Raw genomic sequence first — 115,343 nt, forward strand, 5'->3', positions numbered from 1 at the left:
CGCGTTGAGCGGCACGACAACCACCGGAATAGGGCGGCCCCGTGCACTGCGTCCTCGCTGTGTTTTTACTACAAAAGGAATCTCCAACCCGGATCAAGGACCCGGGCCGGGGATGTCAACATATCTGGCGTTGACTTTTGGCACGCTGTTGAGTTCTCAAGGAACGGACGCTTCCTTCAAGCTGCTCTCGCAGGCTCTCCGGGCGCTTCGTTCTTTCGTGTTTCCAGCTTAGCAGACGTTTTCCGCTCCGTTTTCCGGAGTTTCGTTCATCCGATTTGCTTTCTTTCGGCCTTTCGGCAATCCAGACTCTACCAGGTTTCCCTGACCGTCTTTCCTGCCTTCCGGACCCTGTCGGAGCTGACCTGACGGCCCGTCCGACGCCTTGAACCTTAGCCGAAGGCCGCTCCGTAAAGCGAATCCGACCGCAACCCGATAAACACCCACAGCAATTCGCACCGAGGCGTGACAAAGCACGGCCCAGGTGGGACGAGAAGTGGTGGTTCAGAGGATTGGCCACCCCGGGACCGTCCGCGCCGAGCGTGTCCGGTTCTCCCTGTCAGGCAGCTCGGAGAACACTAGACCTCGGTGTTCGCCGAGTCAAGAGACGGACCCGGGTCCGGCGGAACGGGCAGGTCAGCCGGGAGGTGGAAGGCCAGGACGGCCACGTCGTCGTCGTGGTCGGAGGTGACGCCCATGGCCCGCAGCAGACGCGCGCAGACGACTTCGGGCTCGCCCACGGCGCCGCTGAGGGTGCGGGCCAGTTGGTCGAGACCCTGATCGATGTCCTCGTCCCGGCGTTCGACCAGGCCGTCGGTGTAGAGGACGCCGGTCGTGCCCGGGAGTAGGCGCAGGGTGTGCGAGAGGTGGGTGCCGCCGCCGGTGCCGAGCGGCGGGCCGTTCTGCTCCTCCCCGCGCAGCACCGTGCCGTCGGGGCAGCGGAGCAGGAGGGGGAGGTGGCCGGCCGAGGCGTAGAGGAGGGTGCCGGGGGCCGGATCCCAGATCGCGTAGGTGCAGGTGGCGATCTGGTTGGCGTCGATCTCCATCGCGATGCCGTCCAGCAGGTGCATCACCTCGTGGGGTGGCAGGTCGAGCCGGGCGTACGCGCGGACGGCGGTGCGCAGCTGCCCCATCACGGCGGCGGCCCGCAGGCCGCGGCCCATCACGTCGCCGATCACCAGGGCCGTCCGTCCGCCGCCGAGGCCGATGACGTCGTACCAGTCGCCGCCGACGGCGGCCTCGGCTCCGCCGGGCTGGTAGGTGGCGGCGACGCGCAGGTCCGCGGGTTGTTCGAGTTTCTGCGGGAGCAGGCTGCGTTGCAGGGTCACGGCCGCCTCGCGTTGGCGGCGTTCGGCCTCGCGCAGGCGGGTGGCGGCCTGGACCTGGTCGGTGATCTCGGTGGCGAAGATCAGGACGGCGGCCGGGTCCGTACCGCCGGCGCCGTGGGCGCGGCCGTTCGTACGGCCGGGCGGGCGGCCGGGCGCGCGTTCGGTGGAGTGGTCGGCCGAGTGGGCGGCCGAGTGGGCGGGGGGCGGGCCGACGGTGGAGAGCTCGGCCCCGAGCGGGACGCAGGAGACGTTGTAGTAGCGGCTGCCGCCGAGGCCGAGGATGCAGCGGGCCTTGACGCTGCGCGGGCGGCCGCTGCGGATGACCTGGTCGAGCAGGGGCAGCACGCCGAGCGCGGCGAGTTCCGGCAGGGCCTCGGACGCCGGGAGGCCGTTGGTGCGCTCGCCGAACAGTTCGCGGTAGGCGCGGTTGGCGTACCCGAGCTGGTGCAGCGGGCCGTAGGTGACGGCGATCGGTGCGGGCAGGCGGCGCAGGACGTCCCGGAGGTCGTACAGCTCGTGCAGGTCGCACAGGTCGAGCAGGGCCGGTGCGGTGGTGGGCTCACGCGGGCCCGGGACGGTGACGGGCTCTGCGGGTGCGGCGGGGAGAGCGGCTCGCCACGCGGCTCCGGTGAGCCTGGCGCTCCAGCGCATGAGGTTCAAAGGACGGCCGCTTCCTGGGTCAAATTACAGGTACTCAATCACACCTTGTATGCATCTTTGCACGCGCCGTGATGATCCGGTCCGCCTGATCCTGTCAGGACCGGGCACCGTTCCGGAAGTACCCGGTCCGCTACGGCCGTCTTCTCGGCTCCGGCCGGACCCCGCGGGTCACTGCTCGGGGTGGGTGTCCCACCCGGCCGCCTCGAACTCCGCACGCGGGTGTTCGACCGAACCGAGCGAGACCACCTCGCGGTTGAACAGGCCGCCGAGCAGCCAGTCGGTCAGCACCCGGACCCGGCGGTCGAAGCTGGGCAGCCGCCGCAGGTGGCGGGCCCGGTGCAGCCACCAGGCGCGGCGTCCGGTGAGCTGGCCGCCGCGCCTGGTGTGGGCGACGCCCCGGCCCAGGCCGAGCGAGGTCGAGCAGTCCAGACGTTCGGGGCGGTACGGGGCCGGCGGGCGGGAGTCCAGTTCGGCGGACAGGTTCTCGGCCAGCAGCCGGGCCTGGGCCAGCGCGTGCTGGGCGTTCGGGGCGCAGTACTCGGCGGCGGGGTCGGGTACGGCGGCGCAGTCGCCGGCCGCCCAGACGCCCGGCAGCGGCGCTCCGTCCGGGCCGAGCACCTGGAGGGTGGGCAGGCAGCGGACCCGGCCGGACCGGTCGAGCGGGAGGTCGGTGTCGCGCAGCAGCGGTGCGGGCCGGACGCCGGCGGTCCAGACCAGGGTGCGGGCGGCGAAGCGGCTGCCGTCCGAGAGGACCATCACCCGGTCGAGGGCGGACTCCAGGGTGGTGGCCAGCCGGACGTCGACGCTGCGGTCGCGCAGCTCGGCCAGGGTGTGGGCGGCGAGCTCGGGCGACTCCTCGGGCAGGATCCGGCCGGTGGCCTCGACGAGCACCCAGCGCAGGTCGTCGGCGGTCAGGTTGTGGTAGCCCTTGGCGGCGTACCGGGCCATGTCCTCCAGCTCGGCGAGCGCGCCGACGCCCGCGTACCCGGCGCCGACGAAGACGAAGGTCAGGGCGGACTGGCGGAGCGCCGGGTCCCGGGTGGAGGAGGCCAGGTCGAGCTGTTCCAGCACGTGGTTGCGCAGCGCGACGGCCTCGCCGACGCTGCCGAAGCCGAGGCCGTGCTCGGCGAGGCCGGGGACGGGGGCGGTGCGGGAGACCGAGCCGGGGGCCACCACCAGCAGGTCGTACCCGAGTTCGGTGGGCACGCCGTGCTCGCCGCGCGGGGCGGCGTCCACCCAGACCCGGCGGGTGGCGTGCTCGATCCGGGTGACCCGGGCGGTCAGCACCCGGCAGTCGGGCAGCACCCGGCGCAGGGGGACGACCACGTGCCGGGGGTCGATGGAGCCGGCCGCGACTTCGGCGAGCAGCGGGTGGTACGTCAGGTACGGCTGCGGCTCGACCACGGTGATCTCGGCCTGACCGGCCCGTAGTCGGGGTCGCAGGGTCTGCTGGAGGCGGAGTGCGGCGGACATCCCGGCGCAGCCACCGCCGACGATGAGGATCCTGATGGGAGCTCCCCCTGTCGATGTGACCCGGTTCACGCCTCCATGACGCCCTGCCGGGGGGCTTCTTGTCCACAGGGCGTACCGGATCCGGCCGGGCGGATCTGATCGAGAGCCGTCCGGATTTCCGGTTGTACTGGGGTTTCGGTCCACTTCTGCCGCGAACTTCCTTGAACTATGGTCGGATTGTGCGCCGGGGCCGAACGGACCGGCTGCGGCCTACTGCGGTTTCCGACTGCGCGGGGGCGAACCGGGGAAGGTTGGTCCACGAAGGCGCCCGGTCCCGGGCGGCCTTGGCACGCACCGGGGGGTGCGAGTGGCCAGGCAGGGATGCCCGTCCGGGCTCCTGCGGGGGAGGTTGGGGATGACGGATCAGGATCAGGCGTTCGAGCTCTCGCTGCCGATGGAGCGGGTCCAGAACTCTGGAGTGGTGCCCGAGCAACGCGGTCCGGCGGAGCACCGGTTGTACGGCGGGCAGGTCTTCGGCGAGCAGGTGTACGAGTCCCCCGAGGCGGCGTACGAGCTCGGCGGGCCGGCCCCGGGCGGGGCGGCGGACGCCCCGGCCGGCCCGGGGCCCGGCCGGCTGCGGGTGGATGCCAGGCGGAACCTGGAGAGCGTGCTGCGGGCCGCCCGGCAGGTGTTCGGCGAGCTCGGCTACGACGCTCCGATGGAGGAGGTGGCCCGCCGGGCCGGGGTCGGGGTCGGCACGGTGTACCGCCGCTTCCCCAGCAAGGAGGTGCTGGTCCAGCGGATCGCGGCCGAGGAGGTCGCCTGGCTGACCACCCGGGCCAGGGAGTCGCTGTACGGGAGCGCCGGGCCGTGGGACGCGCTGGCCGACTACCTGTCCCGGGCCGTGGCTTCGGGTGCCGGGAGGCTGCTGCCGCCGTCCGCCTTCCGGTACGCGGAGGAGCTCGGGACGGCCGCCGACCGGACCGTGCCGGAGCTGCGGCTCGCGGAGCAGCAGGAGCCCGGCGACGAGCGGTACGCCTGCGACGACGCCGATCCCCGGCTGCTGCTGCACCTGTTGGCCGCGCTGGTGGCACGGGCCGCCGCCGCCGGGGAGCTCCGGCCGGGGGTGACGGTGTCGGACGTGGTGCTGGTGCTGACCGCCGCGGTGCCGGTGCACGTGCAGCAGGCGCAGGCCGTCGACGGCGAGGGCGCGGGTGCCGGGGGCGGAGGCGGTGCCGGGGACGGTGCGGGTCAACCGCACGACGCGCCCTCGGAGCGGTTACTGCGGATTCTGCTGAACGGGCTGCGGGCCCGCTGAAATCAGGGTGGTTCCGGCTCGAACGCACCCACGGGGCACCGCACTCAGGGGTGGGCCGGTGCCGCTCCGGCTACCGGTCCCAGCTCCGCTATGCCATTCTTTGGCCGTGGTTGGAGCCATTGTCCCATTGCGCGCCGTTCGCCCGTCTGCCGCACCGGACGCGGGTGCCGTCCGCCGTGCGGACGGCGCGCGGGGCCGCACCGCGGACCGTGCCGAGTGCTGGGGGCCAGCTTGAGCGCCGAGGAGCAGAACGACTGCGGCTACGGCCGGGAGCTGCCCGGGCAGGTCCCGGACCAGCCCGGCGCCCCCCTGCGGGAGTCGCTCGCCGGGCGGGTGCCCGGCCAGGCCCCGGCCGGGCAGGGCGGGGTGACACCGGAGGCGTTCGTCGCCAGTGAGCCCGTCCGCGACCCCGCGCGGGAGACCACCCGGGGCGCGGACGGCGACCCCGCCCGGGGCGGGCCGGCGGCCGAGGACGCCCCGCAGCGCCCGATGGTCCCGGCGCCGGCCGATCCGGTGGACGGCGAACGTCCGCCGTCGGACGCCGAGTTGACCGCACTGGTGCGGGCCGGCGACGACACCGCGTACGAGGAGATCTACCGCCGGCACGCCGCATCGGTCCGCCGCTACGCCCGGACCTGCTGCCGCGACAACTTCACCGCCGAGGACCTGGCGGGCGAGGTCTTCGCCCGGACGCTCCAGGCACTGCGGGCGGGCAAGGGACCGGAGTTCGCCGTCCGCGCCTACCTGCTGACGGCGGTGCGCAACGTCGCCGCGGCCTGGGCCCGCAGCGAGCGGCGCGAGCAACTGGTCGACGACTTCGGCGCGTTCGCCCAGACCGCGGCCGCGGCCGGCGAACTGGACCTGGCCGACCCGGGCGCGGACGCCTGGGCGATGGCGTTCGCGGACCAGCGGATGGTGATGCAGGCGTTCGTCGAACTGCCCGAGGACGACCGGATGGTGCTCTGGCACACCGAGGTCGAGCGGGAGTCGCCGAAGACCGTCGCCGTACTGCTCGGCAAGACCGCGAACGCGACCGCCGTCCAGGCCCACCGGGCCCGGGACCGGCTGGCCGCCGGCTTCCTGCAGGCGCACGTCTCGGGCAGCCAGGACCAGGACTGCGCGGCATACGCCAACCGGCTCGGCGCGTACGCCCGCGGGTCGCTGCGCAAGCGCGCCTCGACCGAGGTGGGCCGGCATGTCCAGGAGTGCGACCGCTGCACGGCGGCCTACCTGGAGCTGACCGAGATCAACACCGGGCTGCGGGCCGTCCTGCCGGGCGGCGTGCTGGTCTGGATCGGGGCCGGGTACTTCGCGGCGGCGGCCGCCGCCGTCGGTGCCGGCGCGGTCGGCGCGACCGCCGTGGTCGGCGGCGCGGCGGCCGGTGGCTCGGCTGCAGGCGGTACGGCAGTAGGCGGTGCGGCAGCCGGTGGTGCGGCAGCCGGGTCCGCCGGTGGCGGCACCGGCGGAGGTGCGGCCGCGGCGGCCGGTGAGGGTCTGGGTACGGCGGCCAAGGCGAGCATCGCGGCCGGTGTCGCGGTGGCCGCGGCGGCCGCCGTCGCCTACGCGTTCACCAGCGCGCCCGCGCCGCGGCAACCGGTGTCGGCCCCGGCCGTCTCCTCACCCGCCCTGCCCCCGCCGGTGTCCCCCTCGCGCGCGGTGCCGCCCCCGGTCGAACCGTCCGAGGAGCCCACCCCGACCCCCTCCCCCGCCACGCACCCGCCGGCCCCCTCGCCGTCGCCCCGGCCGAGCCGGGTACCCGCCGCGCCCGCGCCGTCTCCCCGCGCGGCGACGCCGTCGGCGCCGGCGCCGACCCCGACACCCGACCCACCGCTACCCCCCGTGCCCAGCCCGCCGCCGGTCCCGACGCCGGTCCCGGTCCCGACCGTCACCCCGCCGCCCGTCCCCGACCCGCCGACTCCCCCGCCACCCCCACCGGTGGCCACGCCGACCGACTTCTGGGTGGACGACCTGCCGTTCGGCCAGGGGCACCACCGGGTACCGCCCGGCGAGCCGACCATCCGGCGGGACAGCGGCTGGCTGTGGCGGCGCAACGGGCTCTCACTGGACGGCGAGTACCACCGGCACGGGCTGAGCGTGCGCGCGCCGTCGACCGTGACCGTCGACCTCAACCGGCCCTGCACCTCGTTCCAGGCCGTCACCGGGCTGGACGACCTCGGCCTGCGGGTCGGCGACGTGGTCTTCAGCGTGCAGGGCGGGGACGGCCGGACGCTCTGGCAGTCCGGCCGGGTCGGCCCGGACGACGGGCCGCTGCCCGTCCGGGTGCCACTGGACGGGCAGCAGTCGATCCGCCTGGTGGTCAGCCCGGCGGCCGGCGGCTGGGGCCTGATCAACCTCGCCGACTGGGCCGACGCGCGCTTCACCTGCTGAGCGGCCCGGCCGCTCCCCGGGGGAGCGCCTCCGCTCAGATCGCGCAGGCGTCGTCCGCGCAGGCGTTCGCGGCGGGCACGGCCGTGCCGGTCTCCGCTGCGACCTGCTTGAGGACCTGGAGGAAGGCTTCGGCCTCCTGGCCGCCCTGGACGGCCCACTTGCCCTCGAAGACGAAGGTCGGCACCGCGCTGATGCCGATCTCGCGGGCCTCGGCGAGCTGCGCCCGGACCTCCGCTGTGCCCTCCTCGCCCGCGAGGTAGGCCGCGACCCGGGCCCGGTCCAGGCCCGCGGCGACGGCGACCTCGGTGAGCTGCTCGCGGTCGCCCACGTCCACGCCGTCGCTGAAGTGCGCCTTCAGCAGCCGCTCCTTCAGGTCGCCCTGCACCGCCGCGCCGTACTCCGTCTCGGCCAGGTGGAGCAGGCGGTGGCCCAGGAAGGTGTTGGCGTGCAGCGCCGCGTCGAAGTCGTAGTCGATGCCCTCGGCCTTGCCGAGCTCGGCGACCCGGGCGTCCATCGCGACGGACTGCGGCCCGTAGCGCTCCGCCAGCCAGGCGCGGTGCGGGCTCGCCGTCTCCGGGGCGTCCGGGACCAGCTGGTACGGGCGGTAGACGACCTCGACGCCGTCCTTGCCCTCGAACCGGTCGAGCGCCTGCTCGAAGCGGCGCTTGCCGATGTAGCACCACGGGCATGCGATGTCCGAGTAGATCTCGACCTTCATGACGGCTGACTCCTGTCGGGGGGTGAATGGTCCGAAAGGGTGAACCGTCAACGACCTGCGGGCATTCCCCTATGTCCGGTTTGTCGATTCCGCGTGCCCCCGCCCCCGCGAGGTCCGGCCGCTACGGACGACGGGCCGGCGGCGCCGGGACCACCAGCACCGGGCAGGCGGCGTGGTGCACCGCGGCCGAACTGACCGAGCCGAGCAGCAGCCGGGTGAAACCGCCGTTGCCCCGGGTACCCACCACCAGGGTGTGCTGGCCCGGCGTGCAGGCCAGCAGCACCTCGATCACGTTGCCGAGCACCACGTGCAGCACGAGGTCGCCCTCGTACCGCTGCGAGCGCGCCGCCTGCACGGTGGCGACGGCCCGGCGCAGGCCGTCCGCCATGCTCTCGACCAGCCGCTCGATGCTCTCCCGGACCAGCTCGACCATCCCCGGCGGGTAGCCCGTCGGGGACGGGTTGACCACCGCCAGGACGTACAGCGGCAGGCCGAACACCTCGGCCTCCGTCATCGCCCGGTCGAGCGCCCAGAGCGAGCCGTCCGACCCGTCACAGGCCGCCAGGACTCCGGACGGGGCGGCGGCCGGCGGCTCGCCGAGCACCGGGAGGGAATCGGTCATCAGGGCTCCTCTGAGCGGGTGCCTCCATCATGACGCGAGACAGCTTGCAGCTCGCCTGCAGTTGCACTCTCCCGGGACGCGGGACAGCTGTGCAGCTCGCCTGCAGTTGCACCGTCCCAAGGGGCGCGGGGAACTGCGCGAGGGCGGAGCGCGCCGGGCCGTTACTCCCGATTTCGCGCAGTTCCCCGCGCCCCCTGAGGTCAACCGTGAGCATCCGGTAACCCCGCGGAGCGCGCCGGGGCGTTACTCCCGATTTCGCGCAGTTCCCCGCGCCCCCTGGGGGTTGGCCCTACCTGTGCAGTTCCCCACCCCTCGGGGCCTACCCAGAACCTCCGCGGAGCGGCAGGGCGGGGCGTTCGGGGAGGGGGAGGCCGGTCCAGCAGGAGCCGTGGCGGCGGGCCCGCACGCGGCGGAGCCAGAGTTCGGTGGAGACCAGGTCGGCGAGGCCGGCGAGGGTGCCCGGGGGAAGGTCGGCTGCGGGGTCGGCGGCCCGGGTGAGTGCCCGGCGGACGGCGGGGAGGTCGATCAGCCCGGCCTCTGCCAGCAGCGGCTCGCGGAACAGTTCGGCGAGGCCGTCCGCGGCGAGCCGCAGGCCGGTGCGGGCGGCGGTGGCGCGGTCGGGGCGCGGGCCGCGGCCCCAGTCGGCGGGGAGGTCGCTGCGGCCCGCGCCGGTGAGCACCGCGCGCAGCAGGGCGTGCCGGGCGCCGGGCTGGAGGCGGATCTCGTCGGGCAGCAGTCCGGCGGCCCGGACCACCTGGTTGTCGAGGAAGGGCGCGTGCAGCCGCTGGCCGTACTGTTCGGTGGCCTGGACCAGGGTGCGGTACTCGGCGGCCCGCCGGTGCAGGGCGAGCCCGGCGAGGCGGGCGCCCGGGGGTTCGGTCGGCGCGGGTCCGCGGGCGGCCAGCCGGAGCCGGAGCGCGACGGCGGAGAGCGCGTCGTCGGAGAGCCAGCGGGCGGCCGGGCCCGGCACGCACCAGGCCAGGGCGGCGGCGGCCCCCTTCGCGGTGCCGGCCTGCCGGACGGTGAGTTTCACGGCGGCGTCGTCGAGCGCCTCCGCGTACCGGGCCCGGGCCAGCCGGTTGGCCGCGCGCAGCACCGCCACGGGGGTGCGCAGGCCGCTGCCGCCCGCCGCCCGGTCGGCGCCGGCCAGCGCGACCACGGGCGGGAGGAGTTCGCGGGGGCGGCCGTCCCTGATCAGGTCGGCGAGCCGGGCGGGGTGGCCGTCGAGCACCTGGCGGGCGCCGTAGCCGGTGAGGTGGTCGGCGCCGCCGGCGCTGAACCGGGTGCCGATCCGGGCGGTGGAGACCAGCACCGGCCCGGGTTCGTCGGTGAGCGGTCCCGGCGGCAGCTCGGGCAGCGCGTCGGCGAGTTCGGCGTACGGGAGGGTGGGCGGCAGGACGATGTGCCGCAGCCTGGGCACCTCGACGGCGAGCGCGCTGCCGCTCGCCTCGCCGACCGTCACGGCGGTGAGGGTGTCGGAGGAGCCGCACGGCGGCGGGGGCCGGGTGGCGGCCAGGGGTTCCACGGGCCGTTGGTGGCCCGGCCGGGCCCAGGAGCCCTTGACCGCGCCCGTCCTGGGCCGCTCGGCGGCGGGCGGCGCGTCCGGGCCCGGGGCGCGGGCCGGGGGGCTGATCGGGACGGCGGCGGCGAGCAGGGCGACGGTCGCCGAGGCGGTGCCGTACGAGAGGTCCACGCCGAGGCCGGGACGGTCGGCGGCCACGGCCGAGGTGCGGACCCGGCAGCGGACCGACTCCAGCAGCGCGCGGGTGAGTTCGCGCACCGCCGGCGCCTCCGCGCGCCGTCCTTGCGCGCCCCCCTGCTCGTACGGCGCGACGTAGGGGTGCCCGCCCCGGACGGCGAGCACGTGCCCCGGCGGCACCCGCCGGACGCCGACGAAGGGGGTGCCGGTGCCGAGCGCCTCCGGCGACTCGGGGCAGGCCAGCCGGGCGGCGAGGTGGCCGGTGTCGAGCGGGGCGCCGATCAGGTCCGCGAGCGGGAGGGCGGCCGTGGCGTAGGCCGTGCCGCCCGTCCAAGGGGTGTGGAAGACCGGTAGTACGCCCGCCAGGTCGGTGAGCAGCAGGGTGCTGCGGGTGCCGGAGCGCAGCACCACGGTGTAGCTGCCGGGCCAGCTGGTGAGGTGCCGGACGGCGCCGCCGCGCGCCGCCGCGAGGCCGGCGGCGAGTTCGGCGTCGGAGGCGCCGCAGCGGCCCAGCACGGCGAGGCGGGTGGTGGCGGGGGTGTCCTGCGCGGTGTCGTCGGCGACGGGGTCGGGCACGGTGCTGACGGCCGCCGGGGCGCCGGGCCGGAGGGTGACCAGGCGGATCTCGTCCGGGCGCCAGTCGCCCACCGCCCAGAGGGGGTTGGGCCCGCCCCAGAGGGCGGTGCCGGCGAGCGGCCGGACGGCGCTCGGCGCCCGCTGCGCGCCCGCGCCGGGCGCGCTCCCGCTCCAGCCCGTGAGCCACCGCATCGCGCCTCCACCTGACGAGGTTCCGGGCGCGCCGTACCGCTTGCCGTACCTCCGGCATGCGGTGGCGCACCGTCAGGAGACATCGTGCCACCGGATGTGCCCACGGTGACCTGAGTCGGCGGGAGTCGTGCGTGCCGCCCGGTGGTGCGGAGGTTCGGGGCGGGCCGGGCCTCCCCCTCCGTGGCCCGGGCCGCCCCCGGCGCTCCGCCGGGCCACCCTGTCATGGACATCGACGGATGGCCGAAAGGCGACGCACTGCCCGGGAGGGCATCCGCATGCCCTCCCGGACCCACCGCCGCCCGCGGGGATGGAGGCAACGGTGTCCCCCGGCCCGCCGGGTCCTCGACGGCGGGCCGACCCACAGCGTCCAGCGAATCGCCCACCTGCCGCTCGGACCAGGGGGCACGGCCGGGCGCACATCGACACGGGACCGGAGCACGACCGTCCGGCTCACGGCACCGGGGCCACCGCGCGCCGTGCCCCGCCCGGCTCGTTCGCACCCCGGCCGGGCGCGGGTTCCCGCCATCCGGAATGCGAGGCCTTAACCCTCGGAACGCGGCCGACTACTCTAGGTGCAGCAGCATGGAGGCTCCACATACCGCGCCCTCTGCTCATGCCGCCATCCGCGTAACTCCGCAGAAGCCACAGGACGCCGCAGGACGCCGCCAGGGGGTGCCGCCGCCACCATGACCGTCAGCTCACGAGGGCCGAACGACCGGCTCGGTACGCTCCTCACCCTCGCCCAGATCAGCAACGCCGGCCTCGCCCGCCGGGTCAACGACCTCGGTTCCCAGCGCGGCCTGACGCTCCGCTACGACAAGACCTCGGTGGCCCGCTGGGTCAGCAAGGGCATGATCCCGCAGGGCCCGGTGCCGCACCTGATCGCGACGGCGATCGGCAGCAAGCTGGGCCGGCCGGTGCCGCTGGACGAGATCGGCCTCGGCGACACCGACCCGACGCCCGAACTCGGCCTGGCCTTCCCGCGCGAGGTGCCGGAGGCGGTCCGTTCGGCCACCGACCTGTGGCGGGTCGACCTGGAGCTGCGGCGCGGGCCGGGCGGCGGGCGGTGGAGCGACAGCCTGGCGGGCACGTTCGCGGTGGCCGCGTACGCGACGCCGGTCTCGCGCTGGCTGATCACCCCGGCCGACGGCTCGGTCGCCCGGGAGGCGGACGCCCCCGACCTGACCGGCTACCGGGTGGGCCACTCGGACGCCGCCAAACTGCGCGAGGCGGCCCAGGAGGCCCGCCGCTGGGACTCCAAGTACGGCGGCGGGGACTGGCGTTCCTCGATGGTGCCGGAGTGCCTGCGGCTGGAGGCCGCGCCGCTGCTGCTGGCCTCGTACAGCGACGCGGTGGGCCGGGCGCTGTTCGGCGCCACCGCCGAACTCACCCGGCTCGCCGGGTGGATGGCCTTCGACACCGGCCAGCACGAGGCGGCCCAGCGGTACTACATCCAGGCGCTGCGGCTGGCCCGGGCCGCCGCCGACGTGCCGCTGGGCGGCTACGTGCTGGCCTCGATGAGCCTGCAGGCCAGCTACCGGGGCTTCGCGGAGGAGGCGGTGGACCTCGCGCAGGCCGCCCTGGAGCGCAACCGGGGCCTGGCGACGGCGCGGACGATGAGCTTCTTCCACCTGGTGGAGGCACGGGCCCAGGCCAAGAGCCGCAATGCTCCGGCGTGTGCGGCGGCGCTCAACGCCGCGGAGGGCGCATTGGAGCGCGCACGCGCCGGGGACCACGATCCGGCGTGGATCGACTTCTACGCCTACGACCGGCTGGCCGCCGACGCGGCCGAGTGCTTCCGCGACCTCGGCGTTCCGGCCAAGGTGCGCGCCTTCACCCGCGAGGCGCTGGCCCGGCCGACCGAGGGCTTCGTCCGCTCGCACGGGCTGCGGCTGGTGGTCTCCGCGATGGCCGAGGCCGAGGCGGGCGACCTGGAGGCCGCCGTGGCGGCCGGCGAGCGCGCGGTCGACGTGGCCGGACGGATCTCCTCCCAGCGCAGCCGCGACTACGTGGTGGAGATGCTGCGGCGGCTGGAGCCCTTCCAGGCCGAACGCCGGGTCCGGGAACTGACCGAACGGGCCCGGCTGGTCCTGGTGACACCGGCGTAGGCCCGGGCGAAAACCGGATGCGGGTCCGAACGGGGTCCGGATACGGTTCCTCTTGTCCAGGTGCGCAGGCAGAGGTTACTTCCACTGTTAATGGGCAGGTCGCGGGTTCGAGTCCCGTCACCGGCTTAAGGCCGGTGTAGCTCAGTCGGCAGAGCAGCTTCGTCACCTCAGCCGCTTCTGTTCTCTGGACACCCACATTCTGAATAGGTTTTGCCGCACCTCCCGGTGCGCAGGCAGCGGTTACTTCTTGGCAGGGTTCCCCCAGCGGGGAGCCGCGGTTCGAATCCGCGCACACCGCCGCCACCATGATCTCGGGAGGCACAGCTCCGGGGGGTGCCCGGTGCGCAGGCGGTGGCTACTTCCGTGGAGTGCCCGTCAGGGTGCGTTGAAGCAGAGTCCGACCATGCCACCGCCGCCTTTGTTCTCGGGCACCCTTCGCTCCGCCGTGCCCTCCTCCCTTCACCACCCAGCAGGGGGGCACCACCATGTCGCGTTTCAACATCCGCCGGACCAAGGCCGCACCGAGCTCGCCCGTGACCAGTACCGGGCAGCGCACCGTCAACCAGGCCGGCGGCACCGGACACCTCCGGGACGCGAAGTCCGAGCTCTTCCTGCTGGCGGTGGCCAACCTGGTCGGCCAGGACACCTTCTACGAGCAGGGCGGCTCGCGCGACGACCGTTTCACCGCGCTGGTCCGCAAGCTCGCCGTCAGCGACCCGGAGTGGACGCTCGGGCTGCTCCGCTGGCTGCGCCACGGCGCGGCCATGCGGACGGCCGCGCTGGTCGGGGCCGCCGAGTTCACCCGCGCGCGGCTGGACGCCGGCGCCCCGGGGTACTCCCGGCAGGTGGTCGACGCCGTCCTCCAGCGCCCGGACGAGCCGGGCGAGTTGCTCGCGTACTGGACCTCCCGGTACGGGCGCCGGCTGCCGCAGCCGCTCAAGCGCGGCATCGCCGACGCCGTCCGGCGGCTCTACAGCGGGCGGGCACTGCTGAAGTACGACACCGCCTCCAAGGGGTACCGCTTCGGCGACGTGCTGGAGCTCACCCACCCCTCCCCGGACCCGGCCAAGCCCTGGCAGGGCGCGCTCTTCAAGTACGCGCTGGACCGCAGGCACCACCCGGACGAGGCCGTCCCGCCGGCGGCCGACCCGCTGCTGACCGCCAACCGCGAGCTGCTCGCCCTGCCGGTCGGGCAGCGCCGGGCCGTGGTCACCGGCCCGGACGGCGCCGAACGGCTGGCCGCCGCCGGGATGACCTGGGAGGCGCTGGCGGGCTGGCTGCAGGGCCCGCTGGACGCCGCCGCCTGGGAGGCGGTCATCCCGTCGATGGGCTCGATGGCGCTGGTGCGGAACCTGCGCAACTTCGACCAGGCCGAGGTCTCGGACGAGGTCGCCGCCGAGGTGGCCCGCCGGATCGCCGACCCGGCGGAGGTCAGGCGCTCCCGTCAGTTCCCGTTCCGCTACCTGGCCGCGCACCGCCACGCACCGTCGCTGCGCTGGGGGCACGCGCTGGAGCTCGCGCTCCGGCACTCGCTCGCCAACGTGCCGGCGCTGCCCGGCCGTACGCTGATCCTGGTGGACCGGTCCGGCTCGATGTTCGACCGGCCGAGCGCACAGACCCAGCTCAACCGGGCCGACTCGGCGGCCGTCTTCGGCACCGCGCTGAAGGTCCGTGCCGCCGACGCCGACCTGGTCGAGTTCGGCAGCACCAGCAACGTGATCGCGGTCGGCAAGGGCGAGCCCGTCCTCAAGGTGCTGGAGCGGTTCGGCAACCTCGGGGGCACCGAGACCGGCCGGGCCGTCCAGGAGCACTTCCGGGGCCACGACCGGGTGGTGATCGTCACCGACGAGCAGGCGTACGGGACCTGGGGCGGCGACCCGCTCGCCGGGATCCCGGCCGACGTGCCCGTCTACACCTGGAACCTCGCCGGGTACCGGACCGGCCACGCCCCGTCCGGCTCGGCGCACCGGCACACCTTCGGCGGGCTCACCGACGCGGCCTTCCGGCTCGTCCCGCTGCTGGAGGCGGGCCGGGACGCCTCCTGGCCCTGGGAGTAGCGCCGCCCTCTCGACCGGCCCCCGCCCCCGTGCCACTATCTTCACGCCGGACATCACGGCGGCGGGGGTCCGGTCGACCGAGGGGCAGCAGTGGCTTACGACTTCGACGTGTCGGTGGTGGGCGGCGGGATCGTCGGCCTGTCCACGGCGTACGCACTGACGCTGGCCCGGCCCGGGCTGCGGGTCGTGGTGCTGGAGAAGGAACAGACCTTCGCCGCGCACCAGACCGGCCGCAACAGCGGCGTCATCCACAGCGGTGTGTACTACCGCCCGGGTTCGCTGAAGGCCCGTTACGCCACCACCGGCGCCGCCGAGATGGTCGAGTTCTGCCGCGAGCACGGCATCCCGTACGAGGTGACCGGCAAGCTGATCGTCGCCACGGAACGCGCCGAACTGCCGCGCCTGCACGCACTGGCGCAGCGCGGCCGGGAGAACGGCATCCCGGTGACCGAGCTGGGCGCGGCACGGATCGGCGAGTACGAGCCCGAGGTGACCGGCCTGGCCGGGCTGCACATCGGCTCCACCGGCATCTGCGACTTCCCCGCCGTCGCCCGCACCTACGCGCGGCTGGCCGAGCAGGCCGGGGCGGTGCTGCGGACCGGCACCGAACTGCGCGGGGTGACCCGGCGGGCGGACGGCCTCACGCTGCGGACCGGCACCGGCACCGGCGAGCTGCGCTGCGCGGTGCTGGTCAACTGCGCGGGCCTGCAGAGCGACCGGATCGCCCGGCTGGCCGGGGGCGACCCCGGTGTGCGGATCATCCCGTTCCGCGGGGAGTACTACGAACTGACCAAGGAGAAGCGGGAGCTGGTCCGCGGGCTGGTCTACCCCGTGCCGGACCCGGCGTTCCCGTTCCTCGGCGTCCACCTCACCCGGGGTGTGCACGGCGACGTCCACGTCGGCCCGAACGCCGTCCCCGCCCTCGCCCGGGAGGGATACGACTGGCGCACCGTACGGCCGCGCGACCTCGCCGAGACACTCGCCTTCCCCGGCACCTGGCAGATCGCCCGGCGGCACTGGCGGTACGAGGTGGGCGAGTTGCACCGCTCACTGTCCAAGCGGGCGTTCACCACGGCCGTGCAGCGGCTGCTGCCGGCCGTGACCGCCGCCGACCTGGTGCCGGCCACGGCGGGCGTCCGGGCCCAGGCCGTCGCCCGGGACGGCTCGCTGCTGGACGACTTCGCCTTCGCGGGCTTCGACCCCGACGACGCGTCCTCCACCCGGCGGGTGGTGCACGTGCTGAACGCGCCGTCCCCGGCGGCCACCGCCTCGCTGCCGATCGGACGCGAGGTCGCCCGCCGGGCGCTCGCGGCGCTCGAAGCGGGCGGGTGAGGCGTCCGTCACGCCCCGGCGGGCACCCGGACACGCCCCCGTAGAATGGGGCGATTGTGACTGCCACCGCCCCCAGCCCCCAGCCCTCCCCGTCCGCCCGGCTCTCCGCCGCCCCGGCCGGGTACCCCGCCCCGATGTACCCGCACCGGGCCACCGAGGCCCAGCACAGCGAGCACCGGATCCGCAGCTTCCAGCCCCGCCGGGGCCGGATGACCAACGCCCAGGCCGGTGCACTGGACCGGGGCTGGGAGCAGTACGGGCTGGCCATCGACGGCAGCCCGCTCGACCTGAAGACCCTCTTCGACGGCCGCCCGGTCACCCTGGAGATCGGCTTCGGCATGGGCGAGACCACGGCCACGATGGCCGCCGCCGACCCGGAGACGGGCATCCTGGCCGCCGACGTGCACACCCCCGGCCACGGCAACCTGCTCCAGCTGCTGGAGCGCGACGACTCGCGCAACGTCCGGCTCGCCGCCGGCGACGCGGTGATCCTGCTGCGCGACATGCTGCCGGACGCCTCGCTGTCCGGTCTGCGGGTGTACTTCGCCGACCCGTGGCCCAAGCCCAAGCACCACAAGCGGCGACTGATCCAGCCGTCCTTCCTGGACCTGGTGCTCCCCCGGCTCGCCGCCGGGTCGCTGGTGCACTGCGCGACCGACTGGGAGCCGTACGCCGAGCAGATGCTCGACGTCCTCTCCGGCTCGCCCGAACTGGAGAACCTGCACCCCGAAGGCGACGGCACCGGCTGGCTGGAGCCCGCCGACCACCCCGCCGGCAGCGTTCCGGGCTACGCGCCCAGGCCCGACTGGCGGCCGGTCACCAAGTTCGAACGGGCCGGGATAGCGAAGGGGCACGTGGTCCACGACCTGCTCTTCCGTCGTCGCTGAGGTTCCCTTTCAGGGGGATCCGATCACGGGCGCAGGCAGCCTTGCGCTCACTGCAACCCCAGCAGGGGCGCGGGGAACTGCGCGCGCAACCGTGCACGGACGTCGTGCCCTGGTCGCGCAGTTCCCCGCGCCCCTGGAGGAACCCTGTCCTGAGGGTGAGCTCATAACTGAGCGGGTGTCACCGGGTGTGACAGAAAAGGTGCGGGTCGTGTCAGGGGCTCCCGCTGGAGCGGGGGAGTCCCCTACGCTTTGCGGGTGAGCAGTCCGTCCAGTGGCAGCCCACCCACCGAGGCCGCCGTCGCCGCACAACCGCCCACGTGTGCCGCCGCGCCCCGGCCGATCCCGGGGCCCCGCGGGCGCCGGGCGGGCCGGGCGGTGCCCCGGCGCCCGTACCGGAGGCTCGGCCGGCTGGTGCGCCGGACGGCCGGGCTGCGCCACCCGGCGGTGTCCTCCGCACTGGCCGCGCTCGCCCTCGCGGGATGCGCCGTGCTGATCCTGCAACTGGTGCAGCGGCAGACCGGCACCACCGGGCTGCTGGTCGGGATGGGCCTGGCGATGCTGCCGCTGCCGTTCGTCCTCGGCGCGCTGGCCTGGCTGAACCAGGCGGCGCGGGTGCCGCTGCGGCACACGCTGTTCTGCCTGGCCTGGGGGGCCTTCGCGGCGACCACCGTGGCGATCATGGCGAACGGCTGGGCCAGTGACTTCCTGATCGCCCATCAGGGCAGCTCCCGGGGCGAGACGCTCGGGGCCGAGTTCGCGACGCCGCTGATCGAGGAGACCGCCAAGGGCGCCGCACTGCTCGTCCTGCTGCTGCCCGTCCGCCGCCGGCTCCGCTGCCGCGCCGAACGGACCTGCGCCGTCCTGGCCCGGCGCTCCCCCGCCGCGCTGCGCCGCTCCGCCCACCACCTGCGCCCGCGCCGGGGGCTGCGCTCACGGCTGCGCCCGCTCCCGTACTTCCACCGGCGCCCCCGCACCAGGACACGGGCCCGCTCGAACCCCCGCACGCTCGCGGCCGGGGCCGTCCTCGGCGGGGTCACGGCCTGCGGCTTCGCCTTCACCGAGAACGCCCTCTACCTGGGCCGTGCCTTCACCGACGACCAGCAGAGCCGGCTGGACAGCATCGGCCTGGGCGCCACCCCCAGCCTGCGGGACTTCGACGGCACCGTGCACACCTTCGTCCTGCGCGGCCTGCTCTCCCCGTTCGCCCACCCGCTCTTCACCGCGCTGACCGGCCTCGGCCTGGCGGTCGGCCTCACCACCGCCCGCCGTTGGCTCGCCCGGCTGGCCGCACCGACCGGGCTGCTGCTCTCGATGGCCCTGCACGGTACCTGGAACGCCGCGGCCGGGCTCGGCACCCACGGCTTCCTGCTGGTGTACGGGCTGCTGATGGTGCCGTGCTTCGCCGCCCTGGTCTGCTTCGCCGTGTGGGTCCGGGCCCGGACCGCCCGGCGCCCGGTCCGGGGTGAGCACCGGGTCGGCAGCGTGGTGCCGTGACTCCCGGGAGTCCTGGGAGTGCTGTGCGTCCTGGGAGTGCCGTGGTGACAGTGATTTCCCTTCTGGACAACTCTCCCGTAGTGTTGGGTTTACCGACGCGGGGTGGAGCAGCTCGGTAGCTCGCTGGGCTCATAACCCAGAGGTCGCAGGTTCAAATCCTGTCCCCGCTACTTTGTAGCAACAGTGAGGCCCGGCAGATTCGTCTGCCGGGCCTCACTGCTTTCCCGGATCACCCCGAAAATCCGTTGCACCTGCCTGAGGGCGGTGCCTATGGTGGCAGCACACTGAAAGGAGGTGATCCTGAGTTGAGTACTTTCAGGATGTGTGAGGTGGCTGCTCGCTAGAGCCGCCCCTGCCTGTGCAGAGATGAGGCCTTCCGGCCTCCGGCTCAGGCGACTTCAAAGCAGTCACCCGGCCCGTGGGCTCACCGGAACATCCCCGGTGCCTCGGCTGCCGGCCCCGTGCACAGGGCCGGTGGCGAGGAGCAGCCCACGGGCCGTCTGCATGTCCGCTTCCCTGACCGGGCACCCTCCGTTCGGTTACAGTCGCTGCCGTCCGTGCGAGCGGGCGGGACGGTCGGGGAGGCAGTCGGTGGTACTGGAACGTGACGGCGGGCTCGCTCCCGTGGTGCAGGTCGGGCTGGGTGCGGTGCTCGGCGCCGGGGTGTTGGGGCTGGTGCTGTACGCGACGGCCGGCCCGGATCCGGTCGGCGTGCTCGGCGGCGGGCTGCTGGTGGCCGGGACGTTCACCGTCCTCGGCGGCGCACTGGGCTTCCTGTTCGGTATCCCGCGCCTGCTCACCAGCGGAGCGGCCGCGCACCCCGCCGACCAGCAGGCGACCTCCACCGCGAGCTACGCCCCGAACACCAATCTGGAGCAGGTGTCGGACTGGCTGACGAAGATCCTGCTCGGCGCCGGGCTGACCCAGCTCGGCTCCCTGCCGCACCGGCTGCGCCAACTCGGCGACGCGCTGGCGCCGTTGACCGGCGGCGCGGGCGGCAGTGCAGGCGGCGCGGGCTCAGGTCCGAGTGGTGCAGCAAGCTTCGCCGCCGGCCTGGCGGTGTACTTCACCGTGGTCGGCTTCCTGTCCGGCTGGCTGATCACCCGGCTGCTGCTGGCCCGCGCGCTGTCCACCGCCGACCGGCAGACACTGGCCGACTCGGTCAGCCAGACCGCCGTCGCGGCGAACGCGCTGGGGTTCAGCGCCCAACAGGTCCGGGACCTGTTCGAGAGCGGCGTGGAGGGCCTGCGGGTCCAGGCGCTGGCCCTGCTGCAGGGCAGCCCGGACGCGGGGAGCATCGACCTGCTGGTCAAGGCGATCGACCGGCCGCTCTCGCCCTTCGAGCTGCTCCAGGCGCTGCTGGCCGCCCGGGAGGCGGTGCACATCCCCGGGCTGCCGGAGCCGGACCTGGCCCGGCTGCGGGAGGCCGTGGCGTACACGCTGCGCAATCCGCGGACCGCGCCGCCGCGGTCGCGCCGCAGGGCGGTCGCCGAGGAGATCCTCCGGCAGCTCCCCCAGCCCCGGCCTGCCGCACCCACGGCCGCAAGTAACGCAAGTGATACGACGGTCACGACCGCCACTACGCCGCCCGCTCCCGGGGGCTGATGCCCGGGCCGGGACGGCGGCGGTGGCCGGCCGCGCGCAGGACCAGGACCTGTCTGGTGCGGCCGTCGCCGGGCCGGGGCGTCCGCTGGATCTCGCTGGAGATCCGGCGCCTGCCGAGCGCCGCGCGGAGCTCGTCCAGGTGCGGGCAGCGGCGGCCGGTGCCGTCGTGCAGCGGGTAGATCCGGGCCTCGCCGGACGGAGCGGTGACCCGGACGAGTTCGGTGAGCGCGGCGAGCTGCCCGGCGGGCGGGAAGATCCCGGGGTAGGCGAAGAGCAGGTACGAGCTGAGCGTGAGCGCGAACGAGCCGTCGGCGAACGGGAGTCGGGGCAGCGCTGCGGCCACGTACCGCTCGGGGTGGGCGGCGCTGTCGGCGGCGAAGAGGCGGCGGGCGCGGTCCCAGCTGCGCAGGTACCGCTCGTAGGGGCGGTACCTCGGTGAGAGGTGGAGGTGCGGGGTGGCCGTCATCGAGGCGGCCATCGCGTCCCGGCCGTGCCGGGCCAGCGCGGTGAGGGCGGTGAGCGGTGCCGCGTACGCCGGGTCGGCGGCGACCACCCGGACGCCGAGCGCCCGGGCCTCGGCCGCCAGGCCGGCGGCGCCGCCCGGGCAGTCCAGCACGGGGCCGGGCACGGCACACAGGGCGCTGCGGGTGAGGCCGAAGAGGTGGCAGTACTCGTCGAGCGGCCGGGAGGTGATCAAGATGCCTGGCGTACTCACGGGGGCTCCCTGGGCCGTCGTAGCGGTACGGCCAGCGGATCACGGTGCCCGGCGGACCGCATCCGGGAGAACCGATTTCCTGTCAGCGGCAAAATCGCATATGGTGATGTCAACGACGCGGGGTGGAGCAGCTCGGTAGCTCGCTGGGCTCATAACCCAGAGGTCGCAGGTTCAAATCCTGTCCCCGCTACTCTGAACATCAGGTCCGGCAGATTCTTCTGCCGGGCCTGATGTGCTTTCCGGGCAGGTAAGGGATTTCAGGGGCCGGGAGGTCAGGGGCCGGGCGCGGTTCAGCGGGCACCGAGCAGGCCCCGGATCGCCAGCCGGTTGACGTTGGTCAGGCCCCGGACCAGCTGCGGGGTGAGGAAGACCAGCACCAGGCCGATGGCCGAGACCGCCGCGATCTGGAACGGCGAGGTGACGAAGTACCGGTGGTGCACACCGTGCTCGGAGTAGTCGAAGAGCTGCATGCCGGGCCAGGGCGTGTACCGGGCGAAGACCCAGTGGTAGAGGGGGTAGAGCGCGATCACCCAGCCCGTGACCAGGAACGTCACCGAGACCACGAACGACATCACCGCCCACGGGAACATCAGCACCTGGTAGAGCACGGCCCGCCAGCCGGCGCCGTCGGCGAGCCGGGCCGTCACCCCGCCCCAGAAGCCCGGGCGGCTCGGGCGCACCGGCGCCGGTGCGGTGACCTCGGTGGCGAGCAGGGTGCGGGCGCGGGAGCGCTCCAGCGCGCCGAAGCCCCGCCCCCCGGCGAGCAGCAGGGCGAGCACCGGCAGGCCGAGGGCGGTGACCAGCAGGCCGGCCCCCGCCGCGAAGCAGGTGACGGCGAAGGCGAAGCCCGCGACGGCGACCGGAAGACCGCTGAGCACGAACCCGACCTCGCGGAAGCCGGCCGCCGCGAACGGGGCCCGCCAGAAGGCCGGCGCGTCGGACTCGAAGGAGGCCGGGTGGCCCGGGTGGCCCGGGTGGCCGGGCTGGTCCAGCTGGTCCGGCTGGTGCCGGTGGGTGGTGGTGCCGGTCAGGCTGGTCATCGCGGGCTCCTCGGGCTCGTCCGTGCTCACCACTCAAAGGTGCCGGATCCGCGGTCCCGCCGTAATGGAGCCCACTGCCGGATTCATGGTGGGGTTGTCCCCACCCCCTTCACCGTGCGGGCCGTACCCACTCGTGCTCCAGCAGCGAGTACTGGAGCGAGTCGTGCCAGGTGTCGTGCAGGTAGAGGTCGTGCCGGATCCGGCCCTCCAGTTGGTAGCCGGTCTTGGTGAGCACCCGGGACGAGGCGGTGTTCTCCGGGTCGACCCGGGCCCACAGGCGGTGCAGTCCGAGGGTGCCGAAGGCGAAGTCGTTGAGCAGCCCGGTGATCTCGCTCGCGTACCCCCGGCCCCAGGTGTCGCGGCGCAGCGCGTACCCGATGAACCCGGCGCGCTGGTCCTCGATGCCGAGGGCCGCGTTGCCGATCGGCACGGCGTACTCGGGTTCGCCGTCCGCCAGCAGGGTGACGGCGAGGCGGAAGACGGTGCGCGGGCGGTGCTCGGCCTCTTCGAGGTAGAGGGCGATCTGGTCGGCGCAGGTCTCGCGGTCGCGGGCGGCGAACGGGAGGAACCTGGCGGTCTCCTGGTCCCCGAACACCGCGTGCAGCGCGTCGACGTCCTCGGGCGTGTGGTGGAACTCGCGGATCGCGAGGCGCGGGCCGGTGAGGCGTACGGCCCGAGTCTGTTCAGGCTTCATGGCGCCCGACCCTACCGCCGCCCGGCGGCACGGGTGGGCGGTACCCGATACCGTACCGAGGGTGAACGACGAAGACCTCCAGCTCATCCCGCACACCCGCGCCGCCGACCTGCTCTCCTGGGCCGCCGAGGAGGGGTACGAGCCGGCGCCCGAGGCGGCGGTGCGGGCGGTGCTGACGCTGCTCGAACTGGGCGACGGCCGGATGCACGACGGCTTCCCCGAGCTGAGCTCCCCGGTGGTCGAACAACTGCTGTACGAGCGGATGTACATGTACGTGCAGCCCGGGGAGGAGCCGGAGGCGTACGGCAGGGCGGTGCGGTTGCTGATCGATCATCAGCGGGCGGCGAAGCGGCTGAACGCCAAGCGGCACGAGCGGCTGCACGCCGAGGCGGAGTGGCAGGGCGAGCTGCTCTGCGGCCTGCTGCGCCAGCCGCACCTGGTCACCTGGCCCCGGCTGTACACGCTGCTGCTGCGCGCGGACGGGGTGGACACCGCCGACCCGGCGGCCGTCCGGTCCTGGCTGGACGCCTTCCGGGAGCTGACTCAGGAGCAGCGGCTGGCGGCGTTCGGCGCGCTGGAGGAGTCGGGGGTGCTGGACCGGGTCGAGGTGGACAGCGGCTGGGGACGCGACCGGTCGATGTCCGTCGGGATGGCCACCGACGGCGCCCGGCTGCTGCTGGAGAACCGGCTGATGCAGCGCAGCTACCGCAACCTGGCCGGGCTGAACGCGCTCGGGAAGCCGATGCCGGCCGAGCTGTCCGGGGACTTCGAGGGGTTCGAGACGGCGGTGGTCGCGGAGGCGCTGCGCCTGCTCGGCGAGTGGACGGTCCCCGGGCTGCCGGCCCTGCTGGTCCAGGAGTACGCCGACCTGGCGCCGGAACCGGACGCCGCCGAGATCGACGCGTACCTGGCGGAGCAGGAGCAGGAGCAGGAGCAGGAGCAGGACAGCGCGGAGTAGGGCGTGGCCGGGGGACTTTCAGTGACAGCCTTCGGCACCTGAACGAGCGGGGCGCCCACCTGTCGGTGGGCGCCCCGCTCGTGTCCGTGCCGTGCGTGCCTACGGCTGGACGCCGCGCTCCTGGAGCCAGGGCAGCGGGTCGACCGGGATGCCGCCGTCCGGGCGGACCTCCAGGTGGAGGTGGGGGCCGACGGGGGCGCCTCCCGGCCGGAGGCCGGGGGAGTTTCCGGTGGCGCCGACCCGGCCGAGGACGGTGCCCGGGGTGACGGGTCCGGCGGTGGTGCTGATGGCGGAGAGGTGGCAGTACCAGATCTCGGTGCCGTCGGGGAGGGCCTGGATCACCCGGTAGCCGTACGCGCCGGACCAGCCGGCCGAGGTGACGGTGCCCGCGCCGACGGCGGTCACCGGGGTGCCGGTGGGGGCCGCGAAGTCCAGGCCGGTGTGCAGGTGGGCCCAGTGCGCGCCGGACTGGCCGTAGTGCGCGGTCAGCGTGTAGTTGCCGGTCGGCAGGGCGAAGGTGCCCTGCCCGGCCTGCTCGGCCTCCCCCTCGGCCTGAGCCCCGGTCGGGGCCTGGACCTGGGTCTGGGCCTCCGCGTGGGCCTCTGCCTGCTGGGCGGCGCGCTTGGCCTCGGCCTCCTGGGCGGCGGCCAGCCGGGCGGTCTCCTCGGCGGAGGTGCGCCGGCCGTCGGCCTGCTGCTGGATGCGGGCGGCGAGTGCGAGTCCCGGGTCGGCCGCGAGGGCGGTCACGGACGATTCGTCAGGGGCCGCGACGGCCGGGGCCGGGGGCGGGGGTGTGGCGGCGGCGGCCGGGGCGGCGGTGGCGAAGCCCGTCGCGCCGAGCGAGGCGGCCATCGCGGTGACGCCGATCAGCGGGCCGCCGCGCGTCTGGCGGGGCATCCGGTGCCGGGAGCCGTGGTCGGGGGCCGCGTCCGGCGGCTGATCCGAGGGGTGGTCGAGCAACTGGGTTGCTGCCACCGGGGTGCTGGGGGAGTGCGACGACGCCAAGGGAGGCGCGCTCCTTTCCTTCCTTCGCGCCTACCGGGTTAGCTGACGGGTTCGGAGCAGGAAGGTCTCCTACGACCGGGCCAGGGCCCGGCTGATTCACCCCATGGAACGTGGTTCCCCGGCTCCCGGGACTGCCGGTGAAGGCGGGCCCTGTGGATTAGGCGACGGCGCACGGTGCCGTTTCGGGTACGGCGTTGCCGACCGCGCTGCGTTATCAAACGTTAATCCCAGGAGCCCCTGATTCCAAGCGGCCTGCTCGGGACGGTCCAAGTCTCCTGGGGCCGGGAGGGGTTCGCTCCTCCCGGCGGTCAGCCCTCGGTGGCGCGGGCCTTCGCGGCGGCCTTCTCGGCGGCCTTCTCGGCGAAGGTGACCCCGCCGGCCGACCAGTTCCGGGCCGGGACCTCCTCCACGGCCACCCAGATGTTGTCCGGGTTCACGCCCGTGATCCGCGCGTAGGTGGCGGTGAGCTCGCGGGTGATCTCCGCGATCTGCTCCTCGCTGCGGCCGGCCAGCTGCTTGACGTTGATGAAGGGCATGGCCGCACCGTACAACACGCCCGCCGGGGGCCGGCGGGCTGCGGCCGAGCTGCACCGTCCCTGCGCGCCGAGGGGCTGCGCGAGGTGCGCGGGGGCTGCGCGAGAGCAGGTGGCCAGGAGACCCACTTGACGGCTAAGGCTATTAGCCTTAGCTTTATGGCTACAGGAAGCACTTCAGGCAGTAGCTCCAGGAGGCCCCACATGACCGGCACCCAGTTCCTCACCCTCCCCGGCGGCCGGATCGCCTTCGACGACACGGTGACCGGCTCCGGCGCTCCGGTCGTGCTGATCCCGGGCATGCTCGACTCCCGGGCCACCTACCGGCACCTGCGTCCGCTGCTGGCCGCCGCCGGGCACCGGGTGATCACCATGGACCTGCGCGGCTTCGGCGAGTCCTCGATCGTCTGGGACGACTACTCCCCCGGCGCCATCGCCGACGACGTGCTCGCCCTGCTGGACCACCTGGACATCCGGCGCGCGGTGCTGGTCGGCAGCTCGTACACCGGCGCCACCGTGGTCAAGGCGGCCGGCCAGGCGCCCGAGCGGGTGGCCGGGATCGCGCTGCTCGACGGCTTCATCGAGAACCTCCCGCAGAACGCCCTCCAGCGCGGGATGGTCCGGGCGCTCGGGGCGGTCGTGGTGCGGTTCCCGGCCGTCTGGGGCTGGTACCTGAAGAAGATCGCCTACCCCAGCGCCAAGCCCGCCGACTTCGAGGAGTACGTGGCCGGCCTGGTCGCCGCCCTCCGCACCCCGGGCCGCCGGGTCGCCACCCGGGGCCACGTGACCGGCGACTCCTCGCCCGTCGGCTGGAGCGCCGCCGTGAACTGCCCGGCGCTGGTGGTCATGGGCAGCAAGGACCCCGACTTCCCCTCCCCCGTCGTGGTCGCGGACCGCCAGATCAGGGCGCTGAACGGCCGTAAGGTGATGATCGAGGGCGCCGGGCACTACCCGATGGGCGAGTTCCCGCAGGCCACCGCCGACGCGCTGCTCCCCTTCCTGGCCGAACTCGCCGAGAACGCCGCGACCACCGCGACCACCGAGCAGGCCCGGAACGCCGCGACCACCGAGGCGGCGCAGGCCGCCGAGACCCCGAGGAGCCTCTGATGCCCAGAGTCGGACTCACCCCGACCGGCGTGCTCGCCCACGCACTGGAGCTGATCGACGACAAGGGCCCGGAGGCCCTCACCCTGGCCGCCGTGGCCGGCCGGGCCGGCGTCGCGACCCCCTCGCTCTACAAGCACGTGACCGGCGGCCTGCCCGAACTCCGCCGCCTGGTGGCGATACGGGTCACCGAGGAGCTGGCCGAGGCGCTCGCGGAGGCCGTGCTCGGGCGCAGCGGGGACGAAGCCGTCGAGGCCCTGCTGACGGCCTACGTGGGGTACGCCGACCGGTACCCGAACCGGTACGCGGCGCTGCCGCAGGCCCCGCAGGAGGACGCCGCCCTGCGGCAGGCCGCCGCCCGGCTGGTCGGGGTGATCATCGCGGTGCTGCGCGGGTACGACCTGGAGGGCACCGAGGCGATACACGCGGCGCGGACGGTCCGCGCGGCCGCTCACGGCTACGCCTCACTGGCCACCGGCGGGGCGTTCCGGCTCGCCGCCGACCTCGCGGTGACCCAGCAGCGGCTGGTGCGGGTGCTGACGGAAGGTCTGCGGACCTGGCCGGCCGCCTGAGCCGGGGCACCGGCCGTTCGAAGCGGGGCACCGGCCGCCTGAGCCGGGACGCCGAACGCTTGACGGGGTGCCCGGCCGGGGCGCAGGGTGTCACCCGGGCGCGCGGGGCCGCCCCGGGGGCGGCACAGCACGGCCGATGTCCGACCGGTACCTGTTCGGATGGGTTTCGAGACCAATTCGTCGCCGGCCAACGGGGACACTGGCTTCCGCCTGGGTAGTCGTACCGTCAGGCCGCCAGGCCGTCGAAACTCAAGAAGGATGTGGGCACATGACGCAGTCCGCGCGCAGCACCCGGCCCGTCACCGGCCTCATCCCGAACCAGCGCGCGCTGTCGCCCGCCGGCCTCCCGGCCGTCTCCTCCGTCCCGCGGCCCGAGAGCTTCGCCGATGCCGCCCGGCGCGCCTTCGCGGTGGCCCGCGGACTGCGCTCGCTGCGTCCCGTCCCCGCCCGGCCCCAGCAGCCGTACGGCGAGAGCGACGGTCAGTAGGCGCCCTAGCAGGCGCCCCCGCCGCCTGCCCGAGCGGGCACCGGCTGCTTCCCCCGCCGGTTCCGGCAGGCCCTGCCCGGCCGGCGCACCGGTCCGGGCCCCCGGTTTTCGCTGGCGTGCCAGCACGGCCGACGCACCCCCGAAGAAATAGGATGTTCAGCATTCCCCAGGACAGCGGTGCGAGCGGAAGGGCCGGGTAGCTCCCTTGGACCTGACCTCGCCGTGGCTGCCGCCCGAGGACGGGACGAGGTCCGGCTCCTCGCGTACGGCGATGCGCTGCGTCCGGCTGCTGCTCCGCTGCACCAGCGCCGCCGAGCTGCTCGGCACCGTCCTCTCCGACGGGCCGACCTGGATCACCGGCGAGGGTTCGGCGCTCTACCTCCTGGACAGTGACGGCATGCTCCGGCTCGCCGCCTCGCACGGCCTGCCCGACTGGGCCCACGAGCGGTACACCCTGGTGGACCCGGAGAGCGACCTGCCCGCCGCGCTCGCCCTGCGGCGGCGCGGCCCGGTGCTGCTCAGCCCCGAGCAGACCGGCAGCGACTACCCCGACACCAACGCGGGCCGGGGTACCGGGATGGTCGCGCTGGCCACTCTGCCGCTGCTGGTGGACGGTGGCACCATCGGCTCGCTGGCCCTGGCGCTGGCCCACCGGGGTACCGTCCCGCGCCGCGACATCGACGTCCTGGAGACGCTGGCGGAGGCCTGCGCGCACCGGCTCGCGCACCTGATCGACCACGTGCAGGCCGTCGAGCGCACCCCGGAGGGGGTCAGGACGGGCAGCCGTCCCGGTCCGCAGCCGCTGCTGTCGCTGGCCGTCCGGGCCGCCGGGGCCGGGGCGTTCGAGCGTGATCTGGTCACCGGCGAGACGGCCTGGGACGCCCGCGCGTACGAGGTGTTCGGGCTGACCGCGCCCTCCGAGTCCGCGACCGCCCCCGCGCCGGACGTCACCCCGCTGATCCACCCCGAGGACCTGACCGACATGCAGGCCCGGACGGCCGACGCGCTCGCGGCGGGCGGCCCGTACCGGCTGACGTACCGGGTGGTGCGCCCCGACGGGGCCGTCGTGCCGGTGGACGAGACCGGCGAGGTGATGCTCGACCTGCACGGCCGTCCGGTCCGGATCGCGGGGCTGGTCACCGACCGGCACCGGGCCGGGCCGGTGAGCGCCGCCGAGGACGACGCCCCCTTCGCGGGCGCCCGCTCCTCGCTGCTGCTCGCGCTCACCCGGACGCTGTCCCGGGCGGTCACCGTCCGGGACGTCACCACGGCGCTCGCCGACATAGCGCGCCCGGCCCTGGGCGCCGCCGACCTGGTCCTCGACCTGGTGGACGAGGGGCGGCTGCTGCCGGTCTCGCCCTCGGTCTACGGCGGCCCGTACCGCAACGAGCTGACCCGGCTGCACGAGGACTCGGCCGGGGTGATGCGGCACTCGCTGACCAAGGCCACCCCGCTGTTCAGCAGCCCGGGCGGCCCGTCGGCCGGGGCGCCCGGGGCCGCCTGGGCGGTGCTGCCGCTGGTCGCCTCGGGGCGGCAGGTCGGCTCCTGCCTGATCACCTTCGCCACCGAGCGGGTCTTCGGCGACGAGGACCGCACGATGTACTCCGCGTTCGCCGGGATCCTGGCGCAGTCGCTGGAGCGGGCCCGGCTCTACGACACCCACCACCACCGGGCCACCGAGCTCCAGCGGGCGATGCTGCCGCGCAGCCTGCCCCGGGTGCCCGGCATCGCCAGTGCCGCGCGCTACCTGCCCAGCACCGAGGGCATGCAGATCGGCGGCGACTGGTACGACCTGCTGCGGCTGCCGGACGGGCTGGTCGGGCTGGTGATCGGCGACGTCCAGGGGCACAACGCCGAGGCGACGGCCGTGATGGGCCAGCTCCGCAGCGGGCTGCGGGCGTACGCCACCGACGGGCACGACCCGGCCGCCACGCTGGCCCGGACCAGCCGGCTGCTCGCCGAGCTGGACACCGACCTGTTCGCGACCTGCCTCTACCTCACCCTGGACCCGGCCACCGGCGCGCTGGCCGGTGCCCGGGCCGGGCACCCCGCGCCGGTCCGGATCTCCGCCGGCCGGGCCGTCGAGCTGCACCTGCCGGGCGGCCCGCCGCTCGGGGTGGACCCGGGAGGCGCGTACCCGCTCTCGGTGCACGCCCTCGCGGCGGGCGAGACGCTGCTGGTGTACACGGACGGCCTGGTCGAGGACCGGGACGAGGACTACGACGAGTCGGTGCAGCGGATGCTCGGCGGGTTGGAGCTGTGGAGCCGCAGCGAGCCCGGCGAGGGCGGACTGGAGCGGCTGGCCGACCTGCTCACGCTGAACGTCACCGAGCTGGGTTCCCGCCCGGACGACGTCGCGCTGCTCCTGCTGCACCGCATCCTGCCGACCGGCTGAAAAATCCTCCGTAGAAGGAGGACTCCGCTTGAGGACGGCCCGACGGAGAGAAGTTGTCGGGACCAGGTCACTGAATGTCAGAAGTGTTCACACTTCGGTAGGATCATCACCCTAGAATTCGCGGCGTGACGATGACTCAGTGGTTCGGCGCGGCAGCCGGCGTACTCGCCGCCCTCTCGGTGCCGACCGCCGCCCGGTACCTCGCGGTCACCCGCACGCTCACCGCCAGGCTGCAGGACCGCCAGCGCCAGTACGACGAACTCAGCGAGAAGTTCCAGGCCGAGGCCGCGTACCGCAGCGCCGAGACCGCCGCCATCCAGCGCGAGCAGGACCTGAACGCCTCCACCCAGCGGGCCTTCCTCAGCGTGGCCCGCCGGATCCTGGTGATGGCCCACGACCAGCAGGCCGGGCTGGACGAGATGGAGCGCACGCACGACGACCCGGCGCTGCTGGAGGGCCTGCTCAAGGCCGACCACGCCGCGGCCCAACAGGCCCGGCTGGCCCAGACCCTGGCGGTGCTCTGCGGCGCCCGGGCCGGCCGGCACTGGCCCGAGCCGGTCGCGCTGGAGGACGTGGTGCGCGGCGCCCAGTCCCGCATCCTGCCCTTCCAGCGGGTGGTGGTGCGCAGCCGGATCGAGACCGCCGTGGTCGGCGCCGCGGCCGAGGCCCTGATCCACGCGGTCGCCGAGCTGCTCGACAACGCCACCCGCTACTCGCCGCCCAGCACCCAGGTGTTCGTCACGCTGATGCCGGTGCACAACGGTGCCGTCATCGAGATCGACGACGGCGGCGTCGGCATGCCCGAGCAGGCGGTGGAGAAGGCCGCCGCCGCACTCGCCGGCGGCTCCACGCTGGAGGTGTCCCGGCTGGGCGAGGTGCCGCAGCTCGGCCTCGCGGCGGTCGGGCGGCTCGCCGAGCAGTACGGCTTCCGGGCCACCCTCAGTTCGGCGCCCTCCCCGTACGGCGGGGTCCGGGTGGTGGTGCTGCTGCCGACGGCGCTGCTCACCGAACCGCTGCCGGGCCCCGCCCCGGCGGCGCTGCCCGCCGCCGCACCGGCCCCGGCCGCCCTTCCCGTCCGCGCCCCCGTCCGCGACCGCGCGCCCGAGCCCGTCCCGGGCCCCGACCCCGCCCCCGCGCGGGTCACCGCGCCCGGGCCGGCCCGGGCGTCCGACCCGCGTCCGCAGCCCCCGGCGGCCGGTCTGCCGCGCCGCACCAACCGGCGCGGCGCCACCCCGGCGCCGCAGCCGGCGGAGCCCGCCGCCCCCGTACCTCCCCGGTCGGCCCAGGAGGCGCAGGCGTTCATGGCGCTCTTCCAGGCCGGCACCGCGAGCGGCCGGTCGGCCGCCCGGCACCACCAGTACCCGCGTGAGAACCCGGCGCGGGACTCGCAGGACCTGTCCACCGCTTCCCCTCAAGCCCCCCGACCTCCCCAGCGCTCCGGAGACTTCCATGACCCCGCATCCTGACCTCGGCTGGCTCCTCACCGACATCGTCAACGTCCCCGAGGTCCAGCACGCCGTGGTGGTGTCCAACGACGGCCTGGAGATCGGCCGCAGCGAGCGGATCGCCCGTGAGGACGCCGAGCGCCTGGCCGCCGCCTGCTCCGGGCTCCAGTCGCTGGCCCGTGGCGTCGCCGTGGGCTTCGGCGGACAGCGGAGCAGCACCCGGCAGATCATCATCGAGTACGGCGGCGGCTACCTCTTCATCGTGGCGGCCGGGGCCGGCACCCACCTCGCGGTGGTGACCGGCGAGGCCGTGGACGCCGGGCTGGTGGCGTACCAGATGCAGGTGCTGGTGGAGCGGCTCGGCGCCCACCTGACCAGCCCGCCCCGGGTCGAGCAGACGGCCGGGGGCCCGCGTTGAGCGGGCTCGGCCGCCGGTGGACCGGCCTGCGGCCCGCACCCCGGGTGCACGCGTGAGCGGCCCCGTGCGCCCGTACGTCATCACGGGTGGCCGCAGCCGGCCCAGTCGGAACGTGCTGGCGCTGGAGAGCCTGGTCAGCACCGCACCGGCGGCCGGGCTCGGCGAGCCGCCCGATCTCGCGGACGACGCCCTGAACCGGGAGCACCTGCGCATCCTGGCGCTCTGCCGCGAACTGCTGTCGGTCGCCGAGATCGCCGCCCACCTGGCCCTGCCGCTCGGGGTGGTGAAGGTGCTGATCGGCGATCTCTGGGATCTCGGCGCCGTCCACGTGCGACCGCCCGTCCAGCAGGCCGAGCGCCTGCCCTCCACCCTCCTTGAGGAAGTTCTCCTTGGTCTCCGCCAACTTCGCTGACGCCGGGTTCGCCGAAGCGAACTTCGCCGCGGCGGACCCCGCCGCCGTCCCCGTCCGGCCCGAGTACCTGCCGGCCACCGTGCAGGGCGCCGTGAAGATCCTGATCACCGGCCCGTTCGGGGTGGGAAAGACCACGCTGGTCGGCTCGTTGAGCGAGATCACCCCGCTGCGCACCGAGGAGACCATGACCGCCGCCGGGGCGGGGGTGGACGACCTCAGCGGCCGTCCGGACAAGTCGACCACCACGGTGGCCCTGGACTTCGGCCGGATCACGCTCAACCCCCGGCTCGCCCTCTACCTCTTCGGCACCCCCGGGCAGCAGCGGTTCTGGCCGCTCTGGGACGACCTCTCGCGCGGGGCGCTCGGCGCGATCGCCGTGGTCGACGCCCGGCGGATCGAGGAGAGCTTCGAGGTGCTGGGCCGGCTGGAGGAACAGCGGATCCCGTTCGCGATCGCCGTCAACTCCTTCCCGGACAGCCCGGACTACCCCGAGGAGGAGCTCCGGCAGGCACTCGACCTGCTCCCCGAGGTGCCGATCCTCACCTGTGACGCCCGGGACCGCCGGGCCGCGTACGACCTGCTGATCGACTTCGTCGCCCACCTGCACTCGACCTCCGTCCTGGAGCTGCCGTCATGACAACTCCCCTGCCAGAGACCGCCACCCCGCCCCCCGGCTGCCCCGCGCACCGGCCGGCGGCCGGCACCCCGGCGGCTGCCGCACCGCCGAACGTCACCCCGCTGTACGGCACTTCGGTCTCCGAGGACCCGCACGGGCTGTACGCCCGGATGCGCGAGCAGCACGGCAGCGTCGCACCGATCGAGCTGGAGCCGGGCGTCGAGGCCTGGTTGGTGCTCGGCTACGCGGAGCTGCTCGAACTCACCCGGAACGAGCAGCTGTTCTCCAAGGACTCGCGCCGCTGGCGGGTACCGAAGGAGGGCCGGCTGAAGTCCGACTCGCGGCTGCTGCCGATGACGGCCTGGCGCCCGACCCTGCTCAACATGGACGGCGCCGACCACCAGCGGCTGCGCGGCGCGGTGGCCCAGACGCTCGCCAAGATCGACCACCGGCAGCTCCGGCAGACCACCGAGGCCGCCGCCGACTCGCTGATCGACAGCTGGGGCCCGGACGGCACCGCCGACCTGATCACCCAGTACGCCCGCCGGCTGCCGCTGCTGGTCTTCACCCAGCTGCTCGGGCTGCCCGCCGAGGCCGGACCGCACCTGATCGAGCTGATCAGCCACTTCGTGGACAGCAGCGAGAAGTCGGTCCGGGCCAACGCCGAGTTCCAGGCGATCCTGCTCGACCTGGTCCGGCGGCGCCGGGCGGAGCCGGGGGCCGACCTGACCTCCTGGCTGCTGGCGCACCCCGCCGGGCTGAGCGACGAGGAGGCGGTGCACCACCTGGTGGTGATCCTGGTCGCGGGCAACGAGACCACCATCAACTGGACGGGCAACACGCTGCGGCTGCTGCTCACCGACCGCCGGTTCCGGGCCACCCTGACCGGCGGCCGGCTGACCGTCTCGGACGCGCTGGACGAGGTGCTCTGGCGGGACCCGCCGACCCAGAACTTCCCCGGCCGCTGGGCGACCGGCGACACCGTGCTGGGCGGCCAGTACATCAGCGCGGGCGACATGCTGGTGCTCGGGCTGGCGGGCGCCAACGCCGACCCGGCGGTGCACGGCCCCGGCGGCGTGGGCGGCAACCGCGCGCACCTGGCCTGGGGCGCCGGGCGGCACGTCTGCCCGGCCCAGCACCCGGCCAGGCTGATCGTCGAAACGGCGGTCGAGACCCTGATCCACCGGCTTCCCGATCTCCAACTCGCCGTACCGGGGCACGAACTGTCCTGGCGGCCGTCGCCGTGGTCCCGGGCGCTGACCTCGCTCCCGGTGCTCTACAGCGCCTTCACCCCGCCACGCACGCCCGCCCCCGAAAGGCCCACATGGACACCTCCGACAGTCTCCGCCCCCACCGACTCGACCCCTTCGGACGCGACCAGCACGCCGAGAACGCCCGACTCCGCGAAGCCGGCCCCGCGGTCCTGGTGGAGCTCCCTGGCGGGGTGGTGGTCTGGGCGATAGCCCACCACGACACGTTGCAGCAGCTGCTGAACGACCCCCGGGTCGGCAAGAACCCGCAGCTCTGGGACACCTTCCGGGAGGGACGGCTGCCCGAGGGCTGGCCGCTGCTCAACTTCGTCACCGTCCCCGGGATGATCACCGCCGACGGCGAGGACCACCGACGGCTGCGCGGACTGGTCAGCCAGGCGTTCACCCCACGCCGGATCACCGAGCTGCAGCCCCGGATCGAGGCGCTCACCGCCGCGCTGCTCGACCGGGTGGCCGTGCTGGAGGGCGGGTTCGACCTGCGCGAGCACTTCGCCTACCCGCTGCCGATGCAGGTGATCGGCGAACTGCTGGGCCTCGCCCTGGACCAGCAGGACGAACTGCACGAGCTCTCCGACACCCTGGTGAGCAGCTCCGCCACCCCGGAGGCGGCGATCGCCGCGCAGCGCGGGCTGTTCGCCCTGCTCGGCTCGGTGGTGGCCGCCAAGCGGGCCGAGCCGGGCGACGACCTGACCACCGACCTGATCGCGGCCCGCGCGGAGACCGACCGGCTGAGCGAGGAGGAGCTGGTCGGCACCCTGCTGCTGATGCTGGTGGCCGGCCACGAGACCACGCTCAACCTGATCACCAACGCGGTCCGGGCCCTGCTCGCGCACCCCGGGCAGCTGCGGCAGGTGCTGGAGGGCACGTACTCCTGGTCGGCCGTGGTCGAGGAGACGCTGCGGTACGACTCCCCCGTCGGCCAGTTCCCGCTGCGGTACGCGGCCGAGGACATCGAGGTCGGTGGCGTCCTGATCCGGCGCGGCGAGGCGCTGCTCGCCTCGTACGGCGCGGTCGGGCGGGACTCGGCCCACTTCCCGGACGCCGACCGCTTCGACCTGGCCCGGCAGCCCACCAGGCACCTCTCGCTCGGGCACGGCCCGCACTTCTGCCTGGGCGCGGGGCTGGCCCGGCTGGAGGCGGAGACCGCACTGCGGGAGCTCTTCGGGCGCTTCCCGGACCTGGCGCTCGCGGAGGGGGCGGCGGCGGAGCCGATCGCGTCGTTCGTCAGCAACAGCGTCCGTACCCTGCGGGTCCGCACGAGCTGACCCCGCCGCCGGACAGCACGAACGCCTGCGGACGCTGAAGGCCCGGCCCGAGTGGGCCGGGCCTTGGCTCAGCCCAGCACGTAGGACTCGTCACCGAACTCGGCCACGATCTTCAGCCGACCGCCCAGGGCACGGACGTACGCCGCGAGCGTGTCGACCTCGCTGCGCTCCAGCTGCCCCTTCTCGATCCGCGACACCCGCGCCTGGCTGACTCCCATCGCCGCGGCCACCTCGACCTGCGTCGCATGCTGGCGCTTGCGGACCTCCGCGAGCCGGTGGGCGCGGACCGCAGCGATCATCTCGGCCGCGCCGGCCTGGATCTCGGCCTGCTCCTGCGGAGTGAAGTCGAAGTCCTCGACCAGGTCGTCCCAGTACGCCGCCTTGGGATTCTTCAGCGGTGGTCGGCTCATGTCTCCTCCTCGGCCTTCAAGTGCTCTTCGTACGCCAGCTCGGCCTGGTCGATCGCGGTGTCGTACCAGCGCTTCCAGTTCCCGGACTTGTCGCCTCCGACCAGGAAGACGGCCCGCCGCTTCGGATCGAACACGAAGAGCAGACGCACCTCGGTCGATCCGGCGGAGCCGGGCCGCAGCTCCTTCAAGTTGGCCAGTCTCGACCCCTTGACGGTGTCGACCAACGGACGCCCGAGCGCGGGACCTTCCTCGCGCAGCGTCGTGATCGCCTTGCTGATCTGCACGAGCGAGGCCCGATCGGTCTGACGCAGCGAGTGGAGCCAGGACAGCGCAGGCTCGACCACGATGACCGTCCAGGCCATACGGCACCCCTCCCGGCTCCGGCCTACAACACTGAGAGCATACACCCTGTGTGTTGTATTTCTCGCCGGCCGCAAGCCCCGAAGGCCCGGCTTCGGCGAGCCGGGCCTTCGGAGTCGGCGCTAGTCGTCCAAGGACATCGACCAGAGGCCCCGGCCGTGGGTGGCCGCGTAGAGGCGGTGGTCCGGGCCGATCTTGAGCTGGTCGACCGCGACGGCGGGGAGTTCGCCGAGGCGCTGCCAGTCGGTGCGGCCGGCGCGGCGGTAGACGACGCCCAGGTCGGTGGCGAGGGCGAGGCCGCCGTCCGGGGTCACCACCAGGGAGTCGGCCGGGACGTCGGGCAGGTTGGTGGAGATGTCGGTCCAGTGGGCACCCGAGTCGTGGCTCTCGAAGACGTGGCCGAGGCCGGAGCCCGGACCCTCCGTCCAGTGCCGGGAGAACCCGTTCACCGCCAGGTAGACGTGCGTGGAGTCCTTCGGGTCGACGGTCAGGCCGCTGAGGTAGCGGTTCGGCACGGTCCCGTCGGTGCCGTCGGAGGGCAGCGTGAGCTGCTGCCAGCCGGTGCCGTCCGCGTTGCCGACCGCGATGCCGCGGGTGAAGCCCTGGTTGTTGCAGGGGCCGCACCAGGCCGCGTACACCTTGCCGCCGGAGGCCGCGACGGCGGTCGCGACGTGGCCGTCGCCGAGGTCGTAGGCACTGCTCCAGGCGCTGCTGCTACGGATGGCGTAGCCCTGGGACTGCACCCAGACGTGCCGGCCGCCGGCGACCCAGAGGTTGCCGTTCTTGACGTCCGTGGCGAGCGGGGCGATGAAGCGGGCGCCGGCACCGCCGAGCGCGTTGTCGGGCGGGGCCACCGAGAACGAGGTGGCCTTGCTCGGGTCGGTGACCCAGGAGCCGTCGTTGACACCGCAGTTCTGGGTGACGTTGATGGCCAGGTAGACGTACTCCTGGGCGATGTCGCACCCGTTGGCCGGGTCGGTGAGGGTGTCGCCGCCGTCGCCGCCGAAGTTGGAGCCCATCACCTTGTCGTGCGGCCGCAGGATGGACTGCCCGTTGTCCTGGAGGCCGCCGTTCACGGCCACGCCGTGGCCGGAGGGGTCCTTGCCGATGCCGACCGAGTAGTACTGGAGGGCGTCGATGGTGCCGTCGTTGAGGGACGTCCAGTCGGTGGCGTGCCCGCTCGCGTCGGTCTGGCCGACCAGCGGACGCCGGTAGACGCCGCCGTCGTTGCTCGCGACCAGGTAGGACGAGCCGTGGTAGCTGCCGACCGCGAGCCCGTGCTGGTCCGGGTGGGTGGTCGGCGAGCAGTCACCGGTCTGCTTGGTCGGATCGATGCTCCAGCAGCTGAAGTTGAAGTTCCAGTACGGGCCGACGGCCTTCCAGCTCGCACCGGCGTCGGAGGTCTCGAAGATCTCCTCCAGCCCGGCGTAGACGTGGTCCGGGTTGTTCGGGTCGACCTGGAGCGACTCGTCGTACCAGGACTGCGAGCCCGGCAGGTCGCCCTGGGTCTGGAGGCCCGAGCCCGAGGCGGCCAGCTGGTGGTAGTCGGCGATCTTCGTCCAGGGGCCAGTCGGGGAACCGGACTTGGACTCGAAGATCCCGGCCAGCCCGCTGTTCGGGTCGGTGGCCAGCTGCTGCGGCGACTGGTCGATCGCGTAGTAGCGCGAGCCGTCGGCGGAGCGGGCGAAGGTCACGCTGCCGACGTTCGCGGCGTCGGTGGGCAGGTCGCCGAGCGAGGCGATCCGCTGCCAACTGCCCTGCACCTTGGCGTAGAAGCCGTTGTAGGTGTCCCCGCCGCGCCAGCCGACCGCCAGCACGACCTTCGACGGGTCGCGCGGGTCGACGGCGATGTCGGAGGTGATGTTCTTGTAGGGCGCGTTCGGGTCGGCCGCCAGCGGGCCGCCGGGCAGGTAGTCCGGGTTCGGCGCGAACTCCAGTGTCCAGGGCGCGCCGAGGTCGCCGCTGAGCGAGTGGCTCCAGACGCCCTTGCTGGTGGCGGCCCAGGCCCGGTCACCGGCGAAGCGGATGGCGTGGACGGTGGTGCTGTCCAACTCAGCACCGCCGACCCGGTTGCGGGCGCTGAACTCGCCGTCCTCGGGATGCGCCAGGACGAAGACGCCCGCGCCGAGGTACGCGTCGGAGTTGGTGTTCGCCTCGCCGGTGCCCAGCCAGAGCCGGCCGCGCGGGTCGAGCGCGAGCGCGCCGGTGGCCTGGGTCGGCAGCTTGTCGCTGATCGGCTCCCAGCGGCCGCCCCCGGTCGAGGACCGCCAGACGCCGCCGCCCGCCGTACCGGCGTACACGTGGCCCTGGTCGTCGGCCGCCACGGCCGCCGTACGGCCGGTCACCTTCCCCATCCCCGCACTGGAGTTGGAGTCGATGTCACGGTAGCGGGGGTCGTCCGAGTCGTACGGGAGCCCGGTCAGGTGGTTCCAGTCGCCACCGGCCTGCGGCAGCGCCTTGAGCTGGGCCCAGGCCGCCGCGAAGGCACCCGGCGCGACGACACCCGGCGAGGTACGGGCCTCGGCCCGCTGGTCCGCCCCCTCCTGGACGGCGTCCGACTCGCTCCCGCCGTCACCATCGGTCGCGGCGGCCGGGCGCAGTGCCCCGGCGCTGCCGGCCCGCTGTACCCGCTGCTTCGCCTTGGCCGCCAACTGCCGGGCGCCGAAGGGCGCCTGGCCGCCGGCGGCGGCTCCCGCCGGTACGCCGACGAGCCCCATGGTCGTCGCGACGGCGCAGATCGTGAGCCATCGCCTGGTACGGGTTGCCGACAACAGTTCCTCCCCAGTCATGTGTCCGACCAACGGCCCTGCCGCGCATGATTGTTGGCGGCGGGCCGGGGAGACTCGACCACAGATCGCGACCAGCCGATACGGCCGGACCCCGAAGTTGACCGAATCGTTGTCACGGACCTGATGGACCGGCGGAAGCGGCCCGCGGGCCCCGTCCGGGTGAAGGGCCTGCGGGCTCGGCGGACAGCGGGCGGGGCGGCCGGTCACCCGGATCACCGAGCGGGTCGCCCTGGGCCCGGCCCCCGCGAGCCTGCGCCCGGTGACTCGCGCTACCGCACCGGCCGTGACCGGCGGTGACCGGGGCCCGGTCGGATCGTTGGACCGGCCATGAAGAAGATCACGGCACTTGCCGCACTCGCCATGGCCGGTCTCGCGCTGGCCGCCTCGCCCGCCCACGCCGACAGCGGGCCCAGTCCGCAGGTCGCGGAGACCGAGGCCGCGCTCCAGACGCTCGCCGGGCTCCCGCTGATCGCCCCCTACGCCGCCGACGTGCGCGGCAGCATGCAGCAGTTCGACAGCCAGGCCGGCACGAGCAGCTGACCGGCCCCCGGCGGACCGGGCCCGGAACAGGCCGGGCTCGGAGCAGGACGGTCTGAGAACAGGCCGGGCTCAGAACAGGACAGGCCGAGAACAGGCCGGGCTCAGAACAGGCCGTTGAGCCGGCCGTAGTCCAGGCCGTCGGCCAGCGCGTCGTAGGTGCCGGTCGTGTAGACCTCCCGGGCGGCGCGGTCGACCGCCGCGTACGCGGCCTTGGCCAGGCCGGGGCCGAGGCTGATCCGGGCCACGCCGAGCTTGGCCAGCTCCGCGACGGTCGGCGCGCCGGGCGCGGCCATCACGTTCAGCGGGGCGGGGATCGCCGCCGCCAGGGCGGCGATCGTCTCGGCGTCGTCGACGCCGGGGATGAAGATGCCGTCCGCGCCCGCGTCGAGGAACGCGTGGGCCCGGGCCACCGCCGCGTCGAAGCGCCCGGCCGGGTCGCCGAGGCCGCGCAGGAAGAGGTCGGTGCGGGCGTTCAGGAAGAGCGGCACCCCTGCCGCGTCGGCCGCCGCCCGGGCGGCGGCGACCCGTTCGGCCGCCTCCGCCACCGGGCGCAGCCCGTCCTCCAGGTTCATCCCGACCGCGCCGGTGGCCAGCAGCTCGGTGACCGTCTCGCCCACCCCCAAGGCCGTCGCGGCGAAGCCGCTCTCCAGGTCGGCGGTGACCGGGAGGTCGACCGCGCCCGCGATCAGCGCGGTCTGGGCCAGCGCCCGCGCCCGGTCCAGCCGGTCGCCGTCCGGCACGCCGAGCGTCCAGCTGACGCTCGCGCTCGCGGTGGCGATCGCCGGGGCGCCGGCCTCGGCCACCAGCCGGGCGCTCGCGGCGTCCCAGACGTTGGCGAGCACCAGCGGGGTGCCGGGGCGGTGCAGGTCGTGGAGGAGGCGGGCCTTGTCGTACTGAGTCGTCGTCATGCTGGCAGCCTGTCAGTCGGGGACGGATTCCGTCCGGCGAAACCGGACCCGGACGGCTGATACGGGCAGCGGATACGGAAACCGGACCCGGACGGCTGATACGGGCAGCGGACCCGGACGGCCGTCGGGAGTCGCGGTCAGCTCTGCTTGGGCGCGGGGCTCATCCGGGTGGTGATGGCGATCCGGTTCCAGGAGTTGATCGAGACGATCACCGCGATCAGCTGGGCCAGCTGCTGCGGGTCGAAGTGCTTGGCGGCCTCGTCGTAGACCTCGTCCGGCACGTGCCCCTGGGTGACCAGCGTGATCGCCTCGGTCAGGGCGAGGGCGGCCCGCTCGGATGCGGTGAAGTACGGCGTCTCGCGCCAGGCGGGCAGCGTGTAGATGCGGTGTTCCTGCTCGCCGCCCTTGCGGGCGTCGGCGGTGTGCATGTCGAGGCAGAAGGCGCAGCCGTTGAGGTTGGAGGCGTGGATCCGGACCAGCTCGGCGAGGGCCGGGTCGACGCTCGGGCGGGAGGCGCGGTCCAGGTCGATCATGGCGCGGTACCAGGTGGCGGCCTGCTCGGGCATGGAAAGGCGCTGCTCGGGGGCGGGGACGTAGGCGTCGGTGCTGGGCTGGTTGGTCGTCATGCGATCCACCGTAGCTGCGAGGTGGCCCGGCTCTGTGGTTCATTTGCCGGATGGAATCCTGGGCCACTTTCGGTGGCGACCTGCATCTCGACCTCTCCGCCGGGCGGGCCCGGGGCCTGGGCCTGCGGGCCGCGCTGGAGGACGCGCTGCGCACGGCGGCGCGTGACGCCCGGCTCGCCCCCGGCACCCGGCTTCCCTCCTCCCGGGCACTCTCCGCCGATCTGGGCATCGCCCGGAACACCGTCGCCGAGGCGTACGCGCAGCTGACGGCGGAGGGCTGGCTGACCGCCCGGCAGGGCTCCGGGACGGTGGTCGCCGAGCGCGGCGCCCCGGCCGCGTCCGCCGTACCGGCCGCCGGGCCGCCGCCCCCGCCGGCCGCCCGGTACGACCTGACGCCGGGCCGTCCCGACCTCTCGCTCTTCCCCCGGTCCGCCTGGCTCGCCGCCGCCCGCCGGGCGCTGGCCGTGGCCCCGCACGAGGCGCTGGGCTACTCGGACCCGCGCGGGCGGATCGAGCTGCGGCGGGCGCTGGCCGGGTACCTGGCCCGGGTGCGCGGTGTCCGGGCCGACCCGGAGCGGATCCTGGTCTGCGCGGGCTACACCCAGGGGCTCCGGCTGGTCTGCGGCGCGCTGCGGGAGCGGGGTGTCCGCGCGGTGGCGGTGGAGGAGTACGGGCTGCCGCCGCAGCAGCGGGTGATCGCCGCCGCCGGACTGGCGACCGTCGCGCTGCCGCTGGACGGCGGCGGCGCGCGGACCGACCTGCTGGCGGCCACCGGCGCCGGGGCGGTGGTGCTGACCTCGGCGCACCAGTTCCCGACCGGGGTGGCGCTGCGGGCCTCCCGCCGGTCGGCGGCCGTGGCCTGGGCCCGGGAGACGGGCGGGCTGGTGATCGAGGACGACTACGACGGCGAGTTCCGCTACGACCGGCACGCGGTCGGCGCGTTGCAGGCGCTGGACCCGGAGCGGGTCGTGTACGCGGGCACCACCAGCAAGAGCCTGGCGCCGGGCCTGCGACTGGGCTGGCTGGTGCTGCCCGCCGAGCTGGTCGAACCGGTGGTCCGGCAGAAGCGGCTGGCCGACACCCAGTCAGGAGTACTGGACCAGCTGACGCTGGCCGAACTGATCACCTCCGGCGGCCTGGACCGGCACGTCCGGCGCTGCCGCTCGCACTACCGCCGACGCCGCGACCGGTTGGTCGCGGCGCTGGCCGAACGCGCCCCGCAGGTCGAGGTGACCGGCCTGGCGGCGGGCCTGCACGCCGTCCTTCGGCTGCCGTCCGGCTCGCCGACGGAAGACGAACTGCTGTGGCAGGCAGGCTGGTTGGGCTTGGCCCTGCACTCCCTGTCGTTCTGCCGGGCGGAGGCGGCGGAGCCCCTGCCGGACGCGCCGCCGGGCCTGGTGATCGGCTACGGGACGCCGCCGGAGCGGGAGTTCGCGGGAGCGCTGGACGCGCTGTGCACCCTCGTACGGCTGTGACGGCCCACCCACGCGGGCGCAGGCGGGCGGGCACCCGGGACGGGCTACTCGGCCGCCCGGCCCCGGACCTCGATGGCCTTGACCACGGCGGCCATGTCGGCGTCCGCGTAGCCGAGTTGATCGGCCTCGGCGAACAGCGCGCGGCAGACGTCGAGCAGCGGGGCGGCGATTCCGGCCGTGGCGGCGGCATCGGTGATCAGCCGGGTGACCTTCCAGGCGTCGGCGACCGACGCCTGGACCGAGAAGTCCTCGCCGACCAGCTTGGGCGCCTTCAGCCGCATCGTCGGGCTCGCCAGCGGCCCCGCACGCAGCACCGAGACCAGCTGGTCCAGGTCCAGCCCCTGGCGGCGCGCGAACTGGACCGCCTCGGCCAGCCCGGTCACCTGGGTGATCAGGAAGGTGTTGACGGCCAGCTTCATCAGCAGGCCCTTGGGCACCGGCCCGCAGAAGTCGAGCTGCCGGAACATCGGTTCGAGCAGCGGCCGCACCGCCGCCACGTCCTCCGGCTCCCCCGCCAGCAGCCCGACCAGCTCACCGGCCGCGGCCTGGACGCTCGACCCGGACACCGGCGCCTCGACGAACCGGCCGCCGACGGCGCGGACCTGCGCCGCGAGCTCCTGGGAGTAAGCCGGTTCGAACGTCCCCATGTTGACGATCGTCCGGCCGGCGACGCGCTCGGCGAAGGCCGGCGTACCGCACCCGAGGACGGCGTCCACGCCCCCGCTGTCGAGCAGCATCAGGATCACCACCTCACTGCGGGCGAACACGCTCGCAGCGTCGGGAGCCACCTCGGCACCGGCGGCCGCCAGGGCTTGGGCCTTGGCGGCGGTGCGGTTCCAGACCAGCAGCGGCGTGCCGGCCTTCAGCAGGTTGAGAGCCATCGGCCCGCCCATGACGCCCAGCCCGACGAATCCCACGGGGAGTGAACTCATGGACAGAGCCTGGCACACCGACGGACCGCTCGACCAGCGCCGTTCGGGGCAATGGCAGCTCGGCCCAGGTCAGACGGTGCCGAACTCGCCCGCCTTGACCCCCGCGACGAACGCGGCGAACGCGGCGGCGGGGAAGAGCAAGGCAGGGCCCTCGGGGTCCTTGGAGTCACGGACCGGAACGACACCGGGGAAGTCGGGGGCCACCTCGACACAGGTGCCGCCGTTGTCGCTGTGGCTGGACTTGAACCATGAGGCGCCGGTCAGGTCTATGGGGTCGGTCATGAGCGCAGTTCCTTTCGGGCCTTGCGAATCATTGCTAGAGATGCAGCCTTCGACAACGCTTCCACCTGCAGCTCATGGTAGGCCCTCTCCCAAGCCCTGACAGTTTCGTCCTGCCTTACTACGTAGCCTTGTTCGCCCGACTCGGTGTAGCCCACTACTGAGCGGTCAGCAAACGTCAACAGGGTCACGACTGCCCGGAACGGCACGAACTCGGCCAGGCTGAAAGGTGCTACCTGGAGGATCACGTGAGGTCGGCTCGCCATGTCGGCCAGGTGATCAAGCTGGATGTGCATGGTCTCGACGCTTCCAACCGGGCGCCGGATACAACCCTCATCCACGGTCGCGTGGATGAGGGGCGGCGCCGGACGCTTCAGGAGCCGCTGACGCATGGCGAGAAAGCGCACACGCTCGTCCGCTTGGTCCTGGCTGATGCTTCCACGCTGCACTGCCGCCGACGCGAGCGCCGACGCGTACTCCGGAGTCTGAAGAAGTCCAGGGATCATGATCGGCTCGAAGATCCGGATCTCGGCTGCTCGCGCCTCCTGCGATGCGTGCTCGGGGAAGCCTTCGAGGAGTGCCGAGTTCTTGATCCCCCGCCACATCAGCTCAAGCGTCTGACCTGAGCCAAGGGCGGCGTCGGCCGCCCGTGCGAACTTCAACGTGGGAGATTTGCGAGCCGTTTCCACCGCTGAGATGTACGTACCCGAGTACTCCATGCGCTCGCCGAGCTCGTCCTGGGACCACCCGAGCGCTTCCCGTGAGCTGCGGAGCTGCGACCCGAAGCCCGCTCGTGGAGATGACTGAGGATCAAGCTTCTTGCGGTTCAAGCGATCTACCCCTAATCCACTTTACCCACGGGCAAGTTGAACAGTTCCCAACCCTAGAGGAGAGTGAGCCGCCTCGGTAGCGAAACGACTACAGAGAGGAGCGACCATGCCTTTCAAGCAAGGAATCCCCCGCAGCAGACCCAAGGCCGGCGAGCGGGATCGTGCCTCCCGGGACGAAGCCGCAGGAGAACAACTCGACTCCAACGTCGATGTGTTGGTGGCGACGGCGGTCACGCTCGGCGTCAGCGTGGGTTCGGGACTGCTGACGATGCTGACCCTCGGCGATGGCGTCGGCTTCTCCACCCGGGCGGCGTTGTTCATGTTCACCGCGTGCCCGCTGGTGATGGTGTGCGTCTCGGCCTCCGAGCCGTTCATGCGGCGGGCCGCCCAGCAGCGGGCCCGCAACGCGCGGCGGCGGGGATGACCGACCCGCCGGTGTGCCCCGGGGAGGACTGCGGGGAGCGGACCGGGTGGGCCGATGAGCCGACGGCCGACCGGATCACGAGCTGGGCCTGTGCCTGCGGGCGGTTCGGCATCGCGCTGCCCGTCGACTACGCCCGGGCGCACCCGCAGGAAGAACCCGTCCAGCTACTCGGCCGGAGACGGCCCAGGTGCCTCCCGGAGAGGACGAACGACCAGTGCAGCACTTCACCTTGCCGCCCCGAAAGCTCTGGCGACTCGGACGTTGCGTCTGCTGCGACCGCCCCACCCTCGTAGCCCCGGGCCCGGCCTGGGGCCCCGACGGCGAAGCGGTGACACTCCCGTACTGCCGGATCGGCTTCGAGCGGGCGGAGCGCTACCGCCACCGGGCCCGACTGCGCTCGGCCCTGCACTCCCACGGACGGCCGCCGGGCCACCGAAGCCACGGACCCGACGACCGGGAAGCCTCGGTCGCGCTGTCCGGAGGAGTGTCGTACCGGCGCGAACAGCCCTGACCGGCCCCGACAGCTCCCGCCCCGACCGTCGTCCTGGCAGGCATCCGGTCGGGGCGGGTTTCACTGAACTACTGACGAAGGATACGACGTTGACCGCATGGAGCGACGCCGCCCGGCCCGGGCACGGACCCGGCGAACCCACACCGCACCCGGCACCTGAACCGGCTCCGGCGTCGGCGTCGGCACCGGCACCGGCACCGGCCGACGAGGAAGGGGCGTAGCCGTGGTGGAGTCGATTGCGGTCGTGCCGCCGCCCCGCCGGCTGGGGTGCCTGGTGCTGGTCACCAACGAGGCCGGTGACCCGCTGCTGGTGGAGCCGGCGGGCAGGCCCGGCCTGGTCCTGCCCGGAGGCAGTGCGGCGGCGGACGAGAGCCCGAACGAGGCCGCCGCCCGGCACGTGTTCGCCGCGACGGGCCTGGCCCTCGACCTGTGGCAGATCGTCGCCGTGGACTACGTCCCCAAGGGCGAGCTGGTCGAGGGGCTGAACCTGGTGCTCTACGGCGGTGTCCTCAACGAGCGGCGGATCGGGACGATGAAACCGCCCGCGCCGAAGACCCGCCTGGCCGGCCACCGGTTCGTCCCCCTGTCCGAACTGCACCACCACGTGGAGCCGGGGCAGCGCCAACGGATCTCCCAGGCCGTCCGCGCGGCGGACAACACCGACGCCCGCCTGCCCCTGCTCCTCCGGGGCGAACCCGTCGGCTGACCGGCGGCCCGGCAGACCCCCGCCCGCCGACCGGTCCGGGCCCGGGGACGGGTCACACCCAGGGGGTGCAGGTGAGGACGTCGCTGTCGGCCGGGCCGAGGCAGGCACGGGCCTTGGTGGTGGCGTCGACCATCTGGGTGTGGGCGGGGGTCTGGTGGACGGTCATCCGGCTGCGGGCGCCCCCGCTGTCCTCGACCATCAGGGTCTGGCCGGGCGGGGCCGCCGTCGCCCGGGCCCAGGCGGCCTGGCAGGACGGGCTGTAGCGCAGTTCCACCCGGACGGACGCACCCGAGAAGGACGCCCTGGTGACCGCGTCGGCCGCGCATCCGGCCGACGAAGGATCCCTGCCGTCGCAGGCCGCCTTGGTGCAGCGGCTCGCGGCGGCGGCCGGGCCGGGCAGGACGCCCAGTGCGGCGGCGGCCAGCAGCAGGGCGGCGGCGGCGGTAGTGGTCCTGACGGTGCGCATGAGTCCTCCGGGGCGGGTGGGTACGGTGCTGACGCCCCTTCAGGCTGCGGTAGCCGTGTTACTTCCGCGATCCGACCTCGAAGAGCAGGATCACGAATCCGGCGAACACGTGGGTGGCCACCATGTAGATCACGGCCCGGGTCCAGACCCGCCGGTCGGTGCGGTGTCCGGCGTCGGTACTGGGTGCCGCGCTCGGGGTCGGATGCGGGTGCGGGGTCGGGGTAGGGGTTGAGGCCGGGATCGGGGCCGGGATCGGGGCCACCAGGGTCTGCTTCATCAGGGCTTCTCCTCTCAGTGCCGGTCGCCGAGGCAGAGTTCTCCGCCCGGGCTCTGCAGCAGGGTGTGCAGGAAGAGCAGTTCGACGCCGGTCGGGGACTCGGCGGCGATGCAGTGCGGGGTGAGCGAGTCGAAGTGGGCCGAGTCGCCCTCGTCCAGCAGGTGGACCTGCTCGCCGAGGGTGAGCCGGAGCCGTCCCCGGGTGACGTACAGCCACTCCTCGCCGGGATGGACCCGGACCACCGCGTCCTGGAGGCTGGGCGGCACCTGGACGTGCAGCGCCTGCATCGCCCGCCCGGGCGCGCCGGCCCGGCGATAGCCCCAGCCGCCCGCGCGGCCGGGCTCGATCGCGCCGCCCCGGACCACCGGGTCCAGCCCGCCCGGCAGCTCGCCGAGCAGACCGGAGACGCTCGTCCCGTACGCGCGGGCCAGCCCGAGCAGCACCGGCAGCGAGGGCTGGCGCTGGCCCGTCTCCAGTCGTGACAAGTACGCTGGGGACAGGCCCACCCGGGCCGCCGCCGTCTCCAGCGTGTACCGGCTGCTCAGCCGCTGTTCCCGCAGTCGGGGGCCGAGGCCCTCGACTTCCTGGTCCTCACTCATGACCCCAGTGGACACCCGCCGTGCCCCAGGGGCAAGAAATTTGCCTCAGAGGCAAATCCGGCGCGGCGGCACACCGATCCCGTACTCAGAGGCAGTGCTGCACGACCTGCCGCCGGTCCGCCGGGTGGTCCGCCAGCCAGCCGCCGAGGATGTGCTCGGAGCCGGGGAAGGTGAGCCGGGTGAGCTGCGCGCGTTCGGCGAGCGCGGCCTCGATCCGGGCGGTCACCTCGGGCGGGATCACCGCGTCGTGCTCGGGGACGACCAGGACGGCCCGGCCGGCGAACGCCGCGTAGGTGTCGAACACCGGGCTCGCCGCCCAGCTGCGCGGGGTGCGCAGGATCTCGGTGAACCCCGCTCCGAACGGGAGCTTCCAGGCCTCGGCGGCGTACGCGGCGGGCGCGCCGAGCACGACGGTGGCGACCCTCGGGCCCAGCTCACCGACCAGGTCGGCGATGGTCTGGCCGCTCATGCTGAAGCCGACCAGGACCAGCGGGCCGTCCGGGGCGAACTCGGCGACGACGGAACGGGCTTGCACGAAGCGGCGCTCAAGGCTCAGCGCCGGCAGCTCCCCGGTGCTCTGCCCGTGACCGGAGAAGTCGAAGGCGAGCGCGTGGAACCCGGCCTCGGCGAACTCGCGGGCCAGCGGCAGGTTCCGCTGCTTGCTGCCGGCCCCGGCCCCGTGCATGATCACGACCCGCTCGGGCCGGACGGCGCCGACCGGGGTGAAGGTGGTGCAGCTCAGCGCTTCGCCGTCTGCGTGGTGGGTGAACTCCCGTTGCTCCAAGGCCCCTCCTAGGCTCACCACGATTGAAGCAGGTGATGATCCGCAGCGGCCTCGAACCGCGAGGACCGGGCCGCTGCGCCGCCGCGCGGCCGGAACGCCGAGGGCCCGCTCCCCCGGCGTGCGCCGGGTGGAGCGGGCCCTCGGGACTACCGGGCCGGTCGGGGTCAGCCGGCGAAGGCCGCCGTGCCGTTCGGGGTGCCCAGGCCGGTCGGGCCGTCGTAGCCGACGCCCGCGGTGCAGAGGTAGGACGGCGAGCAGCTGCCGTTGCTGCCGGTGGTGACGTCGTTCAGCGAGCCGGTGTGGGCGTACGGGAACGAGGCCGGGGTGGAGCCGGTGGAGGGGGTGCCGGCCAGCGCGTAGACGCCCGCGATGATCGGGGACGAGGCGCTGGTGCCGCCGTAGACCGCCCAGCCGGAGCCGCCGTAGGTCTGGTAGACCGCGACACCGGTGGCCGGGTCGGCGACGGCGGAGACGTCGGAGACGGTGCGCTTGGCGCAGCCGGTGTCCTTCTGCCAGGTGGGCTTGGCGTCGTAGGCCGAGCAGCCCGAGCCGGTGCCCTCGCTGCTGGAGGTGCTCCAAACCGACTCGCTCCAGCCACGGGCGCTGGAGTCGCGCTTGAGGGCGGTGCCGCCGACGGAGGTGACGTACTTGGAGGAGGCCGGGTACTGCGCGCCGTACGCCGAGTCGCCCGCGCTGACGGTGACCACGACGCCGGGGTGGTTGTAGTACGAGGTGTCGTACGAGGCGTCGGCGGAGGACTCCGGGCCGCCGTAGCTGTTGGAGACGAACTTGGCGCCCAGCTTGACGGCCTCGTTGACGGCGGTGCCGAGGTTGGCGTTGGAGGCGGTCTTCGCCTCGACCAGGACGATCTTCGCGTTGGGGGCGATCGCGGAGACCATATCGAGGTCGAGCGAGATCTCGCCGGCCCAGCCGGAGTTGTTGGCCGGGAGGGTGGAGGAACCGGTCTGGCTGACCTGCTTGAAACAGCCGCTGGCCTTCGTGCAGGCCGGCAGGCCGTACTGGGAGCGGTAGACGGCCATGTCGGACTCGGCGCTCGGGTCGTTGTAGGCGTCGACGATGGCTATCGTCTGGCCCGCACCGCCGTTGGCACCCAGCTTGTACGCGCTCAGCAGGTCGCCCGGGCCGAAGCCGGACGGCGTGGCGTTGGGCGTGATGCCGAGCGGGTGGACGGCCTGGACGGTGCTGGTGACCCGCAGCGCCTGGCAGGACATGGTGTCGCCCTTGGCCAGCGTCGCGCAGGAGCGCACCCAGGAGGTGCCGCCCTTGGAGTAGACGGTCGGGGTGGTGCTGGCGCCGGCCGGAACGGCGGCGGCGAAGCTGGAGACAGCGAGGGCAGCGGTGCCGGCGAGGGCCAGGACGGTCCGGCGGGTGGATGCCGACAGAGTGGGGGTACGCACTGAACTGCCTCCTGTGGCTGGGCTGGTGAGCCCTGTGGGGGCCGGGGGCCGGGTGGGGCGGCCGTACCGGGTGCAGACGGGTCCCCGAGGCGGGCAGGCAGAGGAGACGGGTGGTCAGACCGCTGCGGACCGTCGGGAACTGGTGCTGACCGTAGCCAGACATGATCTCGTCAACAAGAGTTGGTGCAAGATTCGACGATCCTTTTACCTGACTGTCAGAAAGTCCCACAGACCTTCATCCGGGTGGCACACCAACGAAACAGACGCACCCGCTAGATCTGCCCCGACAGACCCGACAGTCCTTCGGTATCGGCCTGTTCACGCGCGTAGACCTGGGTGAGCAAGGGCAGTTCGTACAGCGCCGCATGCGCCGACACCTCGGGGATCGGACAGTCCAGCACACAGACCTCGATCAGGCCCTCCAGGACCCGGCGGGCCACCTGCTCACCGCAGCCCAGCGCCGCCGCCGCCTCCGCCAGGGTGAACAGCGGCGTCGGCAGCCGGCCCAGCCGGCCGACCACCGAGCGGACCACCTCGGGCAGCTCGCGCCACCAGCCGGACAGCCGGGAGCGCACCGCCAGATCGCCCGCCGCCAACTCGTCCAGCAGCGAGGGGCTCTGCTCCAGCCTCGCCGCGTACTCGGCGGGCGTCAGCTGGCGCAGCACCGCGAGCTTGGTGCCGCTGATCCGGACCGCCAGCGGCAGCAGCCCGATCGCCGCGACGATCCGCTCGGCCGCCGCGCGGTCCGCCGGGACACGGTCGTCGCCGACGATCCGCCCGAGCAGCTCGACCGCCTCGCCCGGTGCGTACGGGCCGAGCTCCAGACGGTGCAACGGGCCGAGACCCGCCAGCCGGCTCCGGCTGGTGATCAGCACCGAGCCGGACCCCGCGCCCGGCAGCAGGTGCCGGATGCTCGCCTCGTCCGGTGCGTCGTCGAGCAGCACCAGCACCCGGCGGCCCGTCAGCCAGGAACGCCAGAGCGCGGCCGCCTCCTCCTCGTCCTCCGGAACGGCGCCCAGCAGGCCGGTGGCCCGGCAGAGTTCGGCCAGCACGGAGCTCGGGTGCCGGGGCGAGCCGTCCTCACGGCGCAGCCGTACGGTGAGACAGCCGTCCGGGTACTGCCGGCGCAACGCGTGCGCGACGTGCACGGCCAGCGTGGTCTTGCCCACCCCGACCGGGCCGCTCAGCACGACCATCCGCCCCTCGCCGGCCAACGCCTCGCGCAGCTCGCCGACCTGCTCGCGACGGCCGGTGAAATCCGGCAGGTCGGCCGGGAGCACTGTACGGGGAAGCTCCTGCCGGGCCGAACCCCCGGCGGCCTCCGGCCCGCCACGGGCCTCCCCCGCGACCCGGCCCTCGCGGCCGTCGAGCATCGCGCGGTAGAGCGCCTCCAGCGCGGGGCTGACCTGGAGACCCAGCTGGCGGGCCAGCAGCTGCCGCAGGTCGTCGTAGGCGGCGAGCGCCTCGCTCTGCCGGCCGGAGCGGAACAACGCGGTCATCCAGGCCGCACAGAGCCGCTCCCGCAGCGGGTGCTCGCGGACCACCTCGGTCAGCGCCTCGGCCACCGCCGGGGCGTGGCCGAGCTCCAACTCCACCTCCGCCCAGTCCTCCTGGACGGCGAGACGGCGGGTGGCATGGCGGTCCGCCTCCTCGGCCACCACCTCGCTGTGCGCCAGGTCCACCAGCAGCGGGCCGCTCCACAGGTCCAACGCGTCGCGGAGCAGCCGGGCGGCGTGCGCGCCGGCCCCGAGACGGACGGCCTGCCGCCCGGCGCGGGCCAGCTCGTCGAAGCGGAGCAGGTCGAGCTCACCGGGGGCGACCCGCAGCACGTAGCCGGTCGGCTGGTGCACCAGGCGGTCCTGACAGCCGGCCTGGCACAGCAGCTTGCGCAACGCCGAGACGTACGCCTGGAGGTTCTTGCGGGCCGAGCGCGGCGGCTCGTCGCCCCAGACCGCCTGGGTCAGCAGGTCGGTGGAGACGGTGGTGTTGGGACGGCAGAGCAGCAACGCGAGCACCAGGCGCTGCCGGACCGAGCCGAGCGGCAGCGGACGGCCGCCGGCCTCCACCGACAGCTCGCCCAGCACCCGGAAACGGACCGGGACCCCGCCCCCGGCCCCGCCCGGCCGGTGGCCGTCCCGGAGATCGCGCGGCGCCGGCGCGGTGCCTACCGGCAGTGTGGCCAGGTGATCCAGCATCGCTTCAAGCCCTTCGGGTCAGGGGTGCTGAACAGCTGTGCAGCTCGCCGGAAAGCGGAAGGTACGGGCCAGAGCTGTGCAGCTCGCCCGAGGTTGCACCTTCCAAGGGGCGCGGGGAACTGCGCGAGGGCGGAAGGCACCGGACCGTCACTCCCGTTTCGCGCAGTTCCTCGCGCCCCTGGGTGGGCCCTGGTTGAGCAGGTGCACAGGTGCGGCACCGTCACTTCCGATTCGCGCAGTTCCTCGCGCCCCCAAGGGGTTGGCCCTGAGCATCCGGTGAACCGGTGGGGCCGTTTACGGCCAGGGGGGGCTGTGGAAGGGGACGGTCGCCGACACCCGGTCGGACAGCACCTCCCGGGCCCGCCGGAGGTGAACGCGGCGGCGGCCGTCCCGCAGCAGGAGCACGGTCAACGAGGCGGCCAGGCCGGCGATCACGCCGCAGTACAGTCCGTCGAGCAGTCGTTCCGAGGCCGGCCGGGGGGCGGTCTCGGTGCTCAGTGGCCCCACGCGGTGTCCTTGACCTCGATCGGCGGCTCGATGGCCGAGAGACCGAGGTCGACGGCGGCCGGGTCGATCCGGACGGTGGCGGCGGGCTGGGTCACGGTGTCGGCATGGGCTGCGGTGGCAGGCAGCACGCCGAGTACGAAGAGACCTGCGGCTGCGGCGACTACGGCACTGACTCGCTTCATTTGCTCCCCCTTGGGGTCGAATGCCTGGAATCCGCCGGTATACCCCGGGATTCCCCTGACACCTGAAGCCTGCCGTCCCGCCCGACCCGCGCCAAGGGGGGGCTGGCTGCAGCATGCTGCATGCAGCAACACACCCGGCGGCGCAAATCGGGCGTACGGCGGACAACCGTGACTATCCGTCGGCCGGTTGCCGCTTCGCGCCCTTGACGTCCCTCAGCCGGACGGCTGCAACGTGGCGGCGAGGAAGGCCATCAGGTCCGCGAACAGGGCCACCGTGGTGGCGACCCCGCGCACCCCGTGCCCGACCCCGGTCTCCCGCCGCAGCAGGACGGGGCCCTCCCCCGTGGTGGCGTGCTGGAGCGCCGCGCACATCTTCCGCGCGTGCAGCGGATCGACCCGGGTGTCCCCGTCGGCGACCCCGAGCAGCACCGCCGGGTACCGGACGCCCGGCCGCACCGCGTGGTACGGGGAGTAGCCGAGCAGTGTCGCCAACTCTTCGGGCACCTCGGCGCTTCCGTACTCGTCGCGCCAGCTGGGGCCCATCCCGGAGAGCTCGTACCGCACCATGTCCAGCAGCGGCGAGACGCACACCACGGCGGCGTACTTCTCCGGTTGCTGGGTGAGTGCGGCGCCGACGGTCAGGCCGCCGTTGGAGCTGCCGACCAGCCCGAGCCGGGCAGGGTCCGCCCAGCCCTCGGCCACCAGCCAGTCGGCTGCGGCGTCGAGGTCGTCGAAGGTGTTCTGCTTCTGCTCGCGCCGTCCGGCGCGGTGCCACTGCTCGCCCTCCTCGGCGCCGCCGCGCAGGCAGGCGAAGGCGTACACGCCGCCGGCCTCGGCCCAGGCCAGCGCCTGCGGGGCGTACCCCGGGACGATCGAGGCGCCGAAGCCGCCGTACCCGCTCAGCACGGTCGGGCGCGGGCGGTCGGGGCGGCCGGCGGGTGAGATCACGAACATCCGGACGGGGGTGCCGTCGTGGGAGCGGAACACCACCTGGCAGGTCTTCACCCCCGAGACCGGGGTCCGCGCGGGGGCGGCCCAGAGTTCGGTGCGGCCGGTCCGGCCGTCGAAGTGCAGGGTCCGGGACGGCGTGACGTGGTCGGTGTAGCCGAACCACGCCTCGTGGCCCGGCCCGGGGTGCACCCGCAGCTCCCCGACCGTGCCGCTGCCGGGCAGCTGGACGTCGCCGAGCCGCTCCCCGGTCGTCAGGTCGTGCACGGTGATCTCGCTCAGCGCGTGCCTGGTGCGGGTGACCAGGGCCAGCGGCCGTGCCAGTTCGGGGCCGGCCAGCACGGCGAAGTCCTCCAGGACGGCCTCCGGGTCCTCGGGGACGACCGTCCGCCGGAGGTCGCCGTCGACGAGGTCCACCCGGCCGTGCGGGGCGTCCTGGCGGGTCAGCAGGTAGAGCGCGCCGCCGTACGGGTGGACGGCCGTCCGGGCGTCCACGTCCTGCTGGACGACCCGCAACAGCGGGCGCTCCGGCGGGCCCTGGGTGAGGTCGGCGACCCAGATGTCGGTCTGCGGCGAGGTGCCGGCGGTGGCCGTGACGGTGAGCAGCCGGCCGTCGGTGCGGACGGCGTAGAACTGGTTCGCGGCGCGGCCCTCGCCGAAGACCAGGACGTCCTCGGCCGGGTCGGTGCCGAGCCGGTGCAGCCAGACCCGGCGGTGGTAGCGCTCCTCGCCCGGGTTGAGCTCGGGCGGCAGGCGGCGGACGTAGTAGAACGCCCCGCCGCCCGGCAGCCAGGCCACCGTGGAACGGCGCAGCCGGTCGACCGGGCCGTCCAGCACCCGGCCGGTGGCCACCTCCAGCACGTGCAGCACCGAGTCCTCGGTGCCGCCGACGGACGTCTGGACGGCGACGTGGTCCCCCTCCGGCGAGGGGGACCACTCGTCCAGCACGGTCGCGCCGGTCGGGTCGAAGGCCAGCGGATCGAAGAGCGTACGGGCCCGGCCGTCCTCGATCACCTCCAGCAGCGGCTGGTCCCGGCCGGGCTCCTGGGCGGTCCGGAACAGGCGCGGGCCGGCCGGCACCGGGGCCTTGACCGAGCCGGTGTCGAGCAGTTCGCCCAGCCGGGCGTGCAGCCGGGCCAGTTCCGGCCAGCCCTCCCGTGCCGTGTCGTAGAGGCGGTCCTGGGCCTTCGACCAGGCGGCCGTCCGTGGATCCGCCGGGTCCTCCAGCGCACGGTAGGGGTCGGCGACCCGGTGGCCGTGCAGTTCCTCGACCAGGTCGGCGCGGGGCGCGGGCGGGTACTCGACAGATCCGGTCATGGTTCCTCGATTCGGTTCGATCGGGGTCCGCCGTCCGCCCGCGCCTGCGGTCAGACGGCGGCCGGTGCGGCGGAGTCCGACGTGGCCTCCGCCTCGGGCTGTCCGGCCTCGGGCTGTCCGCCTGCGGGCTTGTCAGCTGCGGGCTCGTCGCCTGCGGACGGGGCGGCTGCGGGCTTGCCGGCCTCCGGCGAGAGCGTGGTGTCGCGGAGCATCGGCAGGGCGGCGACCAGGGTGGTGGCGGCGATCAGACCGGCCAGCAGCAGCCAGGTCGGCGAGATCCCGAGGCCCTGCAGGGCGGCGCCGGTCACCACCGGGCCGAGCGCGGCGAGGCCGGCGATCAGCAGGTTGGCGGCGGTGCTCACCCGGCCGAGCAGTTCGCGCGGGGACTGGCTCAGCAGGGCCTGGCCGACCACGATCCCGGCCGGCGGGGTGAGCAGGATCAGCAGCACCAGCAGCGGGCCGAGCACCCAGGGCTGCTGGCTGACCGCGAAGGCCGCCAGACCGCCGGACCAGACCGTGCCGATGATCAGGAACAGCTGACCGGGCTTCAGCCACTTCATCACGGTGGGCGCGGCCAGCGAGCCGAGCACCGCGCCGATACCGGCGCAGGCCATCACCAGGCCGATCGAGGTGCTGCCGGTGCCGTTGCCGCGCAGCGTCACGACCATCGCGACCTCGGCCGAGGAGCCCACCAGGTTGAGCAGCGCGCCGAAGGCCAGCGCGCGCAGCAGCGCGGGCTGCTTGGCGAGCCAGCGCAGACCGGCGGTCGCGCTGTTGTCGACCGGCGCGCCGGTGGCGGGCGCCGGGGGCTTGGTGACCATCCGGAGCAGCAGCACGGCCGAGACCGCGTACGAGGCCGCGTCGGCGGTGAACGGCAGGATCCGGTCGACGGTGAACAGCCAGCCGCCGAGGAACGGGCCGATCAGCGAGGCGGCGGCCAGCGCGGCCTGGTCCTTGGCGAGCGCGTCCGAGAGCTGTTCCTCGGGCACGACGTCGCGCACCGCGATGGTGCTGGCCGGGCTGAAGACGGCCGTGGCGATCCCCTCGACCACCGCCACGGCCAGCAGCTGCGGGTACCCCAGGTGCCCGAGGCCGGCGGCCAGCGGGATGCTGCCGACGGTGACCAGGCGGACCAGGTCCGCTCCGATCATCAGCCGGCGCCGGTCCATCCGGTCGGCCAGCTGCCCGGCGGGCAGCCGCAGCAGCATCCTGGTCACCAGGGAGCAGGAGGCCACCAGGCCGGCCTGCGCGGCGCCGCCGCCGAGTGACAGCACCAGGAGCGGGAAGGCGATGAGCGACATCTGGGAACCCAGTGTCGACAGCGCCGAGCCGGTCCAGAACCTCCGGAAGTCCCGGTTGGTCCGCAGCACTCCGGACTCAGACATGGTCCACCTCCGAGACAGGCCGGGCGTCAGAGGCGTCCGGCCGCGTTCAACCGGTCGAGCAGGGCTGCGTCGACCTGGTCCTGAAAGGCGGCCAGAGCCGCCGCGTTCTCACCGTGCTCGTACTGGTCGTCGCAAGCGATCCAGCGTCCTTCGGTCTCCTCGGCCGTCATGTAGCCGTCCGCGAGGGTGCCGACCTCCCAGCCGGGGCGTCCGGCGGTCTCCCAGCAACTGGACAGCACGCCGTCGGCGTTGATGACGGCGCCGTACTTGCCGTCCTTGACGGAGCAGGCCTGGCAGCCCGTGTTCGCCTTGGGGCGGGAGACGGAGAAGCCGAGCTCCAGGGCGCGCTCGTGCCAGCGGGTGAAGTCCCCGGCGAGCGAGCTGCCGTAGCTGAGGTCGTTGCCGTAGCCGACCCCGACGTCGCCGATCAGGGCGAACTGCAGGCTGCAGCGGGCCGGGTCGAACTTGGCGGCCAGCCGCTCGACCAGCTCGTCCATGCCGTGCCGGTTCAGGTGCGAGACGTTGATCCGCAGGTGCCACTGGAGCGAGGGGGCCGCCGCCATCGCCTTGGCGACGTTGTGCACGATCATGTCGAAGGTGCCGCCGCCGGAGCGCTTGATCCGGATCGCGTCGTGCTCGTCCCGGTCGCCGTCGAAGGTGATCTGGACGGAGCGCAGGCCGGCCGCGTTGAGCTCCTTGGCGATCAGCGGGGTGAGCAGCGTGCCGTTGGACACCATGCTCGCGTTCAGCTCGCCCAACTCGGCTGCCCGGCGCAGCAGTTCACGGGCACCGCGCGGGTTGAGCAGCGGTTCGCCGCCGAACAGCATCAGCGCGAGCCGCTTGAGGCCCGACGCCTCCATCCGGACCTTGGTGAAGTCCAGCACCTCGGTGATCATCTCCGACGTGAGCCGGGCATGCTTGATCCGCGGCGGCCGACTGCCGCCGGAGAGGTCCTGGCCGGTGTTCTGGAAGCAGTAGCCGCAACCCAGGTTGCAGTCGGTGCTGGTCAGGACGGTCAGCGAGTACGAGCTGAACGGCTTGCCCTCGTACAGGCCGGTCTCGCGCAGGTAGCGCTCGGTGCTGGGCGGCAGGGTGCCGTCCGGGCCGACCTGGGCGGGCCGGAGCCGGGCGAAACCGCCGTCGCCGAGGAACCACCAGCCACCGCCCTCCGCCTTGATCAGGCGGCTCCGGTCGGCCTCGGGTGCGGACTGCGTTGCGGGCACGGATGCCTCCAAGGGGTGCGGCAGCGAGTGGGCTGGGGTCCGAGTGGGCTGGGGTCAGGGGAAGTGCGGGGGACGGGGCCTGCCGCCGTGAGCGGCAGGCCCCGTGAGCCGTCCGAATCAGGCGGTGCCGGTGTTCACGACGCACCACGGGTTCTCCTCGTCGGAGGAGTGCGCGACGACGTCGGCCTCCTCCGAGTTGGCGGTGCCCGTGTTGACGACGCACCACGGGGTGTCCTCGCCGCTGTGCGCAACGACGTCGGCCTCCTCCGAGTTGGCCGTGCCGGTGTTCACGACGCACCACGGAGCGTCCTCACCGCTGTGGGCCACGACATCGGCCTCCTCGGCGTTCGCGGTACCCGTGTTGATCACGCACCACGGGGTGTCCTCACCGCTGTGGGCCACGACGTCGGCCTCCTCCGAGTTGGCCGTGCCGGTGTTCACGACGCACCACGGAGCGTCCTCACCGCTGTGGGCCACGACATCGGCCTCCTCGGCGTTCGCGGTACCCGTGTTGATCACGCACCACGGGGTGTCCTCACCGCTGTGGGCAACAACGTCGGCCTCGTCGCGGGTGGGCTCGGTGTTCTCAGCCATGGTGATCTCCAATCACAACTCGGCGAGCCGGCTGCCTCGGGCCGGACGGGGTTGACTCCCCGTCGGGCGGCGAGGCGGGCTCACACACTTGGGTTTCCAGCCGACGGTCCGAACCGCCGTTGCCGAGAAAGCTAGGAACCCCCACCCCGGGAGCGGTTCCGATCCGGTACGAGGACGGCGTAAGCCCAGGTCAGAGCCGCTTTGCGGGCCACCGCAGGCCCTCCGGCGCGGGCCTGCCGGCCGCCTGGCACCCGCACTGACCTGCGGATATACCGAATTCGGTGCGACTGTGAACCCGTCCCCGACCAGGACCCCCCACAGTGCTGGCTGAGAAGGAGGTGATCCGATGAACCTGGCCGAGCTGGTCGGGCTGCGCCCGACCCCGTGCGCGGGGCTGCTGGTGACCCTCACCCAGCGCTGCCCGCTGAGCTGCGCACACTGCTCGACCTCCTCCACCATGCGAGGCGACGAGCCGACCGAGGAGCAACTGCTCCGCTTCGTACGGTCCTTCACCACCGAGAACCGGCCCGAGCTGGTCATGCTCACCGGCGGCGAACCGCTGCTGCGCCCGGTCCTGGTGGCCGAGCTGGCCGCCGCCGCCCGCCTCAGCGGAGCCCGTACGGCGCTGCTGAGCGGCATGTTCTTCGCCCGCCAGGCGCGCATTCCGGACCGGATCCGGGCGGCGGTCAAGGCCGTCGACCACTTCTCGGCGAGCATCGACGTGTTCCACGAGCGCGAGGTCCCCCGGGCCGAGGTCTTCCGGGTGCTGCGCACCGTGCTGGCCGACGGCATCCCGGTGAGCCTGCACGCCACCGGGACGGGCTCGGACGACCCGTACCTGGCCGACCTGGCGGCCGACGTCCGCCGGACCTTCGGCGACGACCTCCCGATGCTGGTCAACGAGGTGCGAGCGGTCGGCCGCGCGGCCTCCTGGGCCGGCCTCGCCCGCACCCCCGGGCCGGACGGGCGGCCGCTGCCCTGCGCGATGGCGGCCTGGCCGGTGATCGCGCACGACGGCGCGATCCTGGCCTGCTGCAACCAGGACACCGTGGACCGCCGGCCCGTGCCGGCCCACCTGCTGCTCGGCCACCTCTCCCGCGACGACTGGGCCGCCGTCCGGCAGCGCTCGCTCACCGCGCCCGCGCTGCGGATGCTCAGGTCGGTCGGCCCGGGCCACCTGTACGCCCGGTACGGCGACCTCGCCGACTGCACCGGGTTCTGCTCCGGCTGCCGCAGCCTGGGCGAGCACCCCGAGGTGCTGGCCGGGGCGGAGCGGGACGGCGCCGGACCGGTCGGCGAACTGCTCGACCTCCAAGCCGCCCACACCCAGCGCGCGGCCGGCCCGGCCGCCCTGGTCCGCCGCTTCGGCAGCCCCCGCTACGCCGAGCTGGTCCACCAAGGAGGTGCCCCGCGATGACCGGAGCACCGAGCCGCAGCGCCGCGCTGCACCTCAAACTCTCCTTTGCCACACCCGCGTTGAACACCGCGATGGCCAACCTCTGGCGTCCCGAGGGGCTCACCCGGCGGTACGGCCGCTACCTGCGCACCATGCACGAGGTGATCCGCGCCTCGGTGCCGCTGATGGAGCTCGCCGCCCGGCGCTGCGCCGAACTCGGCCCGGACGACCCGGTGGCCGGGCCGCTGGCCGCGTACCTGGCCGAGCACATCGAGGAGGAACGCGGTCACGACGACTGGCTGCTGGCCGACCTGGCCGCCGCCGGACTGGACCCGCGCGGCCCGCTCCGGCAGCAGCCGCCGCCGGTGGTCGCCCGGCTGGTCGGCCCGCAGTACTACTGGATCGAACACTTCCACCCCGTCGCGCTGCTCGGCTACATCACGGTGCTGGAGAGCAACGCCCCCGCCCCCTGGCTGGCCGAACAGCTGGCCGCGGACACCGGGCTGCCGGGCGCGGCCTTCCAGACCGTCAGCCACCACGCGGTGCTGGACACCGGCCACAGCGCGGAGCTGGCCCGGTTCATCGACCGGCTCCCACTCGATCCGGCCCAGGAGACGGCCATCGCGGTCAGCGCCCTGCACACCGTGAACGCCGCCACCGAACTGTTCAACCGGATCGCCCTGGGCGACCTGAACACACCTTCCCGAGCCGAGAGGACACCTGACCAATGACGACTCCCGACCCCCGGACGATCGCCGTACTGGCTGCCGCCGGATTCCCCGTGGACGTACTCACCGACGAGCAGCTCCAGGTCTTCGCCACCCTCAGCGAGGAGGAGCTCACCCTGCTGCTGGACATCAAGTCCCGGCTCGACGACGTCGAGCCTGAGGTCCAGGCCCACGGCTCGGTGGCCGGCGGCGCACTGTTCTGATCCGACCACCAGGAGGCCCAGCCGTGAACTGCCCTTCGTGCGCGGGAGAGCTGCCCGACAGCGCCCGGTTCTGCCTGCACTGCGGCACACCGTGCGCCCCGAGCGCCACGGCGCCCGTCGCACCCGTCCCGCCCGCACCGCAGCCGGCCCCGCCGGTGCAGCGGGCGGACGAGCGGAAGGTGGTGAGCGTGGTCTTCTGCGACCTGGTGGGCTCCACGGCCCTCTCCGGCCGCCTCGATCCGGAGGCGCTGCGCTCGGTGACGCTGCGCTACTTCGAGCTGATGACCTCACGGATCGAGGCGCACGGCGGCACCGTGGAGAAGTTCATCGGCGACGCGGTGATGGCCGTCTTCGGCATCCCGGTGATGCACGAGGACGACGCCCGCCGCGCGCTGGCCGCCACCCTCGACATGCTCACCGCGCTCGCCGAGCTCAACTCCGAGCTGACGGCCGCCCTCGGCATCCGGCTGGACGTCCGGATCGGCGTCAACACCGGGGAGGCGGTCGCCAACTCGGACGCCTCGGCCCGGCAGGCGCTGGTCTCCGGCGAGGTGGTCAACATCGCCGCCCGGCTGGAGCAGAACGCCGGGGCCGGGCAGATCCTGATCGGCCCGGAGACCCTGCGCGCGGTGGGCGCGGCCGCCGTCGTCCAGGACGCCGGCCTGCTCACCCTGAAGGGCAAGTCCGACCAGGTCCGGGCCCACCGGCTGCTCGGCCTCCAGGGCGACGACCCCGAGCTGCTGCGCCGCTTCGACACCCCCCTGATCGGCCGCGAGGACGAACTCGCCGCCCTGGACGGCGCCTTGGCGCACCCCGAGGACGGCTCCGGGCTGGTCACGGTCTACGGCGAGGCCGGCATCGGCAAGACCCGGCTGATCCGGGAGTGGCTGCGCCGGTCCGCCCCGCTCTGGGGGGCCGGACGCTGCCGCCCGTACGGCGAGAGCGGCAGCCTGGCCCCGCTGGCGGACGCGCTGCGCCGGCTGCTCGACGAGGCCGGGCCGGCCACCGTCCCCGAGGTGCTGCGGCAGGGGCTGCTGCACGACGGCACGCCCAACCCGTCCGTCGAGGACACCTGCGCCGCACTGACCGCCCTGCTCGGCGGACTCGCCGCCGACCGGCCGGTCGTCCTGGTGCTGGACGACTTCCACTGGGCCGGCCCCGTCCTGCGCGACGTCCTGGAGCGGCTCGCCACCGGGCTCGCCACCCACCGGGTCCTGATCGTCTGCGCGGCCCGGCTGGAGCTGCTGGAGCACAGCCCGGACTGGGGCACGGGCGCGCTCAGCGTCCTGCTGACCGGGCTGACCGCCGCCGAGAGCGTCCGGCTGGCCGCCGGCCTGGCCGAGGTGGCCGCGCACGGCGAGGGCGCCGTGAGCCGGCTGCTGGACCGGGCCGAGGGCAACCCGCTGCACCTGGAGCAGCTGTTCGCGATGGTCGCCGAGAACCGCAACCCCGACGAACTCCCGCCCACCGTCCAGGCACTGCTCGGCGCGCGGATCGACGCCCTGGAGGCCGCCGAGCGGACCACCCTGTCGCTGGCCTCGGTGGTCGGCCGGGAGTTCGCCCAAGGCGAGCTGACCGGGCTGGCCCGCAGCGGCCCCGAGGGCCGCCGGGGCGGCGAGCTCCAGCCCGACGCGGCCGGGCTGGACACCCTGCCGCCCGCGCTGCACCGGCTGATGCGCCGCCGGCTGGTCGAGACGGACGGCCGGGAGAGCGGGTACCGCTTCAGCAGCGGCCTGGTGCAGGAGGTCTCGTACCAGGGCATGGCCAAGCGGGTCCGCGCCGAACGGCACGAACGCGCCGCCGACCTGCTCGCCGGGCGCGGCGCGCCCGACAGCTCGGTCGGCAACCACCTCGCCAAGGCCCACCGCTACCGCAGCGAACTCGGCCTGCTCGACCCGCACACCCAGGAGCTGCGCCGCCGCGCCGCCGGCCACCTGGCGGCCGCCGGCGCGCTCGCGCTGGCCCGCGCCGACCTGGGCTGGGCCGGGGAACTGCTGGACAGCGCCGTCGCACTCGCCCGCCCCGGCGAGCCCGCCCGGCTGACGGCCGCCTGGCGCCTCGCCGAGGTCCGGCTCGCCACCGGACGCACCGAGGAGGGACGGCAGCTGCTCCAGGAGGTCGCCGCCACCGACGACCCGGTCGTCGCGGCGCACGCCCGGCTCGGCCTCGCCGTCCTGGACCCGGGCCCGGGGCTCGGGCACGCCGCCCGGACGGCGGGCGAGGTGCTCCCGCTGTTCGAGGCCGCCGACGACCACCTCGGGGTGGCCCGCGCCTGCCTGCGGCTGGCCCAGCACCAGCAGCTGCTGGGGCGGCACGGCACCGCCGAGGCACTGCTCGAACGGGCCCTGGAGTACGCCGTCCTCGCCGGGGCCGAGCCCGAGCGGGCCGCCGCGCTCGGCGCGATCGGGGTCTCGCTCTGGATGGGGCCGATGCCGGTGCCCGCCGCCGTGGCGCGCTGCCGCGAACTGCTGGCCGAGCACGGCGCCGACCGGCGGGCCGCGCAGGTCACCCTGAACTGTCCGCTCGCGGTGCTGCTGGCCCTGCGCGAGGACTGGGACGGCGCCCGGCGGTGCCTGGCGGAGGCCGACCGGCTCTGCCGCGAACTGGGCTTCGCCGAGGCGCTGGTCTTCATGCCGATCTTCCGGGCGGCCGTGGAGGCGCTGGCGGACCGTCCGGCCCCGGCCGCCGAGCTGCTCCGCGAGGCCTACCGGGTCTGCCGCGAACTCGGCGCCACCAGCCTGCTCGGCGGCATCGCCCGCGACCTGGCCCGGGTCCTGCTGGACTCCGGTGACCTGGCCGGGGCCCGCACCCACCTCGCCGAGCTGTCCGAGCTGCTGTCGGCGGCCGGCCCCGACGACGCCGACCAACTGCCCCTCGCCGACTCCGCCGACCTGCACGGCACCCTCGCCCGCCTGCGGGCCGGGAGCCACCAGGACGCGGCCGAACTCGCGGACCGCGCGGTGGCGGAGGCCGACCGCACCGACTCACCCGTCGTCCAGGGCACCGCGGCCCTGGACCTGGCCCACACCGCCCTGGCCCTGGGCCGGCCCGAGGAGGCCGCCGCGGCGGCGGCCGCCGCGGCCCGGCACTTCACCGCCAAGGGCCACCTGGTCGGCCTCCGCCGCACCCGCGCACTCGGCTGAGAGAACCCCCGTCAGGGCCGGGGGGGGACACCTCCCGGCCGGAGGCCGGAGGAGAGCCGCGCACCGCCGTCACCCCCGCTCCACGCAGCCCCCGCGCCCCTGATGCCCGTCAGATCCGCGTACACCACAGAGGAGCAGTCCCGCCGATGACCACAACCACCGCGCCCGAGAAGGGCCCCGCACTCAGCTGGGGCCTGCGCGGCCACAGCCCGGACGACATCCCCATCGTCGCGGACGGCCAGCCGATCACCCCCGACTGGGCCTGGGGCGGCTCGACCGGCCGCGGGATCCGGGTCTGCGTCGTGGACAGCGGCGTCGAACGGGACCACCCGCTGGTCGGGACGGTCGACGGCTCGTACGTCGTGCTCAAGGACGAGGACGGCATCCGGGTCGAGGAGACCGAGACCGGCGACACCTGCGGCCACGGCACCGCCTGCGCCGGGATCATCCGCCGGACGGCCCCGGACTGCGAGCTGTACAGCGTCCGGGTGCTCGGCGAGCGCTTCTCCGGCACCGGGGCCGTCCTGCTGGAGGGGCTGCGCTGGGCGGTCGAGCAGCGCTTCGACGTGATCAACCTCAGCCTGTCCACCACCCGGGCCCAGTTCACCGACGCGCTGCGCGCGCTCTCCGACGAGGCGTTCTTCGGCCGCTCGGTGATCGTCGCCTCCGCGCACAACACGCCGGTGGAGAGCTTCCCCTGGCGGTACTCCTCGGTCATCTCGGTGGGCAGCCACCAGGAGGAGGACCAGGAGCTGTACCTGTACAACCCCAAGCCGCCGGTGGAGTTCTTCGCCCCGGGCCAGAACGTCACCGTACCCTGGCTGGGCGGCAACACCATCCGCACCACCGGCAACAGCTTCGCCACGCCGTACATGGCCGGGCTCGCCGCCCGGATCCTCGCCAAGTACCCGAGGATGACCACCTTCCAGCTCAAGTCCGTGCTCTACCAGGCCGCTTCCAACGTAACCGTCAGCAACAGGGGTGCCGAATGACCGAGACCGCCAGCCACCCGACCGACGTCGACCCGGTGGCCAGAGAACTGCTCCAGTCGGTCGTCGACACCGCGCGGGCCATCTTCGGCGCGGAGGCCAGCTCGATCTTCCTGCTGGACGAGGCCGCCGACGAGCTGGTCTTCCAGGCCGTCTCCGGCCAGGGCGAGGAGTTCCTGGTCGGCATGCGCTTCCCGGCCGGGCGCGGCATCGCGGGCTGGGTCGCGAGCACCGGCGAGCCGATGGTGGTGGACGACCTCTCGCACGAGGGCAGCTTCGCCCGCGACCTGGCCGAGTCGACCAAGTACGTGCCGAACTCGCTGATGGCGGCGCCGCTGCTGCACTCCTCCGGGGTGCTCGGGGTGCTGGAGGTGCTCGACCCGTCGCCGCAGGCCCGGTCCAGCCTGAGCGAGCTCGACCTGCTCTCGCTGTTCGCCCGGCAGGCCGCCACCGCACTGCGGGCCGTCCTGGACCGCCGCGCCGAGCGCAGCGCCGAGGCCTCCGCGACGGCGGCGGCCCTGGCCGGTCTCGACGCCGCCGACCGCGCCGCCGGGCTCCGCGCCCTCGACGCCGTCCGCGAGCTGCTCCTCCCGGGCCGGCCCGGGACCCGTCCGTGACGTCCCCGCTGGGCGGCGACTTCGTCGCCCGGCCGGACGCCGTGCTGGCCGGGCTGCGGGAGCGCTGCCCGGTGGCCCGGGTCCGGACACCGGCCGGGCAGCCGGTCTGGCTGGTCACCCGGGAGGCGGACGTCCGGGCCGCCTTCCTCGACCCCCGGCTCTCGCTGCGCGGCGGCCCGCCGAAGCCGGACCGCCCGCACCGGGCGATGGACATGACCCTGGTCAACTACGACCCGCCGGACCACACCCGGATCCGCCGGCTCGCCGCCCCCGCCTTCACCCCGGGCCGGGTGGCGGCCCACCGCCGCCGGACGGAGCAGCTGGCCGCCGACCACCTGGCGCAGCTGGGCACCCCGGCGGCCGTCGACCTGATGGCCGACTTCGCCGAACCGTTCGCCTTCGCGGTGCTCTGCGAGGTCTTCGGCATCCCGGGGGCCGCCGCCGGCCGGCTGCACCGCTCGGTGACCGACCTGATCCGGCACCGGGACACCGAACGGGCGGTGGACGAACTCGACGCGGTGATCCGCGAACAGCTCGCCGACCGCCGGGCCGCGCCGGGCGACGACGCCTTCTCCACCGTCCTGCACACCTGGGAGGCGAGCGGCGAGGCCACCGAGGCGGAGCTGGTCGACCTGCTGGCGATGCTCGTCCTGGCGGGCTTCGACAGCACCGTGCAGATGCTGGGCCTGGCCGTGCTCGCCCTGCTCGACCACCCCGCCGAGCTGGCCCGGCTGCGGGCCGACCCCGCCCTGATGCCGCGCGCCGTCGACGAGCTGCTCCGCTGGGACACCCCCGGCCCGTTCGCCACCCGCCGCCGCGCCCTGACCGACGTCACCATCGGCGGGACGGTGATCCCGGAGGGCAGCGGCGTCCTGCTCTCGGTCGCCGCCGCCAACCGCGACCCGCGCGGCCGCGCGGCCCCGGACCGGCTCGACCTGACCCGCCCCGGCGGCTCCCGCCACCTCACCTTCGGCGCCGGCCCGCACTACTGCCTCGGCGCCGCCCTGGCCAAGCTGGAACTGACGGCGGCCCTCACCGCCCTCCTCCACCACTGGCCCGCCATCCGCCTGGCCCGCCCGGCCGCCTCCCTCACCTGGACCGGCGGCCACCAGCACCGCCGCCTCACCGCCCTCCCCCTCCTCCTCACCTGACCCCGTGCAGCCCACCCAAAGTTGCACCCCCTAGGGGCGCGAGGAACTGCGCGAAACCGGAAGGTACGGCGCAACACCTACTCACCCCGCCCAAAGTTGCACCCCCAGCAGCACCCCAGCGGAGCGTCAGAGCGGGTCCGCCAGCTCCCCCCGCACCCGCGCCAGGTACCCCGCCTGGAAGCGGCTGCTCGCACCGAGGGTCTCCATGCTCTCGGCGATGTGTTTTCGGCAGGTCCGCAGGGACATCCCCAGGCGGCGGGCGATCATCTCGTCCTTCATGCCTTCGGCGAGCAGCCGGACGATGGCCTGTTTGATCTCGTCGAGCGCGGCGTCGCCCTGTGCCTGCGCGGAGGGCGTGTACGCGTCGGCGAGCGTCCAGGAGTGGTCGAAGACGCCGCACAGGTACGCCACGGCCGACGGGTCGCGGACCACCACCGCGCCGTCGTAGGCGTCGTGGTGCGGGATGATCACGGTCTCCCGGTCGAAGGCGATCATCCGGCCGAACAGTGCGGTCAGCGTCCGGACCTCGGCCCCGGCGGCGCTGATCCGGCGGACGTACTCCTGGGTGGGCGGGTGGCGGCGCGAGGTGTGCTGGTAGAGGGTCCGCATCCGGATGCCGCGCCGGATCATCTCCAGGTCTCGGTTGAAGGCCTGTTCCAGCAGGTGCGGCGCCCGGGGGCCGCCGGGCTGGCAGGTGAGCACCTCGCTGCGACAGCGGGCGGTCAGCGTGTTGATGACGTCGATGACGGTGTCCAGCTCGGTGATCTCGTCCAGCCGCTCGGCCGGCCGGCCCCCGTCGAGCTGGGCGTACAGCGGGGCCAGTCTGGCCAGTTCGGCGCGGACGCGTTCGGTGTCGGCGAGCTGTCTGCGCAGTTCGGCCTCGGCCGGGGCGAGCAGGCTGGCCGCCGCCAGTTCGGGCGGGACGGCGACCAGGCCGGGTTCGCGGTCCGGGCCTCCGGGCAGCGGGCGGAGCAGGTGCAGTTGCTCCAGGACGGCCGCGGACTGCTGCACCTCGCTCTCGGAGAGTCCGAGCTCGGCCGCCGCCTGAGGGGCGAGCCGGCCGTGCGCGGCCGCCCACTGGAAGACCCGGAGGTCGCTGTCGGCAAGGGCGGGGAAAGGGGAGGGCATGACCCCTCCGGACTGCTCGCCCATCTGTCGCTCCCCAGGCTGGTGACTAGTGACGATCGTGTGAAGAGCGATAGTAAGACCTTTTATGTCAGGTCTGGGGGATCTTCGTTCCCCGTCCGGCCTGCGCCCCTCCGCTCGCCACCACTTGAGACGCCGTCACCCGGCCCCCGGTCACTCCGCCTGGAGGTGTTCCACCGAGCCGCTGCCGACCTGGACCCCGGGCTGCTGCTTGCGCCGGGCCGGCTCGCGCCCCGGCGGCTGGGCGCAGCGCTCGACCGGCTCCGCCAGGGCCATCGGACGGCTGACCGGCTCCCCCGGGCCGACGACCAGCTCCTCCCCCTCGTGCAGCAGGGTCAGCGCGCCGCCCCGGCGCACCGAGTAGGTGGTCTGCTTGTGGGTGATCTCCACGTGCAGCAGGCTCTCCCGGATCATCATCGCGAACGAGAGCCCCTGCAGCCCGGCCGGCAGCCGGGGCCGGAAGAACAGCTGGCCGCCGTGGTCGCGCAGACCGCCGAAGCCGGACACCAGGGCGATGCAGGCGCCCGCCAGCGAGGCCATGTGCAGCCCGTCGCTGGTGTTGCCGCCCAGGTCGTGCAGGTCCATCAGCGCGGCTTCGGCGGTGTAGTCGTACGCCAGCTCCAGCTGGCCGACCTCGGCCGCCATGACGGCCTGGGTGCAGGCGGAGAGCGAGGAGTCCCGGACGGTCAGGCGCTCGTAGTAGGCGAAGTTGCGGGCCTTCTGCTCGTCGGTGAAGGCGTCGCCGCGCAGCTGCATGGCGAGCACCAGGTCGGCCTGTTTGACGACCTGCTTCCGGTAGAGGTCGAAGTACGGGTAGTGCAGCAGCAGCGGGTACTTGTCCGGCGGGGTGGCGTCGAAGTCCCAGGCCTGGTGGTCGGTGAAGCCGTCGGCCTGCGGGTGCACGCCGAGCTTCTCGTCGTACGGGATGTACATCGCGGTGGCGGCGTCCCGCCAGGCGGCGGTCTCCTCGGTGTCCACGCCGAGCGCGGCCGACTCCATCGGGTGCCGGGTGGCGGATTCGGCGGCGGCCACCAGGTTGGTCTGCGCCATCAGGTTGGTGAAGACGTTGTTGTCGGCGACGGCGCTGTACTCGTCCGGGCCGGTGACGCCCTCGATCCGGAACCGTCCGGCGGCGTCGTGGTGCCCGAGCGAGCGCCACATCCGCGCGGTCTCCACCAGCAGTTCGAGCCCGTACTCCTTCTCGAACGCCACGTCACCGGTCGACCTGACGTACCGGGCGACGGCCACCGCGATGTCGGCGCCGATGTGGAAGGCCGCCGTACCGGCCGGCCAGTAGCCGGAGCACTCCTCGCCGCGGATCGTCCGCCACGGGAACACCGCTCCGGCCAGGCCGAGTTGGGCGGCCCGGTCGCGGGCCATCGGCAGCGTGCCGTGCCGCCAGCGGAGCGCCTGCTTGACCGCGCCGGGCAGGCAGTAGGTGAGGACCGGCAGGACGAAGGTCTCGGTGTCCCAGAAGCTGTGCCCGTCGTACCCGGGGCCGGTCAACCCCTTGGCGGGGATGGCCCGTTCCTCACTGCGCGCGCCCGCCTGCAGGACGTGGAACAGCGCGAACCGGACGGCCTGCTGGAGTTCGACGTCGCCGTCGATCCGGATGTCGCTGGTGGCCCAGAAGTCGTCCAGGTACGCACGCTGTTCGGCGACCAGTCCGTCCCACCCGGTGTACCGGGCGGCGGTCAGCGCCGCCGCCACCTGGTCGCGGACGGCGGGCAGCGAGCGGGTCGCCGACCACCCGTACGCGATGTACTTGACCAGCCGCAGTTCCTCGCCGGGCTTCAGCACGGTGGTGACGCTGATCCGCCCCTGGTCCGGGTAGCTCTCGGCGACGGAGTCGAAGCCGTCCGGGCCCTCGACGGTGTGGTCCGCCCCTGCGGCGACCCGCAGTTCGCTGTAGCGGGTGCGGTGCACCAGCACCGCCTTCAGCCGGTCCGCCTGGTGCGCCTCGGAGAGCAGCGGGGCCTCCAGCACGGCGGAGGCGCGCGGATCGTGGGTGCCCGTCGGCAGTTGCTCGTTGGCGACCAGCTCGGACTGGACGACGATCCGGACCGGCCCGTCCACCGCCGCCACCCGGTACTCGATCGCCGCCACCGCGCGCTGGGTCAGTGAGACCAGCCGGGTCGAGGTGACCTTGACCGTCCGCCCGGCGGGTGAGGTCCACTCGGCCTCGCGCCGCAGCAGGCCGTCCCGGAAGTCCAGGCTCCGGTGGTGGCTGAGGAGTTCGCCGTACCGGAGGTCGAACGGCTCGTCGTCCACCAGCAGTCGGATGATCTTGCCGTTGGTGACGTTGATGACGCTCTGCCCGGACTCCGGGTAGCCGTAGCCGCTCTCCGCGTACGGCAGCGGGCGCAGCTCGTACACCCCGTTCAGGTAGGTGCCGGGCAGGCCGTGCGGCTCGCCCTCGTCCAGGTTGCCGCGCAGGCCGATGTGGCCGTTGGAGAGCGCGAAGACGGACTCCGCCCGGGCCTGGCCGCTCAGGTCCAGCCCGTGTTCGGCGACGCTCCACGGGTCGACGGTGAACGCGTTGGTGCCGGTCATGCGCCCTCTCCCTGATCGATCAGGTCCGCCAGGTCGGTGACCACCAGGTCCGCGCCGTGCTCGCGCAGCGCGGCGGCCTGCCCGGTGCGGTCGACGCCGACCACGGTGCCGAAGCCGCCGGCCCGGCCGGAGGCGACGCCGGCCAGCGCGTCCTCGAACACGGCGGCGTGCTCGGGCGGGGTCCCGAGCGCCCGGGCGGCGGCCAGGTAGGTGTCGGGGGCGGGTTTGCCCGGCAGGTGGTCGCGCTTGGCCACCTCGCCGTCCACGATCACGTCGAACAGCCCGTCGATCCCCGCGGCCCGGAGCACGTCCCGGCAGTTGGCGCTGGAGGAGACCACCGCGCGCGGCAGTCCGAGCACCCGCAGCCGGTGCAGGTACTCCACCGAGCCGGGGTAGGGCTGGACGCCCTGCTCCCGGATCAGGCGCAGCACGGTGTCGTTCTTCGCGCTGCTCAGCCCCTGGATGCTCCGGGTGCCGGGCGGGTCGGCCGGGGACCCCTCGGGCAGCTCGATCTCGCGGGAGGCGAGGAAGTCCCGGGTCCCGTCGAGGCGGGGTTTGCCGTCGACGTAGGTGTCGTAGTCGACGACCGGGTCGAACGGGACGAACTCCTCGTCGGTGCGCTCGGCCTCGGCTCTCAGGAAGGTGTCGAACATGTCCTTCCAGGCCGCGGCGTGCACCTTGGCGGTCTGCGTGAGCACGCCGTCGAGGTCGAACAGGAAGGCGCGGATGTGGTCCGGAAGTCCCAGCATGATGCCAGTCTCACCCGATCCCCGGCGCCGAACCCCCCATTTCCGGCGCGTCTGGCGCGTCGCGCCCGGGCCGTCGCGGCGGGACGCGGGTGCGCCCCCCCGCGACCGGGCGTCAGTTGTCCCAGTGCGGACGCAGGGTGACGCTCAGGATGGTGCGGTACTCGGCGGGCTGGGCGGCCGGCACGGTGTACTGCGCGGCCGGGTCGGTGCCGTAGGTGACGCCGGTGCCGGGCAGCGGCTTGGGGGTGGAGTAGCCGGCGAACAGCATGGTCAGGGTGCCGTTGTCGTTCTGGACCACGGTCGGGTCGTAGACCCGGCCGGAGTAGTAGCCGGAGACGCCGAGGGCGCCGCCGGTCGCGGCCTGCTGCGCGAGCGCGGAGAAGCTGTAGTCGGTGCCGATCAGCTTCTGCGGGGCGGTCCAGTTCTTCCCGTCCTTGGAGGAGGAGTAGAAGATCTGGTTGAAGGCGTCGCTGTCGCCGTCGGAGGCGTACGCGCCGGAGAGGAACAGGCCGTAGCCGCCGTCGGGGTTGGTGACGACGGTGCCGCGCGAGCCGATCCAGCGCAGCACGCTGTCACTGGTGCTCGCCGGGTCGGCGAGGCCGCTGACCTGGCCGAGGTCGGTGAAGTGCAGGCCGTCGTAGGTGTAGGCGGCACGGACCACGGTGTAGTCCTCGTTGTTGCCGTAGAGCGACTTGGGCTTGTTCTTGCCCTCGCCGATCTTCGCCAGCTGCGCGTACGGGGTGACCGCCGCGCCGGGCGCGCCGACGCTGCTGCCCTTGGCCACCGCGCCGGTGCCGCCGGAGCAGCCGGTCAGGTCGGTGGCGTCCGCGCCGGTGCAGGTGACCTGGACGATGCCGGCCGCCGTACCGAGGCTGACGGTCACGCTGCCGTTCACCGGCTTCAGCGCGGACGTGTCGCCGACCGGCAGGGTCGCGGCCGGGAGGGTGACGGCGGCCGTGGTGGCGGTCGGCGTGAAGTAGTTGACGATCTTCTCGGTGTAGAGCACCGCGACGCTGCCCTTGGGCGCGCCCTGGTAGTGCGGGAGGGTGCTGATGATGCCGTCGGGCGCGACCAGACCGGAGGTCTGCTGCGCGGTCGCCGGGATCACGGCGTCGGCCCGCACCGCGTCACCGGCGGCGATGACCGCGCCGCCCGGGGTGCGGGTGGTGCAGCCGGTGAAGGTGGTGGCGGTGGCCGTGTTGTCGTTGCAGTCGACGGTGACGCCGCCGACGGTGAAGTGGCCGGGCTGCTCGAAGCCCGCGGTGCTGCCGACGGTGATCGTGACGCCCGCGCCGCCCGGACCGGCCGGGACGGTGACGGGCGCGGTCGCGGTGGTGGCACCGCCCTGGCCGACCGGCTCGCTCGCGGGCAGGCCTGCCAGCGGGTTGCCGTCCTTCGGCGTGAGGCGGTGCACGATCAGGTTGGTGCCGAGGGCGTCGCCGGACGGGCGGGAGAGGGTGTAGAGCACCTGGCCGCGGTGGCCGGTGCCGGCGTAGTCGGGCACCGTGAGCACGAAGGCGTGGCCCTGGCCGTCGTCGTTGGTGTTGCCGTCCGGGCAGAGGCCGGCGTTCTGCTCCAGCGCCTCGCCCTGGTACTTCCAGGTCCTGCCGTGGTCGGTGGAGGTGGCCGCGACGACCGCCTCGTCGCCGTCCTTGGGGCGGTAGTCGAAGAGCCCGCTGAGCGTGTCGCCGCCGTCCTGGCTGGTCACGAAGGGGAAGTAGTACGGCTGCATCGGCAGCGCCGTGCCCTTGGGCTGGCGGTTCACCGTGCCGGTCTCGGGGGTGGCCCCGCCGCTGGAGCAGTAGCCGGTGAGCGGGCCCGGGCTGCCGGTCACGCCGCTGGCGGCCGGGACGGCGCCGGTACCGGCCGGGTCCACCGCCAGGTTCGGGTAGGTCACGCCGCCCACGGTGATCGTCCCGGTGCCGCCGCCGGAGTAGACCGGCAGGCTCCGGTCGTACGCGGCGCCGAGCGTCGGGTCGCCCTGGGCCAGCGTCCAGGGGCCGCCCTTGACCCGGTCGACCACCGGGGTGCCGACGGTGTAGCTCAGCGACCCGTGCCGGTGCCGGTGGGCGGACGAGAGGTCGTCCGGACCGGCGGCCGTGGCCGGACCGACGGTGGCGGCGAGAGCGGCGAGCGTGGTCACGGCGATGGCGGCGGTTGTCGCGGTGCGGCGACGAGGCATGGATCCCCTCCAAGTACCCGGCCGTGCCCTCGGAGTTGCACGGTCCAGGGCCAGATCCTGACGACCGGATCGGCTTCTGGGGGCTCCGGTCGGCAGTGTTCACCGACCGTTCGTCACGGGGTGGCGGGGCGGTCCCCGCAGGGGCGCCGTTGCTCCGGATAACGGACACCTCTGTCCGATCACCGGAGAGGTGCGGCACCGTACCTTCCGGTTCTCCGCCACGCCGACGGCGGGTCGACGGCGCGGGTCGACGGCGGCGGTCAGCCGGTGTGGCTGATCGCGGTGGCGTAGAGGTTGGCGATCGTCTGGTCGAAGTAGGCGCTGTAGGAGATGTCGTCGGTGTCGCCGCCCTGCTGGTAGCCGCCGATGATGCCGATCACCTGACCGGTGTCGGTGGAGACGAACGGCCCGCCGCTGGTGCCGCCCGAGTACGCGGGGCAGGCGATCTCGCGCTGGTAGCTGCTGAACTTGGTGGTGGCGTTGGTGCAGAGCAGCGGGAGGTCGCTGCTCGCCGGGTAGCCGTAGAGCCGGACCTGCGCGGTGAAGCTCGCGTCCAGGCCGAGCTGGTTGGCGCCGACCACGTCCTCGATCTGCTTGCCGTTCAGCGGCGCGACGGTCAGGAAGGCGAAGTCCTGGTCGGTGTCGCCGTTCTGACTCCAGCCGGTGGTGGCGAACACCTGAGTGACCTTCCAAGTACCGTACGGTGCCGAGCCGTTGCGGTAGCCGGGGGCGAACACCGCGCTGCCGGGGCTGCTCAGGCAGTGGCCGGCGGTGAGCAGCAGGTCGCGGCCCGGGCTGTCGACCACGCTGGCGGTGCAGAAGTGGTTGCCGACCGCGACGCTGCCCGAGAACAGCGCGCCGACCTTGGCCGAGTCCGCGTCCGCCGGGGCCGTCCCGGTGGTACCGAGGCTCACCGCCTTGACCGAGGGCTGCGCGGCGGGGGTCGGGCTGGGGGTCGCGGTCGGGGTGGCCGACGGTGTGGCGGACGGCGACGGGGTCGGGGTACTGGAAGGCGCGGCAGCGGCCACCGGCGTGACCGCCGGGGTCGGGGCCGGGGTCGGGGCCGCCGACGGCGTCGCCGAGCGGGTGGCCGGGGCCGTCGGGGCCGCCTTCGGCGCGGCGGCCGGCGCGGCGGCGTGCGCCGCGGCCTGGGCCGGGGCCTGCGCCGCCGGGTGGACGTTGTAGGCGGTGGCCTGCGCCGCCAGCGTGGTGGTGCCGCCGGCCAGGGCCAGTACGGCGGCGATCAGGGCCACCGACCGGCCGCGGAGACGGGGCCGGCGCGGGGGGCGTTGCTGGTCAGTCATCCGGTACGTCACTCCTGCCAGGCGGTCGGCGGTCCGCGCGTACCTACCGCGCACACCACGACCCTGGTCCGTCCGCCTGGAATCTCCGTGACCCCCCGCTGAGAGAGCCGTGAGAAAACCACCGGCTGACCTCGTCCGGCCGACCCGCCGAGCCGGACGGATGTCCGCACGGCCCCCCGCCGGGCCCGGACTCCGGAAAGTACCGCCAGGATTCCCGATCTGGATTGATACCGCCGTGCTGGTTTTGTCTCATGAGACGTGGCACTCAGCCCACGCCCTTACCGGGTGCTCCGTTTACCTAACTGGAGTGCACGCCCATGACCCAACCCAGCAGCACCGCCACCGAGGCGGACGACACCCGATCGTCCTCCGCCGCAAGACAGTCGCTCAGGACCAGCCCCACGCCGCTGGCTGACGCAGTGCTGAAGGTCGCCCGCCGGGACATCGCCTCGTTCCACGCCCTGCCCCTGTCCCACGGCCGCTCGATCCTGGGCTCACGTACGCGCGAGGCGTACGAGGCCCTCTTCGGCCCGGCCCAGCTCGCGGCGGACGTCTCGTACAGCGGCACCATGCTCGACTCGTTCTTCCGCCCCCGGGGACCGCTCCGCGAGGCCCAGCGGTTGGCCGCGCAGAGCTTCGGTGCGGACACGACGCTGTTCCTCTCGGCGGGCACCAGCACGGCCAACCGGGTCGCGCTGGCCGCGCTGACCCGCCCCGGCAGCCGGGTGCTGGCCGACCGCAGCTGCCACCAGTCGGTGCACTTCGCCCTCGGTTCGCTCGCGGTCGACGTGGACTACACCCGGATGCGCCGGTGCTGCGAGGACTGCCCCCGGACCTTCGCCGACCTGCCGGGCCTGCTGGAGGCGTTCGCCAAGGCGGCGGCGGACGGACAGCCGTACGACACCGTCGTGCTGTCCGCCGTCTCGTACGACGGCGTCCGGTACGACCTGCCCACCCTGTTCCGCGCGATGGCCGAGATCCACCCGACCGTGTCGGTCCTGGTGGACGAGGCCTGGGGGGCGATCCACCGGTTCCACCCCCAGCTGCGCCCGCTGACCGCGCTGTACGCCGTGCAGAAGCTGAAGCTGGACGACCCGGCGCTGCCGATGACCGTCGCCGTCACGCACTCCGCCCACAAGTCGATGTCCGCGCTGCGCCAGGGCTCCTACCTGCACCTGGTCGGCGACCGGGAGACCCAGGAGCGGACCGCCCAGGCACTGTTCCAGCACCACACCACCTCCCCCAGCTTCCCGGTCCTGGCCAGCCTCGACCTGGCCCGGGCACAGGCCGAGACCGAGGGCGAGGCCCTGCTCGACCGCTCGCTGTCGCTGGCCCAGACGCTGCGCACCGAGATCGGGACCGATCCCCGGCTCTCGGCGTACCGCACGCTCGGCCCCGAGGGCCACCTGACCGACCCGTCCCTGCTGGTGGCCGACGACCCCACCCGGGTCCTGGTCGACATCGCCGGGCTCGGGGTCACCGCCGCCGACTTCCGCCGGCTGCTCTTCGACGAGTACGGCGTGTACGTGGCTCGCGAGAGCGGCAGCGCGGTGCTCTTCCACGTCCACATCGGCGTCGACGAGGCCACCATGCGCCGGCTGCTCGACGCCCTGCGCACCGTCCAGCGCACCTACCGGTCGGCCTCCGCCGCCCTGACCGAGGGCACCGCCGACCACTTCATCATCGCGTACCCGCCCGGGATCCCGATCACCGTCCCCGGCGAGCGGATGTGCGACCGCACCCTCGACCAACTCAACGCCCTCCGCACGAGCGGCAGCGAGATCTACACGCTGTACCAACCGCAGACCGCCCAACTCAGCCCCGCCGGACTGGAGTAGAACCCGTGATCAAGCTCGATGACATCCGCCGGCACGCCGCCCGGCGTCCCGACCACACCGCGATCGTCGACCGCGACGTCCGGCTGACCTGGGCCCAGTTGGCCGAGCAGGTCAGCCGCGTCGCCTCAGGCCTGGCCCAGCACCTGCCGGAGGTGAGACCCGCTCGCGCGGCATTCATGTCCTGCAACAGCTGGGAACTGGTCGTCGTCACCGCCGCCTGCGCCACGCTCGGCGTGCCGTGCATAGGCCTGGACTACACCAACACCCCGGAGGCCACGGCCGGCACGCTGGACCAGCTCCAGCCGACCGTGCTCATCAGCACCCCGCTGCGCCGGCCGCTGCTGGCCGCCGCCGAGTGGACGCCCGGCCACGAGGTCCTGCACATCCACCTGGCGGGCCCGCAGGACGGCGACGCCGACCCGGTCGACGAGGTGAAGCCGGCCGGCACGGTCGGCTACGACGAGCTGGCGGCCTTCGAGCCGGCCTACGTCCAGCCGGTGGAGCAGCCGTTCACCGCCTTCTCCTTCACCTCGGGCACCAGCGGCATCCCCAAGCTGGTGGTGCGCAAGACCTCGTTCGAGGCGCGCCGGCTCTCCGACCTGGTGGACCAGTTCTCGTTCGACGAGGACGACGTCCACATGGTCACCGTGCCGCTGTACCACTCCTCCGGCCCCGGCTGGGCCCGGATCTTCCTCTCGCTGGGCGGCACCGTGGTGCTCAGCCCGTACGAGGACGCCGCCGAGATGGCCCGGCTGATCCTGGACGAGGGCGTGTCCACCACGCTGATGGTCCCGCCGGTGCTCAACCGCCTGATCTCGCACCCGGCTTCGGAGCACCTGCACAAGACCTCGCGGCTGCGCTTCCTGCTCTCCGGCGGGCGGCACCTCAACCGCTGGGTCATCAACACGACCTGGGACCGCCTCGGCCCGGTGCTGCACCTGTACTACGGCACCACCGAGACCGGCCTGAACACCATGATCGGACCGGAGGAGCTGCACGTCGCCCCGGCCCGCTCCGGCCGCCCGATGCCCGGCAACACCCTGGTGGCGCTCGACCCGGAGAACCGCCCGCTGCCCAAGGGCCGGCTGGGCCGGATCGCCATAGCCAGCTACCAGCTGATGGACAGCTACGCGGCGTCCGAGCCCGAGTTCCTCACCCTCGACCACGGCGGCCGGACCCAGCGCTACCTGCTGACCGGCGACAGCGGAATCATCGACGAGGGCGGCCGGCTGGAGCTCAGCGCCCGCAACGACGGTGTCTCCACCGCCGAGGGCGGCCGCGCCCTGGACGTCAATATCTTCGCGCTGGAGGACGACCTGACCGGTCTGCCCTGCGTCCGCGAGACCGCCGTCCTGCGGGTCAGCCGTCCCGACCTCGGCGACGCGCTGATCGTGGCCTTCAGCCCGATCTCCGCCGAGCGCGAGGAGAGCGGCGAGCGCGCGATCCGCGCCACCTGCGCCCGGATGGCCCCCAACCTGCCCGCCCACGTGGTCTCCATCCCGGCCGTCCCCTACAGCCCCACCGGCAAGGTGCGGGCCGGGGTGCTGCTGGAGACCGTCCTGCCCCTGATCACCGACGCGGCCGAGCCCGCCAAGCAGCTGGTGGCCACCGGATGACCGGTTCCGCCGCACCAGCAGAATCCCCGACAGGAGAGTTATGAACGACCAGAAGAACTACGTCCGAGGGGTACTCCTGTGCCTCACGGCGACACTGTCCTGGGGCGCGATGTTCCCCATCATGGACGTGACGCTCAAGCACATCGACCCCTTCACTTTCACCTGCATGCGCTACGGCATCGCCGGGCTCATCTTCCTGGCCGTCCTGTGCTTCCGCGAGGGCCGCCCCGGCCTGAGCCTGAAGGGCGAGCGCGTCGGGCTGGCCTGGCTGTTCGGCACGGCCGGCTTCGCGGGCTTCCAGTTCCTGGTGTTCTACGGCCAGGACCTGATCGGCAAGCAGGGCGCGCTGATCGCCTCGATCATGATGGCGACCATGCCGATGATGGGCTTCCTGGTCAACTGGGTGCTGCGCAAGGTCGTTCCGCCGAAGTGGTCGTTCGCCTTCATCGGCCTGTCCTTCGTCGGCATCCTGCTCGTGGTGACCAAGGGCGACCTGTCCTCGCTGGTCAACCAGCCGCAGAACTTCGGCGCCGACGCGCTGCTGCTCTTCGCCGCCCTGTGCTGGGTCATCTACACCTCGGGTGCCACCTACTTCCCGAAGTGGTCCCCGATCAAGTACACGACCATCACCACCGGTCTCGGCCTCGCCAGCGCCGTCGTGATCACCGCGGTGATCCTGGCGACCGGCGGCGAGCCCGTCCCGACCGGCAGCGCCGTCGTCACCATCCTTCCCGAGCTCGCCTACATGAGCATCGTCGCGGGATTCGTCGGGGTGCTCGCCTGGAACATCGGCAACAAGAACCTCGGCCCGCTCAACGGCGTGCTGTTCATGGACGTCGTCCCGGTCACCGCCTTCACCATCTCGGCACTGACCGGCGTCATCCCGGCGGCGATGCAGATCGTCGGCGCCCTGTTCACCGCGTCCGCCCTGGTGCTGAACAACCTCTACCTGCGCCGTCGGGCCGCGGCGGCCGCCGCAGCGGCCGCTCCGGCCGCCGCCGCGGCTCCGGTCGCGGCGTCCGCCAAGAAGGAGACCGCCTCGGTCGGTCGCTGACGGGCAGCGCGCAGTCGTCCCGGCGACCCACGGATCGCGGTACCCGACGTCGGCCCGCCATCGGCGAGCTGCCGACGGTGACCCGACCGCGGTACGCCGGCACAGCACGCGGGCACTCCTCCGAGCTCCGGAGGGGTGCCCGCCCCCAACCCTGACGTCCCACCGGCCGCCTCTCAGCGGAGGAGCTACCTCGTGTCCGACTTCATTCCGGGTCTCGAAGGAGTCGTCGCCTTCGAGACCGAGATCGCCGAACCCGACAAGGATGGCGGTGCGCTGCGCTACCGAGGCGTCAGCATCGAGGACCTGGTCGGACACCTCCCCTTCGAGGAGGTCTGGGGCCTGCTGGTCGACGGCCGCCCCGGCCCGGGGCTCGGCCCGCACGAACCGCTGCCCCTCCCGATGCGCTTCGGGGACGTCCGGGTCGACACCCAGAGCGCCCTGGCCGCCCTCGCCCCCGCGTGGGGCCTGCGGCCGCTGCACGACATCAGCGAGGACCAGGCCCGCGAGGACGTGGAGCGGGCCACCGCCGCGACCCTCTCGTTCGTCGCCCAGTCGGCGCGCGGGCTCGGCGTGCCGACCGTCCCGGAGTGGGTGGTGGACACCGGCTCCACCACGGCCGAACGCTTCCTGCTCCGCTGGCGCGGCGAGGCCGACCCGCGCCACGCCCGGGCCATCGACGCCTACTGGACCTCCGCCGCCGAACACGGCATGAACGCCTCCACCTTCACCGCCCGGGTCATCGCCAGCACCGGCGCCGACGTGGCGGCCTGCCTCTCCGGCGCGGTCGGCGCGATGTCCGGCCCGCTGCACGGCGGCGCGCCGTCCCGGGTGCTGCACATGGTCGAGGAGGTCGAACGCACCGGCGACCCGGACGGCTACGTACGCCAGGTCCTCGACCGGGGCGAACGGCTGATGGGCTTCGGCCACCGCGTCTACCGCGCCGAGGACCCGCGCGCCCGCGTGCTGCGAAGAACCGCCGAACGGCTCGGCGCCGAACGCTTCGCCGTGGCCTCAGCCCTCGAACAGGCCGCCCTGGCCGAACTCCGCCGACGCCGCCCCGACCGGGTGCTGGCCACCAACGTCGAGTTCTGGGCCGCGATCGTGCTGGACTTCGCCCGGATCCCGCCCGCCCTCTTCACCACCATGTTCGCCTGCGCCCGGACGGCCGGCTGGTCCGCCCACATCATGGAGCAGAAGCGCACCGGCCGCCTGATCCGCCCCTCGGCCCGCTACGTGGGCCCCGGCCCCCGCGACCTCCCCGCCCGGATCGACGAACCCTCCTACGAGGCCTCTCTCCAGGCGGCCTGACGGCCGGTCCCTCGCCGGCCGGGGCTCAGTCCCCCGAGTGGCCCCAGAAGTAGATCTCCTGCGGCTCTCCCCGCTCGTCGTGCAGCACCGCGCACCGGCCGAACCAGCGCCGGGTGGGGAGGCCCTCCAGCGCCTTCACGTGTGCGCGGGTGAGCGGGGTGTCCCCCGCGCACGCCCGGGACTCCGCCACGGACAGCGGCTGGACGGTTCCGTAGTCGGGCTCCTCGCCGGGGCCGACGATCCGGAACATGTCGAGGATCGAGTGCGTGCCCGACTCCTGCACCCACTCGTCCTCCCACAGCTCGGCCATCGTCCGCGGCCTCGGCACAGCCTCCACCTCCGCCTCCGGGCTGCCCAACGTGTCGCGCACCCAGTGGTAGTCGCCCTCCGCGAAGACCTTGCGGCGCAACCCGGACAGCGCGGCGCCGAGATCCTCCTGATACGGCACGTAGTAGTCCCACCCCGAAGCACCCATCAACCGGCTCCTCTCCACTGCCTCCGACGGCCGACCCGTCGCGGGGACGCTAGCAACCGTCGCCGACAACGCGGCCGGGCACGCGCTCCCGGCCCGCGCCGGCCCCACCCGCCGCCGCGACTTCACCCGCCGCCCCTGGTCCCCGCCGCCGCACAGCACGCTGCCCCGCCGAGCCGGAGCTCGACGGGGCAGCGTGGGCCGGCCCCGGGGACGCCGTGGCGTCCGCCGGGTCCGGTGGGACTAGCGGTGGAAGCGGTTGCGGAACGAGGCGACGTAGCCGGGGGCGGGCGTACCCACACCGGTGACGTCGTCGTAGCCGCGGACCGCCTGCAGCGAGCTGTCCTTGCCGAGGCTGCGCACCGAGGTCCGCAGGCCGCCGGAGGCGTCGACGCTGTTCACGAAGTCGACCCGCGCCTCGGCGAGGTCACGGCCGGCACCCAGCGGGTGGTCCGTCACGTCGTGCAGGACGGGCGAGCCGTAGCGGGCGTAGATCGACGGGTTGGCGAAGCCGATCGGGAAGCGGCTGGCCTGCTGGGCCAGGGCCTGGACACCCGCGATGACCGGTGCGGCCAGCGAGGTGCCACCGATGCGGTACTCGTCGTAGCTGACCGTTCCGTTCGGCCAGGACTGGGTCTGGCCGACCAGGAAGCCGGTGTTGGGGTCGGCGACGGCCGCGATGTCCGGCACGGTGCGCATCGGCGCCGGGCCGTTGGCCTTCGCCAGCGAGTCGGGCACGATGCCGTGCTGGTAGAACGGCTGCGGCACGGTGGAGCTGGTGCCGCCGCCGGCGCCGCCGGAGAAGGCACCGGGGAAGTTCGTCCAGCTCTTGCCGTCCGCCGCGAGAACCGCCTTCTGGGTGCCCCAGCCGGTCTCGAACTGGTACTTGTCACCCTTGCCGACGGCCAGCGAGGTGCCGCCGACGGCGGTCACCCAGGCCGAGTTGACCGGGGTGTCGACCTGCTTCTTGCCGGTGTTGTCGACCTCGTCGCCGTTGTCACCGGAGGAGAAGTAGAAGCCGATGCCCTCGATCGCGCCCAGCTTGAAGGTCTGGTCGTAGGCGGCCGCGCTGTCCGGCGTCTCGTTGGCCTCGATGTCGCCCCACGAGTTGGAGACGATGTCGGCCAGGTGCTTGTCGACGACCTTGTTGAGGGCGTCGAGCAGGTCGGGGTCGTTGCAGGACGCCGCGCCGACGAACACGATGTTCGCCTCCGGCGCGAGGGCGTGCACGGCCTCGACGTCCAGGGACTCCTCGCCGTACCAGCCGGACGCCCCGCAGGAGTCCACGCTGTTGAAGGCCGCCGGGAGGACCTCGGTGTACTGGCCCTTGCTGTAGGCGCGGTCGCCGTTGTGCTTGGCGTACTCGGCCGCGTCCTTCGCCATGGTCGGCGAGGCGTACGCGTCGGTGATCGCGACGGTCACGCCCTTGCCGGTGTACCGCTCGGCGCCGTAGGCCGCCCGCAGCTGCTTGCCGGTGTAACCGTGAATGGCGTACGGGATCTTCGTGCCGTACGCGTCCGGCAGCGTCTTGGCGACGTTCGAGCCGTAGTAGGTCGAGTACGGGCCCGCGTTGCGGAAGCCGGCGCCCGGGCCGGGCAGGGTGTCCTGGGGCGTCGCGTGGTGCGGCGAGTTGTCCAGACCCGTCACGGTGAGCACCGCACCGGCCAGCGCGGCGGGAGCGGAGGCCGCGTGCTCGGGGGCCCGGTAGGTCCGGCCGTCCTTGCGGTAGTCGTGCAGCGAGGTGGCGAACGCCGTCCGCACCGCGGCCGCGTCACCCGAGACGGATATGTAGTGCTGGTCGGTGCCGGTGACGGTCAGACCCGAGGACTTCAGCCAGCTGGTGACCGCCGCGATCTGCGCCGGGGTCGCGCCGAAACGGTCCTGGGCCTGCTGGGGCGTCAGGTACTTGCCGTACGCGTCCGACTGCGGGTCGGAGACGGAAGCGGCGTAGGCCGACAGGCCGGCCGCGTCCCGGCCCGCCAGGTAGACGCGCGCGGTGATCTGCGCGGTGGCCGCGGTGGCGCCCTGGTCGGTGGCGGCAGCGGTCCACGCGGGCTTGGTGCCCGCCAGCAGGGCGCGCCCGTTCGGGACGGTGTCGGCCTGGGCGGCCGGGACACCGATCACGAGCGCACCTGCGAGCAGCGACAGCGTTGCCGCTGCGCTCAAACCAACACGGCGTCGGGCACGGTTGATTGTCATACAAATCCCCCTGAAATGAGATCATCTGTGCGCGCGCGAGCTGTGCGCAGTCGTCGGCGTCCGTGGCCGGACCCGGGTACGCGTGCGTGCGCGTCACGCATAGGCAGGGGCAGAGCATATCCACGGCATGCGATCACCAACAGAGCTGACAACTGCGGATTTCGCCACAGCTCCGATGAATCACCGCCCGCACCGGCCGGCAACGGCCGGAACCAACCCCGCAGGGGACTCGCCGTCAGTAGACCCAGGGCCGCTGCTCGCCCGGGTGCACCTCGGCCGCGCAGTCGTCCGCGAGCACGGCGATCACCGCGCGGCCCTCGATCCGGGCCGGCCGGTATCGCTTACAGAGCCGTGCTGCTCCCCCGCTGCACGGCGGCGCCGACGGAGCTGACGGCCCCGGAATGCGCGAAGTCGGCCCGGATCCAGATCCGGGCCGACTGTCAGGCAAGCACTGGGAGCAGTCAGTACGCGCGGGAGACGATCGCGAGGGTGTCGGGGGTGTCGTCGGCCTCCGGGACCGAGCCGTCGGGGCTGACGAGGCAGCGGACGGTCACGCCCTGCTCGCCCAGGGTCTCCTCACCCTCGGGGCCGAGCTTCGCCCACGGGATGCGCGCCCAGCCGGTGGCGGCGGCCTCGACCGCCTCGTCGATGCTGTCGACGTCGACGGTGCGGGCCTTGCGGTGCTCCTCCGACTGGCTGAGCAGCAGCGCCTGGCCCTCCTCCAGCAACTGCGGGACCACGGTGGTGAGCGCGGCGAGCTCGACCGGGGACTTGCCGCCGGCGATGCGGTTGGCCAACATGCCGGTGCCGGCGGTCAGGTCGCGCGGGCCGATCTCGAGCCGCAGCGGGACGCCCTTGAGCTCCCAGTCCACGGCTCGCCGGCCGAACGGCGTGTCGACCCGGTCGTCGACCACGACGCGGACGCCGACGGCATCCAGCTCCCGGCCGATCTCCCGGACCTTGGCCACCACGGCCTCGTCGTCCTTGACAGCCAGGACGACGATCTGGGTCGGCGCGATGCGGGGCGGGACGCGCAGGCCGTTGTCGTCGCCGTGCACCATGATCAGGCCGCCGACCATGCGGGTGGTGCAGCCCCAGGAGGTCTGCCAGACGTGCTCACGCTCACCGGTGTCCGTCAGGAACCGAGTGTCGAAGGCCTTGGCGAAGTTCTGGCCGAGCTCGTGGCTGGTGCCGAGCTGCAGGGCCTTGCCGTCGCCCATCATCGCCTCGAGGGTGAGGGTGTTGATGGCGCCGGCGAAGCGCTCGCTCGGGGTCTTCCGCCCAGGCACGACCGAGATGCCGAGCATGTTGACCATGAAGCTCTCGTAGACGTCGCGGTGGATCATCGCGGCGTAATCGCGGGCGTCCTCGTAGCTGGCGTGGGCGGTGTGGCCCTCCTGCCAGAGGAACTCGGTGGTACGCAGGAACGTCCGGGGACGCTTCTCCCAGCGGACCACGTTGGCCCACTGGTTGATCAGCAGTGGCAGGTCGCGGTAGCTCTGCACCCACTTGGAGAAGTACTCGTTGATGATCGTCTCGGAGGTCGGCCGGACGACGATGGGCTCCTCGAGCTGCTTGCCGCCGGCGTGGGTGACGACCGCGAGCTCGGGGGCGAAGCCCTCGACGTGCTCGGCCTCCTTGGTGAGGTAGGACTGCGGGATGAACATCGGGAAGTAGGCGTTCTGGGCGCCGGCCTTCTTGATCCGGGCGTTCATCTCCTGCTGCATCTGCTCCCACAGGCTGAAGCCGTACGGCCGGATGACCATGGTGCCGCGTACCGGACCGTTGTCGGCCAGCTCAGCCTTGTTGATGACGTCCTGGTACCAGCGCGGGAAGTCTGCTGCCTGGGGAGTGAGAACGGGTGCCTTTGCCATAGCCTGAATGATAGGCGCCGTGGACCCCTGCCGTGGATCCGAGGCGTTTCTCACCGGCCCCTGGCCACGGAGTTGACTGCGCCCGAGGGGCTGACGGCGTCAACGACGGCATCCACGGCGGCGTGCACTGCGGCATCCACGGCAGCGTGCACGTCGGCGTGCACGGAGTTGACGGCCCCGGTGCGGAACGTCCGGGGCGCCTGCGTGCCGGTCGCACGGGGATCCATGTAGCGGCGTTCGGTCAGGCCGACCTTGCGCATGGCCGTCCCGACCAGTGCCTCCAGGACGCAGCGCCGGGCGAGCTGCGCGGTGCGGCCCACGCCGGGATCGTAGGGCGGGCTGACCTCCAGCACGTCCATGGCCACGATGCCCGCCTCGGCCGCCACCCGCCGCATCGCCGTCATCATCTCGTCGGCGGTGAGCCCGCCGGGTTCCGGGGTTCCGGTACCGGGGGCGAACGCGGGGTCGGCCGCGCCGATGTCGACCGACAGGTAGAGGTGGTCGGCGCTGTCGAGCGCCTCGTCGATCGCACGGTCCAGGACGGTATCGAAGCCGTCACGGCGGATCTCGGCCATGAAGTGGCTGCGGACCTGCTGCTCCTCCAGCCAGTCGAGAGCTGCCGGTTGCGGCGTGTATCCGCGCAGGCCGAACTGGACGACGTTGCGGCCGGGCACGGCCCCGCTCTCGATCAGGCGGTGTATCGGGCTCCCCGGGCCGTCCCACGCGCCGTGACGGCCCGGTGCGCTGACCGGATGCGCGCCGAACTGCAGGATGCCGAGCCTCCCGTGGCCGTAGGCGTCCGCCACGGCGGTGGCCGAGGGCCAGGTGATGGTGCGGTCGCCGCCGAGAATGATCGGCATGGCGCCGCCGTCGAGGATCTCCGCGACGAAGGTGCGGACGGCGGCGTAGGTTGCCTCGGGGTCGCCGATGAGGACGTCGGCGTCCCCGTAGTCGCACAGGACGAGATGTTCGAGCGGGTCGACCCGGACGTCCAGGTGGCTGAGCCGGGAGGCGTCGGTTATGTAGTCGCCGTGACGGATCCCGTAGGGGCCGAGATGGGTGCCGGTGCGGCCCGTGGTCGTGCCGTCCCAGGGCACGCCGCCCACCGCGACGTCCACGCCTCCGGTGCGCAGGTCCTCGGGCGTCATGCACATCGGCCACTTGAGGAAGGTCTGGACGCCGCTGTAGGCCATCTCGTACTCGGTGCGGTTGACCCGAGTGAGGCCGGGCGGGCGGCCGCCGGCGGGTGTGAGGTGCGACGGCGGGGCGATCGGGCCAGTCATGACGTCCGCTTCTGCTCGAAGGACTTCTGTGGGCGGGAGGGGGACAGCTCGGAGGGGAGAGGGTAGGTCGGTGGGGGCGGGAAGCTAGCGCCGCGTCAGGGCCTGGGCGGCGTGCACGGCGGCCTCGGCGAGGCCTCGGCTGCGGGGGTCGGAGGACGGGTAGAGGCGTTCCCGGGTGGTCGTGTAGCCGAAGGCGAGGGCGTGCTCGGGGACGGCGAAGGCCAAGGGGCCGCCCCGGCCGTAGTGGCCGAAGCAGCCGGTCTCCGGTCCCGCCATCTCCCGCATCGGGTACGGCAGCATGAAGCCGGACGCGTAGCGCGCGTAGCGGTGGGCGACGATGTCGGTGCCCTCGGACTGCGGTGTCGCAGCGGACGCGGTGGTCTCGGGGGCGAGCAGGCGCAGGCCGTCGACCTCGCTGACGGTCGCCGCGTACAGGCGCGCCAGGGACCTCGCGTCGGAGACGCCGTTGGCCGACGGGACCTCGGCGGCGAGATACGCGGGATCGTGTTCGATCGGCGAGACGTCCGGGTTGAGGTAGGAGCGGTGGGTGAGCGAGGTGGGGTCGGCGAGCTGCCCGGCGAGGCTGTCCAGGTAGCTGTCGGTGTCGGTGGGCTGGGCTGGCACCAGCGGGGCGAGCCGAGGGAGTTCGGAGGCCGGCAGCCCGAGCCAGAGGTCGAGCCCGAGCGGGTCGGCAAGCCGTTTGCGCACCAGTTCGCCGACCGGCAGGCCGGTGGCCCGCCGCAGGATCTCCCCGATCAGCCAGCCGAAGGTCAGGTCGTGGTAGCCGTGCGCGGTGCCGGGGGTCCACTGCGGGCGCTGGTCGGCGAGGGCCGCCACCGCCGGGTCGCGGATCAGGACGTCGTCGAGGGTGAGGGTGCGGTCGACGGCGCTCAGGCCCGCCCGGTGGGAGAGGACGAGCCGGGTGGAGATCGCCCCCTTGCCTGCCCGGCCGAACTCGGGCCACAGCTCGGCCACGGGCGCGTCGAGGTCGAGAACGCCCTCCTGGGCCAGCAGGTGGGCGAGGATCGTCAGCACTCCCTTGGACACCGACCGGACGAGCTGCACCCGGCCGACGGGCAGGTCGTCGGTGGCGAGGTCGACGACCGGCACTCCGTGCTGGTAGACGCAGACCGCGGCGCCGCGGTCGCCGTGGGTGCGGATGTTGTCGGCGAAGGCCGTGGCCACCGGTTCGAATCCGGGACGGACGAATCCGCGGATCACCGGCGGGGTGGTCTCAGGCATGGGCAAGCTCCCTGGCAAGGCCGGCGGGGCCGAGGACGGAGGAGAGGAATCCGCTGTTCTGGCGGTCGATCAGGGCGAGCCAGTCCCGGACCGGGGCGGTGACGCCGTCGGGGCGGGAGATGCAGAAGTAGAGCTGCTCGACAGAGCAACCGCGGAGGTACTTGCCCCGGACCGCTTCGGCGCCGACCTCCACGGTGGGGATGGAGCGCTCGATCGCGTGGCGGATCGGGAGGTAACAGCTCAGATTGAAGTAGCAGTACTCCCCGCCGACGGCCGAGTAGTCGAACCCCACCGAGAAGAGCTCCAGCAGCTCGGCGGTCTCCCGGAATACCAGGGAGGCGACGATGTCGGATCCCTTCCGGCCGACCAGCACCTTGAGTTCCTCCCCGAAGGCAGCCCGCCAGGCGCGCCGCTGGGCGAGGATCGCCTCGACCGTGATGTCCCAGCCGTACTTCCGGAAGTTGTTGGCCTCCAGGACGGCGACCCTTTCGATGACCTCGTCGAAGCCGGCGGGCGACACCTCGATGCCGGATTCGGCGAACCTGCGGATCTCCCTTCGGACTTCACGCCGGCGACGACTGGGAAGACGGGCGAGATAGTCGTCGAAAGAGGCGAGGCCGTCCAGCCGGTAGCGGGCCGTGGTGCTGAGCCGGCAGCTCTCCCACGGCAGGACACCGGCCTCGGCCAGCTGGTCGCGGACCGGGGCAGTCGCGTAGGGGAAGCACACGGTGCGCAGGCCCTGGTCCTCGGCGAGTTCCACCAGGGCGCGCAGGACGGACTCGACAAGTCGCGCTTGCAGTTCCGGCCCGGTGTCCGGGTCCACGACGATCCGGCTGTCCTGCATGTTCCTTACCACCAGGGCCGGTTGGGTCTCGGCGAGGAGGAACCGGCGCACCGGATCGAGTCCGGGCGCTCCCGCGCCACCGAGAGACTTCTTGAAGTCCTCGATCCCCGCCTTGAGTTGATCCGGTTCGTACTCGGCGCGCAGCACCATCGGCTCGGTGAGGACCAGCCCGGGCTGGACGAACTTCGGGGCGTCGGCCGTGGCCGCGCAGGCGAAGGCGTAGGCCAGCAGTTCCGACCCCCGATAGGCGGCCACCACCCAGCTCCCGGAGGGGAGTTCCTGCTGCAGCTGGGCGATCTTGCGATAGCCGTAGCCCGCCCCGAGACCCCGGGAGACCCGCGCCCACCGTTCGGCGTCGAGCTCCAGGACCGAGGTGTGTATCCGGACCCGAATGTCACTCATCTCCGTGCCTCCTCAGGCCGTCCAGGGCCCGGCCGAGGAGCGTGTGGACCTCGCCGTCCAGGCACTTCAGATACCCGTACTTCGCCAGCTCCGCGCAGCCGCGCGACAGCTTGGTGTCGTTCTTCTCGATCGAGTAGTCGATGAGCCGGACGCCCCGGGAGAGGGCCTCCTCGATGAGCCGGTAGAAGCCGAGCTCGAAGTAGAGCGGCAGATCGCCGATGCGCTCGTAGTCGAAGCCGATCTGCCGGGCGTACATCTCGTCCCGCCACTGGATGAACGCCAGCGCGCCCAGGGTGCGTCCGGCGCCGTCCCGGGCGGTCAGCGTCTCCACCACGCCGGGGATCGCCCGGAGGGTGAGCTGGTGCGGGAGCAGCGCGGCGGCCGTGCTGACGTCCCAGCCGTAGCGTCGGGAGTTGGCCGCGCCGAGCTCCGCGATGGTGGGTGCGGACTCCTCGTCCAGCGGGCCGACGGTGAACTCGACCTGGGACCGGACGTGGTGGTGTTCCCGCCGGACGAGGCGGCGGCGACGGGGGGAGAAGCGGGCGAGGTAGCCCTCGAAGTCCTCGAAGTCGATCCGCAGATGGGAGGCGGCGCCGTTGGGGAAGGCGAGGTACCCCGCCGCGGTCAGCTCCTCGCGGAGCAGCCGGTCGTGCTCGTCCACATAGAGGGCGGAGAGCGAGCGGAGCCCGCGCACGACGGCGAGCTCCTCCGCCTCGGCGAGCAGCTCGCGCAGCCGGGCCCGCCGCACGGGCTCCGGTTCCGCGGCGTCGAGCAGCACACGGCTGTGCCCGATCGTCCGCCCGCCAAGGGCGAGGGCGGGCAGCAGATGCTCCTCGAGACCGCCCCAGAAGGGCGCGGCCACGGGGCCGCCCAGGCGTTCGACGGCCAGCCGCAGGCGGGCGTCCGGCCGGTTGAAGGGGCTTGCCGTCGAGTTGATCTGATGAACGGTCAAACCGGCACGGGCCGGACCGCCGGATGGGCCGGCGACCAGGTAGCGCCAGTACGGGCTGTCCAGCAGCTCCACGTACGACAGCCACTGGACGGACTGGTAGTAGTCGTTGTGTCCGAGCAGCCCGTCCCAGCCGAAGTGTTCGAGATCGACGTGGCTTTCGACCGTCTTGAGCGTGTTCATCGGCAGGCCGCCAGGATGAGCTTCGCCAGGCTGCGCTTCGCCAGGGGGCCCTTCGTCAGAGGGCCCTTCGTCAGAGGGCGATTCGCCAGGCCGCCCTTCGTCAGGGTGCGCTTGAGGAACACCGCCAGTTCGTGGCGCGGGGTGCGGTCCCGGTCCCGGTAGACGGATCCGCTGCCATCCTGCGGGGCGCGCGGCAGCGAATGGCCCTCGGCGAGCCGGTCGAGCAGTTCGCAGAGCCGGTGGATGGCCCGCCGCTCGGCCCGGCAGTAGAGGGTCTCGTCGTTGTCCGAGTCCCGGACGGGGACCGGGACGACCTCGACGATGTCCCCGGCGTCGAGCTTCTCGGTGACGAAGTGGATGGTCGAGCCGAGCCGGTCCAGCCGGTTCTCGTACAGCGGGAAGAACATGGTCTGGCGGCCGCGGTAGTCGGGCAGGTAGCCGCCGTGGATGTTGAGCACCGTGTCGCCGGCGGCCCGGAGCACCTCGGTGCGGATGATCGAGGTGTTCAGCACGACGGTCACGTCCGGCTTGGCGCGGCGCAGCCGCTCGGCCACGATCGGCGCGTTGATGTCGTCAGTCAGCGTGTGCCCGCAGGTGGCGGGCGACGCGCCGGGCGCCAGCGCGAAGTACCGGGCACGATAGGCGGTCCGGGACAGCAGCCGGCGGCGGGCGAGGTGGTAGAGCCCTGCGGTCCAGTCCCGGTAGCGGCGGCGGGTGAGCAGCCGCCGCCGCTTGGCGGCCCCGCGTTCGACCACGACGCAGCGGACGTCGAAGCGCTGGGCGAGCAACGCCTCGAGGTAGCGGGCGTGCGGCTCGTCGGAGGAGAGAAGCGCGACCCTGATCACCGCCCGCCCTGCCGATCCGCACCGGACGGCAGAGAGGGGCCGGACGGCCGGTGAACGCCGTAGGCACGGCGCAGCCGGCGCCGCCTGGTGCGCTCCTCGAAGGGCGTACGGCCGTGGATGAAGCGGGCGTTGTTCCAGAGCAGGATGTCGCCGCGCTCCAGGAGAATGCCGTTCTGTCGGGCGGGATCGGCGACGAGCGCGTCCCAGGCGTCGAGCGCGGCCGAGAGGCCGTCCGGCCGGGTGCGGCCGGTGTGCTCGTATCCGCGGTCGATGTAGCGCCTCAGGTAGTGCAGGCGCAACCGCTCGCCGGTGAGGTCCACGATCCGGTGCTCCATGACGGGGTCTTCTCCCTGGTCGCCCGAGTGGAAGGGGTGGGCCTGTTCCAGCAGCGCCAGGTGGTCCGGCGCCTCGGCGGCCAGGTGGTCGGCGAGGCCGAAGCCGTCCACGAGGACGGTCTCGCCGCCGCTGTCGGCCGAGGAGAGTCCGATCAGCGCAGCCACCTGCGGGGTCAGGTCCAGCAGGGTGCCGTCGGTGTGGAAGCCGCCGGTGGCGTTGGAGCGCGAGTAGTGACTGGAGGCCTCGGTCGGCGCGTCGGTCACCTCGACCGGGAAGACCAGCTCCCCGGTGCGGTACTGGGGGACGGGCTCGCAGAGTGCGGTGAAGAGGTTCCAGGCGGCGGTCATCAGCCGGTGGTCGTCGAGTGCGGCCAGTCCGGTGTGGACGACCAGCCAGCCGGGTTCGCCGTCGAGCAGCCGCAGGGCTTCCGCGCGGGCGGGCGCGAGATCCCGGGCGGCGTCGTCGGGCGCCTGGTCCGGCCAGTCGTCGGGTGCCAGGTCGGCCGGTAGGGGACGGCTGGACAGAGCCGCGCGGGCGGGCTCGGAGAGGTGGTACGCGGGCATCGGGGTGCTCCTGGCGGTTCTCGGAGGATCGGTCGATCGGTCAGCTGGTGAGGGGCCAGACGGCGAAGTCGCCGCGGGCGGTGCGCAGTACGTCGGACTCGACCATGGCGTCCAGGTCGCCGCCGGTGCGGCGAAGTCTGCTGCGGACGGCGTCGCGGTGGAGGCGGCGGACCTGTTCGGGCAGCGGGATGTCGCCGACGACCGCGAACCGGACGGCCCCCGCGCTGTCGCGGGCGCACATCGCCTTCCCGGCGTTCCACCGGTTGGGCGAGAACGGGACGTCCAGCAGGCCGCGTTCGACCGCCAGAGCGATCCGCTCGCCGAGGTCGGAGGCGTCCAGTCCGAGTACGGCGTCGAGGATGGCCGAGGCCTCGGTGACGGTCAGCTCCTCCTCGAAGTCCGCGAGTCCGGGCGCGGCCGTGTCCGCCTCGGCGGCCCAGGCGGCCCGGACCAGCGCGACACCCGCGGCGTTCTGCACGCCGGACGGGATGTGGGAGGACTCGGCGACGGTCTTGAGCATCAGCCGGGTGGCGCCGCTGAGCCGGGCACTGACGGCGGAGCCGTGCAGCAACGCGCGGCTCTTCTCCGGGTCGGCCGGGAAGGCGGCCATGTACTGGTGGAAAACGGTGTGAACGGCGACGTCCTGATGACCCCGGGCGTCGAGGTAGCCACGGGCCACCCGGCGCAACGCCCTGATGGCACCGATGTCCTGGGCCCGGTTGCCCTGCTCGGCGTACCCCAGGGAGACGGACTTCACGCCCTCCTCCGCAGCCAGCAGGGTCTCCAGCACGTCGACGGCGACGGCGAGACAGGGCGGCACCATGGTGGCGGTCAACACGCCGAAGAACTCGCGGTCGACGGTGATGCCGAACCGCTCGTGGTAGATCCCGCTGAGCCGGTCGACGTACTGCCAGCGGCGGACGGACTGTCGGGGCGAGTAGTCGCGGTAGTAGGGGAGGTTGTAGGTGAGCGCCCCGCCCTCGAAGGAGGTGATGCCGGAGGCGAAGGTGATCTCGGCCAGCAGCCGGGGATCGCGGGTCGAGTGGCGGACCTGGAACGGTACGTGCGGGAAGTACGCGGTGATCGACCGTCCGGCCTCCACACCGTGGTTGACCAGCGGGAATCCGTTCAGGCCGGCGAATGCGCCGGGATCGGCGACGGACTCCTTGAGCAGCATCTCCACCTGTTCGTGGGCGTTGTTGCGGGTGAGCGAGTCGATCTGGAAGGAGAGCACGTCCGCGCCGGCCTCCTCGAGGGTGCGGAAGAGCTCGATCTGCTCCCGGACCCCGGCCACGCCGGTGCGGGGGTGGATCAGGGTGCGCCCGTCCCGGTCGGCTGCCTCCTGCACCGCGGCCAGGTTGCCGCGGGCCGCGCAGACCTCGGCGTTCTCCTCCAGCCGGCCGGCCGGGTGCCCGGTGGGCCACTGCGCGAGGACGTCGTCGCGCTGCTCGGCCGGTGACCGGCGGCGGGGCATCGGCCGGACTTCGGGCAGGGCCCGGCCGGCCGGGGCGGCCGGCCGGGCGAAGCCGCACTCACGTACCGTCAGATCACGGTCCAGGACGGATATCACCTCGGCCGGTTCGACGTAGCCGAGGAAGACGCGGTCGAAGCCGAGGCCCGCCAGCTCGGCAGCAGCCGGCTCGTCCCCGGCGAGCGAGGGGTTGCCGCCGATGTACCAGACGGCGCCGTCGGGCTCCTCCGCCCGGAGGGAGGGCAGATCGCGCAGGTAATAGGCGGCATGCCCGTCCATGTTGGACACCAGCACCGCGTCGGCGCCCGCGGCGGCGGCGTGGAGTTCGGCGGCGGTGTTCTGGATGGACAGGAACCGGACGTGGTAGCCGGCCCGCTGGAGGGCGTTGCGGAGGGTGATGATGCCGACCGAGTGGGAGTCTCCACCCACTCCGGCGAGCACCACGGTGCGTTCGCTGCGGTCGAGCACGGGGAATCCTTGTCTCAAGGAGGGCGCGGGGCTCACAGTTCGTCCAATGCGGCGCGGAGTTCGGCGAGATATCCGTCCGCCCAGGCCGCGACCTGCTCGGGTGCGAAGCGCTCGTGGTGGTACCAGAAGTTGAACCGGGGCTCGTCCTGCCAGATGTCGATGATCAGGAACAGGCCGGCGATCTCCATGAGCATGTCGGCGTCCAGACCGGCGAACTGCGGTGTGCTGAGCGGCGCGAGGCACTCGAGGACCTCGAACGGCACCTCGGTGTCGGCCTCTTCGCGCTGGTAGTTGTTGAACATGATGAACGGGTCGGTGAAGTACGTATCCTCCGGAAGCCCGGTGAACGGCGGCACGTGCTTGACCAGATCGGCCGGCGGGTACGCACAGCGGCTGTTGACGGCCGCGACGGTCCGCCCCCACTGGCGCGCGACGGCGGCCAGCGGCCGGCCGCCCGTCTGCACGGACACCGGGAACGGCGCGACGAACGGGCCGAGGGTACGGGCGAACGCCTCCTCGGGCCGTCCCGTGACGATCGTGCCGATGGTGACGGACTCGTCGCCGGTGATCCGCGCGATCAGGCGGCAGTAGACGGCGGCGAGCAGCGAGAACGGCGAGACCCCGGTTCGCCCCGCGGTGGCCACGAGATCCAGCCACAGCGCCCGGTCCGCCGGCGGGGTCCACCGTTTGGCGAGGAGGCCACCGGTGGTAGCCAGAACGTCCGGCCCGGGCCGCGATCCGTGCCGGTCGGGCAGCACGGTCGGGCCGTTGCTGTCGGTGTAGAGCCCAGTGAAGAACGCCCGGTCCTCGCGGGCCGCTCCGTTCAGGTAGTTGGCCTGCCATTCGATGAACTCGCTGTACTGCGGCGCTGGTTGGCTGAAGGGAGTGGCGCCCTGCAGCCGGGCGCGGTAGGCGGTCCGCAGGTCGTCGGTGAAGACGGAGACCGAGACGCCGTCGAACTCGAGGTGCTGGAGCCCCAGGAGGACCAGGAAGGTACCACCGGGCAGGGCCAGAACCGTCAGGGTCCAGGGCACTCGCTCCGCCGGGTCGGGCATGGTGGTCCGGACGCGGTCGCCATGGGCGGTGATCGCCGTGGCGAGCTCCTCGGGGTCGAGCGCGGTGAGGTCCACGAACAGCTCCTCGGCACCGGGTACGGCGGCCGCCGCGTCCACGGGGACGGCCTTGCCGCCCTCGAAGCGCCAGCGGAGCACCTCGTGGCGTTCGACCACCGCGCGCAGGGCCTCCTGGAAGGCCTTCCGGTCGAGTGGGGCGCCGACGTGGATCGGCACTGTCAGCCGTCCGTAGTCGATGGACAGCAGCCGCAGCCACCGGTGCTGCTGCAGCGAGATCGCCCGGGGCGTGCCGTCCGCTCCCGGTGCCGGGGCGGGGAGCGCGGGCGCGCTCGGCCGCCCGCCCTCCGGCGCGGGGGCGTCGTAGGAGAGGCCCGACAGATGGGCGGTCAGGGCCGCGGCGGTCCGGTGGCGGAAGGCGAGGTCCGGCGGCAGGCTCAGGCCGAGCCCGCGCTGCAGCGCGTTACTGAGCTGCACTGCGGACAGCGAATCCATGCCGTGGTCGACCAGCGGCCGTTCGGGGTCGAGCCCGCCCGGTCCGTCGCCGCGCAGACCGAGGATTCGGCGCAGCTGGCGGCGGACCTCCTGCTCGATCAGCTCGCCGCGCTCGGACTCCGTCGCACGGCGGAGCCGGGAGGCCAGATCGTCCCGCGTACGGTCGGCGATCCGTGGGGCGACGAGCCGGGAGAACCTTGCGGCGTCCTGGAGTTGGTGCCGGTCCAGGAACTCCGGCCAATCCACCGGCGCCACGGCCGTCTGGGTCTCGGCGGAGCGGACCAGCCGGTCGAACAGCAGCCCGCCGGTGTGCCGGTCGATCGTGCCGAGACCCATCCGGGCCAGCCGGGCCAGGATGCCGGGGTGCTCGGCGAGGTAGCCGGCGTCCGACCAGGCGCCCCAGTTGACGGAGAGCGCAGGGAGGCCGAGCCGCCTGCGGTGACGGGCCAGGGCGTCCAGGCAGGCGTTGGCCGCCGCGTGGTTGGCCTGGCCGCCGTTGCCGATCAGGCCGGTGGTCGAGGAGAACAGGACGAACAGGTCGAGCCGGGCGCCGCGTTCGACGGTCGAGGTGTGCAGGTTCCAGGCGCCCTGGGCCTTCGGCCCAAGGACGCGTTCGAAGCGGCTCCAGTCCAGGCCTTCGAGGGCGCCGTCGTCCAGGATGCCCGCGGCGTGGACGATGCCGCGCAGCGGCCGGTCGGGGAGGTCGGCCACCGCCACGGCCTTGCGCGCTGCGGCCGAATCGGCGATGTCGGCGCGGACCGTCACCACCTCGGTACCGCGCTCCCGGAGGCGTTCGATCAGGCTTGTCGCGGCGGCGTCGGGGGCGCTGCGGCCGAGCAGGACCAGCCGGCCCACGCCGGCGGCGGCCAGCCGCTCGGCGGCGAGCAGACCCAGACCGCGCAGACCGCCGGTGACGAGGTAGCTGCCCTCGGGGCTGATCCGGGTGACGGGCTCGGCACCGGCCTCGGGCCTCGGGAGCAGTCGGGGGACCAGCCGCCCCGCCCGGCCGAGGGCGACCTCGGTCTCCGCGTCGTCGGTCAGCAGTTCGCGGACCAGCGCGCGGGCCTCGGCCACGGGCTCGGTTCCGGGCTCCAGATCGACAGCGGTGCAGCGCAGGTTGGGGTGTTCGATGACGGCGACCCGGGCCAGGCCCCAGAGAGCGGCCTGATGAACGGTGGTCGCGTCGTTCGGGCGGCCGCCCAGCTGGGCCCCCCTGGTCGCGAGCCACATCCGCGGGGGGCTCGGGTAGTGACCCGTCAGGGCCTGGACCAGGTGCAGGGTCCCCTCGCCGGCGGACCGGGCCCCGGCCGTCACAAAGCTCCCGTCCGGACCAGGGTCCGGCGGGCGGAGGGCGAGCAGGCTCAGTACGCCGGCAGGCCGCTCCGGCAGCTCCGCGAGTAGCCGGCGCACCTGGTCGGGCGCGCCGAAGTCGAGCGAGAAGCGGTCGTCGGCGATCCGCCGGAAACCGGCCGCGGGCGCTGCCACGACGGCGTTGCCGCCCAGCGCGGCAAGGTGCTCCGCAATCTCCGCCGCCGGGTCTCCGCCGCAGATCAGCCAGGTGCCGGTGGTGCCGGCGGCCGGCTCGGCGTCGCCGGCGACCCACTCGACGCCGTACAGCCAGTCCCGGCCGGCGGTCTCGGGTGAGGCGGGGGCGGCCGGCCGGTCAGGCGCCTCGATCCAGTGCCGGGTCCGCTGGAACGGGTAGGTCGGCAGACGGCGGCGGCGGAAGGGCCCCGGGTAGACCGCCGTCCAGTCGACGTCGACGCCGGCGGCGTAGGCGGCGGCCAGCCCGCCGAGCAGCTGCTCGCGGTCGTCCTGGCCGGGACGCAGGCCGGGCACCCAGCGGATCGGCCGGTCGGGGAGTGCTTCCTCCGCGATGCCGGTGAGGACAGGTGCCGCGCCCAGTTCGATGGCGACGGCCGGGCCGATGGCGGCGAGGGTCCGCAGACCGTCCCAGAAGCGGACCGGCTCACGGAGGTGGCGGCGCCAGTAGCGGGGATCGGTCACTTCATCGGTGACCTCCGCACCGGTGAGGTTGGAGATGAGCCGGCGGTCGGGCCGACGCAGTTCGATCCGGCGGACCACGCTCTCGAACTCGTCGAGGATGGGATCCATCAGCGCGCAGTGACCGGCCCGGGGGATCCGGAGCTCCTTCACCTGGAGTCCGGCCTCGTGGAGCAGCTCGCCCGCGCGCCGCACCGCACCGGCGCGGCCCGAGACGACCGTACTGGCAGGCCCGTTGACGGCGGCGACCGCGAGGTCCGGTATGCCGCCCACGAGTTGACGGACAGTCGGTTCGTCCGCCCGGACGGAGGCCATGGCGCCACCCGGGGCCAGTGTCTGCAGCAGCCGGCCGCGCTCGGCCACCAGGCGGAGGCCGTCCTCCAGCGAGAAGACCCCGCAGGCCCAGGCGGCCGCGTACTCGCCCAGGCTGTGGCCCATCGCCACCGTGGGCTCCACCCCCCACGACCGCCAGAGCCTGAGCAGTGCCGTCTGCACCGCGAACAGCAGCGGCTGGGCGTGCTCGATCCGGGCGATCCCGTCGGTACCGTCGGTGCTGTAAAGGACATCGCGGATGGGAGCACCCAGGTACTCGCTCAGCACCGCGTCGCATTCGTCGAGTCCGTCGCGGAAGACCGGCTCGGTGCGGTAGAGGGTGCGCCCCATACCGAGGTACTCACCGCCCTGGCCGCTGAACAGCGCGGCGACCAGGGGGTCGGCGCCGCCCCCGGCGGAGGGGTGCTCGTCGGTCCCGGCGGCGAGTTCGGCCAGCTCCTCGGCCGCCTGCCGCGGCGTGGCGGCGACCACGGCGGCGCGGTAGGCGTGGTGGCGCCGGCCGACGGCCGCGGTCGCGGCGAGGTCGGCGAACTCCTCCTCGGGCGTCGCCGCGAGCCGCTCGGCGTACCGGGCGGCCAGTTCGGCCAGGGCCTCGGGGCTGCGGGCACTCAGCGGGACGACCTGGGCCTCTCGGGTCCGGCCCGGGCCGGCGGGTGCCTCGGCGGGTGCCTCCTCCAGCACCACGTGGGCGTTGGCGCCGCCGAGGCCGAACGCGCTCACCCCGCCCCGGCGCGGGGTGCCCGGGGCGTGCGGCCAGTCCACCAGCCCGGTGTTGACGTGGAACGGGCCGGCCGCGAAGTCGATACGCGGGTTGGGGTGTTCGAAGTTCAGACTCGGCGGGATCTGCCGGTGGTGCAGGGCGAGCGCGGTCTTGATCAGGCCGGCGATGCCGCCGGCCCAGCCGAGGTGTCCGATGTTGGACTTCACCGAGCCGACGGCGCAGCGGTGTCCGGCGGCGGCGGTGCCGAACGCCTCGGTCAGCCCGGCGATCTCGATCGGGTCACCGAGGGTGGTGGCCGTGCCGTGGGCCTCGACGTAACCCACCGTGGCGGGCTCCACCTCGGCGGCCTCCAGTGCCTGGGCGATCACGGCCGCCTGGCCCCTCGCGGTGGGCGCGGTGAAACCGACCTTCCGGCCACCGTCGTTGTTGATCGCGGTGCCCTTGATGACCGCGTAGACGCTGTCGCCCTCACGCAGCGCGTCCTGGAGCGGCTTGAGCAGGACGACGCCGGCGCCGCTCCCGAAGACGGTTCCCTCGGCGCGGGCGTCGAAGGGCCGGCAGTGGCCGTCCGGCGAGAAGACCATGCCCGGTTCGAAGCTGTACGACTCGAGCTGCGGCACGGGGATGCTCGCAGCGCCGGCGAGCGCCAGATCGCACTCGCCGTTGAGGATCGCCTGGCAGGCCAGGTGGACAGCGTAGAGGGAGGTCGCGCAGGCCGCCTGGACGGCCACGGCCGGGCCGGTGAAGTCGAGCTTGTAGGAGACACGACTGGCCAGGTAGTCGCGGTCGGTACCGACCGCGAGCTGGAGGTCGGCCATCGAGTCGAGGAAGGTGCGGTCGGTCCGCCCACCGGTGCTCGGGTGGACGTGGTTGATCAGATAGGTGCTCAGGCCGGTGCCTCCGTAGACACCGACGGCCTCGGTGAGGCCTCGCGGGTGGTAGCCGGCGTCCTCGATCGCCTCCCAGGCGCACTCCAGGAACACCCGGTGCTGCGGGTCGAGCAGTTCGGCCTCGCGGGGGCTGAACCCGAAGAACGAGGCGTCGAAGTCCTCGATGCCCTCGAGTACCGCGGCGGCGCGGATCCGGTGGGCGCCGTCGGGCGTGGGCCCGACGGTGACCGACTCGACTCCGGCGGCCAGGTTCCGCCAGAACTGCCCCGGGGTCGTGGCCCCCGGGAAGCGGCAGGCGAGGCCGATGATGGCGATGTCCTCGGAGCGGACGGCCGCTGTGGAGTCGGCCGAGCCGGCCGGGGCCGGCGGCGGTGCCAGGTTCATTCGGTGCTCTCCTTCCGGGTCTCCGGGCCGGTGCCTCGGCGGCGTCGGTCCGTGGCGCTGCGGCGGCTGCGCCGCTCCGGTCGGCCGCTCTCGCGCGAGCCGTACTGGAGGCGTTCGGCGAGCGTGCGGACGGTGGGGTTCTCGAACAGGACGGCCGACGGGAAGCGCAGGCCGGTGCTCTGGCAGATCCGCGTGTGGATCTGCACGACGAGCAGGGAGTTGCCCCCGAGCTCGAAGAGGCCGTCGTCCAGGCCGACGGTGTCGAGCTGCAGGCAGTCGCCCCAAATCCCCGCGAGGAGTTGCTCCAGCGGCGAGACGGGGGCGGCATAGCCGGTGGCGAGCGGGGGGCGCGCGGTGGACGGGGCCGGCAACGCGGCGCGGTCGACCTTGCCGCTGGGGGTCAGTGGCAGCCGGTCGAGGACCACGTAGCCGGCCGGGACCATGAACTCGGGGAGCCGCTCGCTCAGGTGCCGGTGCCAGGCGGGTGGGAACCGGATCGTGGCCGGCAGCGGGAGCGAGCGCTCCGCCGCGCCCTCCACCGGGACGACGTAGGCGACCAGCTGCGGGCGGCCCGCCATGTCGGGCGCCGTGGCGACGCGGCACTCCGCGACGCCGCGGTGGCGGGCGAGCACGGCCTCGACCTCCCCGGGCTCGACCCGGTAGCCGCGGATCTTGACCTGCTGGTCGGAGCGACCCAGGTACTCCAAGTTTCCGTCCTGGAGCCGCCGGGCGAGATCGCCGGTGCGGTAGAGGCGTCCACCGCCGTTCGGGTCCAGGGCGAAGCGTTCGGCGGTCAGCTCCGGCCTGCCGAGGTAGCCGTCGGCGAGGCAGGCGCCGCCCAGATGGAGCTCGCCGGGTTCGCCGTCCTCCACCGCTTCGCCGTCCGGGTCGAGCAGGAGCGCGGTGACGTGCGCCAGCGGCCTGCCGATGGGCGGCAGGTCGGGCCAGTCGCCGGGATCACCGGCCAGGGTGTGGGTGGTGACCACATGGGTCTCGGTGGGGCCGTAGTGGTTGTGCAGCCGGCAGCCGTCGAGCCGGCGCATCCAGTCGGTGACGGCCGGGCTGAGGCGCAGCTGCTCACCGGCGCAGATCACGTCGCGCAGCCACAGGCGGCCCTCATGGTTCCGCGCCGCGTCGGCCAGCTGATGAAGGGCCACGGTGGGCAGGAAGAGCCGGGTGACCCGCTGCTCGGCGAGGACGTGCAGCAGGGCCGACGGGTCGCGTCGGACCTGCTCGTCCAGCAGGACGAGGGTGCCGCCCGCGCAGAGGGTGGAGAAGATCTCCTGGAAGGAGACGTCGAAGCTGATCGGGGCGAACTGGGCGGTCCTGAGCCCGGTCTGGGGTTCGTCGTGGTCCAGGTGCCAGGCGATCAGCCGGGACAGCGGCGGGTGGCCCATGGCGACGCCCTTGGGGCGCCCGGTGGAGCCGGAGGTGTACAGCACGTAGGCCGGTCCGGAACCGGGCGGACTCGCCGGACGGTCCATGGCGGGCAGCATCTCGATGGCGAGCGACGGCCCGCTGATCACGGCGGAGGCCCTGGCGTCGTCGAGCATGAACGACAGGCGGTCGGCCGGGTACGAGGTGTCGAGCGGGAGGTAGGCGCAGCCCGCCGCGAGCGTGCCGATGACAGCGGCCACGAGCGCAGACGAGCGCTCCAGGCGGATGCCGACGATCGTGCCCTCGAGGCCGCGTTCGGCGAGCCGGCCGGCGAGTTCCTCGACGGCGGCCAGTAGTTCCCGGTAGGTGAGGCCGTCCTTGCCGTCCTGGACGGCGGTCGCGTCCGGGGTCAGCTGGGCCTGTCGGCGGAAGAGGTCGACCACATGAATGACCATCAGTGTTCGGTCCGCTCCAGAAGCAGGGTTCGGCTGAGGAGGGTGGGGTCGACCTGGGCGATCACGCGCCAGCCGTCGGCCGTGGTGGGGTGCGCGCTCTCGTAGAGCAGCCGGCCGAGCAGCCTGGGGTTGCGCAGCAGGACCAGGACGCCGGGCGGGGCGGTCTGCCGTATCCGCTCCAGCAGTTCGGCCTTGTGGGCCAGGCCGTTGACCAGGAGCACCAGCTCGCTCCGGCCGAAGTCGAAGGACCCGCCGTCGGTGGCGACGGTCCGCAGGCCGGCCGGCCGGGGGCCGTACCGCCGGGCGACCTGCTCGGCCAGCCGTGCGGCGGCGACATCGCGGTCCACGCCCGTGACCACGCCGGTGACCAGGCCGCAGGTCTGCAGTCCGACCAGGCTCTCGGGGAACGGACCGCAGCCGATCACGGCGGCGTCGCGGACGCGGTGCGGGCCGAGCAGGGAGAGCTCGTCGGCAACGCCCCGGTAACCCTCCTCGGCGAGGACGGACCGGGGGAGCCGCCGGGGCGCGTCGGCGGCCGGCTCGCTCACCGGTAGCGAGAGGCTGCAGCGGAACTCCGCCTGGCGCACGTGCGCGGCCCAGCGCACCGAGAAGAACGCCCGGAGCGCGCGATAGCCGGGCGACCGCTCCAGGGCGTCCACCAGCTCCGAGTCCCGTACGGACACGCACAGCCGCCAGAGCTCGCCCATGGCCGACTCGGCGTCCGGCGCGTCGGACGCGTCCAGCAGCCGTCGTCTGATCCGGGTCAAGTGCTCCGTCAACTCTTCGCAGGACTCCGGCTGCCGGTCCCCGAAGGGCGCAGGATCCGACTCCGTTCGCCGGACCTCGAAACCTTGACTCAATCGCATGACTTCAATGTAACGGTTATCAGTCATACTTAGTCAACGCCCACACGGCCATGGACGGAGAACGCGATGCTCGACAAGAGACTGATCCGGTTCGACGGCGGCGGCGGAGCCACCGCGGACATCCCCGTGGCCGAGGCGCGGGGCGCCCGGCCGGGGCCGGTGCTGACCCTGCTGGCCGGTGTGCACGGCTGCGAGTACGCACCCATGGCGGCCCTGCGGACCTTCATGCGAGGGCTGGACCCCGACCGGCTGCGCGGAACGGTGCGGGCCGTCCTGATGGCGAACCCTGCCGCGTTCCGGGAGCGCACGCCGTTTGTGACCCCGGTCGACGGGAAGAACCTCAACCGTTGCTTCCCGGGCGACGCCGGGGGAAGCTACTCCGACCGGCTTGCGGACTTCCTGTTCCGCCGCTTCGTCCTGGGCAGCGACGCGCTGATCGACCTGCACGCCGGCGACCAGGCCGAGGCGCTGGAGCCCTACACCCTGTACGACGAGTCGGCCGTCGCCGACCGGGCCGCCCAACTGGCGACCGGCTACGGACTTCCGCTCGTGATCCGCCAGCCGGCCGCCGGCGCCGCGGTGGCCGGATCGACCAGCGCCGCCGCCGCGCAGGCGGGCATTCCGGCGATCATCGCCGAGGCCGGCGGATGCGGACTGGTCACACCGGAGGCCGTCGAGCTCCACCTGACAGGCCTTCGGCGGACCGCCGACCACCTCGGCATCACCGACACCGGCACGGCCTGGCCGGACCCGCCGGGCCTGCGCCATCTGACCCGTTTCGACTGGCTGCGCACCGGGGTCGAAGGCTGGTGGCAGCCCGAGATCGCCCCCGGCGCGGAGGTCTCCCGCGGCGCGCTGCTCGGCCGGGTGACCGATCCGTTCGGCGAGGAGCTGGAGGCCGTCCACGCCGACGAGAGCGGCGTCGTGGCCTTTCTGACGACCAGTCCCGCGGTGACCGAGGGCGGTCTGCTGCTGGCGATCGCCGGCGCACCTTGCCCCTGAATCGAAAACCATTCGCATGGGAGGAAACCATGGGGTTCGACCCCAAGCCCACGGTCCTGATCCTCGGGACCGATCGCTACCTGCTCCGGGCCTGCGAGCGACATGACGTCGACGCCGTCCTGGTCTGCGGCTCGCTCTCCTGGGAACGCGGCCTGCTGGACCTGCCGGGTTCGATGACGGTCCTCAGGGTCGACGACCAGAACGACCTGGAGGCCGTGCTCGCCGCCCTGCACCGGGCGGGCCTCGGCAACCGGGCGTTCGACGCGGTGCTCACCAACGACGAGTGGTCGCTGGTGACCGCCGGAGCCCTGGCCCGGTTGCTGGGCTGCCGAGGCATCGATCCCACCGTCGCCCTGCACTTCCGTGACAAGTACCTGCAGAAGGAGCGCGTCCGGGCGGCCGGCGTACGAACGGCCCGGTCGACCGTGATCGAGGACATCTACGAGGTGGACGCCGAGGCCATGCGCTTCGAGCGGGCGGTCCTCAAGCCCGTGGCCGGTGCCGGCACCGCCCGGACCTCCCTGATCGGCGGAGCGGCCGATCTGCGGAACCGCAGCGAGGAGTACCGCGCGCAGCGGATCCACGGCCGGACCTTCGTGCTGGAGGAGTTCGTCCCCGGCGACGAATGGGTGGTGGACGGGGTCGTCGTCGACGGCCGGGTGGTGTTCACGGCGGTCGGCCGCTACCTGGTGCCCTGCCTCGACGTGGTGGACCGGCGACTGCCGCTCTCGATGTGGCTGTTCGACCCTGGCACTGAGGCGTGGGCGTACGAGCTGGCCGGGCCGCTGGTGCAGTCCGCGATCTCCGCGCTCGGCCTCCGCGACGGAGTCTTCCACCTGGAGCTCTTCCACGACCCGGAGACCGGCGAGGTGACGTTCAGCGAGTGCGCGGCACGGCGCGGCGGCGGTCTGACGCATGAGGAGGTGGACTGCAAGTTCGGCGTGGATCTCGGCGAGGCCGCGCTGCTGTGCGCACTGGGCCGCGACACGCGGATCACACCCGTGGTCCGGCCGGGCGTCGTGGGCTGCTCGTACGTGTCCACCCGGCCGGGGACGCTGGTCGACAGCCCTTCGGTCGCCGAGGTGCTGGCCCAGGCCAACGTGGAGTACGTCTCGGTCGACCAGCCCTTCGGAACGGAGTTCCCCGAGGCTTACGGGACGACGAGTCAGAAGTTCGGCGCCCTGCTCCTCCTCACCGATGGCGAGGACGAGTTCGCCACCAGGACCGAGGAGCTGCGCGACTGGTTCGCCGATCGGCTGGTCATCGCCCCCACCCACGGCACTGCGCGCGAGCTGCGGCTCTGGCAGCAGTCCCGGCGTGACGACGCCGTCCCGGCCTACAGCGCGGGGCGGTGAGGCGGACGATGACCACCACCGGGCAGTCCACCACCACCCCGGATCCGGGCCGGCCGGGATTCCTGAACCGGCTCCTGCCCGTCGCCGGGCACCAGCGCAGGGTCGCCGCGGCGAACCTGGTCAACAGTATCGGCTCCGGTCTCTACAGTGTGACCAGCGCCTTGTACTTCACCCGAATCGTGGGCCTGTCGATCACCCAGGTGGCGGCCGGCCTCAGCGGAGGCGCGCTGCTGGGCCTGCTGGCGGCTGCCCCCATGGGCTACCTGGCCGACCGGCTCGGCGCTCGGCGGGTCTATGTCGCGGCGATGGGCGTGGCCGCGACGGCCATGGTCGCCTTCACGATGGTCCGGACGTTCTGGCAGTTCCTGGCGGTCGCGTTCTGCTCCGGACTCGCCATGGCGGCCGGCCAGGCGGCCGGGCCGCCGATCGTGCGGCAGTACGGCGGGCCCGACATCGTGACCTTCCGGGCGTACCTGCGATCCGTCGTCAACCTCGGCTACGGGATCGGCGCGCTGCTGTCGGTCGTCGCGGTGCAGGGCGGATCCCGCCATCTGTACCTCGGCATCCTGCTGCTGAACAGCTTCTCGTACCTGGCCTGCGCGGTCGTCATGCTCTCCCTCCCACGCCGGACCGTCGAGGTGACCCGCCCGGCGGGCGGCGGCTGGGTCGCCCTGCGGGACCGGCCCTACGCGGTGGTGTCGCTGCTCAGCGGCATGATGGCCCTGCACATGGCGCTGCTCACCTTCGCCCTGCCGCTGTGGATCATCCAACACGGACACACCCCGCACTGGCTCGCCTCCGGCGCGGTCGCCCTCAACACCCTGATCGTGGTCGTGCTGCAGGTCCGGGTGGGGCGCGGCGTCGACACCGTACCGGCGGCCGGCCGGGCCATGCGGACGGCCGGGTTCCTGGTGCTCGGCGGGATGGCGGTACTCGCACTCCTGCCGGCGCTGAACGCCTGGCTGGGCGCGGTCGCCGTGGCCGGCGGGGTGCTCGTCTACACCCTGGGCGAACTCTGGCAGGTCGCCGGGACGATGGAGCTCAACTACGGCCTGGCCCTCCCGCACCTGCAGGGTCAGTACTCCGGGGTGTTCACCCTCGGACAGGGCGCGGCCTACGCGCTGTCGCCGGCAGTCCTCGGCGCGATGTGCCTGCAGTGGGGCGCCACCGGATGGCTGGTCATGGGCGTCGCGCTCGCGGTCCTCGGGGCCCTCGCTCCGAGGGTCGCCGTCTGGGCGGAGTCCACCCGCCCCCGGGAGGCGACGCCCGGGATCGAAGCCGAAGAACCTTGTCAATATTAATGACAATACAGTAATCTCGACGAGTCAACATCGAGGTCTGTCATCCATCAAGAGAAATGGGCGATATCCGTTGAGTGAGAAGAAGAGAGCCTGGCTGATCCAGCAGGGCGTCTGGGCGACCGCGAAAGACTCGCTTCCGCTGGCCGCGGCCTACATGAAGGCCTACGCACTCGATGACGACCGGATCGCCTCCGAGATGGACGTCGAGGTCTTCAGTTTCGACGGCGGCGTCACCCTGGCAGGCCTCGCCGACTGGCTGATCGCCAAGAACGAGGAACTGCCGGACGTCCTGGCCTTCTCGGTCCTCGGCTGGAACTACCGCACCTTCGGATCCCTCGCCGAGACCTACAAGCAGCTCAAGCCCGACGGCTGGGTGGTCTTCGGCGGCACGCACGTCGCCTACCAAGGGGACCGCGTCTTCGCGATGTTCCCCGAGGTCGACATCGTGGTCAACGGCGAGGGCGAGCTGACGTTCCGGGATCTGCTCCTCGCCAACTTGGACGGCCGCCACCCCGCCACCACGGACGAACAGATCCTCGGCATATCCTTCGTGAATTCCGACGGGAAGGTGGCGACCACCCCGGACCGCCCGCGGATCGAAAACCTCGACATCATTCCGTCGCCCTTTCTGACCGGATCGATCCCGCTCACGAACGAGCAGGGCGATTTCCGTTACGACGTCGCCCTGATGGAAACCAACCGAGGCTGCCCCTACACCTGCTCGTTCTGCTACTGGGGTGGAGCCATCGGACAGCGGATCCGGTCATTCTCCCGCGAACGTCTGCGCCGTGAACTCGAAGTGTTCGGCAGGCACAAGGTGCACACGATCGTCCTCTGTGACGCGAACTTCGGAATGCTCCAATCCGACATCGAGTTCATCGAGGACTTCGTCGAGGTCCGCAACAAGTACGGTTTCCCGAAGGCGCTCGAGACCTCGTGGGCCAAGAACAAGTCCGCGATGTTCTACAAGATCGTCAAGCTGATGCAGGAGGAGGGGCTGCACACCACCTTCACGCTGGCGCTGCAGACCCTGGACGACACGACCCTGGAGCACATGAACCGGCGGAACATGAAGGTCAACCAGTGGGAGGACCTCGCCGAGTGGCTCTACAAGGAGAATCTCGAGTGCTACGCCCAGCTCATCTGGGGCGCCCCCGGTGAGACCATCGAGTCGTTCCTCGCCGGATACGACAAACTCGCGCGTTACTCGACCCGGATCGCGTGCTACCCGCTCCTCATCCTCCCCAACACCGACTATGCCAAGAACAAGAACGAGTTGGGGATGGTCACGGTCCGGGGCGACAACGACGACTTCGAGTACGTGCTCTCCCACGAGACCATGACCGCGGCCGAGAACCGCCAGATGCGCCGGTTCATCTTCTGGTCGAGGCTGCTCGTCGAGACCTCCATCATCAGGTACACCTGGACAGCGGTCCGCTCGTTGACGGATCTACCGCTTTCGAAGGCCGTGTGGGCTCTCATGGAGTGGTTCTCCGCGTCGGACGACCCGGCTGCCGCGCCGCTGCGGGAGTACATGGAGAAATCGATCATCGACCAGGAGGTGATCAGCCCCGCGATCGAGTACCTCCTCGGGCAGGCAGCGGCCAAACGAGTCCTCGCCCAGGCCTGGAACGAGTGCATCCGCCCGCACTTCGGCACCGACTCCGCCGAGATCCTCGACGAGGTGTTCCGCTATGACCTCATCACGCTCCCCGCGTACACCTCGGACCAGGAGAGCAGGTCCGCGGAGTTCCCGAGCGATGATCTCCCGAGAATCGTCAGGGACGGCCAGGAGTACCACGTCTGGCGGGACGTTCACCTGAAGCACGACGTCCCGTCCCTGGTCCGGGCGTTGAGGGCCGGCGAGGACCACGAGCGCTTCCTCGCCGAGACGGTCACCACTCTCCACTACCGGGTCGACGCGGACACGGTCGTAGGCCCCACCGGCCACGGCGAGCTCATCTACTTCATGGGCTGGTCCGACTCCTGATCCGCTCCGCACCCCCGCACCTTTCGGTGCAGCCGCGCGGCCCTCACCATGCCGGGCCCCGCGGCTGCACCGAAGGCGTCGGCGCGCAGGCCCGCGTCACACCGTCAGGAGTGCGGTGAGCCGGTCGGCGTCCACGGGGTCGAAGACCCTGACGTAGCCGTGCTGCGGGATGCTCGTCGCGCCGCGGGTGGCCTTGGCGCGATCGGTGGTCGTGTAGTACTCGATCGTCCTGAGTCCTTGGGAGGCGGCGACTTTGATCTGCTCGTACATGATGCCGAAGTAGACCGGAAGGTTGCTCGGGACGCTGTAGTCGAAGCCGACCATGCGGGCATACAGCTGGCTCTTCCACGGAACGACCACACCGAAGCCGCGCAGATGCCCCTCCTGCTCCGCGAGGATCACCTGGCTGCTGCACCCGGCGAGCATCCGAAGCCGGGCGAGGATCTGGTCGGCCGCGGCGGAGCCCGCGTGTCGCTCCACCGTCGCCGCACCCATCGGCCAGAGCCGCTCGACCAGTTCGTCGTCGAGCGGAACCACGCGGAAGGCCACCCCGGCCTCGTCCAGCTTGGCGAGCTCGCGCTTGATCGCCCGCCGCCGGTCGTACGGGAGATGGTCCAGATAACCGTCGAACGAGTCCCACATCATGTTCAGGACCGAATGCGCGGCCACCGGGAACTCGATGTAGCCACGGGCCAGCAGCACTTCCCGCAGCTCGTCGTTACGGTCCTCCACGTAGGGGAAGTTGACCGATCGTGCGCCGGACTCCCGGGCCACCCGCTCCAGCCCGTCCAACAGCCTCTCGGCCGTCGCCCGGCGCTCCGACCGATCGAGGCCGTCCGCCAGCGAGAGCATGGAGTTCGCCAGCGTCACGCCTCCGCACGCGAGACCGGGCAACATGCGGCCCGTCAGCGCCTGGACTTCGGTGGATTCCGGGGCTTCCGGAGAACCGGCGCTCAGCGCGGTGGTCAGGATGTGGTCGATCCGGCTCAGCCGGTTCAGGCTGTCCCGGTTGCTGGTGGGCGAGGCTTCCACCAGGTGCCCCACCGCGGAGCCTTGGGGGCCCGCCGTGCCGTCCCCCGCCACGACGTAGAACACCTTCCCGTCGCGATTCCGCTCGGATGACGCGAGCCATGCCGAGGACAGGTGGAACGCCGATTCCGCGACCAGCCTGTCCCAGCTCTCCACGTTCACGTCGGTGATCGTCCGATGGACGGTAACGCTCTGCAGCGACAAGATTCTGACTCCCTGATGTTGTTGTGGTGGGTTCGAGCGGTAGGAGGCCGCGTCCCGTGCCCCGCGGTCAGCCCACCGGCGGCCTGACGGGCTGGAAGTCGATCAGCACCACCTCCAGGTCGCACACATCCGCCAGCACCTCCTTGAAGCGGTCCGCCCGCTGCTCGGAGCGGGTGCTCACCCGGACGAACGGCTGGAGGTTCCCCTCCCAGTCCCGGACGAGCGAGCCCTGGCTCTCGACGAACACGCAGTCCTTGCGGAACGGCTCGGCGGTCAGCCGGTCACGCACCCGCGCCTCCATGCCCTGGCGCCGCTCGGGGTCGAACCCGAAGAACTCGATGGTGGGCACATCAACCTCTCTTGCTGGACGGAAAAGGAGAGCTGGCCATCGCCCAGCGAGCGGCGGCGAGTGTGCCGACTCCGCCGACCAGGAAGAGAGCCATGAGGACGAACCAGCCGGCCGCGCCGAGCTCCGCCAGCAGAACGCTCATCAGCCCGGGCGCCAGCATCAGGGCGCCGGACTGCGCCAGACCGAACATGCCCTGGTACTCGCCGTGCCGGTCCTCCGGCGCCAGTTCGACGGACAAGCCGAATCCGCTGCTCACGAAGGCCAGTTCGCCGACGACGTGCACCAGGGCGGCCACGAGCAGCACCGCCACGACCACGAGTCCGGTGCCGCGAAAGCTGCACGCGAAGACCGCGCAGGACAGCGCCAGGACGACGCCGGACCACAGGCCCATCCGGGCGGCGCCCGGGATGTCCTTGACCTTGGCGGCCGCCCGCTTCTGGAACAGGACCACCACTACCGCGTTGAAACCGATGAGCACGCCCGTCGTCCACAGCGGAGCGTGGGTGTGCCGGGTGATCCACAGGGGCACGCCGACATCCAGCATCCCCCAGTTCAGCGCGAGCATCCCGTTGAAGAAGCAGACGGCGAGGAACGGTGCGTCCCGCACGGCGAGTGCCCGCTGCTTGATTCCGCGGTCCCGCAGTGACGCGACGTGCGGCGCACGCAGCAGCAGCAGGCTGAAACCGAAGCAGGCGCCGCCGTACAGCAGGATCAGCGCCAGATAGCCGGCCCGGCTGTCGAAGGAGAGCACGATCGCGCCGATCAGCGCACCGACCACGATGCCGGCCTGGTTCAGCGAGCGCGCCGTCGCCAGACTGCTCAGCCGCTCTTCGCCGCTGGTCAGACCGGAGATCAGTGCGATCCGGACACCGGGCGCGGCCCGCTCCGCCGCCACCGCGAAACAGCCGGCCGCGATGATCGCCGCGAATCCGTGGAGGAAGGCGTAGGAGCAGATGGCCAGGCCCTGCACCGCCCCGACCACCATCAGCGTCTCGCGCAGGCCCAGACGGTCCGCGAGATAGCCGACGGGCCCGCCCGCCAGCAGGCCCACGACTCCGGCCAGCGTCATCCCGACCGCGAACTGGCCCGGCGAGAGACTGGCGTACCGGACGAAGAAGGTGGCCCAGCAGGTGAACCAGGCCCCGCGGCCCAGCGAGAGCACCAATGCCGCGAGGAACACCGGACCGAGCGGCTGCCGCCACTGGGCGACGACCGGCCGGGCCCGGACCGAACTCGGCTCAGCCCCTCGTGACTTCAGTCCGGAGGCCGAGGTACGAAGCATCATCGTGCCGCCGCCATCGCTTCGTCCGCGGTGTCACCGATCGGCAGGTGGGAGAAGCCCGGCCGGCAGCTCGGCGTCGGCGGGGTCCCTTCGCCGTCCATGCTGAGCGGGTAGCGCGCGGTTTCGCCGCGCTTGGCCTCGGCCGACGCCGGCCAGGCCCGGGAGAGGTGGAACCCAGGACCGCCGAGCAGCCGGTCCCACTCCTCCACCGGCCCCTCGGCGATCGTGTGATGAGCCGTGACATCTGGCACGGGTACTCCTTTTTCTTGACCGTCCTGAGCGCCGGCGCGGCCGGCGCTCAGGACATGAAGCCGGCGCTCAGGACATGAAGAGGATCAGCGACATGCGCTTGCCGGACTCCACGACGCTGACCGCGTGCTGCAACTCCGGCTTGGCCACCAGGATCTCGCCGCGGTTCACCCGGAAACGGCGCTCGTCCTCCGGGGTGACCTGGGCGATGAACTCTCCGCCGGTGTAGTCGTTGGTCAGGCCGATCACGATGCTGATCCTGTAGCCCGGGTTCGACTCGTGGTCGTTGTGGAAGCCCACCTCGCCACCCGGGTAGAGGAAGTTGGTCTGGGCACGGCTCACCGTGGCCGTCTCCAGACCGAAGCAGTCGGCCCAGAAGGCCAGTGCCTTCTCCGAGGCCGCGATGGCGAGGATCTGCTCGGCGATCTCCGGCGCCTCGACCTTCGCCGGGGCGTAGCCGAGCTCCGCGCGGACGATGTCCACCGGGTCCACGACGATGCGGCCCACGCCGACACGGTTCTCCTCGCCGATCCCGTCCGGGTGCGGCAGCTTCAGGCTGAGCGTGATCAGGTCCTCGATCTCCTCCGCCGAGTAGCAGGACTCGCCCTGGCGGAGCAGCACGACGCCATCGTTCTGAAGAGTCTGCTTCGCGATGCTCACGGTGATTCTCCCTGGTGTGTGCGGGTGGTCGCCGGACGCGGCGCGCGCGGTGATCGAGCGCACCTGCTCGGCAAGTTCATGGATGGCGGGCGGGCGCAGCATGCCGAAGTGGTCGGCTGCGACATCGCTCGTCCGCAGCAGCGGGACGGTCCCGGCCCAGCCGCGCCCGTCGTCGTATCCGCCGTCGACGAGTCCTGGATAGCCCCCGGCCGCCCGGATCAGATGGACCGGGAAGTCCGGCGTTCCCGGGCTCGGCCGGTAGGTGTGGAACGCCTCGGTGGTGGCGGCGACCATGACGGCCATCGCCCGGAGTTCCTCGGCGCCGAGTCCGTCGGGGACGAGGCCCTGCGCGCGGAGGAAGCCGAGTCCGTCCTCGTCGGAGGAGGCCGGTCCCTCCTCGGGCTCCGGCACCCAGCTGTCGAACATCGCCACTGCCGCCGGGGGGAGGCCCCGGGCGCTCAGCGCCGTGCCCAGCTCGTAGGCGAGGACACCGCCGAAGGACCAGCCGGCGAGGACCAGCGGCCCCTCGGCCGCCAGGCGCTCCACGGTCGGCAGCAGCTCGGCGACGAACTCCGGTACGGTCCGCGGCGGGTTGCCGCCGAGGCCCGGAGCGTTCGCCCCGAGGACGGCGAGCCCGGGGGCGAGCTCGCGGGCCAGCGGCGCGTAGGCGAGGGCTGATCCGGAGGCGGCGGGCAGCAGCAGCAGCCTTGGCCCGTCCGCGGCGACACGGGTCAGCGGAACCAGCAGCCCGTCCGCCGCCGACCGCGAGCGGACGAGGCCGGACAGCAGGGCGGCGGTGGGGTGCTGCGCCAGTTCCGCGATGCCCGGCCGGAACCCGGTGCGGCGTTCCACCACGGCGGCCAGCCGCAGGAGCAGCAACGAGTTCCCACCCAGCTCGAAGAAGGTCGATTCGGCGTCGGGGACGGCGTGTCCCAACACCTCCTCGAAGGCGGCCCGGATCGATTGCTCGACGGGGCCGCGGTCGGCCGCGGCCGGGACGGCGCGCCCGGCGGAGTGCTGCTCCCGCCAGATCGCCGCCAGCGTGGCGGTGTCCGTCTTCCCGTTGGTGTTCAGCGGGAGCTGAGGCAATGTCAGCAGCGTCCGCGGGACGAGCTGCCGGGGCAGCCGGGCCGCGGCCCAGCCGCGCAGCTCGTCGGGATCGGGCATGGCCTGGCCGTCCGGTGTGCAGAACGCGACCAGTTCCTCCGAGTGCTGTCCGCCGAGGACGAGCACCCGCGCCGAGCCGACCGACGGATGCGCGGCGAGCACCGCCTCGATCTCGGCCGGTTCGATCCGTACGCCGTGCAGCTTGACCTGGCGGTCCAGGCGGCCGAGGTACTGGTAGCCGCCATCGGGCAGCCGGCGGACGGCGTCGCCGGTGCGGTAGAGCCGCCGCCCGGGCTCCGGGCCGAAGGGATCGGGCACGAAGCGCTCGGCGGTCAGTCCGGGCTGCTCCCAGTAGCCGATCGCGGTGCCCAGCGGACCGCCGATGTAGAGCTCGCCCGGGAGCCCGTCGGGGACCGGTCGCAGCTCCGCGTCCAGCACGTACAGCCGGGCGTGCGGCAGAGCGGTGCCGATCGGCACCGTCTCGGTGCCGCGCTCCCGGGCGCAGATGTACGCGGTCACCGCGTTGGTCTCGGTCGGCCCGTAGAGGTTGACCAGGGTGGCCCGGAGTTGTTCCTGCACCCGGTCGCGCAGGGCGGGGGTGAGCGCCTCGCCCGCTGACAGCACATGGCGGAGCGTGTCGCACTCCCCGGCGGTCGGCTGCTCCAGGAAGTACTCGAGGATCGACGGGACGAAGTTGACCACGGTCACCCGCTCGCGCCGGATCAGCGAGGCCAGGTAGGCCGGGTCCGCGTGCCCGGTCGGCGCTGCCACGACCAGCGCGGCGCCGCGCTGCAGGGGCCAGAAGAGCTCCCAGACCGAGACGTCGAAGCCGTACGGCGTCTTCAGCAGCACCCGGTCCTCGCCGTCGAGCGGCATCCGGTCCTGGAGCCAGTCGAGGAAGGCCTGCGAGGCGTCGGTCGGGAAGGCGACCAGCTTCGGCCTGCCGGTCGAGCCGGAGGTGTACAGCAGATAGGCGTGGCCGCCGGCGGGGGCCGGCGTGGTCCGCCAGGGTGCGGGCGCCATCGGCGCGGCGGCCGCGTCCAGCACCTGCCAGGGGCCGTCGGGCAGCAGCTCGCGGGTCCGTCCGTGGAGCAGGACGGCCTTGGCGTCGGCCGACGCGAGCAGCTCGGCGATCCGGGTGGGCGGGGCGGTGGTGTCGATCGGGACGTAGCCGCAGCCCGCCGCCGTCACGGCGTGTACGGCGACGACCAGATCGGTGGAGCGCTCCAGCAGCAGGGCCACCCGGTCGCCGGGGCGCAGGCCCGCCTCGCGCAGGTGCTCCGCGAGGGCGGCCACCCGGTCGGCGAGGTCGGCGTAGCCGAGGGTGTCGCCGTGCGCGTCGACGAGTGCGACGGCCTGCGGGGTCAGCGCGGCCTGGCGGAACAGGCCGTCGGCCAGGCTGAGCCGGTCGGCACCCGGCCGCCCGGCGTCGGCGTCCGCGTGGTCGGGCTCGGCCAGCGGGATCGCCGCCACTGGGGTGTCCGGTCGCCGGACGACCTCGCGCAGGACGGCGAGGAAGGCCGCCAGCGCTCCGCGCGCGGCGATCTCGTCGGTGCCGCGCCGCGCCCACTCCACCGAGCCGGAGATGCCGTCGCCGAGCTCGGAGCAGGAGAAGGTCAGGTCGAACTTGGCGGTGCCGCTGTCGAGATCGTGCAGCCCGCGCAGCCGACCGTTCCACTCGGGTGCGTCCGTCGTGGCGTTGAGCCAGGCGAACATCGTCCGGAACAGCGGACTGCCGGACCGGTCGCCGCTGGAACCGGTCAGCGCCACCAGTTCGTCGAACGGCATCGGCTGGTGGTCGAGGGCGTCGAGGACGGTCCGGTTCACCCGGCGGGCGACCTCGGCGAAGGGGTCGTCCAGCGCGATGTCCGTCCGCAGCGCGAGCGTCCGGACGAAGAAGCCCACCACCCGGTCGAGCTCGGGGTCCTGGCGGCCGGCCGTCGGTGATCCGACCACGACGGCCGGGGAGTCGGTGAACCTGCGCAGCACCACCTTGAAGGCGGCCAGGCAGACGGCGTTCAGCGTCACGCCCAGCCGCTCGGCGAGCGACTGCAGGGCCTCGGCCAGTTCGTCGTCGAGCCGGAACGGGATCAGTCCGCCGCCGAGACCGGGATCCTCGGCCGCCGACTCGTGGAGGGCGAGGGTGGTGGCCGCGGGTGCGTCCGCGAAGCGGCCGGCCCAGTACTCCTGGACACCGTCCGGGGCCGGGCCGTCGTCGTTGCGGGAGACCCAGTCGACGAACTCGACCGCGGGGGTCTCCGGTTCGCCGCCGGAGAGCAGCCGGGCAAGGTCGGCGAAGAGCACGCCCACCGACCAGCCGTCGACGACGAGATGGTGAAAGATCATGACCAGCTGCCAGGTGCCGTCCGGCAGCAGGATCGCCGTGGTCCGGTACAGCGGTGGGCGGCTCAGGTCCAGCGGACGTCGGGCGGCGTCCTCGGCGAGCGCCCCGGCGCGGCGCAGGGCCGCCTCGACCGTGTCGTCCGTCAGGTCGTGCCAGTCCAGCGGCACCTCGGGGGAGGCGGTCACCTCCTGGACCGGGGCTTCCGGCGAGCCGGACACCCGCAGCCGCAGGGCGGGGTGCAGCTCCTGGAGCCGGCCGAACGCGGCCTCGAGTCCGGCCCGGGTCGGGTGCTGTTCGAGGTCGAGCCGGAGGGCGATGTTGTTCTGCGCGGTGCCTGGGTTGCGCTGTTCGAGGAACCAGAGCCGCTGCTGGGCCCTGCTGAGCAGCGCCGAGGTCGCGGGCCGGCGGACGGGGGCCTCCGGGGCGTTGCGGCCGCGCAGCAGCAGTTCGACGAGCTCCCTGCGCCGTTCGGAGATGTCAGTCATGGGTGTGCAACGCCTCCAGCATGGCGAGCGTCTCTTCGTCGGTGAGCCCGGCCACGAGCTCCTCGATCTTGTCCTGGACGGCTTCGGCGAGCGCCGCGACGGTGGGCCGGCCGCTGAACAGCGAGGCCCGCAGCGTGACCCCGAAGTGCTTGCCGACCGCGCCGAGCACGCGGACGGCACTGAGCGAGGTCCCGCCGATGCGGAAGAAGTCGTCGTGGCGGCCGATCTCGCGGAC

At 73.1% G+C, this 115,343-nt stretch carries 91 protein-coding genes, 2 tRNA genes, 1 pseudogene and 1 riboswitch (1 of these 95 running past the window's edge); of the genes and pseudogenes, 40 read left to right on the top strand and 54 right to left on the bottom strand.

The annotated features are described in order from the left end of the window. Positions 1–635: 635 nt before the first annotated feature. Together ABD330_RS10075 and ABD330_RS10080 are read right to left on the bottom strand one after the other, a co-directional pair. Positions 636–1,985, bottom strand: a pseudogene (locus ABD330_RS10075) (PP2C family protein-serine/threonine phosphatase); the annotation flags it as partial. A 168-nt stretch (positions 1,986–2,153) separates the two neighbouring features. Further along, positions 2,154–3,458 (bottom strand): NAD(P)/FAD-dependent oxidoreductase, encoded by a 1,305-nt coding sequence (locus tag ABD330_RS10080; protein ID WP_425555495.1) that lies wholly within the window; start codon positions 3,456–3,458, stop codon positions 2,154–2,156. Between the two features lie 394 nt (positions 3,459–3,852). On the opposite strand from ABD330_RS10080, the gene ABD330_RS10085 reads away from it, so the two are divergent. Both ABD330_RS10085 and ABD330_RS10090 read left to right on the top strand, forming a co-directional pair. Continuing rightward, a complete protein-coding gene (locus ABD330_RS10085; protein WP_344463127.1) occupies positions 3,853–4,755 on the top strand; it encodes a TetR family transcriptional regulator in 903 nt (300 codons plus the stop codon). A 231-nt stretch (positions 4,756–4,986) separates the two neighbouring features. After that, positions 4,987–7,143: a sigma-70 family RNA polymerase sigma factor gene (locus tag ABD330_RS10090; protein ID WP_344463129.1), complete on the top strand. Its 2,157-nt coding sequence runs from the start codon at positions 4,987–4,989 to the stop codon at positions 7,141–7,143. 34 nt (positions 7,144–7,177) lie between these two features. Here ABD330_RS10090 and ABD330_RS10095 read toward each other — a convergent pair whose 3' ends face one another. The 3 genes from ABD330_RS10095 to ABD330_RS10105 form a co-directional block, all read right to left on the bottom strand. Continuing rightward, a complete protein-coding gene (locus ABD330_RS10095) occupies positions 7,178–7,861 on the bottom strand; it encodes a DsbA family oxidoreductase (protein ID WP_344463131.1) in 684 nt (227 codons plus the stop codon). A 121-nt stretch (positions 7,862–7,982) separates the two neighbouring features. Next, positions 7,983–8,483, bottom strand: coding sequence for a universal stress protein (locus ABD330_RS10100; RefSeq protein WP_344463133.1), 501 nt, complete (start codon positions 8,481–8,483; stop codon positions 7,983–7,985). 319 nt (positions 8,484–8,802) lie between these two features. Next, positions 8,803–10,950, bottom strand: coding sequence for an asparagine synthase-related protein (locus ABD330_RS10105; protein ID WP_344463135.1), 2,148 nt, complete (start codon positions 10,948–10,950; stop codon positions 8,803–8,805). A gap of 686 nt (positions 10,951–11,636) precedes the next feature. On the opposite strand from ABD330_RS10105, the gene ABD330_RS10110 reads away from it, so the two are divergent. From ABD330_RS10110 to ABD330_RS10140, 7 genes are all read left to right on the top strand, one after another. Continuing rightward, entirely contained in the window at positions 11,637–13,058 is a 1,422-nt protein-coding gene (locus ABD330_RS10110) for an NsdA family TPR-like regulatory protein (RefSeq protein ID WP_344463137.1), read from the top strand. A gap of 485 nt (positions 13,059–13,543) precedes the next feature. Beyond that, positions 13,544–15,115: a TROVE domain-containing protein gene (locus ABD330_RS10115; protein ID WP_344463139.1), complete on the top strand. Its 1,572-nt coding sequence runs from the start codon at positions 13,544–13,546 to the stop codon at positions 15,113–15,115. Positions 15,116–15,205: 90 nt separating this feature from the next. Beyond that, positions 15,206–16,447 carry an L-2-hydroxyglutarate oxidase gene (gene lhgO, locus ABD330_RS10120; RefSeq protein WP_344463141.1) on the top strand — a complete coding sequence of 414 codons (1,242 nt, stop codon included), beginning with the start codon at positions 15,206–15,208 and terminating at the stop codon, positions 16,445–16,447. Positions 16,448–16,503: 56 nt separating this feature from the next. After that, entirely contained in the window at positions 16,504–17,334 is an 831-nt protein-coding gene (trmB, locus tag ABD330_RS10125) for a tRNA (guanosine(46)-N7)-methyltransferase TrmB (RefSeq protein WP_344463143.1), read from the top strand. A gap of 255 nt (positions 17,335–17,589) precedes the next feature. Continuing rightward, positions 17,590–18,828 (top strand): PrsW family intramembrane metalloprotease, encoded by a 1,239-nt coding sequence (locus ABD330_RS10130; RefSeq protein WP_344463145.1) that lies wholly within the window; start codon positions 17,590–17,592, stop codon positions 18,826–18,828. A 96-nt stretch (positions 18,829–18,924) separates the two neighbouring features. Then, positions 18,925–18,998 (top strand) — tRNA-Met (locus ABD330_RS10135). A 421-nt stretch (positions 18,999–19,419) separates the two neighbouring features. After that, the gene (locus ABD330_RS10140; protein ID WP_344463147.1) at positions 19,420–20,433 is read left to right on the top strand and encodes a hypothetical protein; all 1,014 of its coding nucleotides are present in this window, start codon (positions 19,420–19,422) and stop codon (positions 20,431–20,433) included. Here ABD330_RS10140 and ABD330_RS10145 read toward each other — a convergent pair. Next, a complete protein-coding gene (locus tag ABD330_RS10145) occupies positions 20,408–21,148 on the bottom strand; it encodes a class I SAM-dependent methyltransferase (protein WP_344463149.1) in 741 nt (246 codons plus the stop codon). The genes ABD330_RS10140 and ABD330_RS10145 overlap by 26 nt on opposite strands. A 116-nt stretch (positions 21,149–21,264) precedes the next feature. On the opposite strand from ABD330_RS10145, the gene ABD330_RS10150 reads away from it, so the two are divergent. Next, positions 21,265–21,338 (top strand) — tRNA-Met (locus tag ABD330_RS10150). A gap of 100 nt (positions 21,339–21,438) precedes the next feature. Here ABD330_RS10150 and ABD330_RS10155 read toward each other — a convergent pair. Both ABD330_RS10155 and ABD330_RS10160 read right to left on the bottom strand, forming a co-directional pair. After that, the gene (locus tag ABD330_RS10155; protein WP_344463151.1) at positions 21,439–22,218 is read right to left on the bottom strand and encodes a sensor domain-containing protein; all 780 of its coding nucleotides are present in this window, start codon (positions 22,216–22,218) and stop codon (positions 21,439–21,441) included. Between the two features lie 79 nt (positions 22,219–22,297). Further along, positions 22,298–22,882: a GNAT family N-acetyltransferase gene (locus ABD330_RS10160; protein WP_344463153.1), complete on the bottom strand. Its 585-nt coding sequence runs from the start codon at positions 22,880–22,882 to the stop codon at positions 22,298–22,300. 61 nt (positions 22,883–22,943) lie between these two features. On the opposite strand from ABD330_RS10160, the gene ABD330_RS10165 reads away from it, so the two are divergent. Further along, complete coding sequence (locus tag ABD330_RS10165) at positions 22,944–23,840, top strand: hypothetical protein (RefSeq protein ID WP_344463155.1); 897 nt, start codon at positions 22,944–22,946, stop codon at positions 23,838–23,840. 99 nt (positions 23,841–23,939) lie between these two features. Here ABD330_RS10165 and ABD330_RS10170 read toward each other — a convergent pair whose 3' ends face one another. Together ABD330_RS10170 and ABD330_RS10175 are read right to left on the bottom strand one after the other, a co-directional pair. Beyond that, on the bottom strand, positions 23,940–24,845 hold the full coding sequence (locus ABD330_RS10170; protein WP_344463157.1) for a M23 family metallopeptidase: 906 nt from the start codon (positions 24,843–24,845) through the stop codon (positions 23,940–23,942). Positions 24,846–24,858: 13 nt separating this feature from the next. Beyond that, positions 24,859–25,019: riboswitch (cyclic di-AMP (ydaO/yuaA leader) on the bottom strand. A gap of 134 nt (positions 25,020–25,153) precedes the next feature. Then, positions 25,154–25,381, bottom strand: a complete 228-nt coding sequence (locus ABD330_RS10175; protein ID WP_344463159.1) for a tautomerase family protein — start codon at positions 25,379–25,381, stop codon at positions 25,154–25,156. A 201-nt stretch (positions 25,382–25,582) separates the two neighbouring features. Here ABD330_RS10175 and ABD330_RS10180 point away from each other — a divergent pair, with 201 nt between their 5' ends. From ABD330_RS10180 to ABD330_RS10225, 10 genes are all read left to right on the top strand, one after another. Next, the gene (locus ABD330_RS10180) at positions 25,583–26,485 is read left to right on the top strand and encodes an alpha/beta fold hydrolase (protein WP_344463161.1); all 903 of its coding nucleotides are present in this window, start codon (positions 25,583–25,585) and stop codon (positions 26,483–26,485) included. Further along, the gene (locus ABD330_RS10185) at positions 26,485–27,054 is read left to right on the top strand and encodes a TetR-like C-terminal domain-containing protein (RefSeq protein ID WP_344463163.1); all 570 of its coding nucleotides are present in this window, start codon (positions 26,485–26,487) and stop codon (positions 27,052–27,054) included. Before ABD330_RS10180 ends, ABD330_RS10185 begins: the two co-directional genes overlap by 1 nt. Positions 27,055–27,322: 268 nt before the next feature. Beyond that, positions 27,323–27,541, top strand: coding sequence for a hypothetical protein (locus tag ABD330_RS10190; protein WP_344463165.1), 219 nt, complete (start codon positions 27,323–27,325; stop codon positions 27,539–27,541). A gap of 205 nt (positions 27,542–27,746) precedes the next feature. Next, complete coding sequence (locus ABD330_RS10195; protein ID WP_344463167.1) at positions 27,747–29,936, top strand: SpoIIE family protein phosphatase; 2,190 nt, start codon at positions 27,747–27,749, stop codon at positions 29,934–29,936. A gap of 131 nt (positions 29,937–30,067) precedes the next feature. After that, positions 30,068–31,402: an ATP-binding protein gene (locus ABD330_RS10200; protein WP_344463475.1), complete on the top strand. Its 1,335-nt coding sequence runs from the start codon at positions 30,068–30,070 to the stop codon at positions 31,400–31,402. Next, entirely contained in the window at positions 31,386–31,799 is a 414-nt protein-coding gene (locus ABD330_RS10205; protein ID WP_344463169.1) for a roadblock/LC7 domain-containing protein, read from the top strand. The genes ABD330_RS10200 and ABD330_RS10205 overlap by 17 nt, the downstream gene beginning before the upstream one ends. Positions 31,800–31,851: 52 nt before the next feature. Then, positions 31,852–32,211, top strand: a complete 360-nt coding sequence (locus ABD330_RS10210; protein ID WP_344463172.1) for a DUF742 domain-containing protein — start codon at positions 31,852–31,854, stop codon at positions 32,209–32,211. A gap of 67 nt (positions 32,212–32,278) precedes the next feature. Further along, positions 32,279–32,848 carry a GTP-binding protein gene (locus tag ABD330_RS10215; protein WP_344463477.1) on the top strand — a complete coding sequence of 190 codons (570 nt, stop codon included), beginning with the start codon at positions 32,279–32,281 and terminating at the stop codon, positions 32,846–32,848. Beyond that, positions 32,845–34,290: a cytochrome P450 gene (locus ABD330_RS10220; protein WP_344463174.1), complete on the top strand. Its 1,446-nt coding sequence runs from the start codon at positions 32,845–32,847 to the stop codon at positions 34,288–34,290. Before ABD330_RS10215 ends, ABD330_RS10220 begins: the two co-directional genes overlap by 4 nt. After that, on the top strand, positions 34,254–35,363 hold the full coding sequence (locus ABD330_RS10225) for a cytochrome P450 family protein (RefSeq protein ID WP_344463176.1): 1,110 nt from the start codon (positions 34,254–34,256) through the stop codon (positions 35,361–35,363). The genes ABD330_RS10220 and ABD330_RS10225 overlap by 37 nt, the downstream gene beginning before the upstream one ends. Positions 35,364–35,431: 68 nt before the next feature. On the opposite strand, the gene ABD330_RS10230 is transcribed toward ABD330_RS10225, so the two are convergent. From ABD330_RS10230 to ABD330_RS10240, 3 genes are all read right to left on the bottom strand, one after another. Then, positions 35,432–35,773 (bottom strand): XRE family transcriptional regulator, encoded by a 342-nt coding sequence (locus ABD330_RS10230; protein WP_344463178.1) that lies wholly within the window; start codon positions 35,771–35,773, stop codon positions 35,432–35,434. Then, positions 35,770–36,135 (bottom strand): type II toxin-antitoxin system RelE/ParE family toxin, encoded by a 366-nt coding sequence (locus ABD330_RS10235; RefSeq protein WP_344463180.1) that lies wholly within the window; start codon positions 36,133–36,135, stop codon positions 35,770–35,772. The genes ABD330_RS10230 and ABD330_RS10235 overlap by 4 nt, the downstream gene beginning before the upstream one ends. Before the next feature lie 120 nt (positions 36,136–36,255). Then, the gene (locus tag ABD330_RS10240; RefSeq protein WP_344463479.1) at positions 36,256–38,907 is read right to left on the bottom strand and encodes a ligand-binding sensor domain-containing protein; all 2,652 of its coding nucleotides are present in this window, start codon (positions 38,905–38,907) and stop codon (positions 36,256–36,258) included. A gap of 342 nt (positions 38,908–39,249) precedes the next feature. Between ABD330_RS10240 and ABD330_RS10245 the strand changes: the two genes are divergently transcribed. After that, positions 39,250–39,462, top strand: coding sequence for a hypothetical protein (locus ABD330_RS10245; RefSeq protein ID WP_344463182.1), 213 nt, complete (start codon positions 39,250–39,252; stop codon positions 39,460–39,462). Positions 39,463–39,563: 101 nt separating this feature from the next. On the opposite strand, the gene ABD330_RS10250 is transcribed toward ABD330_RS10245, so the two are convergent. Beyond that, positions 39,564–40,370: an isocitrate lyase/PEP mutase family protein gene (locus tag ABD330_RS10250; protein WP_344463184.1), complete on the bottom strand. Its 807-nt coding sequence runs from the start codon at positions 40,368–40,370 to the stop codon at positions 39,564–39,566. 137 nt (positions 40,371–40,507) lie between these two features. Continuing rightward, entirely contained in the window at positions 40,508–40,996 is a 489-nt protein-coding gene (locus ABD330_RS10255; protein WP_344463186.1) for a carboxymuconolactone decarboxylase family protein, read from the bottom strand. A 50-nt stretch (positions 40,997–41,046) separates the two neighbouring features. On the opposite strand from ABD330_RS10255, the gene pdxR reads away from it, so the two are divergent. Next, positions 41,047–42,471, top strand: a complete 1,425-nt coding sequence (gene pdxR, locus ABD330_RS10260) for a MocR-like pyridoxine biosynthesis transcription factor PdxR (protein WP_344463188.1) — start codon at positions 41,047–41,049, stop codon at positions 42,469–42,471. Positions 42,472–42,515: 44 nt separating this feature from the next. Here pdxR and ABD330_RS10265 read toward each other — a convergent pair whose 3' ends face one another. From ABD330_RS10265 to ABD330_RS10275, 3 genes are all read right to left on the bottom strand, one after another. Beyond that, complete coding sequence (locus tag ABD330_RS10265) at positions 42,516–43,403, bottom strand: NAD(P)-dependent oxidoreductase (RefSeq protein ID WP_344463190.1); 888 nt, start codon at positions 43,401–43,403, stop codon at positions 42,516–42,518. Between the two features lie 69 nt (positions 43,404–43,472). Then, positions 43,473–43,685: a DUF397 domain-containing protein gene (locus ABD330_RS10270; RefSeq protein WP_344463192.1), complete on the bottom strand. Its 213-nt coding sequence runs from the start codon at positions 43,683–43,685 to the stop codon at positions 43,473–43,475. Continuing rightward, positions 43,682–44,512, bottom strand: coding sequence for a helix-turn-helix domain-containing protein (locus tag ABD330_RS10275; RefSeq protein ID WP_344463194.1), 831 nt, complete (start codon positions 44,510–44,512; stop codon positions 43,682–43,684). The genes ABD330_RS10270 and ABD330_RS10275 overlap by 4 nt, the downstream gene beginning before the upstream one ends. 106 nt (positions 44,513–44,618) lie before the next feature. Here ABD330_RS10275 and ABD330_RS10280 point away from each other — a divergent pair, with 106 nt between their 5' ends. Beyond that, positions 44,619–44,936, top strand: coding sequence for a hypothetical protein (locus tag ABD330_RS10280; protein WP_344463196.1), 318 nt, complete (start codon positions 44,619–44,621; stop codon positions 44,934–44,936). A gap of 734 nt (positions 44,937–45,670) precedes the next feature. Next, positions 45,671–46,153 (top strand): NUDIX domain-containing protein, encoded by a 483-nt coding sequence (locus tag ABD330_RS10285; protein WP_344463199.1) that lies wholly within the window; start codon positions 45,671–45,673, stop codon positions 46,151–46,153. Between the two features lie 52 nt (positions 46,154–46,205). Here ABD330_RS10285 and ABD330_RS10290 read toward each other — a convergent pair whose 3' ends face one another. The 12 genes from ABD330_RS10290 to ABD330_RS10345 form a co-directional block, all read right to left on the bottom strand. Further along, positions 46,206–46,619: a DUF2690 domain-containing protein gene (locus tag ABD330_RS10290; RefSeq protein ID WP_344463202.1), complete on the bottom strand. Its 414-nt coding sequence runs from the start codon at positions 46,617–46,619 to the stop codon at positions 46,206–46,208. Positions 46,620–46,677: 58 nt separating this feature from the next. Beyond that, positions 46,678–46,896, bottom strand: coding sequence for a DUF6126 family protein (locus tag ABD330_RS10295; RefSeq protein ID WP_344463205.1), 219 nt, complete (start codon positions 46,894–46,896; stop codon positions 46,678–46,680). Positions 46,897–46,910: 14 nt separating this feature from the next. After that, on the bottom strand, positions 46,911–47,495 hold the full coding sequence (locus tag ABD330_RS10300; RefSeq protein WP_344463207.1) for a helix-turn-helix domain-containing protein: 585 nt from the start codon (positions 47,493–47,495) through the stop codon (positions 46,911–46,913). 85 nt (positions 47,496–47,580) lie between these two features. After that, complete coding sequence (locus ABD330_RS10305) at positions 47,581–48,279, bottom strand: alpha/beta hydrolase (RefSeq protein WP_344463209.1); 699 nt, start codon at positions 48,277–48,279, stop codon at positions 47,581–47,583. A gap of 164 nt (positions 48,280–48,443) precedes the next feature. After that, on the bottom strand, positions 48,444–49,697 hold the full coding sequence (locus ABD330_RS10310) for a S53 family peptidase (RefSeq protein ID WP_344463211.1): 1,254 nt from the start codon (positions 49,695–49,697) through the stop codon (positions 48,444–48,446). A gap of 272 nt (positions 49,698–49,969) precedes the next feature. Further along, positions 49,970–51,892 carry an AfsR/SARP family transcriptional regulator gene (locus ABD330_RS10315; protein WP_344463213.1) on the bottom strand — a complete coding sequence of 641 codons (1,923 nt, stop codon included), beginning with the start codon at positions 51,890–51,892 and terminating at the stop codon, positions 49,970–49,972. 294 nt (positions 51,893–52,186) lie between these two features. After that, positions 52,187–52,399, bottom strand: coding sequence for a hypothetical protein (locus tag ABD330_RS10320; RefSeq protein ID WP_344463215.1), 213 nt, complete (start codon positions 52,397–52,399; stop codon positions 52,187–52,189). Continuing rightward, complete coding sequence (locus ABD330_RS10325) at positions 52,387–52,581, bottom strand: hypothetical protein (protein ID WP_344463218.1); 195 nt, start codon at positions 52,579–52,581, stop codon at positions 52,387–52,389. The genes ABD330_RS10320 and ABD330_RS10325 overlap by 13 nt, the downstream gene beginning before the upstream one ends. Positions 52,582–52,794: 213 nt before the next feature. Continuing rightward, positions 52,795–54,846 (bottom strand): prolyl oligopeptidase family serine peptidase, encoded by a 2,052-nt coding sequence (locus tag ABD330_RS10330; protein WP_344463220.1) that lies wholly within the window; start codon positions 54,844–54,846, stop codon positions 52,795–52,797. A 50-nt stretch (positions 54,847–54,896) separates the two neighbouring features. Then, positions 54,897–56,231 carry an MFS transporter gene (locus ABD330_RS10335; protein WP_344463222.1) on the bottom strand — a complete coding sequence of 445 codons (1,335 nt, stop codon included), beginning with the start codon at positions 56,229–56,231 and terminating at the stop codon, positions 54,897–54,899. A 26-nt stretch (positions 56,232–56,257) separates the two neighbouring features. Next, positions 56,258–57,454 carry a radical SAM protein gene (locus ABD330_RS10340; protein ID WP_344463224.1) on the bottom strand — a complete coding sequence of 399 codons (1,197 nt, stop codon included), beginning with the start codon at positions 57,452–57,454 and terminating at the stop codon, positions 56,258–56,260. Positions 57,455–57,571: 117 nt separating this feature from the next. Beyond that, positions 57,572–58,048 (bottom strand): hypothetical protein, encoded by a 477-nt coding sequence (locus tag ABD330_RS10345; RefSeq protein ID WP_344463226.1) that lies wholly within the window; start codon positions 58,046–58,048, stop codon positions 57,572–57,574. A gap of 346 nt (positions 58,049–58,394) precedes the next feature. Here ABD330_RS10345 and ABD330_RS10350 point away from each other — a divergent pair, with 346 nt between their 5' ends. The 7 genes from ABD330_RS10350 (at position 58,395) to ABD330_RS10380 (ending at position 66,275) form a co-directional block, all read left to right on the top strand. Next, a complete protein-coding gene (locus ABD330_RS10350; RefSeq protein ID WP_344463228.1) occupies positions 58,395–59,465 on the top strand; it encodes a radical SAM protein in 1,071 nt (356 codons plus the stop codon). Further along, positions 59,462–60,175 (top strand): iron-containing redox enzyme family protein, encoded by a 714-nt coding sequence (locus ABD330_RS10355; RefSeq protein WP_344463230.1) that lies wholly within the window; start codon positions 59,462–59,464, stop codon positions 60,173–60,175. Before ABD330_RS10350 ends, ABD330_RS10355 begins: the two co-directional genes overlap by 4 nt. Next, the gene (locus tag ABD330_RS10360) at positions 60,172–60,375 is read left to right on the top strand and encodes an aroma-sacti cluster domain-containing protein (protein WP_344463232.1); all 204 of its coding nucleotides are present in this window, start codon (positions 60,172–60,174) and stop codon (positions 60,373–60,375) included. The genes ABD330_RS10355 and ABD330_RS10360 overlap by 4 nt, the downstream gene beginning before the upstream one ends. Positions 60,376–60,398: 23 nt before the next feature. Beyond that, positions 60,399–63,518, top strand: coding sequence for an AAA family ATPase (locus tag ABD330_RS10365; protein ID WP_344463234.1), 3,120 nt, complete (start codon positions 60,399–60,401; stop codon positions 63,516–63,518). Positions 63,519–63,664: 146 nt separating this feature from the next. Then, entirely contained in the window at positions 63,665–64,510 is an 846-nt protein-coding gene (locus ABD330_RS10370; protein WP_344463236.1) for a S8 family peptidase, read from the top strand. After that, a complete protein-coding gene (locus ABD330_RS10375) occupies positions 64,507–65,124 on the top strand; it encodes a GAF domain-containing protein (protein ID WP_344463238.1) in 618 nt (205 codons plus the stop codon). The genes ABD330_RS10370 and ABD330_RS10375 overlap by 4 nt, the downstream gene beginning before the upstream one ends. Then, on the top strand, positions 65,121–66,275 hold the full coding sequence (locus ABD330_RS10380) for a cytochrome P450 (protein ID WP_344463240.1): 1,155 nt from the start codon (positions 65,121–65,123) through the stop codon (positions 66,273–66,275). The genes ABD330_RS10375 and ABD330_RS10380 overlap by 4 nt, the downstream gene beginning before the upstream one ends. Before the next feature lie 126 nt (positions 66,276–66,401). Here ABD330_RS10380 and ABD330_RS10385 read toward each other — a convergent pair whose 3' ends face one another. The 5 genes from ABD330_RS10385 to ABD330_RS10405 all read right to left on the bottom strand — a co-directional run bounded on the left by ABD330_RS10385 (position 66,402) and on the right by ABD330_RS10405 (position 74,209). After that, the gene (locus tag ABD330_RS10385; protein ID WP_344463242.1) at positions 66,402–67,403 is read right to left on the bottom strand and encodes a helix-turn-helix transcriptional regulator; all 1,002 of its coding nucleotides are present in this window, start codon (positions 67,401–67,403) and stop codon (positions 66,402–66,404) included. A 171-nt stretch (positions 67,404–67,574) separates the two neighbouring features. Next, positions 67,575–69,974, bottom strand: a complete 2,400-nt coding sequence (locus ABD330_RS10390) for a glycoside hydrolase family 65 protein (RefSeq protein ID WP_344463244.1) — start codon at positions 69,972–69,974, stop codon at positions 67,575–67,577. After that, positions 69,971–70,723 carry an HAD family hydrolase gene (locus ABD330_RS10395; protein WP_344463246.1) on the bottom strand — a complete coding sequence of 251 codons (753 nt, stop codon included), beginning with the start codon at positions 70,721–70,723 and terminating at the stop codon, positions 69,971–69,973. The genes ABD330_RS10390 and ABD330_RS10395 overlap by 4 nt, the downstream gene beginning before the upstream one ends. Positions 70,724–70,835: 112 nt before the next feature. Then, positions 70,836–72,905, bottom strand: a complete 2,070-nt coding sequence (locus ABD330_RS10400) for a hypothetical protein (protein WP_344463248.1) — start codon at positions 72,903–72,905, stop codon at positions 70,836–70,838. 260 nt (positions 72,906–73,165) lie between these two features. Beyond that, positions 73,166–74,209 carry a trypsin-like serine peptidase gene (locus tag ABD330_RS10405; RefSeq protein ID WP_344463250.1) on the bottom strand — a complete coding sequence of 348 codons (1,044 nt, stop codon included), beginning with the start codon at positions 74,207–74,209 and terminating at the stop codon, positions 73,166–73,168. Positions 74,210–74,526: 317 nt separating this feature from the next. Between ABD330_RS10405 and ABD330_RS10410 the strand changes: the two genes are divergently transcribed. From ABD330_RS10410 to ABD330_RS10425, 4 genes are all read left to right on the top strand, one after another. Continuing rightward, positions 74,527–76,047, top strand: coding sequence for an aminotransferase class I/II-fold pyridoxal phosphate-dependent enzyme (locus ABD330_RS10410; protein WP_344463252.1), 1,521 nt, complete (start codon positions 74,527–74,529; stop codon positions 76,045–76,047). Between the two features lie 5 nt (positions 76,048–76,052). Then, positions 76,053–77,663: a class I adenylate-forming enzyme family protein gene (locus ABD330_RS10415; protein WP_344463254.1), complete on the top strand. Its 1,611-nt coding sequence runs from the start codon at positions 76,053–76,055 to the stop codon at positions 77,661–77,663. A gap of 40 nt (positions 77,664–77,703) precedes the next feature. Beyond that, positions 77,704–78,717, top strand: a complete 1,014-nt coding sequence (locus ABD330_RS10420) for a DMT family transporter (RefSeq protein WP_344463256.1) — start codon at positions 77,704–77,706, stop codon at positions 78,715–78,717. Positions 78,718–78,909: 192 nt separating this feature from the next. Further along, positions 78,910–80,025 (top strand): citrate synthase 2, encoded by a 1,116-nt coding sequence (locus ABD330_RS10425; RefSeq protein ID WP_344463258.1) that lies wholly within the window; start codon positions 78,910–78,912, stop codon positions 80,023–80,025. Positions 80,026–80,050: 25 nt separating this feature from the next. On the opposite strand, the gene ABD330_RS10430 is transcribed toward ABD330_RS10425, so the two are convergent. The 13 genes from ABD330_RS10430 to ABD330_RS10490 form a co-directional block, all read right to left on the bottom strand. Continuing rightward, a complete protein-coding gene (locus ABD330_RS10430) occupies positions 80,051–80,500 on the bottom strand; it encodes a hypothetical protein (protein ID WP_344463260.1) in 450 nt (149 codons plus the stop codon). A gap of 240 nt (positions 80,501–80,740) precedes the next feature. Next, positions 80,741–82,696: a S53 family peptidase gene (locus ABD330_RS10435; protein WP_344463262.1), complete on the bottom strand. Its 1,956-nt coding sequence runs from the start codon at positions 82,694–82,696 to the stop codon at positions 80,741–80,743. A 461-nt stretch (positions 82,697–83,157) separates the two neighbouring features. After that, on the bottom strand, positions 83,158–84,570 hold the full coding sequence (proS, locus tag ABD330_RS10440; RefSeq protein ID WP_344463264.1) for a proline--tRNA ligase: 1,413 nt from the start codon (positions 84,568–84,570) through the stop codon (positions 83,158–83,160). A 50-nt stretch (positions 84,571–84,620) separates the two neighbouring features. Beyond that, a complete protein-coding gene (locus ABD330_RS10445) occupies positions 84,621–85,853 on the bottom strand; it encodes an agmatinase family protein (RefSeq protein ID WP_344463266.1) in 1,233 nt (410 codons plus the stop codon). 84 nt (positions 85,854–85,937) lie between these two features. After that, entirely contained in the window at positions 85,938–87,095 is a 1,158-nt protein-coding gene (locus tag ABD330_RS10450; RefSeq protein WP_344463268.1) for a serine hydrolase domain-containing protein, read from the bottom strand. Continuing rightward, entirely contained in the window at positions 87,088–88,341 is a 1,254-nt protein-coding gene (locus ABD330_RS10455; RefSeq protein ID WP_344463270.1) for a peptidogalycan biosysnthesis protein, read from the bottom strand. The genes ABD330_RS10450 and ABD330_RS10455 overlap by 8 nt, the downstream gene beginning before the upstream one ends. Further along, a complete protein-coding gene (locus ABD330_RS10460; RefSeq protein WP_344463272.1) occupies positions 88,334–89,473 on the bottom strand; it encodes a peptidogalycan biosysnthesis protein in 1,140 nt (379 codons plus the stop codon). Before ABD330_RS10460 ends, ABD330_RS10455 begins: the two co-directional genes overlap by 8 nt. Next, positions 89,470–90,318, bottom strand: coding sequence for a formyl transferase (locus ABD330_RS10465; RefSeq protein WP_344463274.1), 849 nt, complete (start codon positions 90,316–90,318; stop codon positions 89,470–89,472). The genes ABD330_RS10460 and ABD330_RS10465 overlap by 4 nt, the downstream gene beginning before the upstream one ends. Beyond that, the gene (locus tag ABD330_RS10470; protein ID WP_344463276.1) at positions 90,315–91,217 is read right to left on the bottom strand and encodes a TauD/TfdA family dioxygenase; all 903 of its coding nucleotides are present in this window, start codon (positions 91,215–91,217) and stop codon (positions 90,315–90,317) included. Before ABD330_RS10470 ends, ABD330_RS10465 begins: the two co-directional genes overlap by 4 nt. A 40-nt stretch (positions 91,218–91,257) precedes the next feature. Continuing rightward, entirely contained in the window at positions 91,258–93,156 is a 1,899-nt protein-coding gene (locus ABD330_RS10475) for a methylaspartate mutase subunit E (protein ID WP_344463278.1), read from the bottom strand. Between the two features lie 32 nt (positions 93,157–93,188). Further along, complete coding sequence (locus ABD330_RS10480) at positions 93,189–99,053, bottom strand: SDR family NAD(P)-dependent oxidoreductase (protein WP_344463280.1); 5,865 nt, start codon at positions 99,051–99,053, stop codon at positions 93,189–93,191. Beyond that, positions 99,050–100,885: a non-ribosomal peptide synthetase gene (locus ABD330_RS10485; protein WP_344463282.1), complete on the bottom strand. Its 1,836-nt coding sequence runs from the start codon at positions 100,883–100,885 to the stop codon at positions 99,050–99,052. The genes ABD330_RS10480 and ABD330_RS10485 overlap by 4 nt, the downstream gene beginning before the upstream one ends. Continuing rightward, a complete protein-coding gene (locus tag ABD330_RS10490; RefSeq protein ID WP_344463284.1) occupies positions 100,885–101,664 on the bottom strand; it encodes a class I SAM-dependent methyltransferase in 780 nt (259 codons plus the stop codon). Before ABD330_RS10490 ends, ABD330_RS10485 begins: the two co-directional genes overlap by 1 nt. Before the next feature lie 153 nt (positions 101,665–101,817). Between ABD330_RS10490 and ABD330_RS10495 the strand changes: the two genes are divergently transcribed. The 4 genes from ABD330_RS10495 to ABD330_RS10510 all read left to right on the top strand — a co-directional run bounded on the left by ABD330_RS10495 (position 101,818) and on the right by ABD330_RS10510 (position 107,399). Next, on the top strand, positions 101,818–102,753 hold the full coding sequence (locus ABD330_RS10495; protein ID WP_344463286.1) for a succinylglutamate desuccinylase/aspartoacylase family protein: 936 nt from the start codon (positions 101,818–101,820) through the stop codon (positions 102,751–102,753). Between the two features lie 29 nt (positions 102,754–102,782). Beyond that, positions 102,783–104,108, top strand: a complete 1,326-nt coding sequence (locus ABD330_RS10500; protein ID WP_344463288.1) for an ATP-grasp domain-containing protein — start codon at positions 102,783–102,785, stop codon at positions 104,106–104,108. A gap of 8 nt (positions 104,109–104,116) precedes the next feature. Continuing rightward, complete coding sequence (locus tag ABD330_RS10505) at positions 104,117–105,409, top strand: MFS transporter (RefSeq protein ID WP_344463290.1); 1,293 nt, start codon at positions 104,117–104,119, stop codon at positions 105,407–105,409. A gap of 70 nt (positions 105,410–105,479) precedes the next feature. Further along, complete coding sequence (locus tag ABD330_RS10510) at positions 105,480–107,399, top strand: KedN5 family methylcobalamin-dependent radical SAM C-methyltransferase (protein ID WP_344463292.1); 1,920 nt, start codon at positions 105,480–105,482, stop codon at positions 107,397–107,399. Positions 107,400–107,495: 96 nt separating this feature from the next. On the opposite strand, the gene ABD330_RS10515 is transcribed toward ABD330_RS10510, so the two are convergent. The 6 genes from ABD330_RS10515 to ABD330_RS10540 form a co-directional block, all read right to left on the bottom strand. Beyond that, entirely contained in the window at positions 107,496–108,632 is a 1,137-nt protein-coding gene (locus ABD330_RS10515) for a GNAT family N-acetyltransferase (protein WP_344463294.1), read from the bottom strand. 67 nt (positions 108,633–108,699) lie between these two features. After that, positions 108,700–108,981 (bottom strand): hypothetical protein, encoded by a 282-nt coding sequence (locus ABD330_RS10520; protein ID WP_344463296.1) that lies wholly within the window; start codon positions 108,979–108,981, stop codon positions 108,700–108,702. 1 nt (position 108,982) lies between these two features. After that, complete coding sequence (locus ABD330_RS10525) at positions 108,983–110,266, bottom strand: MFS transporter (RefSeq protein ID WP_344463298.1); 1,284 nt, start codon at positions 110,264–110,266, stop codon at positions 108,983–108,985. Beyond that, on the bottom strand, positions 110,263–110,514 hold the full coding sequence (locus tag ABD330_RS10530; RefSeq protein WP_344463300.1) for a hypothetical protein: 252 nt from the start codon (positions 110,512–110,514) through the stop codon (positions 110,263–110,265). Before ABD330_RS10530 ends, ABD330_RS10525 begins: the two co-directional genes overlap by 4 nt. Before the next feature lie 67 nt (positions 110,515–110,581). Beyond that, entirely contained in the window at positions 110,582–115,108 is a 4,527-nt protein-coding gene (locus ABD330_RS10535; protein ID WP_344463302.1) for a non-ribosomal peptide synthetase, read from the bottom strand. Continuing rightward, positions 115,101–115,343 carry the end of a non-ribosomal peptide synthetase gene (locus tag ABD330_RS10540; RefSeq protein ID WP_344463304.1) on the bottom strand. Its footprint extends 2,925 nt past the window's final position, so only the last 243 of its 3,168 coding nucleotides appear in the window; its start codon lies off the right edge, out of view; its stop codon occupies positions 115,101–115,103. The genes ABD330_RS10535 and ABD330_RS10540 overlap by 8 nt, the downstream gene beginning before the upstream one ends.

Source organism: Kitasatospora kazusensis (assembly GCF_039529945.1).
GTDB lineage: Bacteria > Actinomycetota > Actinomycetes > Streptomycetales > Streptomycetaceae > Kitasatospora > Kitasatospora kazusensis.

Bases quoted from the DNA above. Each gene is read 5' to 3' on its own strand.
- ABD330_RS10360 (WP_344463232.1), top strand. From the start codon at position 60,172: ATGACGACTCCCGACCCCCGGACGATCGCCGTACTGGCTGCCGCCGGA.
- ABD330_RS10190 (WP_344463165.1), top strand. From the start codon at position 27,323: ATGACGCAGTCCGCGCGCAGCACCCGGCCCGTCACCGGCCTCATCCCG.
- ABD330_RS10395 (WP_344463246.1), bottom strand. From the start codon at position 70,723: ATGCTGGGACTTCCGGACCACATCCGCGCCTTCCTGTTCGACCTCGAC.
- ABD330_RS10410 (WP_344463252.1), top strand. From the start codon at position 74,527: ATGACCCAACCCAGCAGCACCGCCACCGAGGCGGACGACACCCGATCG.
- ABD330_RS10370 (WP_344463236.1), top strand. From the start codon at position 63,665: ATGACCACAACCACCGCGCCCGAGAAGGGCCCCGCACTCAGCTGGGGC.
- ABD330_RS10385 (WP_344463242.1), bottom strand. From the start codon at position 67,403: ATGCCCTCCCCTTTCCCCGCCCTTGCCGACAGCGACCTCCGGGTCTTC.
- ABD330_RS10180 (WP_344463161.1), top strand. From the start codon at position 25,583: ATGACCGGCACCCAGTTCCTCACCCTCCCCGGCGGCCGGATCGCCTTC.
- ABD330_RS10445 (WP_344463266.1), bottom strand. From the start codon at position 85,853: ATGACTGGCCCGATCGCCCCGCCGTCGCACCTCACACCCGCCGGCGGC.
- ABD330_RS10420 (WP_344463256.1), top strand. From the start codon at position 77,704: ATGAACGACCAGAAGAACTACGTCCGAGGGGTACTCCTGTGCCTCACG.
- ABD330_RS10160 (WP_344463153.1), bottom strand. From the start codon at position 22,882: ATGAAGCCTGAACAGACTCGGGCCGTACGCCTCACCGGCCCGCGCCTC.
- ABD330_RS10390 (WP_344463244.1), bottom strand. From the start codon at position 69,974: ATGACCGGCACCAACGCGTTCACCGTCGACCCGTGGAGCGTCGCCGAA.
- ABD330_RS10185 (WP_344463163.1), top strand. From the start codon at position 26,485: ATGCCCAGAGTCGGACTCACCCCGACCGGCGTGCTCGCCCACGCACTG.
- ABD330_RS10110 (WP_344463137.1), top strand. From the start codon at position 11,637: ATGACCGTCAGCTCACGAGGGCCGAACGACCGGCTCGGTACGCTCCTC.
- ABD330_RS10405 (WP_344463250.1), bottom strand. From the start codon at position 74,209: ATGACTGACCAGCAACGCCCCCCGCGCCGGCCCCGTCTCCGCGGCCGG.
- ABD330_RS10245 (WP_344463182.1), top strand. From the start codon at position 39,250: ATGAAGAAGATCACGGCACTTGCCGCACTCGCCATGGCCGGTCTCGCG.
- ABD330_RS10290 (WP_344463202.1), bottom strand. From the start codon at position 46,619: ATGCGCACCGTCAGGACCACTACCGCCGCCGCCGCCCTGCTGCTGGCC.
- ABD330_RS10355 (WP_344463230.1), top strand. From the start codon at position 59,462: ATGACCGGAGCACCGAGCCGCAGCGCCGCGCTGCACCTCAAACTCTCC.
- ABD330_RS10460 (WP_344463272.1), bottom strand. From the start codon at position 89,473: ATGAACACGCTCAAGACGGTCGAAAGCCACGTCGATCTCGAACACTTC.
- ABD330_RS10345 (WP_344463226.1), bottom strand. From the start codon at position 58,048: ATGGCTGAGAACACCGAGCCCACCCGCGACGAGGCCGACGTTGTTGCC.
- ABD330_RS10255 (WP_344463186.1), bottom strand. From the start codon at position 40,996: ATGACGACCAACCAGCCCAGCACCGACGCCTACGTCCCCGCCCCCGAG.
- ABD330_RS10495 (WP_344463286.1), top strand. From the start codon at position 101,818: ATGCTCGACAAGAGACTGATCCGGTTCGACGGCGGCGGCGGAGCCACC.
- ABD330_RS10470 (WP_344463276.1), bottom strand. From the start codon at position 91,217: ATGCCCGCGTACCACCTCTCCGAGCCCGCCCGCGCGGCTCTGTCCAGC.
- ABD330_RS10525 (WP_344463298.1), bottom strand. From the start codon at position 110,266: ATGATGCTTCGTACCTCGGCCTCCGGACTGAAGTCACGAGGGGCTGAG.
- ABD330_RS10535 (WP_344463302.1), bottom strand. From the start codon at position 115,108: ATGACTGACATCTCCGAACGGCGCAGGGAGCTCGTCGAACTGCTGCTG.
- ABD330_RS10505 (WP_344463290.1), top strand. From the start codon at position 104,117: ATGACCACCACCGGGCAGTCCACCACCACCCCGGATCCGGGCCGGCCG.
- ABD330_RS10200 (WP_344463475.1), top strand. From the start codon at position 30,068: ATGACTCAGTGGTTCGGCGCGGCAGCCGGCGTACTCGCCGCCCTCTCG.
- ABD330_RS10315 (WP_344463213.1), bottom strand. From the start codon at position 51,892: ATGCTGGATCACCTGGCCACACTGCCGGTAGGCACCGCGCCGGCGCCG.
- ABD330_RS10455 (WP_344463270.1), bottom strand. From the start codon at position 88,341: ATGAGTGACATTCGGGTCCGGATACACACCTCGGTCCTGGAGCTCGAC.
- ABD330_RS10325 (WP_344463218.1), bottom strand. From the start codon at position 52,581: ATGAAGCGAGTCAGTGCCGTAGTCGCCGCAGCCGCAGGTCTCTTCGTA.
- ABD330_RS10450 (WP_344463268.1), bottom strand. From the start codon at position 87,095: ATGCCTGAGACCACCCCGCCGGTGATCCGCGGATTCGTCCGTCCCGGA.
- ABD330_RS10220 (WP_344463174.1), top strand. From the start codon at position 32,845: ATGACAACTCCCCTGCCAGAGACCGCCACCCCGCCCCCCGGCTGCCCC.
- ABD330_RS10080 (WP_425555495.1), bottom strand. From the start codon at position 3,458: ATGTCCGCCGCACTCCGCCTCCAGCAGACCCTGCGACCCCGACTACGG.
- ABD330_RS10115 (WP_344463139.1), top strand. From the start codon at position 13,544: ATGTCGCGTTTCAACATCCGCCGGACCAAGGCCGCACCGAGCTCGCCC.
- ABD330_RS10235 (WP_344463180.1), bottom strand. From the start codon at position 36,135: ATGGCCTGGACGGTCATCGTGGTCGAGCCTGCGCTGTCCTGGCTCCAC.
- ABD330_RS10435 (WP_344463262.1), bottom strand. From the start codon at position 82,696: ATGACAATCAACCGTGCCCGACGCCGTGTTGGTTTGAGCGCAGCGGCA.
- ABD330_RS10230 (WP_344463178.1), bottom strand. From the start codon at position 35,773: ATGAGCCGACCACCGCTGAAGAATCCCAAGGCGGCGTACTGGGACGAC.
- ABD330_RS10100 (WP_344463133.1), bottom strand. From the start codon at position 8,483: ATGACCGATTCCCTCCCGGTGCTCGGCGAGCCGCCGGCCGCCGCCCCG.
- ABD330_RS10350 (WP_344463228.1), top strand. From the start codon at position 58,395: ATGAACCTGGCCGAGCTGGTCGGGCTGCGCCCGACCCCGTGCGCGGGG.
- ABD330_RS10330 (WP_344463220.1), bottom strand. From the start codon at position 54,846: ATGACCGGATCTGTCGAGTACCCGCCCGCGCCCCGCGCCGACCTGGTC.
- ABD330_RS10205 (WP_344463169.1), top strand. From the start codon at position 31,386: ATGACCCCGCATCCTGACCTCGGCTGGCTCCTCACCGACATCGTCAAC.
- ABD330_RS10430 (WP_344463260.1), bottom strand. From the start codon at position 80,500: ATGGGTGCTTCGGGGTGGGACTACTACGTGCCGTATCAGGAGGATCTC.
- ABD330_RS10265 (WP_344463190.1), bottom strand. From the start codon at position 43,403: ATGAGTTCACTCCCCGTGGGATTCGTCGGGCTGGGCGTCATGGGCGGG.
- pdxR (WP_344463188.1), top strand. From the start codon at position 41,047: ATGGAATCCTGGGCCACTTTCGGTGGCGACCTGCATCTCGACCTCTCC.
- ABD330_RS10500 (WP_344463288.1), top strand. From the start codon at position 102,783: ATGGGGTTCGACCCCAAGCCCACGGTCCTGATCCTCGGGACCGATCGC.
- ABD330_RS10280 (WP_344463196.1), top strand. From the start codon at position 44,619: ATGCCTTTCAAGCAAGGAATCCCCCGCAGCAGACCCAAGGCCGGCGAG.
- ABD330_RS10270 (WP_344463192.1), bottom strand. From the start codon at position 43,685: ATGACCGACCCCATAGACCTGACCGGCGCCTCATGGTTCAAGTCCAGC.
- proS (WP_344463264.1), bottom strand. From the start codon at position 84,570: ATGGCAAAGGCACCCGTTCTCACTCCCCAGGCAGCAGACTTCCCGCGC.
- ABD330_RS10175 (WP_344463159.1), bottom strand. From the start codon at position 25,381: ATGCCCTTCATCAACGTCAAGCAGCTGGCCGGCCGCAGCGAGGAGCAG.
- ABD330_RS10300 (WP_344463207.1), bottom strand. From the start codon at position 47,495: ATGAGTGAGGACCAGGAAGTCGAGGGCCTCGGCCCCCGACTGCGGGAA.
- ABD330_RS10400 (WP_344463248.1), bottom strand. From the start codon at position 72,905: ATGCCTCGTCGCCGCACCGCGACAACCGCCGCCATCGCCGTGACCACG.
- ABD330_RS10485 (WP_344463282.1), bottom strand. From the start codon at position 100,885: ATGGTCATTCATGTGGTCGACCTCTTCCGCCGACAGGCCCAGCTGACC.
- ABD330_RS10095 (WP_344463131.1), bottom strand. From the start codon at position 7,861: ATGAAGGTCGAGATCTACTCGGACATCGCATGCCCGTGGTGCTACATC.
- ABD330_RS10250 (WP_344463184.1), bottom strand. From the start codon at position 40,370: ATGACGACGACTCAGTACGACAAGGCCCGCCTCCTCCACGACCTGCAC.
- ABD330_RS10480 (WP_344463280.1), bottom strand. From the start codon at position 99,053: ATGAACCTGGCACCGCCGCCGGCCCCGGCCGGCTCGGCCGACTCCACA.
- ABD330_RS10375 (WP_344463238.1), top strand. From the start codon at position 64,507: ATGACCGAGACCGCCAGCCACCCGACCGACGTCGACCCGGTGGCCAGA.
- ABD330_RS10085 (WP_344463127.1), top strand. From the start codon at position 3,853: ATGACGGATCAGGATCAGGCGTTCGAGCTCTCGCTGCCGATGGAGCGG.
- ABD330_RS10295 (WP_344463205.1), bottom strand. From the start codon at position 46,896: ATGAAGCAGACCCTGGTGGCCCCGATCCCGGCCCCGATCCCGGCCTCA.
- ABD330_RS10335 (WP_344463222.1), bottom strand. From the start codon at position 56,231: ATGTCTGAGTCCGGAGTGCTGCGGACCAACCGGGACTTCCGGAGGTTC.
- ABD330_RS10105 (WP_344463135.1), bottom strand. From the start codon at position 10,950: ATGCGGTGGCTCACGGGCTGGAGCGGGAGCGCGCCCGGCGCGGGCGCG.